112 protein-coding genes, 1 tRNA gene and 1 other RNA gene (2 of these 114 cut by a window edge) are annotated in these 115343 nt (G+C 46.1%); 17 read left to right on the top strand and 97 right to left on the bottom strand.

The window, feature by feature from the left end:
- Positions 1-730, top strand: partial view of a uroporphyrinogen decarboxylase family protein gene (locus GKG41_RS08365; RefSeq protein ID WP_154258065.1) — the 3' portion only. 506 nt of this gene lie to the left of the window's left edge; the window shows 730 of its 1236 coding nt (coding positions 507-1236); its start codon lies beyond the left edge, outside the window; its stop codon occupies positions 728-730.
- 45 nt (positions 731-775) lie between these two features.
- On the opposite strand, the gene xerD is transcribed toward GKG41_RS08365, so the two are convergent.
- The 5 genes from xerD to GKG41_RS08340 form a co-directional block, all read right to left on the bottom strand.
- Positions 776-1666, bottom strand: a complete 891-nt coding sequence (gene xerD / locus GKG41_RS08360) for a site-specific tyrosine recombinase XerD (RefSeq protein WP_154258064.1) — start codon at positions 1664-1666, stop codon at positions 776-778.
- A gap of 231 nt (positions 1667-1897) precedes the next feature.
- Positions 1898-2488: a stage II sporulation protein M gene (locus GKG41_RS08355; protein WP_154258063.1), complete on the bottom strand. Its 591-nt coding sequence runs from the start codon at positions 2486-2488 to the stop codon at positions 1898-1900.
- A 63-nt stretch (positions 2489-2551) separates the two neighbouring features.
- On the bottom strand, positions 2552-2779 hold the full coding sequence (locus tag GKG41_RS08350) for a DUF3006 domain-containing protein (RefSeq protein ID WP_154258062.1): 228 nt from the start codon (positions 2777-2779) through the stop codon (positions 2552-2554).
- A gap of 17 nt (positions 2780-2796) precedes the next feature.
- Positions 2797-3972: a ComEC/Rec2 family competence protein gene (locus GKG41_RS08345; RefSeq protein WP_243140988.1), complete on the bottom strand. Its 1176-nt coding sequence runs from the start codon at positions 3970-3972 to the stop codon at positions 2797-2799.
- Positions 3973-4069: 97 nt separating this feature from the next.
- Complete coding sequence (locus GKG41_RS08340) at positions 4070-4567, bottom strand: hypothetical protein (protein ID WP_154258061.1); 498 nt, start codon at positions 4565-4567, stop codon at positions 4070-4072.
- A gap of 239 nt (positions 4568-4806) precedes the next feature.
- On the opposite strand from GKG41_RS08340, the gene GKG41_RS08335 reads away from it, so the two are divergent.
- Positions 4807-5001 carry a hypothetical protein gene (locus GKG41_RS08335; RefSeq protein WP_154265056.1) on the top strand — a complete coding sequence of 65 codons (195 nt, stop codon included), beginning with the start codon at positions 4807-4809 and terminating at the stop codon, positions 4999-5001.
- Positions 5002-5055: 54 nt separating this feature from the next.
- Here the strand turns inward: GKG41_RS08335 and GKG41_RS08330 are convergent, their stop codons facing one another.
- The 47 genes from GKG41_RS08330 to GKG41_RS08100 all read right to left on the bottom strand — a co-directional run bounded on the left by GKG41_RS08330 (position 5056) and on the right by GKG41_RS08100 (position 51540).
- The gene (locus tag GKG41_RS08330; protein ID WP_154258059.1) at positions 5056-5271 is read right to left on the bottom strand and encodes a hypothetical protein; all 216 of its coding nucleotides are present in this window, start codon (positions 5269-5271) and stop codon (positions 5056-5058) included.
- Between the two features lie 197 nt (positions 5272-5468).
- The gene (gene rny / locus GKG41_RS08325) at positions 5469-7031 is read right to left on the bottom strand and encodes a ribonuclease Y (protein WP_084067701.1); all 1563 of its coding nucleotides are present in this window, start codon (positions 7029-7031) and stop codon (positions 5469-5471) included.
- A 149-nt stretch (positions 7032-7180) separates the two neighbouring features.
- Positions 7181-7780 (bottom strand): RecX family transcriptional regulator, encoded by a 600-nt coding sequence (locus tag GKG41_RS08320; protein WP_154258058.1) that lies wholly within the window; start codon positions 7778-7780, stop codon positions 7181-7183.
- On the bottom strand, positions 7777-8832 hold the full coding sequence (gene recA, locus GKG41_RS08315; protein WP_154258057.1) for a recombinase RecA: 1056 nt from the start codon (positions 8830-8832) through the stop codon (positions 7777-7779). The genes GKG41_RS08320 and recA overlap by 4 nt, the downstream gene beginning before the upstream one ends.
- 228 nt (positions 8833-9060) lie before the next feature.
- Positions 9061-10515, bottom strand: coding sequence for a hypothetical protein (locus GKG41_RS08310; RefSeq protein ID WP_154258056.1), 1455 nt, complete (start codon positions 10513-10515; stop codon positions 9061-9063).
- A gap of 12 nt (positions 10516-10527) precedes the next feature.
- Positions 10528-11706: a YcxB family protein gene (locus tag GKG41_RS08305; protein WP_173015534.1), complete on the bottom strand. Its 1179-nt coding sequence runs from the start codon at positions 11704-11706 to the stop codon at positions 10528-10530.
- Between the two features lie 141 nt (positions 11707-11847).
- The gene (locus GKG41_RS08300; RefSeq protein WP_154258054.1) at positions 11848-12486 is read right to left on the bottom strand and encodes a VTC domain-containing protein; all 639 of its coding nucleotides are present in this window, start codon (positions 12484-12486) and stop codon (positions 11848-11850) included.
- 264 nt (positions 12487-12750) lie between these two features.
- Positions 12751-13008, bottom strand: a complete 258-nt coding sequence (locus tag GKG41_RS08295; protein ID WP_154258053.1) for a spore coat protein — start codon at positions 13006-13008, stop codon at positions 12751-12753.
- Between the two features lie 11 nt (positions 13009-13019).
- On the bottom strand, positions 13020-13205 hold the full coding sequence (locus GKG41_RS08290; protein WP_072849973.1) for a hypothetical protein: 186 nt from the start codon (positions 13203-13205) through the stop codon (positions 13020-13022).
- An 80-nt stretch (positions 13206-13285) separates the two neighbouring features.
- Positions 13286-14731 carry a glycogen synthase GlgA gene (gene glgA / locus GKG41_RS08285; protein ID WP_154258052.1) on the bottom strand — a complete coding sequence of 482 codons (1446 nt, stop codon included), beginning with the start codon at positions 14729-14731 and terminating at the stop codon, positions 13286-13288.
- An 84-nt stretch (positions 14732-14815) separates the two neighbouring features.
- On the bottom strand, positions 14816-15613 hold the full coding sequence (gene spo0A / locus GKG41_RS08280) for a sporulation transcription factor Spo0A (RefSeq protein WP_072849977.1): 798 nt from the start codon (positions 15611-15613) through the stop codon (positions 14816-14818).
- A gap of 195 nt (positions 15614-15808) precedes the next feature.
- Positions 15809-17011: a SpoIVB peptidase gene (spoIVB, locus tag GKG41_RS08275; protein ID WP_243140989.1), complete on the bottom strand. Its 1203-nt coding sequence runs from the start codon at positions 17009-17011 to the stop codon at positions 15809-15811.
- Between the two features lie 70 nt (positions 17012-17081).
- A complete protein-coding gene (gene recN / locus GKG41_RS08270; protein ID WP_154258050.1) occupies positions 17082-18767 on the bottom strand; it encodes a DNA repair protein RecN in 1686 nt (561 codons plus the stop codon).
- 38 nt (positions 18768-18805) lie between these two features.
- Positions 18806-19258: an arginine repressor gene (gene argR, locus GKG41_RS08265; protein ID WP_072849983.1), complete on the bottom strand. Its 453-nt coding sequence runs from the start codon at positions 19256-19258 to the stop codon at positions 18806-18808.
- 34 nt (positions 19259-19292) lie between these two features.
- The gene (locus tag GKG41_RS08260) at positions 19293-20156 is read right to left on the bottom strand and encodes an NAD(+)/NADH kinase (RefSeq protein WP_154258049.1); all 864 of its coding nucleotides are present in this window, start codon (positions 20154-20156) and stop codon (positions 19293-19295) included.
- Positions 20157-20168: 12 nt separating this feature from the next.
- Entirely contained in the window at positions 20169-20978 is an 810-nt protein-coding gene (locus tag GKG41_RS08255) for a TlyA family RNA methyltransferase (RefSeq protein ID WP_154258048.1), read from the bottom strand.
- Positions 20975-22837, bottom strand: a complete 1863-nt coding sequence (gene dxs / locus GKG41_RS08250; RefSeq protein ID WP_154258047.1) for a 1-deoxy-D-xylulose-5-phosphate synthase — start codon at positions 22835-22837, stop codon at positions 20975-20977. The genes GKG41_RS08255 and dxs overlap by 4 nt, the downstream gene beginning before the upstream one ends.
- 14 nt (positions 22838-22851) lie before the next feature.
- Positions 22852-23742, bottom strand: a complete 891-nt coding sequence (locus GKG41_RS08245) for a polyprenyl synthetase family protein (RefSeq protein WP_347563279.1) — start codon at positions 23740-23742, stop codon at positions 22852-22854.
- Positions 23732-23947: an exodeoxyribonuclease VII small subunit gene (gene xseB / locus GKG41_RS08240; protein WP_154258045.1), complete on the bottom strand. Its 216-nt coding sequence runs from the start codon at positions 23945-23947 to the stop codon at positions 23732-23734. Before xseB ends, GKG41_RS08245 begins: the two co-directional genes overlap by 11 nt.
- Positions 23937-25163, bottom strand: coding sequence for an exodeoxyribonuclease VII large subunit (gene xseA / locus GKG41_RS08235; protein ID WP_154258044.1), 1227 nt, complete (start codon positions 25161-25163; stop codon positions 23937-23939). Before xseA ends, xseB begins: the two co-directional genes overlap by 11 nt.
- Positions 25160-25567, bottom strand: coding sequence for a transcription antitermination factor NusB (gene nusB, locus GKG41_RS08230; protein ID WP_154258043.1), 408 nt, complete (start codon positions 25565-25567; stop codon positions 25160-25162). Before nusB ends, xseA begins: the two co-directional genes overlap by 4 nt.
- 122 nt (positions 25568-25689) lie before the next feature.
- On the bottom strand, positions 25690-26070 hold the full coding sequence (locus GKG41_RS08225; RefSeq protein WP_072850000.1) for an Asp23/Gls24 family envelope stress response protein: 381 nt from the start codon (positions 26068-26070) through the stop codon (positions 25690-25692).
- Between the two features lie 149 nt (positions 26071-26219).
- The gene (locus GKG41_RS08220; RefSeq protein ID WP_154258042.1) at positions 26220-27032 is read right to left on the bottom strand and encodes a hypothetical protein; all 813 of its coding nucleotides are present in this window, start codon (positions 27030-27032) and stop codon (positions 26220-26222) included.
- Positions 27033-27311: 279 nt separating this feature from the next.
- Positions 27312-28904 carry a peptide chain release factor 3 gene (locus GKG41_RS08215; RefSeq protein WP_226903327.1) on the bottom strand — a complete coding sequence of 531 codons (1593 nt, stop codon included), beginning with the start codon at positions 28902-28904 and terminating at the stop codon, positions 27312-27314.
- A gap of 113 nt (positions 28905-29017) precedes the next feature.
- A complete protein-coding gene (locus GKG41_RS08210) occupies positions 29018-29731 on the bottom strand; it encodes a SpoIIIAH-like family protein (RefSeq protein ID WP_347563280.1) in 714 nt (237 codons plus the stop codon).
- Between the two features lie 12 nt (positions 29732-29743).
- On the bottom strand, positions 29744-30295 hold the full coding sequence (locus GKG41_RS08205) for a stage III sporulation protein AG (RefSeq protein WP_319018748.1): 552 nt from the start codon (positions 30293-30295) through the stop codon (positions 29744-29746).
- A complete protein-coding gene (locus tag GKG41_RS08200; RefSeq protein ID WP_154258041.1) occupies positions 30220-30531 on the bottom strand; it encodes a stage III sporulation protein AF in 312 nt (103 codons plus the stop codon). Before GKG41_RS08200 ends, GKG41_RS08205 begins: the two co-directional genes overlap by 76 nt.
- Positions 30532-30575: 44 nt before the next feature.
- Complete coding sequence (locus GKG41_RS08195; RefSeq protein WP_154258040.1) at positions 30576-31820, bottom strand: stage III sporulation protein AE; 1245 nt, start codon at positions 31818-31820, stop codon at positions 30576-30578.
- Entirely contained in the window at positions 31817-32203 is a 387-nt protein-coding gene (locus tag GKG41_RS08190) for a SpoIIIAC/SpoIIIAD family protein (RefSeq protein ID WP_154258039.1), read from the bottom strand. Before GKG41_RS08190 ends, GKG41_RS08195 begins: the two co-directional genes overlap by 4 nt.
- Before the next feature lie 24 nt (positions 32204-32227).
- The gene (spoIIIAC, locus tag GKG41_RS08185) at positions 32228-32422 is read right to left on the bottom strand and encodes a stage III sporulation protein AC (protein ID WP_072850013.1); all 195 of its coding nucleotides are present in this window, start codon (positions 32420-32422) and stop codon (positions 32228-32230) included.
- 24 nt (positions 32423-32446) lie between these two features.
- Positions 32447-32965, bottom strand: coding sequence for a stage III sporulation protein AB (locus GKG41_RS08180; protein ID WP_072850015.1), 519 nt, complete (start codon positions 32963-32965; stop codon positions 32447-32449).
- Positions 32962-33930, bottom strand: coding sequence for a stage III sporulation protein AA (gene spoIIIAA, locus GKG41_RS08175; protein WP_319018751.1), 969 nt, complete (start codon positions 33928-33930; stop codon positions 32962-32964). The genes GKG41_RS08180 and spoIIIAA overlap by 4 nt, the downstream gene beginning before the upstream one ends.
- A 33-nt stretch (positions 33931-33963) precedes the next feature.
- The gene (locus GKG41_RS08170; protein ID WP_154258038.1) at positions 33964-35799 is read right to left on the bottom strand and encodes an ATP-dependent helicase; all 1836 of its coding nucleotides are present in this window, start codon (positions 35797-35799) and stop codon (positions 33964-33966) included.
- Positions 35799-37250, bottom strand: coding sequence for a glutamate--tRNA ligase (gene gltX, locus GKG41_RS08165; RefSeq protein WP_154258037.1), 1452 nt, complete (start codon positions 37248-37250; stop codon positions 35799-35801). The genes GKG41_RS08170 and gltX overlap by 1 nt, the downstream gene beginning before the upstream one ends.
- Positions 37251-37275: 25 nt before the next feature.
- Positions 37276-38001, bottom strand: a complete 726-nt coding sequence (locus tag GKG41_RS08160; protein ID WP_154258036.1) for a Sir2 family NAD-dependent protein deacetylase — start codon at positions 37999-38001, stop codon at positions 37276-37278.
- A gap of 118 nt (positions 38002-38119) precedes the next feature.
- The gene (locus GKG41_RS08155; RefSeq protein ID WP_154258035.1) at positions 38120-39172 is read right to left on the bottom strand and encodes a nitronate monooxygenase family protein; all 1053 of its coding nucleotides are present in this window, start codon (positions 39170-39172) and stop codon (positions 38120-38122) included.
- A complete protein-coding gene (locus GKG41_RS08150; RefSeq protein WP_154258034.1) occupies positions 39173-40906 on the bottom strand; it encodes an acetyl-CoA carboxylase carboxyltransferase subunit alpha in 1734 nt (577 codons plus the stop codon).
- Between the two features lie 12 nt (positions 40907-40918).
- Entirely contained in the window at positions 40919-42259 is a 1341-nt protein-coding gene (locus GKG41_RS08145) for an acetyl-CoA carboxylase biotin carboxylase subunit (RefSeq protein ID WP_154258033.1), read from the bottom strand.
- 8 nt (positions 42260-42267) lie between these two features.
- Positions 42268-42696, bottom strand: coding sequence for a 3-hydroxyacyl-ACP dehydratase FabZ (gene fabZ, locus GKG41_RS08140; protein WP_154258032.1), 429 nt, complete (start codon positions 42694-42696; stop codon positions 42268-42270).
- 12 nt (positions 42697-42708) lie between these two features.
- Positions 42709-43158, bottom strand: a complete 450-nt coding sequence (gene accB / locus GKG41_RS08135) for an acetyl-CoA carboxylase biotin carboxyl carrier protein (RefSeq protein ID WP_154258031.1) — start codon at positions 43156-43158, stop codon at positions 42709-42711.
- A 12-nt stretch (positions 43159-43170) separates the two neighbouring features.
- Positions 43171-44406 carry a beta-ketoacyl-ACP synthase II gene (gene fabF / locus GKG41_RS08130; protein WP_154258030.1) on the bottom strand — a complete coding sequence of 412 codons (1236 nt, stop codon included), beginning with the start codon at positions 44404-44406 and terminating at the stop codon, positions 43171-43173.
- 10 nt (positions 44407-44416) lie between these two features.
- Positions 44417-45154 (bottom strand): 3-oxoacyl-[acyl-carrier-protein] reductase, encoded by a 738-nt coding sequence (gene fabG / locus GKG41_RS08125; RefSeq protein ID WP_154258029.1) that lies wholly within the window; start codon positions 45152-45154, stop codon positions 44417-44419.
- Between the two features lie 22 nt (positions 45155-45176).
- Positions 45177-46097 carry an ACP S-malonyltransferase gene (fabD, locus tag GKG41_RS08120; protein WP_154258028.1) on the bottom strand — a complete coding sequence of 307 codons (921 nt, stop codon included), beginning with the start codon at positions 46095-46097 and terminating at the stop codon, positions 45177-45179.
- 110 nt (positions 46098-46207) lie between these two features.
- On the bottom strand, positions 46208-46441 hold the full coding sequence (gene acpP, locus GKG41_RS08115; RefSeq protein WP_154258027.1) for an acyl carrier protein: 234 nt from the start codon (positions 46439-46441) through the stop codon (positions 46208-46210).
- A gap of 132 nt (positions 46442-46573) precedes the next feature.
- Positions 46574-47785 carry a putative peptidoglycan glycosyltransferase FtsW gene (locus tag GKG41_RS08110; protein ID WP_154258026.1) on the bottom strand — a complete coding sequence of 404 codons (1212 nt, stop codon included), beginning with the start codon at positions 47783-47785 and terminating at the stop codon, positions 46574-46576.
- Between the two features lie 38 nt (positions 47786-47823).
- Positions 47824-49644, bottom strand: a complete 1821-nt coding sequence (locus GKG41_RS08105) for a glycerophosphodiester phosphodiesterase (protein WP_154258025.1) — start codon at positions 49642-49644, stop codon at positions 47824-47826.
- Between the two features lie 33 nt (positions 49645-49677).
- The gene (locus tag GKG41_RS08100; protein WP_154258024.1) at positions 49678-51540 is read right to left on the bottom strand and encodes a diguanylate cyclase; all 1863 of its coding nucleotides are present in this window, start codon (positions 51538-51540) and stop codon (positions 49678-49680) included.
- A 265-nt stretch (positions 51541-51805) separates the two neighbouring features.
- Here GKG41_RS08100 and GKG41_RS23440 point away from each other — a divergent pair, with 265 nt between their 5' ends.
- Genes GKG41_RS23440 through GKG41_RS08085 form a run of 3 tightly spaced genes read left to right on the top strand, consistent with a single transcriptional unit; the run spans position 51806 to position 52983 of the window.
- Entirely contained in the window at positions 51806-52078 is a 273-nt protein-coding gene (locus GKG41_RS23440; RefSeq protein WP_226903343.1) for a spore coat associated protein CotJA, read from the top strand.
- Complete coding sequence (locus GKG41_RS08090; protein WP_154258022.1) at positions 52075-52356, top strand: spore coat protein CotJB; 282 nt, start codon at positions 52075-52077, stop codon at positions 52354-52356. Before GKG41_RS23440 ends, GKG41_RS08090 begins: the two co-directional genes overlap by 4 nt.
- A gap of 3 nt (positions 52357-52359) precedes the next feature.
- Positions 52360-52983 carry a manganese catalase family protein gene (locus tag GKG41_RS08085; protein ID WP_154258021.1) on the top strand — a complete coding sequence of 208 codons (624 nt, stop codon included), beginning with the start codon at positions 52360-52362 and terminating at the stop codon, positions 52981-52983.
- Between the two features lie 86 nt (positions 52984-53069).
- Here GKG41_RS08085 and GKG41_RS08080 read toward each other — a convergent pair whose 3' ends face one another.
- Genes GKG41_RS08080 through GKG41_RS08065 form a run of 4 tightly spaced genes read right to left on the bottom strand, consistent with a single transcriptional unit; the run spans position 53070 to position 57894 of the window.
- On the bottom strand, positions 53070-53855 hold the full coding sequence (locus GKG41_RS08080) for an SDR family oxidoreductase (RefSeq protein WP_154258020.1): 786 nt from the start codon (positions 53853-53855) through the stop codon (positions 53070-53072).
- A 27-nt stretch (positions 53856-53882) separates the two neighbouring features.
- The gene (locus GKG41_RS08075; protein WP_173015535.1) at positions 53883-55133 is read right to left on the bottom strand and encodes an MFS transporter; all 1251 of its coding nucleotides are present in this window, start codon (positions 55131-55133) and stop codon (positions 53883-53885) included.
- Positions 55134-55158: 25 nt separating this feature from the next.
- Positions 55159-57099 carry an NAD(P)/FAD-dependent oxidoreductase gene (locus GKG41_RS08070; RefSeq protein WP_154258018.1) on the bottom strand — a complete coding sequence of 647 codons (1941 nt, stop codon included), beginning with the start codon at positions 57097-57099 and terminating at the stop codon, positions 55159-55161.
- 39 nt (positions 57100-57138) lie between these two features.
- Positions 57139-57894 carry an SDR family oxidoreductase gene (locus GKG41_RS08065; RefSeq protein ID WP_154258017.1) on the bottom strand — a complete coding sequence of 252 codons (756 nt, stop codon included), beginning with the start codon at positions 57892-57894 and terminating at the stop codon, positions 57139-57141.
- 345 nt (positions 57895-58239) lie between these two features.
- On the opposite strand from GKG41_RS08065, the gene GKG41_RS08060 reads away from it, so the two are divergent.
- From GKG41_RS08060 to GKG41_RS08045, 4 genes are all read left to right on the top strand, one after another.
- Positions 58240-59475 carry a helix-turn-helix domain-containing protein gene (locus tag GKG41_RS08060; RefSeq protein WP_154258016.1) on the top strand — a complete coding sequence of 412 codons (1236 nt, stop codon included), beginning with the start codon at positions 58240-58242 and terminating at the stop codon, positions 59473-59475.
- Between the two features lie 82 nt (positions 59476-59557).
- Entirely contained in the window at positions 59558-60037 is a 480-nt protein-coding gene (locus tag GKG41_RS08055; RefSeq protein WP_154258015.1) for a DUF1648 domain-containing protein, read from the top strand.
- A gap of 291 nt (positions 60038-60328) precedes the next feature.
- Positions 60329-61855, top strand: a complete 1527-nt coding sequence (locus GKG41_RS08050; protein ID WP_243140990.1) for a DUF1538 domain-containing protein — start codon at positions 60329-60331, stop codon at positions 61853-61855.
- Between the two features lie 10 nt (positions 61856-61865).
- Positions 61866-62558, top strand: coding sequence for a hypothetical protein (locus GKG41_RS08045; protein WP_154258014.1), 693 nt, complete (start codon positions 61866-61868; stop codon positions 62556-62558).
- 3 nt (positions 62559-62561) lie between these two features.
- Here the strand turns inward: GKG41_RS08045 and GKG41_RS08040 are convergent, their stop codons facing one another.
- The 3 genes from GKG41_RS08040 to GKG41_RS08030 form a co-directional block, all read right to left on the bottom strand.
- Positions 62562-63920: an MATE family efflux transporter gene (locus GKG41_RS08040; RefSeq protein WP_154258013.1), complete on the bottom strand. Its 1359-nt coding sequence runs from the start codon at positions 63918-63920 to the stop codon at positions 62562-62564.
- Positions 63917-64366 carry a MarR family transcriptional regulator gene (locus GKG41_RS08035; protein ID WP_154258012.1) on the bottom strand — a complete coding sequence of 150 codons (450 nt, stop codon included), beginning with the start codon at positions 64364-64366 and terminating at the stop codon, positions 63917-63919. The genes GKG41_RS08040 and GKG41_RS08035 overlap by 4 nt, the downstream gene beginning before the upstream one ends.
- An 86-nt stretch (positions 64367-64452) precedes the next feature.
- Entirely contained in the window at positions 64453-65316 is an 864-nt protein-coding gene (locus GKG41_RS08030; RefSeq protein WP_154258011.1) for a YitT family protein, read from the bottom strand.
- A 320-nt stretch (positions 65317-65636) separates the two neighbouring features.
- Between GKG41_RS08030 and GKG41_RS23275 the strand changes: the two genes are divergently transcribed.
- The 3 genes from GKG41_RS23275 to GKG41_RS08015 are packed head-to-tail and all read left to right on the top strand — an operon-like array spanning position 65637 to position 70423.
- Complete coding sequence (locus GKG41_RS23275) at positions 65637-66101, top strand: hypothetical protein (protein WP_194167086.1); 465 nt, start codon at positions 65637-65639, stop codon at positions 66099-66101.
- The gene (locus GKG41_RS08020) at positions 66098-68257 is read left to right on the top strand and encodes a YhgE/Pip domain-containing protein (RefSeq protein ID WP_154258010.1); all 2160 of its coding nucleotides are present in this window, start codon (positions 66098-66100) and stop codon (positions 68255-68257) included. Before GKG41_RS23275 ends, GKG41_RS08020 begins: the two co-directional genes overlap by 4 nt.
- A gap of 24 nt (positions 68258-68281) precedes the next feature.
- Positions 68282-70423 (top strand): alpha-amylase family glycosyl hydrolase, encoded by a 2142-nt coding sequence (locus tag GKG41_RS08015; RefSeq protein ID WP_154258009.1) that lies wholly within the window; start codon positions 68282-68284, stop codon positions 70421-70423.
- Here the strand turns inward: GKG41_RS08015 and GKG41_RS08010 are convergent.
- The 4 genes from GKG41_RS08010 to GKG41_RS07995 form a co-directional block, all read right to left on the bottom strand.
- Entirely contained in the window at positions 70409-71371 is a 963-nt protein-coding gene (locus GKG41_RS08010) for a beta-ketoacyl-ACP synthase III (RefSeq protein ID WP_154258008.1), read from the bottom strand. The genes GKG41_RS08015 and GKG41_RS08010 overlap by 15 nt on opposite strands.
- 79 nt (positions 71372-71450) lie before the next feature.
- Positions 71451-72023: a DUF5662 family protein gene (locus GKG41_RS08005; protein WP_154258007.1), complete on the bottom strand. Its 573-nt coding sequence runs from the start codon at positions 72021-72023 to the stop codon at positions 71451-71453.
- A gap of 15 nt (positions 72024-72038) precedes the next feature.
- Positions 72039-73916, bottom strand: coding sequence for a hypothetical protein (locus tag GKG41_RS08000; protein WP_154258006.1), 1878 nt, complete (start codon positions 73914-73916; stop codon positions 72039-72041).
- Positions 73917-73942: 26 nt separating this feature from the next.
- A complete protein-coding gene (locus GKG41_RS07995) occupies positions 73943-75502 on the bottom strand; it encodes a ClC family H(+)/Cl(-) exchange transporter (protein WP_347563281.1) in 1560 nt (519 codons plus the stop codon).
- Between the two features lie 181 nt (positions 75503-75683).
- Between GKG41_RS07995 and GKG41_RS07990 the strand changes: the two genes are divergently transcribed.
- Positions 75684-76049: a DUF1292 domain-containing protein gene (locus GKG41_RS07990; protein ID WP_072850120.1), complete on the top strand. Its 366-nt coding sequence runs from the start codon at positions 75684-75686 to the stop codon at positions 76047-76049.
- Between the two features lie 61 nt (positions 76050-76110).
- Here GKG41_RS07990 and fabV read toward each other — a convergent pair whose 3' ends face one another.
- From fabV to GKG41_RS07880, 22 genes are all read right to left on the bottom strand, one after another.
- Entirely contained in the window at positions 76111-77292 is a 1182-nt protein-coding gene (fabV, locus tag GKG41_RS07985; RefSeq protein ID WP_154258005.1) for an enoyl-ACP reductase FabV, read from the bottom strand.
- A gap of 132 nt (positions 77293-77424) precedes the next feature.
- On the bottom strand, positions 77425-77940 hold the full coding sequence (locus GKG41_RS07980) for a deoxyuridine 5'-triphosphate nucleotidohydrolase (protein ID WP_154258004.1): 516 nt from the start codon (positions 77938-77940) through the stop codon (positions 77425-77427).
- Between the two features lie 76 nt (positions 77941-78016).
- Complete coding sequence (locus GKG41_RS07975; protein WP_154258003.1) at positions 78017-80113, bottom strand: polyribonucleotide nucleotidyltransferase; 2097 nt, start codon at positions 80111-80113, stop codon at positions 78017-78019.
- A 143-nt stretch (positions 80114-80256) separates the two neighbouring features.
- Positions 80257-80523: a 30S ribosomal protein S15 gene (rpsO, locus tag GKG41_RS07970; RefSeq protein ID WP_072850127.1), complete on the bottom strand. Its 267-nt coding sequence runs from the start codon at positions 80521-80523 to the stop codon at positions 80257-80259.
- A gap of 134 nt (positions 80524-80657) precedes the next feature.
- Complete coding sequence (locus tag GKG41_RS07965) at positions 80658-81659, bottom strand: SH3 domain-containing C40 family peptidase (protein WP_154258002.1); 1002 nt, start codon at positions 81657-81659, stop codon at positions 80658-80660.
- A gap of 163 nt (positions 81660-81822) precedes the next feature.
- Positions 81823-83481, bottom strand: coding sequence for a Na/Pi cotransporter family protein (locus GKG41_RS07960; protein ID WP_154258001.1), 1659 nt, complete (start codon positions 83479-83481; stop codon positions 81823-81825).
- Between the two features lie 137 nt (positions 83482-83618).
- Positions 83619-84566, bottom strand: coding sequence for a bifunctional riboflavin kinase/FAD synthetase (locus GKG41_RS07955; RefSeq protein WP_154258000.1), 948 nt, complete (start codon positions 84564-84566; stop codon positions 83619-83621).
- Positions 84563-85456, bottom strand: a complete 894-nt coding sequence (truB, locus tag GKG41_RS07950; protein WP_154257999.1) for a tRNA pseudouridine(55) synthase TruB — start codon at positions 85454-85456, stop codon at positions 84563-84565. Before truB ends, GKG41_RS07955 begins: the two co-directional genes overlap by 4 nt.
- Positions 85453-86421: a bifunctional oligoribonuclease/PAP phosphatase NrnA gene (locus GKG41_RS07945; RefSeq protein ID WP_154257998.1), complete on the bottom strand. Its 969-nt coding sequence runs from the start codon at positions 86419-86421 to the stop codon at positions 85453-85455. The genes truB and GKG41_RS07945 overlap by 4 nt, the downstream gene beginning before the upstream one ends.
- Entirely contained in the window at positions 86414-86800 is a 387-nt protein-coding gene (gene rbfA, locus GKG41_RS07940; protein WP_154257997.1) for a 30S ribosome-binding factor RbfA, read from the bottom strand. The genes GKG41_RS07945 and rbfA overlap by 8 nt, the downstream gene beginning before the upstream one ends.
- Before the next feature lie 54 nt (positions 86801-86854).
- Entirely contained in the window at positions 86855-89794 is a 2940-nt protein-coding gene (infB, locus tag GKG41_RS07935) for a translation initiation factor IF-2 (RefSeq protein WP_154257996.1), read from the bottom strand.
- Between the two features lie 20 nt (positions 89795-89814).
- Positions 89815-90126, bottom strand: a complete 312-nt coding sequence (locus GKG41_RS07930; protein ID WP_072850142.1) for a ribosomal L7Ae/L30e/S12e/Gadd45 family protein — start codon at positions 90124-90126, stop codon at positions 89815-89817.
- Entirely contained in the window at positions 90113-90391 is a 279-nt protein-coding gene (locus GKG41_RS07925; RefSeq protein ID WP_154257995.1) for a YlxR family protein, read from the bottom strand. The genes GKG41_RS07930 and GKG41_RS07925 overlap by 14 nt, the downstream gene beginning before the upstream one ends.
- A gap of 12 nt (positions 90392-90403) precedes the next feature.
- Positions 90404-91573, bottom strand: coding sequence for a transcription termination factor NusA (nusA, locus tag GKG41_RS07920; RefSeq protein ID WP_154257994.1), 1170 nt, complete (start codon positions 91571-91573; stop codon positions 90404-90406).
- A gap of 21 nt (positions 91574-91594) precedes the next feature.
- Positions 91595-92062: a ribosome maturation factor RimP gene (rimP, locus tag GKG41_RS07915; RefSeq protein ID WP_154257993.1), complete on the bottom strand. Its 468-nt coding sequence runs from the start codon at positions 92060-92062 to the stop codon at positions 91595-91597.
- Between the two features lie 166 nt (positions 92063-92228).
- On the bottom strand, positions 92229-94466 hold the full coding sequence (locus GKG41_RS07910) for a DNA topoisomerase (ATP-hydrolyzing) (protein WP_154257992.1): 2238 nt from the start codon (positions 94464-94466) through the stop codon (positions 92229-92231).
- 12 nt (positions 94467-94478) lie between these two features.
- The gene (locus GKG41_RS07905; protein WP_154257991.1) at positions 94479-96401 is read right to left on the bottom strand and encodes a DNA gyrase subunit B; all 1923 of its coding nucleotides are present in this window, start codon (positions 96399-96401) and stop codon (positions 94479-94481) included.
- Positions 96402-96418: 17 nt separating this feature from the next.
- A complete protein-coding gene (locus tag GKG41_RS07900; protein ID WP_154257990.1) occupies positions 96419-96868 on the bottom strand; it encodes a threonine/serine exporter family protein in 450 nt (149 codons plus the stop codon).
- 3 nt (positions 96869-96871) lie between these two features.
- Positions 96872-97624, bottom strand: coding sequence for a threonine/serine exporter family protein (locus GKG41_RS07895; RefSeq protein ID WP_154257989.1), 753 nt, complete (start codon positions 97622-97624; stop codon positions 96872-96874).
- A gap of 134 nt (positions 97625-97758) precedes the next feature.
- Positions 97759-98280, bottom strand: coding sequence for a phosphatase PAP2 family protein (locus GKG41_RS07890; protein WP_154257988.1), 522 nt, complete (start codon positions 98278-98280; stop codon positions 97759-97761).
- A 17-nt stretch (positions 98281-98297) separates the two neighbouring features.
- Positions 98298-98612: a DUF3784 domain-containing protein gene (locus GKG41_RS07885; protein ID WP_154257987.1), complete on the bottom strand. Its 315-nt coding sequence runs from the start codon at positions 98610-98612 to the stop codon at positions 98298-98300.
- Between the two features lie 67 nt (positions 98613-98679).
- Positions 98680-99525, bottom strand: coding sequence for a PHP domain-containing protein (locus tag GKG41_RS07880; protein WP_154257986.1), 846 nt, complete (start codon positions 99523-99525; stop codon positions 98680-98682).
- A gap of 96 nt (positions 99526-99621) precedes the next feature.
- On the opposite strand from GKG41_RS07880, the gene GKG41_RS07875 reads away from it, so the two are divergent.
- Positions 99622-99693, top strand: a tRNA-Glu gene (locus GKG41_RS07875).
- A 387-nt stretch (positions 99694-100080) separates the two neighbouring features.
- Here GKG41_RS07875 and GKG41_RS07870 read toward each other — a convergent pair.
- The 4 genes from GKG41_RS07870 to pheA form a co-directional block, all read right to left on the bottom strand.
- Entirely contained in the window at positions 100081-102216 is a 2136-nt protein-coding gene (locus GKG41_RS07870) for an RNA degradosome polyphosphate kinase (RefSeq protein ID WP_154257985.1), read from the bottom strand.
- Between the two features lie 10 nt (positions 102217-102226).
- On the bottom strand, positions 102227-103771 hold the full coding sequence (locus GKG41_RS07865; protein WP_154257984.1) for an exopolyphosphatase: 1545 nt from the start codon (positions 103769-103771) through the stop codon (positions 102227-102229).
- 149 nt (positions 103772-103920) lie between these two features.
- The gene (locus tag GKG41_RS07860) at positions 103921-105234 is read right to left on the bottom strand and encodes an ATP-binding protein (protein WP_154257983.1); all 1314 of its coding nucleotides are present in this window, start codon (positions 105232-105234) and stop codon (positions 103921-103923) included.
- Positions 105235-105244: 10 nt separating this feature from the next.
- Positions 105245-106375, bottom strand: coding sequence for a prephenate dehydratase (gene pheA / locus GKG41_RS07855; RefSeq protein WP_154257982.1), 1131 nt, complete (start codon positions 106373-106375; stop codon positions 105245-105247).
- A 182-nt stretch (positions 106376-106557) separates the two neighbouring features.
- Between pheA and GKG41_RS07850 the strand changes: the two genes are divergently transcribed.
- The 3 genes from GKG41_RS07850 to GKG41_RS07840 all read left to right on the top strand — a co-directional run bounded on the left by GKG41_RS07850 (position 106558) and on the right by GKG41_RS07840 (position 108387).
- Positions 106558-106938, top strand: a complete 381-nt coding sequence (locus GKG41_RS07850) for a hypothetical protein (RefSeq protein WP_154257981.1) — start codon at positions 106558-106560, stop codon at positions 106936-106938.
- 97 nt (positions 106939-107035) lie between these two features.
- The gene (pyrB, locus tag GKG41_RS07845; protein WP_154257980.1) at positions 107036-107956 is read left to right on the top strand and encodes an aspartate carbamoyltransferase; all 921 of its coding nucleotides are present in this window, start codon (positions 107036-107038) and stop codon (positions 107954-107956) included.
- Positions 107950-108387: an aspartate carbamoyltransferase regulatory subunit gene (locus GKG41_RS07840; protein WP_072854937.1), complete on the top strand. Its 438-nt coding sequence runs from the start codon at positions 107950-107952 to the stop codon at positions 108385-108387. The genes pyrB and GKG41_RS07840 overlap by 7 nt, the downstream gene beginning before the upstream one ends.
- 111 nt (positions 108388-108498) lie before the next feature.
- On the opposite strand, the gene rnpB is transcribed toward GKG41_RS07840, so the two are convergent.
- The 8 genes from rnpB to GKG41_RS07800 form a co-directional block, all read right to left on the bottom strand.
- Positions 108499-108845: RNase P RNA component class A (gene rnpB, locus GKG41_RS07835), an RNA gene on the bottom strand.
- Between the two features lie 35 nt (positions 108846-108880).
- Positions 108881-109498 (bottom strand): YdcF family protein, encoded by a 618-nt coding sequence (locus GKG41_RS07830; RefSeq protein WP_154257979.1) that lies wholly within the window; start codon positions 109496-109498, stop codon positions 108881-108883.
- The gene (locus GKG41_RS07825; protein ID WP_154257978.1) at positions 109485-110105 is read right to left on the bottom strand and encodes a hypothetical protein; all 621 of its coding nucleotides are present in this window, start codon (positions 110103-110105) and stop codon (positions 109485-109487) included. The genes GKG41_RS07830 and GKG41_RS07825 overlap by 14 nt, the downstream gene beginning before the upstream one ends.
- A gap of 46 nt (positions 110106-110151) precedes the next feature.
- Positions 110152-110823 (bottom strand): Crp/Fnr family transcriptional regulator, encoded by a 672-nt coding sequence (locus GKG41_RS07820; protein WP_154257977.1) that lies wholly within the window; start codon positions 110821-110823, stop codon positions 110152-110154.
- Between the two features lie 85 nt (positions 110824-110908).
- On the bottom strand, positions 110909-111211 hold the full coding sequence (gene trxA / locus GKG41_RS07815; protein WP_154257976.1) for a thioredoxin: 303 nt from the start codon (positions 111209-111211) through the stop codon (positions 110909-110911).
- Between the two features lie 136 nt (positions 111212-111347).
- The gene (locus GKG41_RS07810; RefSeq protein ID WP_154257975.1) at positions 111348-112244 is read right to left on the bottom strand and encodes a multidrug resistance efflux transporter family protein; all 897 of its coding nucleotides are present in this window, start codon (positions 112242-112244) and stop codon (positions 111348-111350) included.
- 359 nt (positions 112245-112603) lie between these two features.
- Positions 112604-113311: a DNA alkylation repair protein gene (locus tag GKG41_RS07805; protein WP_154257974.1), complete on the bottom strand. Its 708-nt coding sequence runs from the start codon at positions 113309-113311 to the stop codon at positions 112604-112606.
- A 4-nt stretch (positions 113312-113315) separates the two neighbouring features.
- A protein-coding gene (locus tag GKG41_RS07800) for a DEAD/DEAH box helicase (RefSeq protein ID WP_154257973.1) crosses the window boundary here: on the bottom strand, positions 113316-115343 show its 3' portion. 1266 nt of this gene lie beyond the right edge of the window; 2028 of the gene's 3294 nt are visible here — the last part of the coding sequence; its start codon lies off the right edge, out of view; it ends in the stop codon at positions 113316-113318.

The raw sequence follows: 115343 nt of genomic DNA, 5'->3' as shown, positions 1-115343 counted from the left end.
GGACGCTCTGCAGGCTCTCATGGCGGCCGGCAAAGCATCCCGGCAGAGGGCAGAACAGATGGCAAACGTGAGAAGCTGGATTGGGGAGGAAGGATTCTCTACCTACTGTCAGGGTACATTTTTTATTCCATTTGACGCATTTGCAGACAGCATACGCGGCATCATCCGCACCACTATGGATATCATAGAATTCCCTGACGAATTAGAGCGTGCGGTCAATAAGATAACCGAGATGAACGTGGAACGTCTGGTGAAAATCTACAAATCCAGAGGTGCCAAGAGAATCTTTATGCCGCTGCACTGCGGGGTAGATGAATTTATGAGTCTGGCAAATTATGAAAAATATTATTGGCCCTGTCTGAGAAAATGTATCATGACCGTTATCGAACATGGGATGACTCCTGTTTGCTTCTGTGAAGGGAATTACAATACTCGTCTGGATACACTGTGCGATGTGCCCAAAGGAAAAGTGGTTTACATGTTCGAGAAGGTTGATTTGAGGCGTGTAAAAGATACTGTTGGAAAGGTAGCATGTATCTGCGGTACACTTCCCAATGCCCTCCTGGCATTCGGAACCCCGGAGCAGGTCGTTGAAGAGACAAAAAGACAGCTGGATATTCTGGCTCCCCAGGGGGGATTTATTATGGACTGCTCTTTGATGCTTGACAATGCAAAGCACGAAAATATGCATGCCTGGAAAGAGGCAACCTTAAAATATGGACAATACTAAAACAGACAGATGCCCGGCTCACCCATAGCCGGGCATCTGTCTGTTTTATTTTCTCGGGTGGGCTTTGACATACACATCCCTCATCTTATTCATTCCCATATTCAGATATATCTGAGTTGTGGAAATATCCGCATGGCCCATCATCTCCTGGACACTCTTAATATCCGCTCCATTCTGCAGCAGATGGGCGGCGAAGGAATGGCGGAGCGTGTGAGGCGTAATATCCTGTTCAATCCCTGCTTTTACCGCATAACTCTTCAGCACTTTCCAAAACCCCTGACGGCTCATAGGTTTTCCGGAACAGTTGCAGAATAAAATATCACTTTCATTCCCATCCAGCAGAATATCCCGGTACTTTCCCACATAAGATGTCAGTGCTTTCCTGGCCATATTTCCAAAGGGGATGATTCTCTCTTTCTCTCCCTCTCCGGAGTTACAGATAATATACCCCAGATGCAGGTTGACATCCTTTACTTTCAGGTGAATCAGCTCGCTGACACGGATGCCTGTGGCATAGAGCAATTCCAGCATCGCCCGATCGCGAATCCCTTTGGGAGTCACCTTATCAGGCTGCTTCAAAAGTAAATCTACCTCTTCCACACTCAGAATCCCCGGCGTTTTCTTCTGAATCTTTGGTGCCTTCAGATGCTCTGCAGGATTCTCCGCCCTTATCCCCTCCAGATACAGATACTGAAAAAAGGCGCGTATAGATGCTACGCTCCTGGATATGGTAGAGGGGGCAAAATGTTCTTTTTCCAGATACATCATATAAGAATTCAGGTTTGTTGAAGACACCATACAGATATCATCTTCTCCCTGACATTCCAGATAGTGCACCATCTTTTTTAAATCCCGCTCGTATGAAACCTCCGTATTCCTTGATATGTTTTTGGTATTATGTAAATAAGCTAAAAAATTTTGAATTGCATCGTCCATATGGCGTCTGTCCTTGTCTTGCGTATTATAAAAGCAATTCACCCTTCAATGAATCATAAGAGTATTATAAGCAGAAATGCCCAGAAAATCAAACACAATTTTTACGGAAAAACCGCTTATTTTCAAGGTTTTTTGCGTATCCACAACATATCGGATCTGTCCTGGAATCTTTGCACCATATATAGTAAAATTTCTGTAAACTCTTTTTTGGAAATATTTTCCATGCAGAGTCTAAAGCAGTGTTTTCACATACACCAGTACTTTATAATTGACATAACTCTCCATAAAGATACCGCATAAATAAACAATTCCTATGGCCATCAAAAAGAAAATATAGCTTTGGTAACGCTTTCTTCCGATGCTCTGCCTTTTCCAGAATTTCTGCGACATCTGGTATACTATGAAAAAAAAGCTCAGCGTAGCGGGTATATAGAAGAAGCACTGAGGAACAAAACAGGCACTGCCCAACAGCAATCCTCTGATTCCATATTCCATCAGAAACATGGTCAAAAGACTGCCTGCCAAAAACCCCAGCCAGAGAAGCCCTCCCACTACCAGGGGCACTCCGAAAAAGGTAACCCCGCCCACTCCATAAAAAAGGAACCAGGCGCCTCTGTTCTCCAGAAGTCTGCAAAAATACTTTCCTGCGGAATAATCCGGATCCGCCTGACTCATAAAATACATCCCCAGCAGATTGGAAGGATACTGAAACTCCTTATGCAAAAGATTTGTACCTATAATTCCCAGTATGAATCCAACCATATATACACAGACAAACGCTGTAAAATGCTTTTTGATATCCTGGCTTAACATTATATTCATCGTCACTCACCCTCTTATCAATGTATGTGACGATCACTCCTTTTTATGTCTGGTATCCATGTATTATTTTTTAAGAAGTTTCGAAAATCTGTTCCGGATTTCTTCTTTTCTCTCTGATGTGGCTCTCTCGTCCCTGTACAGAATCCCTTCCTTCTCTTTGAGCACATCCCCCTCTTTCGGCTGAAAATCCAGCGTATCCAGGGGAATCTCCTCCATCTTTTTCTGCAAAGTTTCACATACTGCAAAAGCTCCTTCAATTCTGTCTACAATCCATTTTTTCTTTTCTCCCATCTTTCTTTTCCTCCCTGTTATGGATTACATTTGCTGCAGGGCGTCAGGCCTCTCGCCTCAGCCTCCCCTCTTGCAATTTCCTGCGAACTGTTTCTCAAATATTGGCACCCTGCTCTGTGGTATTTCTCTCCTGTCTCTGTTATATAGACAATATCTTCCTCTTCCCCCCGAACAGTATCCTGCGCTTCCTCTGTATCCTTTTCACGGTTATCCTGATTAACAGGCTCTGCATCCTCACTGTCTGTTTCTGTCTGCCGTACGCCCGCTTCCATGGAACGGGAAGGCTCCAGATTCCAGGTAATGGTGTTTCCGTCGCTGACCGCTGTAACGGTACCCTGCTCGTCTGTTCGAAACACAGATATCCCTCTGTCGCGGAATGCATCCAGAACAGACAGATCCGGATGTCCGTACTGATTGTCTTTCCCACAGGAAATTACAGCGTATTGAGGCTGTACAGCGTCCAGAAACCTGCTGCTGTTAGATGTTTCGCTTCCATGGTGTCCTGCCTTTAAAACGTCTGATTTAAGGGTCAGACCGGTACTTAGAATATCCGCTTCTGCTTCTTGCTCCCCATCTCCTGTCATAAGGAAACTATTGCCGCCGTTTACCAGCCGAATTCCAACCGACCAGTTATTCAGTGTATCTCCATAGTCCTTATTTGGGGATAGGACAGTAAAGCTTCCCCCGCCCAGTGTATAGGTATCGCCCGGCTGTGCCAGAGTAATCTCCAGGTTCTTCTCTTCAACTGCCCCAAGAACATCTTCAAAAGTCTGTGAGGTATGTATCTTATCCGGAAGAATTACAGTTCCTATATGAAAAGCCTGGATCACTTCATCCAATCCCCCGATATGGTCCTCATGAGGGTGGGTCCCGATTACATAATCCAGTCTGTCAACGCCCTTTTCACTAAGAAAAGATACTATGGCATCTCCATCCTCATTTTTGCCGGCATCTACCAACATATAATGTCCTTCTGACTGTATAAAAATGCAGTCCGCCTGCCCCACATCCAAAAATGTTACCTCCATGGAACTTTCTGCAGACGAGACTTCCCGTACAGCATCTTCCTGAACAGTCTCCTCCCCGGTATACGCACTCTCCTCAGCCTCATTCTGACACCCTGCCATAGTCAAAAGAATCCAGAAGATGGCTGCCAGCCATAGGGCTGTATGTTTTTTGATTTTTCCTTTCATTTTGTGTCCTCTCCTCCTGCACTGTCTATAAAAGCCGGAAACTGGTTTTTCCTGTTCCAGCTTCCGGCTTCCTGGTTTTCCGTCATGGACAGATGCCTCAGGCGATATAAGCGTCTAAGGCATCTGCCACATACGCAGGCAAGTCTGTTTTTTCTATGTAATGGCATCTCACTGGTTCCCAGTCAAATTCCTTAAGCTCTAAAAGATCTTTTCCGTCCAGAACCGCAATAAAAATCGTCTGTGGCTCATCGCCGCCTCCATTATAGACAAAAATCTTTTTTGTCTGTTCAGGCTTCTTGGATGCCAATTCTGCGATCAACAGTCCGTTCCTGGTTATTATCTTAAGCTTATCTGCTGCTCCCTCCTGGGGATACATAAGCTCTAATGCCCTCTCATAGGCATGGGACACTTCTGTATCCACGGTGAAGTCATAGGAATGCTTCTTAAAGATCTGTTCTGCCAGCCGGACTCCTTTGGCAAGCATATCGCTGTCCAGCTCCAACTGTGATTGCAGCTCCTCATTGCGTTCCGTCAGTATCCTCAGCAGCTGTGCGGCATCAATGAAGTCTCCTTCCGTGCCATAGATTGTATTCATTTCATAAATCTCCCTTCGCTCGTATATATGCTGTCACTATTATAGCACCATCAGGTTAGGAAAAAAAGATGAAGTTCCCTTCCCAAATGAATTAGGTGCTGCATCTGGAAAAATTCTGTCATTTGCTGTATACTTTAATATACAGCAACTGTCGTTTGCTTGTCAAAGGATGCATTAATATGAGCCTTGAAGATTTTGCATACAGCAGCTGCAATCCGATATGACACAAGGAGCCGATGATGGAAGAACATGTACACGATAAGGACAATGAATACACCCTGACATTTGACAGCAAATGTCCTGCAGACGCAAGTAAGGTAATACATACCGTAATCTACAAAAAGGCCACTTGTACCCGTGTGGATGATATTATCCTTCACTTTCACTGCAGCCGGGATTCGAAATGTGTAAAATGCCAGCATAATTATCTTTAAATCAAGGATTTCAAGAGAAAAGAGCCTGACAAGACAGGCTCTTTTCTCTTATATTTATTCTGCTGCAATTTTATGTAAAGCATCCTCAATTGACAGTCCCTGCTTCTGGATTTCCAGGTACAGGGCAGCCATCTCCTCTTCTTCTTTCTTCTTTTTAAGTTCCTTTAATTCGGCTTTTAAGTCTTTTAATTCAGCCTCTTTGTCCGCAATTTGCTGCTCTACAAACTCAATTCTCTGGAGAGTCGTCATATTTTTTGGTCTTCTTCCCATTGTGGTGTCCTCCTGTAATTTTATATTTCTATCATATAACTTACATCCCCCTATAGCAAGTCAAACTTTTCCACTTTATATGACAATAACTTCCTCTGAGAGCAACACACCAATCATGTACGCTAAAAAAGCCCTTAAACCGCTGCTTTTCAGCAATATCAACGGTTTAAGGGCTTTGCCACTACAAGTAAGTACCTTTATTTCGCGTAATCAATTACGCGGCTTTCACGAATTACATTTACTTTGATCTGTCCCGGATATTCCAGTTCAGCCTCTATCTGCTTGGAGATATCTCTGGCAAGCAATACCATATCTGCGTCGCTCACATGATCTGGCAATACCATCACTCGAATCTCTCTTCCTGCCTGAATAGCAAAAGATTTGTCCACTCCTTTGAAAGAGTTTGTAATGTCTTCTAATTGTTTCAATCTGTTTGTATATGTTTCTAAAGTCTCTCTTCTGGCTCCTGGTCTTGCAGCTGAAATTGTATCTGCTGCTTGTACAATACAGGCAATCAGGGATTCTGGTTCTTTGTCTCCATGATGGGATTCTACTGCATTGATAACCGTGGGAGATTCTTTATACTTTCTACATAAGTCAGCACCGATCTGAATGTGGGATCCTTCCACTTCATGATCGATGGATTTTCCAATGTCATGTAACAGGCCGGCACGTTTTGCCATACGGACATCTGTACCGATTTCTCCGGCTAACAGGCCGGATAGCTGAGCTACTTCAATGGAATGCTTTAATGCATTTTGTCCGTAGCTTGACCGGAATTTCATTCGTCCAAGTAAACGAACCAATTCAGGATGTATACCGTGAACGCCAACTTCCAGTGTCGCTGCTTCTCCTTCTTCGCGCATCATGGTTTCTACTTCCTTCTGCGCCTTTTCTACCATTTCCTCGATTCTAGCCGGATGAATACGTCCGTCTACAATCAATTTTTCCAATGCAATGCGTGCCACTTCACGCCTGATCGGATCAAAACCAGATAATACTACTGCTTCCGGAGTATCATCAATAATCAAATCAACGCCTGTCAGCGTCTCTAATGTACGGATGTTACGTCCCTCTCTACCAATGATTCTTCCCTTCATCTCATCGTTGGGAAGCTGTACTACTGAGATGGTAGATTCAGCTACGTGGTCTGCTGCACATTTTTGTATGGCAGTAACTACATAATCTTTCGCTTTCTTATCTGCTTCTTCTTTTGCTTTGCTTTCCAGTTCCTTATAAAGCTTAGCGGTGTCAATTTTTACTTCATCTTCTACAGATTTTAACAAATATTCTTTTGCTTGTTCGGAGGTTAGGCCTGAGATTCTTTCCAGCTCCTGTACTCCTTGATCATGTAATTCGTCAACTCTCTTTTCTTTCTTCTTTACATCTGCTTCTTTTGTTGCAATTTCAGACTCACGTCTCTCTAACGCATCTGCTTTTTTGTCAATCGCTTCCTCTTTAGACAAAACGCGCTTTTCATACTTCTGTACTTCCGCACGTCTCTCCTTTGTCTCTTTTTCTGCCTCATTCTTCAGCTTCAAGGATTCTTCTTTTGCCTCTAAGAGAGCTTCTCGTTTCTTAGTTTCAGCCGTTTTCAATGCTTCATCTATTATGTTCCTTGCTTTGACCTCTGCTGTCCCAATGGTTTCTGCATCCTTTTCGATCTTTTTCTTAACCGCTACATTTGCAGTAACCGGAATAGCTATAAGCAGCGCGACTAACACAGCAACAATTGCAATGATTACACTTGCACCTGTCACAGGAGCACCTCCTTATTAAGTTTTCATTGTACAAATACAACAGTTCAATTTTATACTGTTTTAACAATTATGTCAAGCTTTCATGCATACTTTTATACAATATAACAATGTTTATGAATGGTACAAACAGAAGGGCGGAAGTTTGTCTATTACTGCTCCTCCGATAAGACATCCCAGATATCTGAGCTGGAGAATCCCCGTCTTGCAAGGAATCCGTAAAGTCTCAGCTTTTCCTTTTCACTGAGACGTTCCTCCTTTTTCTTCTTTCGAACCAGCTCCCGGATCTGCTCTCTGGCTTCGGGCAGCGCCGCCTCTTCTGCTGCCTCAGCAATTAGTTCCCTGGAAATCCCTTTATGGGACAGTTCCATGGCAATCCTCCGAAATCCTTTTTTTTCTTTCTGGGATTCTATATACTTTCGGGCATACTGCCTGTCATCGATATATCCGTAAGATTTTACATATGCTACAGCTGCCTCAATCACGCACGCAGGATGACCGTCATTCTTCAGTTTTTCATACAATTCCTTTTCCGTTCGATCCATCTTTGTCAAAAGATGCATGGCTCTTAGCTTTGCTCTTTTTTCCAGTACCTCACTGAGGATCTGCCGGTACGTATCTTCTTCTATCTCTTCCTGTATCCGGATATGATAACGGGACAGCTCGCCCTTATATAACATAAAAGCAAGCTGTCCGTCAATCTCAACTTTATATTTTTTCTTGGTTACAGGTTCAATTCCTGTGACTATCATACATCGCTCCCTGTCTCTTCCCTGCTGTCAGGCCCCTGTCCTTCCTGCGTCGCTCCGGCTGTCAAACCGTAATGCTCCCTGACCTTCTGTTCCACTTCCTCCATAATCTGAGGGTTCTCTCTCAGGTACTGCTTGGCATTTTCTCTTCCCTGTCCAATCTTGCCGTCGTGGTAAGCATACCAGGCACCGCTCTTGTTAATGATTCCCACATTGGCTGCCAGATCCAATATATCTCCCTCTCTGGAGATCCCCTGTCCAAACATGATATCAAACTCCGCTTCCTTAAACGGAGGCGCAATCTTATTCTTAACCACTTTTATGCGGGTTCTGTTTCCCACAACCTCTCCCCCCTGCTTGAGGGCTTCAATTCTTCTCACATCCAATCGGATAGAGGAGTAAAACTTTAATGCCCGGCCGCCTGTAGTCGTCTCAGGATTGCCGAACATAATCCCTACTTTTTCTCTCAGCTGATTGATAAAGATAACAATACAGTTGGACTTGCTGATGACTCCTGTAAGTTTTCTCAGCGCCTGTGACATGAGCCTAGCCTGCAGTCCCACATGGCTGTCTCCCATATCACCGTCAATCTCGGCCTTAGGCACCAAAGCTGCCACAGAGTCCACAATTACAATATCCACTGCACCGGAACGCACCATGGTTTCCGTAATCTCCAGTGCCTGTTCTCCGTTATCCGGCTGAGATATGTATAAATTATCAATATCCACACCAATTCTCTTGGCGTAGGCAGGATCCAAAGCATGTTCTGCGTCAATAAATCCGGCGATTCCGCCCCTTTTCTGTACCTCTGCCACCATATGCAGGGCTACCGTGGTTTTACCGCTGGATTCGGGGCCGTATACTTCTACCACCCTTCCTCTGGGGACGCCTCCCAGGCCCAGGGCAATGTCAAGACTCAGTGAACCTGTGGGGATTGTCTCCACGTTCATATTCACCCCGGAGTCGCCCAGCTTCATAATAGAACCTTTTCCATACTGTTTCTCTATCTGTCCTATAGCGGCATCCAATGCCTTTAATTTATCCTCTTTAATCATTGTCCGTCTCCTTTTTGTTAACGAACTTATGTTCGTTTTTCAATACTATTATACTACACTTTTTTTTAATTCTTGTCAACCTGTTATTTTCTCAAATTCACTCTTATCAGGACATAGGCATCCCACCTTCTATCTGCTGTTATCTGCTGGAATAGTTTGGCTGATTCGCCGGAAAATTTAGAAATGTACGGTATTAAAGTAACATGAAAAAAGGGATAAGTCAAGGGGTTACTGACTTATCCCATATCCGTCAAAGGACCATGTTCTCCCCTGATCCAGGCTGATATAACGGCACATCATTCCGGAAAATGGAGCATATTCATCCTGCCCTACATACATCACCAGGTGTTCTCCCTCCTGCCACGGCGCCCATGCCATGGAAAAATTGGCAGAGTAATAAGGAACCGGAAGTTCCACTGACATCTGCGTCCAGGAGGCTCCTCCGTCCTCCGTGCGGTAAAAATCCGGGGTTTCATGGCTGGTTACTGTGATAAATCCCACCTCGTCGCTCACAAAATTCACATCCTGCGTGAGAAATGTCCCGTTTTCCGACGGGGAAGCACACAGCTCCCAGGTATCCCCTCCGTCCCTGCTGACCAATACCTCCTGGTATTCCGAGCCCATTGTCTTATCTCCTCCGGTAACTGCATAGATACTGTTTTCAGTGACCGACAGAAAGCTGCGCCTTACGGCAATCCGGTCTGATACCTTTTTTTCCTCCCAGCTTTTTCCCTGATCCCGGGAAAGAATCATTGTTACAGGCTTTCCCTCTTCTCCCCCATACAAAAATGCGGTGAATCCAGGAGTGATAACATAGCTGCCCTGGTCCAGAGCCGCCGGCACGCCTTGGCTTTCTATATCTGTATGCACAAAAAGAGCTTCCATAGTCACAGGAACTGCGGTCCAGCTTTTTCCCCTGTCATAAGAGACACTGAGCGTCTCCTCCTGAATCTGGTACGTTCCTTCTTTTTCTCTGGGAACAGCAGGCCGGACAAACGGCACCTGAGTGTCTGCGACGCTTCTGGCATCCTCTGTCTGCACAATCCCTTTCAGTTCATAGACATAATCAGATACCTGCTCTCCGCAGACAGTCAGAGCGCATCGAATGACATCCTCCTGCCAGGATACGCCATACTCTTTGTAAAGAGAGGTTTCTGCGTCCGGCACGTGCAGATTCACAACGGTTTCCGCCGCATATGCCCCCCGATCCCCTGCGATGAGACGGCAGTCCAGGACTTCTGCGTAATCTATCCTCTGTTCAGGTGTAAGCTCCTCATACGTCCCGTGTTGAGCAGTCAGGCCAGTAAAATAACGATTCAGCATTTCCCTGGCAGTATCCCAAAACATATCCGGATCTGCACAGGGAACCTGATACGGATCATCGGAGCGTTCAATTGTGGATTCCTCCACCCGTTCGTATTCATCCTTCACTTCTCTCACCAGACCTTCATTGACAGGGGACAAGGCGCCTATGGTCTCCAGTGTCTCCTGATCAAATGCAGGAGGAAGTGAGTATTTATCAAAATCCCATCCATATGCGGATGTCTGCCCTTCACTCTCCGTTTTTCCGAAAAGTTGATTCGTATCCTTCAGCAGAGCCTCAAAAAACATTGGCTTTTCACAGCCGCCGAGTATCAGGACAAAAACGGCTATCCCAGCCAGTGCCAGCTTCCTTCCATTCATACACCATTCCCCTTACTTTTTGTATACATATCTTACCGGAGTAATCTCCTCCTGCCTGCCCACACAGTAGACAGAAAGGCTCGGCCCCTTTATCTCCCATTCCTCCCGGGAGGGCAGCGAAACTGCCCCATCCTTATCAATAAACCGGATCCCTGTTGTATCGGATCCCCAGTTATAATTGCCTTTGTAGAGCAGTCCGTATTCCTTCTCCTTCCATTGAGACACGTCTTCCTCCAGAGGAATTTTCTCCATCATAGTTTCAAGGATGGCGAAATCGCTGTCCAGGTCATAGGCTGTCCCATCTTCCTCAATACCTTCCAGGTTTTGTACCCTGACATACAGACTTTTATCCTTTTCTCTGTCATACCATATAAGATAATTTCTGTGGGGTTTATAATTACCGTCAAATCCATATAAGAACATATCAATAGTATCAATGGTGCCGTCTGCCTGAAAATGTACAGAGTAATCTTTCACTGACAGGTGAGGGGATATTTCAATCCTTCTCCCAATACGTTCCATCATACCTTCCAGTCTAATCTCATAAATATTGTCACTGTCAAGGCTCACCTTGCGCACACTCTTCCACTGTTCTATCTTCCACGACAGCTTACCGTTATAGGAAACTGCCGACTTGCCCACGGCATACATTCCAAAGACTGTAATAAGGCCCCACAGCACAAGAACAGTCCAGCGAAGACCGACTTTCCGGATATGTTTTTTGCTCTCCAGCAGCTGTCTGAGTTCACCTCTCATGGATTCCTGAATGGCTGCTTTCTCTACAGGAATAAATCGCAGGTCTGTGAAATACAAAAATACCCACTTTTTATTCTCCCTCAGTCTTTTCAGCTCCTTCCAGGGAATACAATTTTTAACGTCTCCGTCTTTTTCCATAATAAACACTTCAATAGAAGTAAAATAAAGTAAGTCCCCGTAATTTGTCACTTTCCGGTGTATCCGTCTGTCTCCCCGGAACAAGAATTCCACCATAACTCCAATGAAAAACAGCAGAAGCAAAATAAAAAACGGCAGGTTTCTCTTAAGCATCCCATATTGCGCCAACAGAAACGTCACCTGCCAAAAGGCAAAATACGCTAACAGAATCAAGGGATTCCATACATGTTCAAAAAGCAGTTCCTTCCATATAAATCTCCGGTAGTCCTTGTCTGATACAGTATATTTTAAGTGCATAGGCATTCTCCCCCGACGCAGCCATTCAGCCGATTGTAATATAATCTCCTAATATTTGCTATTATAGCATATTTTGCCCGCAAAAAGAAGAAGATGCCAGGGGCTTCCTGCCGCTGACCTCTTCTTCTCTTTTATACACTGTTATGCAAATGCAAAATCTTCGGAAACCTGTTCCTGGTTCTGTACCATATTGGCAATCATCCGGGGAATTGTCTTATCTCTTCTGTAGCTGATATGTACCTGATGCCCGAAGAGGCAGTCCACCCGCATCCCCTCTTCTTCAAACAAGGTGACATGTTTTCCTATGATCCGCTGAATTCTTTCATCAAAAACAATTCTGCTGTCCTTTTTGGACTGATATACCTTTCTCTCGTACTCCTTGAGCCCCCCAAGCTCCAGGCCATTAATCGTCATCTGGCGGTAGAGATCCCGCACAAGAGGATGCTCATGTTCCTGCATCCATACAATATTACCGTCCATAACCGCCTGGCATTCTTCGCGGGTCAGGGTACAGCAATACTTATATACAACGCCGTTCTGGACATTTTTCTTTTCCAGATAGAGAAATTCTTCATGATTTTCTTTTGTCTTTCTGCACAGATAATAACGGGGAAGTTCTTCATCACGGGATATGTATCCTTCCACATTGACAAACTCCATTTTGCGAAGGAGCATCCTCTCAAACTTATCAGGTGCCTCTTCCTGTAATGTCTTTTCTATTCTCCGGTAATCGTTTTTTGTTATTCTGCCGTTTTCCTCGTAATAACTCATATACTTCATACCATAACCTCCATATACATTCCCCTGTTGCACCATATGATCCTGACAAAAGATTCATTCCATCAGACTTCTGTCAGGGCTGACGCCTGCCATAGTTATACTATACAAAATAATTGTGACAAAGGGATGACCAACTTCTGAAAATCCTATAAACTATATTTTATTTCCATAAAATGGAGGTTCAATATGAGTTTTCTACAGCCAATGAAAAAGAATCCGTTTATAGACCGGGTCTATAAACGGACTCCTTTTTAAACCAGTTTATTACTGCATCTGCGGCTGTTCAAATAAAGAACGAACATGGGCAACTTCTTCCGGAGTTGCCTTGGAAGCCGGAACGTAGTAAGCCTTCGCTCTTGCAATCTGGTAAATCTCTTCCTGAGACATTTCACACTGATTGCGGATCTGCTTTAATGTCTGTTTTAACTGTGGATTCTCTGACTGAGAAATCATCTCAGTGTAACGTACTAATTCGCCGTTAATGCCTGCTAAAGTATCGGATACCATTGTTTTTTCTGTCATTTTCTAACCTCCTACCGTAAGAACTGCATCAGCTGTTGCTTAGTTTCCATTGCGGACTGCGCAGATTTTTGAAAAAACTGCTTTACCTGAGGATCCTGAGCCTCATGGGCATAATCCTGCATCTTACAGTGAGTGGTTTCGTAGCCGCCGATTAAGTGGCGAAGATTCTGAACGTCTAATTCTGATAAATCTGTCATAACATAACCTCCTGATATTTTCTATACTATGGTAGTATGGCAGATTTATCAGGTTTTATACGGTTTTTTAGCTGTTCCAGTTAATAGCCAATCAGCCAATTATACATTTCCTCATACTGTTTCGCCGAACTGTTCCAGGAATAATCTCTTGCCATGGCACGATCCACCATTTTATTCCACTCTCTTTTCTTGTCGTAGTAGACTTTTTCCGCATAGCGGATGGTGGCGAGCATTTCATGGGCATTGAAATTTTTAAAGCTGAAGCCAGTGCCTGAGTTCTCGAATTCGTTGTAAGGCTCCACGGTGTCCTTTAAGCCCCCGGTTTCCCTGACTATCGGAAGAGTTCCGTAACGCAGACTCATAAGCTGGCTCAGGCCGCAGGGCTCGAACAGAGAAGGCATAAGAAATGCATCTGCGGACGCATAAATACGGTGAGACATTGCCTCGTCATAATAAATGTTGGCAGATACCTTTCCATTGTATTTCCAGGCAAAATGCCGGAACATGTTCTCATAATGTTCTTCCCCTGTTCCGAGAATAACAATCTGCACTTGGTCCTGACAAAGCTCATCCATAATATAGGAAACCAGGTCAAAGCCCTTTTGATCGGTGAGACGGGATACAACACCAATCATCATCTTTTTAGGATCTGTCTCAAGTCCCAGATCTCTCTGCAGTGCAGTTTTATTTTTTACCTTTTCCTTCCTGAACGTTTTGGCATCATAAGTTTTTGTTATATATGGATCCGTTGCCGGATTATATTCATCATAGTCGATTCCATTAACAATACCTCTGAGGCTGTTGGCACGGGCCCTCAGAAGGCCGTCCAGCTTTTCTCCATAAAACTCTGTCTTAATCTCTTCGGCATACGTATTGCTCACGGTCGTGATAGCATCGGCAAAGACAATCCCCCCCTTAAGATAATTGGCGTCTTTGTATGCTTCCAGCTTGTCTGGCGTAAAGAAGTAATCCGGCAACCCAGTGATTTCACGGACGGTCTTTACATCCCAAGTCCCCTGAAATCTCAGGTTATGTATCGTGATTACACTTTTAATTTCTCTGTAGAAGTCACCCAGCTGAAATTGGTCTTTCAGATAAACGGGAATCAGTCCTGTCTGCCAGTCATGGCAGTGAATAATATCCGGTTTGAAATCAATCACTGGAAGTATAGACAATGCTGCTTTTGAGAAAAATGCGAATTTCTCAAGGTCAAACCGAATGTCCCCGTACGGGCGATATCCTGAAAAATAATATTCATTATCTATGAAATAGAAGTGAATTCCTTCGTATTCCAGCTCCAGAATTCCTACATATTCATTTCTGTATCCTATATCCATATAAAAATGAGCTACATACTGTAACTGATTCTTAAATTCCTCTTTCATGCACTGATATTTGGGTATGATTACCCGAACATCAAAATATTCTTTATCGAAACATTTGGGCAGGGCACCTACAACGTCTGCCAACCCTCCGGTTTTAATAAAAGGTACCGCCTCAGATGCTACAAACATTATCTTTTTCATATGTTATCCTCCTTGAGTAAGAACATTGATTAATGATATTATAGCCTATTTTTAGGTAGATGAAAAGGCGGTTACAGGATCTTACTAATTATTTTTGTATTCTAAACGAATTTTATCTGCAATTAAGGCAATGAATTCCGAATTGGTTGGTTTGCCTTTTCCTGTACTTACTGTATATCCAAACAGTTCATCGATGGTATCCATTTTCCCTCTGCTCCACGCCACCTCTATGGCATGCCGGATGGCACGTTCTACTCTGCTTGGAGTTGTCTGATGTTTTTTTGCAATGGTCGGATATAATATTTTAGTAATTGAGTTAAGCATCTCCATGTCATTTACAGATAAAATGATGGCATCCCGCAGATACTGATATCCTTTAATATGTGCAGGTACGCCAATCTCATGAATAATATTTGTCACATCAGCTTCCAGATTTCTTTCGAAATAATCCCCCTTGTTTTCGTAAGCATTTACTTTTCTCAGCTCTTTTGTCTTTCCGCTCATGGTATTTTTTATATGTTTGATACGATTCAACAGCATATTATTGTCAAATGGCTTCAAAATATAATAATTTGCGCCCAGATTAAAAGCATCTTCCGTAATCTGTTCCTGTCCGACAGCAGATACAACAATAAATGCAGGATGTTTTTTGATTTCTACATCTCTTCCCACCCGTTCCATAACTGACAGTCCGTCTACCTTCGGCATAATAATATCAAGCAATACAACATCCGGCTCTTTTTCACGTATAATTTCGTAAATATCTTCCCCATTACTTGCGTGTCCTACCAGTTCCAGCTCTTTGTCTTCGTTTATGATATTTCCCAACAAATCCAGCATTTTTTCATTGTCATCTGCTATGGCAACATTCAATTTTTCCATTACTACTCCTCCATATTTCCTCATAGTTCTCGGTTGTCGTCAGAAATTTTTGGGCGCCCTCTCTTCTTCATTTCTGAGCGATAATTGTATTATAGTATTTATTCTTTGTATAATCAAGTTGAATCCGCTGACAATTCTGTGTGTTTTCCGTCACATTTCGACATTATAGACATTATTTCTCCTTCTGTTTTCAGCTTACCCCAGCATATTTTCAATGAAGATTCCGTATCCTTTTGTAGCATCCTGAACGAAAACATGAGTCACGGCACCTATGATTTTCCCGTTCTGAATCACCGGACTCCCGCTCATTCCCTGCACAATTCCGCCGGAATACTCCAAAAGTTCAGGGTCTGTCACCTGGATGGAAAATGCCTTATTTGTATCTGCCTGATCCCAGAAAATCTCTGTAATTTCTATGTCGAACTCTTTTGTTTCTCCTTTTACGGTGGTTAGAATTTTGGCACTTCCTGTTGTAACATCCTGTTTCAGCCCCACTTCCATAGGTACCAGATGCAGTGATTCCCTTGATTCTGCGGGAATTGTGCCGAATATTCCTTTTTCGCTGTTTATGTCGATTGACCCCAGCTGATTGCTCTTTTGATAATTGATCACACCGGAGAGCTCTCCCGGATTTCCCTTAGATCCTTTCATAACGGAGAGAATCTCCGCCTGGTATAACTCTCCTCTTTCCAGTTTGAGGAGTTCTCCTGTGTCTACATCGCTGATGCCGTGGCCCAGTGCTCCGTAGTTCCCATGGGCGTCCACATAGGTAAGAGTTCCGATGCCTTGTGTGTTATCTCTGACCCAAATTCCCAGCTTATAAGAATTATCTTCCCCTAAAAGTGGTGTAAGTGAAAGCGGAATCTCCTCTCCATTCCTGTCCACAAGTAACTCCATCGTCTCCCCGTTGCTGTCGTTAATCATGGAGATAAGCTGGTTTTTATTGGTGATGTCTGTTCCATTGGCCTTCAGAATGTAGTCGCCAGCCTGTACGATATGCTCAGCCGGCTGATAGGCAATACCGTCCGTCGATACTACATCTCCAGACCCAATGATCATTACTCCCTCTGTCTCCATATACAAACCGATGGGAGTACCTGATGCAGCTACCCAGGTATCCTCTACGATCTGCACCTTCACTTTTTTCAGAGGCATTACATGACAGAGACGGCACTCTATGGTGTAGGTCTTATTACCCGCGACAGAAAGGGAATCATCATATGTGATGAGAGGGTTCTGTTCCAGGATACTTGCCAGTCCGTCCTGTTCTTCTGCCCGGATTCGCACATCATCCGGAATTGAATCTCTGATAGAAATATAGCTGTAAACACCAATTCCTATTATATTCAATAATAATAATACGAGTAGAAACCGTCTATAATTACGCTTTCTATGCAAAATATCACATCCTTTCAAAAAAAGAAAAAGATACACCATCGTGTACCTTTTTTAGTATGTGATTATTTGCTTATTTCACTCTTGAATTTTTTTGTACCTGTGCCAAATCCTTCATCTCCCGTGCACTCTCTAAAACCGTACTGGTAATTTTTGCACCCCCGAGAATCCGGGCAATCTCCTCTATGGATGCCTCCTGACCGATACGTCGTATCCGGGTAGTGGTTTCCATATTTGTCACTTTTTTTTCAATAAGGTAGTGTGAATCTGCCATTGCAGCGATCTGGGGAAGGTGTGTAATGCACAGCACCTGGTGATTTCTCCCGATAACTGCCATTTTTTCTGATACCTTCTGGGCTGTCCTGCCGCTGATGCCGGTGTCTATCTCGTCAAAAATCAGTGTCTCCGTCTCGTCCTTGTCCGCCAGCAGAGTCTTGATGGCCAGCATAATACGGGAAAGCTCTCCTCCTGATACCACTTTCGCCAGAGGTTTTAACGCCTCTCCGGGATTGGTTGCAATGAGGTACTCCACAGAATCTGTTCCTTCTGCAGAAAAATGTTCCTTTTCAGAAAAGTTCACTTTAAATCTTACATCCGCAAAATTCAGGTCTCTTAAGCCCTCTGTAATATTTAATTCCAGCTTTAAGGCCTCCTCTTTTCTTTTTTCAGAAAGCTCCCGGCAGGCTTCGGACAGTTTTTTTTCTTCTATATTATATTCTGTCATTAATCTGGCTTTTTCAGTCTCAAAATCCAACAGACGAGCCAGCTGTTTTTCTTTTTCCTCAAGCTTAATAAGAATAAGCTCTATGCTCTGTCCATATTTCATTTTCAGATGATTGATCCAATCCAAGCGCTCTTCGATTTCATGAAACTCTTCTTCCGAATAGGAGAAGTTATCCAGGTATCCTGAGAGTTCTCTGTTGAAATCATTTAATAGGGCTTCTGCATCACTTAAAACACTGCAGAGAGGTGCAAGGGTATCGTCATATTCAGCCACCTGGGTCATCTGATACAGACTTCTTCCCAGTAGATCGCTGCACCCGTTGTCTGCTGCACACATCTGGTAAACCTGAGCAGCGTTCTCCAGAATTTTCTTTCCGTTGAGCAGCTTTCGATACCTCTGCTCCAGTTCCCCATCCTCACCATTCTTCAGGTCTGCGTCTGTGATCTCCTGAATCTCAAATTCCAAAAACGATATTTCACGCTTCCTCTGTTCTTCGTCCATTTGGTATTCCGCCAGTTCTTCCTGCAGTTTTTTGTATCTGCGGTAGGCCTCTTTGACCTTTTGGCTGCTGTCTGCCAGATTATCCTTCCCATATTCATCCAGTATCTCCAGCTGCTTTGCGGGATATAATAAAGACTGATGTTCGTGCTGGCCATGAATGTCCAACAATTTGCCCGCCGCTTCCCGTATCTGGGCAACTGTGCAGGCTTCTCCGTTTATCTTACTGATGCTTCTGTTTCCAGTAATCTTTCTGGTAATGATAATCTGCCCGTCTTCTGCAAAAATATCCTGTTTTTTCAATTCTTCCAGAATTTTAGGATTATTTACAGAAAACACCAATTCCACCAGCGCAAAGGGTGCATTTTCCCGGATCATATCCCGGGACATCTTACCTCCAAGGGCAAGACTAATAGAGCCTATGATTATAGACTTACCTGCTCCGGTTTCACCGGTTAGAATATTAAGACCTTCAGCAAAATCCACTTCAATTTCATCTATAAGTGCCAAATTTTTTACGTGTAAATTAACCAGCATATCTTTGCTCCTTTACACTCTCTTCTTTCGATGTTTCTTCAGTTTTCCAGGATCCGCCGGATCTTCTCCATGAGCAGCAGTGTTTCATCAACACTTTTTACCGCACACATGATGGTATTGTCCCCTGCAATACATCCGACAATCTCTTCCCAGTTTAGTTCATCCAGGGCTGCAGCGGCCGCCATGGCCATCCCGGACACTGTTTTGATTACCAGTATATTCTGAGCCATATCCATGGATAAGAATGCGTCTTTCAGCACTCTGGTGTATTTTTCACTCATATTCTGATTCTTGTTTTCGAGAACCGCATATCTGGAACGTCCGATTCCATCCGCAATTTTTGTAAGTTTAAGCTCCCGGATATCCCTGGAAATAGTGGCCTGGGTAACCTTATAGCCAGCCTCCTGAAGCTTGTCGGCAAGCTCTTCCTGTGTTTCTATATCATATTGATTGATTAGTTCAATGATTTTTGAATGTCTTGCTATCTTCATGTTTTGTACCCTCCCGAGATGTTATCCTCACACATTAGCTGGTACTCATTTTTTGCCGCAGTACCTCCAAAAAGCTCAGATTACTTATCTTTATAATCTGGGTATCTGGTTTGGCTCTGCGTATCACTATGCGATCTCCGGTTGTCATGGTGAGATCCGTATCCCCGTCAAAGCTTGCGATAGCCTTGGCATCTCCTTTTGATTTCCCCTGGGCGATCTCCACCGTAATCTCATCCTCGGAAGAAAATATAATGCTCCTTGTGTTCAGCGTATGAGGAGCTATGGGTGTCATCATAATCATAGAAGCGCCGGGGGATACAATGGGCCCGCCAACAGAAAGGCTGTATCCGGTGGATCCGGTAGGCGTTGAGATTATAATTCCGTCTGCAGTGTAGGTATTCAGGAATTCCCCGTTTACGTAATTTTTGAACCTGACCATCCTCATTGGGCCGTCCCTGACAATCACGATATCGTTCAGGGCAATATCTGAGGCTATAATCTCATTTCCCCGGTACATATCCCCCGTGAGCATCATTCTTCGCTCTATCTCGTACTCATCCCGTATCAGATGATCAATGGCAGGCCCTATGGAATCACGGTCTATCTCTGCCAGATACCCCAGTGTTCCCATATTGATACCCAGCAGAGGGATCTGACGGTCTATCACATCCCTGGCTGCCTGTAGCAGGGTTCCGTCCCCGCCCAGGACAATAACGCAGTCCGCATCTTCCGGAATCAGCTTAACATTCGTATAGTGATAGCCTGCATTTGGATCCCGGTCTCTTTCTGTCTGTATGGTACACTGGCATCCCTGTGCCTTCAGATAGCCCACGATCTCTTTTGTCACTGTCAATCCTTCATCTTTACTGCTGTTTGTAATTATGTAGAATTTTTTCATACCCCTCACCTGTCAGTCTAATGTACCGTGTGCCTTTTCTACAATTTCTTTTATTTCTGCTGTTACCTGCCTTTGTGTATCCTCTTCCCCGGGGAATTTAACCAAATGCAGCAAATATTCGATATTTCCCTCCGGTCCTTTGATGGGAGAAAATTCCAGATGCAGAACCCGAAAGGAGATACTTTGTGCGTAATCAATTACTTTTCGTATCACTTCCTCGTGAACTTTGGGATCCCTGACTACCCCCTTTTTGCCAACCTTTTCTCTTCCCGCCTCAAACTGAGGCTTGATCAGACAGACAATTTCCCCCGCCTCTGCCATAAGCTCCCGGACGGGCAGCAAAACTTTAGTGAGGGAGATAAAGGATACATCTATAGAAACAAACTGAGGCGGCTCCTGTATATGCTCCGGAAGCACATAGCGGATATTGGTTTTCTCCATACAGGTTACCCGTTCATCCTGACGCAGTTTCCAATCCAGCTGACCATGCCCCACATCCACTGCATATACTTTTACCGCTCCGTTCTGAAGCATACAGTCTGTAAATCCTCCGGTGGAGGAACCTACGTCCATGCATACTTTTCCGGAGAGCTCCAGACCAAAGTGTGTCATAGCTTTCTCCAGCTTCAGGCCCCCTCTGCTCACATATTTCAGGGGATTCCCTTTTACTGTGATCTCCACTGTGTCCGGAAACATGGTTCCGGCCTTGTCCTCCCTCTGTCCTTCTACAAATACATTCCCTGACATAATTACTGCCTTGGCTTTTTCTCTGGAAGCGGCAAGATTCCGGTTTACCAGTAAAACATCTAAGCGCTCTTTCATTTGGTTTTTTCCTCCAGTATGGATTGGCATACAGCCTCAGGATCCAGTCCCACCTCTTGGTGAAGCAGTCCTACGTTCCCCTGCTCTACAAACCGATCCGGCAGTGCGCGGATCATCACCTTAATCGGAAGCTTCCAGGTGCTCACACAGTCCAGCACATGCTCCCCAAACCCGCCGCTCTTCACATTTTCCTCCAGAGTGACAATAAGGCTGTGGTCCCTTGCGGCTTCACAGATAATTTCTGTATCAATAGGCTTTACAAATCTGGCATTCACCAGAGACACCCTGTGTCCCTTTTCTTTCAGCATCTCTCTGACCTTCACTGCTGTTTTCACCATACTCCCTGCTGCCAGCAGCAGGATCTCCGACTCTCTGTAAATCCATTCTCCTTTTCCATAGTGAATCTCTTCCCTGTACTCCTCAAGGCCGTCATAAGCCTCCCCTCTGGGGTACCTGATGGCAATCGGCCCGTCATAAGCCACTGCATATTTCAGCATATCCGACAGCTCCCACTTGTTTTTCGGAGCCATCACTGTCATGTTGGGAACTAAAGAGAGATATGACAAATCAAAGCACCCCTGATGGGTTTCCCCGTCGCTTCCCACCAATCCTGCCCTATCAATAGCAAAGACCACATGAAGGTTCTGCATGCAGACATCATGAATCACCTGGTCAAATGCTCTCTGTAAAAAAGAAGAGTAGATGGCAACTACCGGTGTCAGACCTCCCAGCGCCAGACCCGCGGCAAAGGTTACTGCATGCTGCTCTGCAATTCCCACATCAAAGAAGCGGTCTGGAAACATATTCCGGAATCGTTTCAGCCCCGTCCCGTCCGGCATGGCCGCAGTCACTGCCACCACATCCGGGTTCCTGTCGCCAAACTTTCTCATTACCGTGGAAAATATGTCCGTGTAGCTTGCTTTACTCCCGCTGCTTGTAGGTATCCCGTTGGTGATATCAAAGGGAGTGGTTCCGTGGAACCTGGCGGGATGGCGCATGGCCGGTTCATATCCCTTTCCTTTTTCCGTAAGAACATGGACAATGACTGCCCCCTCCACCTTTTTGGCTTCATTGAGCACACGCATGGTCTGGCGGATGTCGTGACCGTTCACAGGTCCCAGGTAGGTGATACCCATATCTTCAAAAAACATTCCCGGAATAAAAAGCTGTTTGATGCTGCTTTTTGTCTTGTGTATCTTTTTCACAATAGCGGGTCCCACACTGGGCATCTTATTGAGGCTTTTAGTCACACTCATTTTCAGTCCGGTATAGGCTTCGGCAGTGCGTATGTTCCCCAGGTACTGGGAAATACCTCCTACATTCTCAGAGATGGACATCTTATTGTCATTTAGCACTATAATAAAATTCGTTTTCAGCTCAGAGGCATTGTTCAGAGCTTCATAAGCCATTCCCCCGGTAAGGGCCCCGTCGCCGATCACAGACACCACACGATAATTTTCCCCTTTGAGATCCCGCCCTGCCACATATCCCAGGCCTGCAGAAATAGAGGTGGAGCTGTGTCCTGTGTCAAAAGAATCACACGAACTTTCACACCTTTTCGGAAAACCGCTCATCCCCTGATATTTTCTTAGATTCTCAAAACCATCCTTTCGTCCGGTAAGGATTTTGTGGGTATAAGACTGATGCCCTACATCCCAGATAATCTTATCTGTAGGAAGGTCCATGACATTGTGGAGTGCCATAGTAAGCTCTACCACACCCAGATTGGAGGCCAGATGCCCCCCTGTCTTACTCAGAGATTCGATCAGAAACTGACGGATCTCTGAAGCAAGCTGGGGAAATTCCTCCAGCGGTATTTTTTTTATATCGTTTGGCTGATTTATCTTATCTAAAATCATTGGTAGCTTCACCTCTACTTTTTTCTGCCGCTCAGGGAAGAGATCAGTGCTATAAGGAATTCACCTTCTCCTGTCAGTGACGTCAGTTCACATACTGCCGCCTGTGTCAGCTTCTCTGCCTCTTTTTGGGCATCTTCCAGTCCCTGCAGAGTTACCCAGGTTGTCTTGTGATTCTTCTCATCGCTGTGAACTGGTTTTCCCAGTTCCTTCTCATCCCCTGTGACATCCAGAATATCGTCCTGTATCTGAAACGCCAGTCCGATGTTCCTTCCAATTCGTTCCATGGCCTCAAGCTCACATTTCTCTGCACCTGCAAGCACTGCACCAGTCATAAGCGCGGCTTCGATCAAGGCCGATGTTTTATTTCTATAGATATAATGCAGCATCTCCCTGTTTATAGGTATGCCGTCGTTTTCCACATCCACACCCTGGCCTCCCAGCATTCCGTGGATACCAGTTTTACTACCCAGGATCCCCAGAGCCTGTCCGATCACAGCAGGGGCTGTATCACTCTGAAACGCCAGAAAAGCGGTTTCATAGGCATAATTCAGCAGTGCATCTCCGGCAAGGATAGCCGCAGCCTCTCCGAATACAACATGGGTAGTCTTTTTTCCCCTCCGATAATCGTCATTATCCAGAGCAGGAAGGTCATCGTGAATCAGCGAATGGGTATGAATCATCTCCAGAGCAGCCATGAAAGGTTCTATTGCCTTTCGGTCCCTTCCATGGAATAAGAGGTATGCCTCCTCCATCATTATGGGCCTGAGCCGCTTTCCCGGGGCTGTCATGCTGTAGTTTACCGCCTCCGCCATTCTCTTCGAAAATCCTTCCTCTACGGGAAGATATCTGCGGATGATATGCTCCGCAAGTTCTGTCTTCTTCTGTAATTCCTCTTTAAAATTCACTGAGTTCTCCATTTTCATCCATCTGAAGCATTTTCTTTTCAACTTTATCTATCTTACTGTTACAGTATTTTAATAGCTCCATTCCTTCCTGGTAGACCTTAAAAGAATCTTCCAGTGAAATTTCTCTGCTCTCCAGCTGCGTTACAATAGCATCCAGAGATTTCATTGCCTCTTCTATGGTTCTGGTTTCCTTTTTATCTGCCATTTATTCCAACTCCTCTGTCTGCAGTTTCCGTTTTTTCCACAGAGGTATGAATCATACCATCTGCAACCTGTATTGTCAGATGCTCCCCAGGTTCCACTTGAGTAACGCTTGTGACTGCATGATGATTATCATCTTCCACATAGGAAAATCCTTGATTCAGCTTATTCAGAGGGGACAATCCTTTCATACGCTCAATATAAATATTCAGTTCCTGGCGGGAATAAAGGATGCTGCGCTTCATGGCTTCCCTCATCTTATCCTCAAGATCAATCAGTCGCTGGCGCTTTTCCCGAATCTGGCTGGCAGGGCTTAAAAAGTTAAGCTTTGTCCTGTACTGTTCCAGCTGTCCTTTCTCTAAAAGCACCCGGTTCTCCATCCCTCTTGTCAGGCGTCTGGAATATTCATACAAAAGCTCCATAAGCCCGCGCATATCATCTACCGCTAATTCTGCCGCCGCAGATGGCGTAGGGGCCCTGAGATCCGCCACATAATCGGCTATGGTAGTGTCTGTCTCATGTCCCACTGCCGATATAATGGGTGTACTGCAGTTGAAAATAGCTCTGGCTACTTCCTCCTCATTAAAAGCCCAAAGATCTTCAATTGAGCCTCCGCCTCGCCCAACAATAATAGCATCCACGCCCAGAGCATCCAGCTTTTCAATTCCTTTTACAATGCTCTCTTTGGCACCGTCTCCCTGGACAAGAGCCGGGTAGAGAATAATCTGCAGAAACGGATTTCTTCTATATGATATATTGCGGATATCCTGTACAGCAGCCCCTGTGGGCGCAGTGACCACCCCCAGAGTTTTTATAAACCGGGGAATGGGCTGTTTATATTCCTGGGCAAACATTCCCATCTCTTCCAGTTCTTTTTTCAGCGCCAGATATCGTTCGTAGAGAAGTCCGGCGCCCTCCAGGGTAATCTCTTTGGCATAAAGCTGATACTTTCCGTCTCTCTCGTATACGTTGACACTTCCGCCTACTACAACCTTATCACCGTTTTTCATGGAAAACGCAAGTCCCTTACGGCTTCCGGCGAACATGACACAGGCGATCGTTCCGCTTTCATCCTTCAGTGAGAAATAAATGTGACCCGAGGTGTGGTATTTACAGTTGGATACTTCACCCTTTACGTATATCTTATTCAGAAAAAAATCCTGGGTGAACATGTTCTTAATATAAGTATTGACCTGGGTTACAGAATAAATACTGCTCATTCCTTCTCCTTAGCGATATTTCCCAAAATTCCGTTGATAAAGGCCGCGGATTCGTCCTGGCCAAATCGCTTTCCTATCTCAATGGCCTCATTAATGGCTACTTTCACCGGTACATCCGGGTCGTAATTCATCTCGTAGACAGCCAGACGCAGAATCGTGAGGTCAACCTTTCCCATACGGGAGGTTTTCCATCCTTTTGCCGCCTCATTGATCAGACTGTCTATCTCATCCAGTACATTGCGCACCTTATTATATTTCTCTTCCATATACATCTGATCCTTCTGGCTGAGTTCCCCCAGCTGTTCAAAATACAGACTGATCTGCTCCGGCATCTCTTCCGGTGTATTGAATTCACTTACAAAAAGCAGTTTAAATATATTTTCACGAAGTTCTCTTCTTCCCATTCCGTCCTCCACGTTTAATTTCACTTCTGCAAAGAGAAAAAGGTGCCTTTTTCAGAGACACCTTAATGATACCAGCCAGAACGATTCTTCTGTGAACCGGATGTTTCTCAATTGTAAAAGGTCTACTTATTATTTTCCATCTCCACACTTGCAATGCGGACATTTACGTCGGATACTGTCAGTCCGGTCATATTTTCAATGGCCGTCTTCACTCTCTCCTGAACCTTCTTGCTTGTTTCCAGAATGTTATAGCCATAATCTATATTCAGCGCCAGATCCACACATACCACATCTTCCAGGACATCTACCTTGACGCCTTTGGACAGATTCTTCATCCCCAGCTTTCCTACCAGTTCATTCGTGATATTCCCGGCCATGGAAGCAACTCCCTCTACTTCTGTAGCAGCCAGGCCTGCAATAATTGCAACCACCTCATCTGCTATCTGTACTTCTCCCAAATTGCCGTTATCATGTATTTTATAGGTATTTCTTTTTTCTGCCATAATCAAAAACCTCCTAAGGCTATTCTCTTGCTGGTTATTATAACAAATTTCACCTGAAAATAAAAGGAGTATGGAAAAATTTAATTTATTGCTGGCTGAGCCTCAAAAACTATGCAGCACACCGCCGCGTCACCAGCTGACTTTTTTTGTTATTGCAGCGTCCCTACAGAGGCAAAAAAAGCATCCTTTGTTGCCGTACTATCATCTGTGTAAACCAGAATCCAGGTGATAAGTTTGTTATCCTGTTTTCTGGTACAGTAATCCTGATGCATATTTACATCCATATAGGTAACACTGGTAGCCATCTGCTGATAGTCCTGGCCACCAATGGATACTGTAGCAATCTCATCGGAGAATGTGTATTCCATCTCATCTGTGGTAAAACTCTGCAGCTCCGACTTTACTGCCTGAAGATACTGGTTCGCAGTAATATTTGCCATGGGGCTATCCTCAGTTAAAAGTGTAGCAGTAAAATCCTGGGTTGCATTTCTGGCAATAAGCTCATATACAGAAGTATCCTCCATCTCAGCCACGGCTGCCTGTCCTTCCTCGTTCATGTTCTCCTCGCCAGTATCCGCCACTTCCTGTATTTCCTCTTCAGTGAGGAATAACAGATCTTCCGGCAGAGTAATCTTCATATTCAGCCAACTGCTTTCATAGACATTGTCTGTCACTGTTCCCTTCACATAGGCCACCGCCGGTTCTTCCGTCTTCTCCGCTGGTTTTTCTGTCTTTTCTGCCGGTTCTTCTGCTTTTTCCGCCGGTTCTTCTGCTTTTTCCGTCGGTTCTTCTGACTTTGTGTCCTCCCTGGCTGTCTCCTCTGCCCTGGATTCCTCCTTTTTCTCGTCTGCCGCCTCTGTGTCTGTACCGGCTGTTTTTTCTTGTTTGTCATTCCCCCCGCAGCCAGCTGCAAAAGTACACATGGCCAAGATTCCAATCCATAGCAGCACTTTCTTCTTCATATCTTAATTCCTCCATATTAAGTTTTCTATCTCTATGGTACTAAGAAAAGGGAAAGCTGTCAATGTGAAGCTCGTGGTGTATAGTAAGCGAACGGAGAGGTGCAGACGGAGGTGTCCCCGGAAACCAGCCCTTCCTCCCGCCCGAACCAGCCAGCCCGCTGCCCCGGGATTTCTCTCACCGTCTCCCTGCCATCTCACCTCCCGGCATGAATCCCCCAGAGCTAAAATAAGTTACAAAAAAGGCACTGCTCCACATACCGTGTTACAGTGCCTTCCCCTCTAATTCTTACCAAACTCTGTCAACCGCAGTCCATCGTTTCTGTCCAGAGTCATTCCAATGCTCCAGCTGTTCACAAACAGAAGCAGCGGATTTCCTTTTAAATCCATAACCTTCTTCATATCTGAAGTTCCGGTTATCTTCTTGACATCTATCTCATCTTTGTTCTCTATCCAGCGGATATGTTCATAGGGAAGATTTTCCAGACGGATGTCTACCTTATATTCATTTTCCAGACGGTATTTTAATACATCAAACTGCAGGACACCTACCACCCCCACAATGATCTCTTCCATTCCCGTGTTCAGCTCCTGGAAGATCTGAATGGCGCCTTCCTGGGCAATCTGGTTGATTCCTTTGATGAATTGTTTTCTTTTCATGGTATCTAACTGGCGTACTCTGGCAAAATGCTCCGGAGCAAAAGTGGGAATTCCCTCGTAGGCAAATTTCTTATTGGGCATACAGATGGTATCCCCGATAGAAAATATGCCGGGATCAAATACGCCGATGATGTCTCCCGCATATGCCTCGTCTACAATATGTCGATCCTGGGCCATCATCTGCTGGGGTTGAGACAGGCGCATCTTCTTTTCCCCCTGTACGTGGTATACCTCCATCCCCGCATCAAACTTGCCGGAACAGATACGCATAAACGCAATTCTGTCCCTGTGGGCTTTGTTCATATTGGCCTGAATCTTGAAAACAAAGGCTGAAAACTCTTCCTTCATCGGATCGATGATACCGGCATCCGCTTTTCTGGGAAGGGGAGATGAGGTCATCTGCAGAAAATGCTTTAAAAATGTCTCCACGCCAAAGTTTGTCAGCGCCGACCCGAAAAACACAGGGGAAAGTTCGCCTTTGCTCACCTTTTCCAGATCAAACTCCGCACTGGCGCCGTCCAGCAGTTCGATTTCTTCCATTAAAAGTTCCTTAGCCGCTTCCCCCACGGCCTCGTCGAACTTAGGATCCTCTATGGGGATTTCATTTTCAACTCCCTCTTTTGTACCTTTCATAGTATCGGAGAAGGTCAGCACGCTTTTGCTGTTTCTGTCATAGATACCCTTGAATTCCTTTCCGGAACCAATGGGCCAGTTGATGGGACAGGTAGCAATCCCCAGCTCTTTTTCGATTTCATCCAGCAAATCAAAGGTATCGTTGGCATCTCTGTCCATCTTGTTAATAAATGTAAAAATAGGGATATGTCTCATGACACAGACTTTAAAAAGCTTTCTGGTCTGAGCTTCAACGCCTTTGGAACCGTCAATAACCATGACTGCAGAATCTGCAGCCATTAAGGTTCGATATGTGTCCTCCGAGAAATCCTGATGTCCCGGGGTATCCAGTATGTTAATGCAATAACCGTCGTAGTTAAACTGCAGTACAGAAGACGTGACAGAGATACCTCTCTCTTTTTCAATCTCCATCCAGTCAGACACTGCATGGCGGGCAGTTGCTTTTCCTTTTACTGACCCTGCCAGATTGATCGCCCCTCCGTAGAGAAGGAACTTTTCCGTAAGGGTGGTTTTACCAGCATCCGGATGAGAAATGATTGCAAATGTACGTCTCTTTTTTATTTCATTTGTATAATCAGGCACGATAGCATCCTCCTGTGCGAACTGTAATTTTCTTATTTTTCCAAAGTTACCGTGATTTTACACGCTCTGAATATTTTAGTATACCCGGGAAACGGTGTCAAGGGATTTTGAAATTACTCTTCCCCCTCAGTTCCGTCATCTGATGACTGTGCCTGGCTCATGGGAGTAATTACGATATTTTCAGGAGCCACGCTGGTTTTTCTCTTAACAATATCCTCAATCTGAGCCCTCTTAGCATCATCCAGCTCAGAGTCCGGTACTATGACGTCCGCAGAATCACTGGTAAGATTCACTACCACATTTTCAAATCCCTTTGCTTCCAGCAGCAGCTCGGCCGCCTCTTCCTGCTCTGCCAAATCTGTCATCTGTACCATGGATGCCACTGCTTCCTGTTTCTGCTCGTCAGAAATATTGGCATTGTTGATAATTTCCAGAAGAGTTTCTTTGTTGGCGGAGCGAACCTGTTCCCTGCTGATCTTGGCTTGTGCCACAAAGGTGGAAGCACCTGTAAGTACTGCCTCGCCCGGGGTCTCTACGTTAGCATCTGTCGCACTGGCATCTTCTGTATCCTGACTGTTTTCTTCCAGCAGGGCTGTCTCATCGGTAAGATCTGTGTCCAGACTGTCAATATCCTGAAGTACACTGTCCATATCTGCCGTGGTTTTAGAATCCTCATCGGATGAATTTTTAACATCTTCGGAGCTTGCTTTCTTAAGCGATTTGCCCATCCCCAGATGACTGTCCGAATAATTGATGTATCCGGCCACTGCTATCATGATTGCCAGGGCAGTAATAATTACCTGATTTTTCTTAAAAATTTTCTTCACTTGGATTCTCCTCTATTTCATTTTCATTACTTTAATTTTATGGGCTTCCACCTGAAATAATGCCATAACTGCCTCCCGAATATTTTGATTTACCACTGCATTATCACCTCCCTGGGCAATCACCAGCACACCTTTGATTCGGGGCAGTATCTCTGTGGAAACATAGGGAGTTTGATTTCCCTTGGAATCTTTCGCATATACCGTGGCATCCGAATCTTTTTCCACCACTTTTTCTCCCGTATCTTCAAATGTAAGCACAACCTGTACCTTTCCGATCCCCTCCACATTGGAAAGAGCCTGTTCCAGCTCTGTCTCCATCTGCCTCCCAGTAAGTTCCCGGGTGTCTGATTTTTCTGTATCCGGAAGAGACGTTTCACTGGTGCTGTCCTTTTCCTTTTCTTTTGTGGGCAATGCAATGATCAGCAGCAGTATTCCCACCAGAAGCACTACTACCAGCTGTTCCTTTTTTAAATTCTTAGGCAGTCCGTTTATTGTGTCATCCCCTCCTCCTGATACATTTTTACATTGTATTTCTCTTCCAGTTCCTGGGCGTAATCCTCCCACTGCTGCAGCTGACGGGATTCCTCCTCCTGAAGATAGTCATAAAAAGAAGTCTCTATCCGTTCATTGATATTCAGGAATTGAAGAATAGGGGACAGTAATAACAGCATCAGCAAAATCCCCATAAAGTACTGTACATATTTCCGGTAGCTGTTATCCGGCATGAAGTTGAGCACCGCAGACAGAAAGATAAAAAAATACGCCAGATTTTCCATCCATTTGTAGATTTGCTGGGTCATTTCTTGTCCCTCCCCTGTTGGAAAATATGCGCCGTATTCCGTAATTATGTCTGAAAAAATGATGTGGCAAGTATAGCAATTGTGATCATGAACAACACCTCAACGGTAAGAAGTACTCTTAACAGCAGGGCGCACCCTTCCCCGATAGTACTCAGGCAGCCCACCATCCGCTTGTCCGATATGGGCTGGGTAAGAGCTGCCAGAAATTTATACAGAATCGTGGTAAAGCCCATTTTAACCAGAGGGGAGAGGCCCAGAATAACCAAAACTATAATTGCCACTACCCCAAGGCAATTGCGCACCAGCACGGAAGTGCCCAGTACTACCTCCGTCACCGCATCCACCGCATTCCCAATACCGGGAATGGCGCTGGCAGTCTTCCCCAAAAAGGTTCTCTTCAGGGAATCCAGTGCAGGGGTGACCATATTCTGTACCACCTGAAGCCCTACCACCACTGCCAGGCAGGTTCTCAGGGTCCACTCAATCAATGTCTTCATCAATTCTGCCATCTTCGAGAGAAAATCTTCACTGTGAAGATAATTTACAAGCTCAAGAAGTACGAACACATTGATGCCGGGGAGGATCACTGTGAGCAGCAGGACCTGCACCAGGTAGATTAGAATCAGCACCATTTCATAAAACATCATGGCTGTCCCTGCCCCGGTAGAAACTGTGATGGCCAGAAAATACGCTGGCGCCAGAGCCTTCATAAAAGTGGTAAGTCCAGTAAGCGTATCATGTACCTGGCTGCTTAGGGTGCCGAAGGAATGGATCAGCACTGCCAGAAGAAGCATATAAATCATGTAAAAGCTAATCTCCCCAATCTGGCCATTCTCAAAAACGTTGGAAAAATTAGTAAACAGCGCTGCAAGCAAAACCAGCAAAAGCACATGGACCATCGTCTCCTTCTCCACGGAGAAGGAGGTAAGCAGCACCTGCTGTATGACTTCCCTGAAATTCTCTTTGGTAAAGATCTGTTCTCCGTTCATCAGCCGTTCCATGGCCGTTCCCAGATCGAAGCTGTTCTCTCCAAGAAGTTCTGTGATAGCTTCCTGCACCTGATTCAGGTCCATATCCTCCATCATACTGTCTTCGATCTCTCTGCCCTTGTCCTCCATGGCTTCCTGCATCTGAAGCTCCTCCTGGGTCTTTTCTGACTCCGAAGGAGGTACTGCTTCGATGATTTCTTCCTCCTGTTCCGACGCGCAGACAGACTGGATATTTCCCAGAACCAATAGAAAAAGCACAGCGGCGGCCAGTCCGATGCGAAAGGGAGCATGGCCTATCATGACAGAAACCCATGTATGGTCTCCATAACAGCCAGAAGAACAGGCATACTGATGACCATAATGTATAATTTACTAAATACCTCTATCTGATTGCCGATAGAGCCATACCCGGCATCTTTGCAGATTCCGGAAGTAAACTGGCCGATATAAGTAATTCCTATCATTTTCAGCAGCGTAGTCAGATAGGACGTGCTGATCGGAAGGTATTCCTGAAGCTGGCTTACGGAATCAAAGAGATATTCCAGCTTCCCTATGGCATATGTAAAAATACACAGGCTGACTCCCAGGCTGATATAAATAGAATACTCCGGTTTTACCCCCTTCAGGAAAATGCCCAGAAGAATTCCAGCCATCCCGAGAATAGCTACTTTTATCATCTCCATGTGTTCCACCACCTCTTTTCCCGTTTACAGGGAGAATAAATCTTTTATGGTTTGAAATAAATCATAGATATAGGGAAGTACCCAGAATAAAACTAGGATTAATCCCGCAAGGCTGGTTAAGAATGCCTGTTCCTCTCTCTGGCTGTGCTTCAATACCATACATAATACGGATACCAGGATTCCCACTGCCGCTATTTTAAATAAGAGACTTACTTCCAACTTCCCCTCCCCCTTTGTACAGATTTATGCCAGTGCAATGGCCAGAAACAGTCCGCCCATCACGCCCAGGCTCTGATAGATTCTCTTTTTAGCCGGAATGGTAGCCTCGATTTCTTTCAATTCCAGTTCCAGCTCCTGCTGGTACAGTTCCAGCGTGCTTATCTGCATGGCAATATCCAGGTATCCCAGATACTGGCCAATCTGTTTTAGACTTTCTTTATCTTTTGGGGTAAGGCTGCTGGATGACAGATGTTCATCCACACCTTCTGCGAAAAGCTCCTGAAAGGTCCGGCCATCGTATTGGCAGGCCTTGCGGGCCACTTCTGTAAGAAATAAATGGAAAGGTTCCGGAAGCTTCTGACCGATCTGGTCCAGAGCCTCCGGCAATGTAGATTTGCCATAGGAGATTTCCCCCTTTAAAAAGAGAAGCAGTCTCCTGATAGTTTTCAGCTGCTGGTATCTCTTTGTCAGAGACAGGCTCATCAGATATCCGATGCCGGAAGATGCACCTATCACGAGACAGATTCCTATCACTTTGATCATGATGTACCACTCCCCTGATAGAGGCAGCTGCCTCTGGCATCATAGATTGCATGTACAGTTCCCGCCTGTTTTTCTTTTTTCAGAATCACATACCTGTCAAAGATACGTTCATTCATCAGACGTTGCATAAGAGGCTTTCTCTTAATATCCTCTATGGTGCTTCCGTGAACTGTGGCCAGCAGTCTGCAGCCGCAGTGGATTACGGATTCAATGGCGTGGATGTCCTCATAATCCCCCAGCTCGTCTACCGCCACTACTGAGGGTGACATGGAGCGGATCAGCATCATCATCCCCTCGGCTTTTGGACAGCAGTCCAGGATATCCGTCCGTATCCCCAGGTCATTCTGGGCAATGCCCAGATAGGATCCTCCGATCTCGGATCGCTCATCCACCACCCCCACAGTGATCCCGGGAAATTTATCCCAGCCGTCAGAGATCTGGCGGATAATATCCCGGAGCATAGTAGTCTTTCCACATCTGGGCGGAGATATAAGAAGTGTGTGATAAATGGTATCTTCCTGTATCAGATAGGGCATAATCGCTGTGGCGCAGCCTTTTATCTGATGGGACAGGCGTAGGTTTACATAAGAAATATATTTCACACTTTTCACCTTGTCCCCCTCCATGACAGCCTTTCCCGCGATTCCCACACGGTGGCCTCCCTGAATGGTGATAAATCCCTGGCGGACTTCATCCTCAAAGGCATACAGGGAATAACTGCTTACATACCCCATAGTCTCTTTCACTTCCTGGGCACTGACCAGATATGCGTTTTCTCTCCTATGTGTAAACTGCCCCTCCCGGGTCAGGAAATATTCTGTACCCTGGTAAACTACAATCAAAGGAGCATTGACCCGAAGACGTATTTCATAGACATTGTCCATATCCATCCGGGCTTTGGACAGAATCCCCCTGACTGACAGAGGAAATAATTGAATAATGGGTTCTTTCTTAATGTTCCTCACCTCTTTAAAACAATATATGAGGACAATCTGTTTTTAGAAGGAGAAATTCGTATTTCTGACTTTCATCTCTTTCAGGAAACGGGACATCTCCTGTTTTTCGTCGGAATAGCACAGGTGAAGCCTCTTTCTGGCTCTCGTCATACCCACATAAAAAAGCCGCCGCTCTTCTTCAATCTCCTCTTCCAGCACCGCTTTGTGATAAGGCATTACCCCTTCGTTTACATCCAGTATGTAAACCTCATCATACTCCAGCCCTTTGATGCTGTGCAGAGTGGAAATGGTAACTCCCTCTTTTTGTTCCGACTGGTGTTTTGCCTGCTCTTTCAGCTTTTCGGAGAATTCTTCCATGTGGGCAAACCATGCCTCAAAAGTTCGGTATCCCTTGGTACTGTCATGTATCTCTTTCAGGGTTTCCAGCAGGTCTTCCGCTTTTATCCTGCGGTACACTGCGTACTCTTTCAGGTAGGCTTCGTATCCTATCCCATTTCGGATATAGTTCACCGCTCCATAAGGAGTCATGCCTTTTATTATCCTGAGATCCTCCTCCAGCCGGTCAATCCTGTCGCACATCCATTCCTTATCCTCATAATACCAGCGCAGCCCTTCAAAAGAAAATTCACCGGAGTCCACCGAATCCCGTGACAGATAACGGTTGGGCCGGTTCATAATCTGATAAAAGTTTTTTCTGCTTCTGTCACCCAGAGCAATCTGGATATATACCAGCAGGTCCCTGGTAATCCAGTGCTCATAGAGATTGGGCAGCAGATCTCTCATATGAAAAGGAAGCTGGTATTCCATGAGCATTTCCACCAGATATCTTGCCCCCAGGTTGGTCCGAAACAAGACGGCTATTTCTTCCAGAGGCTTTTTAGCTTCTTTTGCCTTAAGTATCCGATCCCTCACCCAGCGGTTTTCCTGGATTTCTGTTTCGAATCCCCTGACTTCGATGGGGTCCCCCAGCTCATTTATGGTTTTTATCTCCTTGGGAAAACGCTCCTGATTGTGATGGATTACATTCTGGCTGGCTTCCAGTATTCTTTTGGTGGATCGGTAATTACAGCCCAAAGTTACGCTCTCTGCATCCGGATATTCTTGCGGAAACTGAAGCATAATCTGAGGCTTGGCTCCCCGGAAGCCATAGATGGACTGGTCATCATCCCCCACTATGAAGAGATGGTTTTGAGGCAGCGCCAGAATCTTTATTATCTCATACTGTAGTTTATTAATATCCTGAAATTCATCTACCAGGATATACTTGAACTTATTCTGCCAGGCTTTCCTTATGTCCTCCCGCTGCATGAGCAGTTCATAGCACCACACCAGCATATCGTCAAAATCCAGGAGTCTGGCACTCCTGCATTTTTTCTGGTAGCCCCTGTAGATATCCCGGAATGTCTCCTCGGGACAGGCCGCAGAATAGTAATGTTCCAGGGCAATCCTCCCTGTCTTTACTGTACTGATCTCCCCGATAATATCTGCAATAAGTTCTTTTTCATCCTCGATTTCCAGCCGGCTGCTGCGTATCAGTTCTCTTAAAATGCCGTATTTTTGTTCTTCCCCGATGATATTCCGGGCATTCAGCCCGTAGGCATGGCGGAGGATTCCATAGAACACACCGTGAAAGGTTCCAAAGGTGACCTGTGTGGAGGCAGTTTGAGATAAACGCAAAAAGCGCTCCTTCATCTCTCTGGCAGCGGCTTTTGTAAACGTCACTACCAGAATAGAGGAAGGAGACACCTGATATTCCCCAATCAACTGGTGAACCCGGCGGGTTAAGACAGTAGTCTTCCCGGAACCGGGTCCCGCCAGACACAGAAAGGGGCCCTTATAATGCATGATTGCAGTTTTTTGTGATTCGTTATATTCCATTAAGCACCTAATTTTACAATTGCAGCCTGAATCCTGCGGATAGATTCCTCTTTGCCCAGCAGTTCCAGAATCTCTGTCGCCCCGGCGGGTGTCATCTGTTTTCCGGAGAGGGCTGTGCGGACAGGCCACAGCACATAGCCATTTTTGTATCCTTTTTCCTTTGCAAATCCGCACAAAATCTCATAGAGTGCGTCATTGCTGTAATCATCTTGTGCCTCCAGCACAGGGAATACTTCTTGCAGCAGACTAAGGGAGGATTCTGGAGTTGTCTTCATTTTTTTATGGCGGTACATCTCTGTGTCATATTCCAGAACATCTTCCACAAAATCGATTAATTCCGGAATTTCCGGGAATACCTCTATCCTTGTTTTCACCATCTCAGCTACTTTTTTAAGATCTACCTTCCGGCTCAGAGTTTTCTGAATAAAAGGAAGTGCTCTCTCATAAAACTGGTCAAACTCCATGGCTTTAATGTATTCCCCGTTCATCCATTTCAATTTGACAATATCAAACACAGCCGGTGATTTGCTCATATGATGATAGTCAAAGACCTGCACCAGTTCCTCCAGGGAATAAATCTCCCGGTTCTCCTCCGGGCTCCATCCCAGAAGCGCAACGTAATTGACAATAGCCTCTGTCACAAACCCCTGATCGATGAGATCCTCATAGGATGAGTGTCCGGACCGCTTACTCAGCTTTTTATGTTCCTCGTTGGTAATCAAAGGGCAGTGCACATAGGTGGGGATCTCCCATCCGAAGGCTTCGTAGATTCTGTTGTATTTTGGGGCAGAGGAGAGATATTCATTGCCTCTAACCACATGAGTGATTCCCATCAGGTGATCATCCACTACATTTGCGAAATTATAGGTAGGGTATCCATCAGATTTCATCAGAATCAGATCGTCTAGTTCCTCATTGGGCACAGTGATTTCCCCGTAGATATCATCCCGGAAGGTTGTAGTGCCTTCGGAGGGCATATTGAAGCGGATGACGTAGGGAACTCCAGTCTTCAGCTTTTCTTCTATCTCCTCTTTCGTGAGAGAGAGACAGTGCTTGTCATACATGGCGATCTCTTTGCCTGCCACATTTGTCCGAAGGGATTCCAGGCGTTCTTTATCGCAGAAGCAGTAATAGGCATCCCCCTGCGCAATCAGCTGCTCTGCATATTTTTTATAAATCCCCAGAGCATTTCTCTCACTCTGGACATAAGGACCCACTCCCCCATCTTTATCCGGTCCTTCATCGTGGAGCAGGCCCGTCTCTTCCAGGGTGTGGTAGATTATCTCCAGAGCACCTTCCACAAAGCGTTCCTGATCCGTGTCTTCGATTCTCAGCATAAAGCTGCCGTTCTCGTGTTTTGCAATCAGATAGGCATATAAAGCCGTCCTTAAATTTCCTACGTGCATTCTCCCTGTAGGACTTGGGGCAAATCTTGTTTTTACTGTACTCATCGTGATTCTCCTGGTTCTTTTATATTTAATGATAGATCTTCGGCAGGATCTCGTCCGGACTGCCGTGATAAACGAAATCAGCATTGGCATCGCTGAAATGGGGTTCCCTGTTAATCAGAATCAGCTTTTCTCCCATAAAGTACTTCAAACAGGTCTGACACAGGTAGGAATGAAGGGTAGAACCGATAACCAGAAGGGTATCTGCCTTGCGGATCTCATCTGCCGCTCTGGAAATCAGATAATTATCTACCATCTCCCCCACCAGCCTTACTTGAGGTCTGACCGGTACATTACATTTATGGCACATGGGGATGTCTCTGCTTTTCAGCATATACTCAAAGGGAAAAACCTGACCGCAGTGGGGGCATTTATTGCTGTATATATTCCCGTGGAATTCGATGACATTTTTACATCCTGCCCTCTTTGCCAGAGAAAATATCTCTCTGGTAACAATTGCATTCAGTTTGCCGTCCTCTTCCATGCGGGCCAGCGTCTTAAGCCCCTCCCCCGGCGTTCCCGGGCTTGCCAGTATTTCGTTGCGATAGAAATCAAAAAACTGCTTGGTGCGGGTAGTATAAAACACAGAGCTGAACATTTCATCCGGGGAATAACCGTACTTTTCTTCGATTGCATAGGCACTGCTGTCGCTTCGGTAATTCATACAGCCGCAGTCCTCACATATTGTGATTCCCTCCAGACATACTACATTTCTACTTTCATCCAAAACATTCCGAATACTATCCAAATTCATTCTATCGCCCCTCTTTTTATTGCTGTTATCTTTTTCCTCAAAAAAGGGTACATGGTATGAACCAGTACCCCATTGCAGACATATTATACCCTAAGTGCTATTTTTTTTCAAGCATCAGTTAAGCCAGTTCCTGGAAAATATCCTTCACATGTTCCAGCCTTCTACAGCGGTAAGCATTGGCTCCGCAGAACAGCAATCCATTGTCCACATTCCCCTCTACCGCCTGAACCAGGGCGTCCGTGATGCAGTATGGAATTTCTTTTGGTCTGCAGGTAGTGATGCAGTGATAACAATATGGGATCGGCTGTCTTTCCGCCTGCACCCGTTCCATAAACGCATTTTTTATCGCTCTTCCCGGCATGCCCACAGGGCTCTGTACGATACAGATGTCTTCTTTTTCTGCCTCAAGATAAGCCTGCTTGTATGCGGGACTGGCATCGCACTCATAGGTGGTGACGAATCGGGTGCCCATCTGTACCCCGTCCGCACCGAGACTGAGCGCATGATCCATATCCTCTCGGTCAAAGATGCCTCCTGCTACCACTACGGGGATCTCTTTCCCAAACTTCTCTTCATATTCTTTGGTCTGACGGATAATGGATCGGATGACAGAATCATAGTCCAGTGCTTCCATATCCGAGAGCTCTTCCTTTGTGAATCCCAGATGTCCCCCTGCTTTCGGCCCCTCTATGACAACCAGGTCCGGGGCCCTGTGATATTTCCTGTCCCACATTTTGCAGATCACATGCAGTGATTTCAGGGATGATACAATAGGCGCTATCTTTGTCTTAGTATTCTCCACCATCCTTGGGAGATCAATGGGCAGGCCGGCCCCTGAGATAATCAAATCAATACCTGCAGACACCGCTGTTTTTACATAGTCCTGATAGTGCTGGGTGGCTACCATAATATTTACTCCGATAATCCCCCCCTGAGCCAATTCTCTTGCTTTTGCAATTTCCTTTTTTACAGCCCGGAAATTTGCATCCATAGGATTTTTCTTAAAATCTTCCTCTCTCCACCCAATCTGTGCTGTGGATATTACACCCACGCCGCCGGCTGCCGCTACGCTTCCTGCCAGGCCTCCCAGGCTGACACCGACGCCCATTCCTCCCTGAATCACTGGAATGCGGGCCGTAAGTTCTCCTATTTTTAAGGGTTTTCTGTCCATTTACATCCTCCTAAACCTTTCATAGCGCAGTGCGGCTATCTCCTCGGGATTCTTCTTATCCATCCGGCAAAGGAAGGATTTCATCTCTTTTTTCAGTTCCTCTGCGATCTCTCCCAGATTGTCAAGGCTGGCGGGGACTGGTTCCGTGATAATACGCTCAATGATCCGCAGATGGTAAAGGTCTGAGGCTGTTATCTTCATAACCTCTGAGGCCTCCGGCGCCATCTTGCTGTCTTTCCATAGGATAGAGGCAAACCCTTCCGGTGACAAAATGGAATACGTGGCATTTTCCATCATCCAGACTTCATTTGCCACAGCCAGGGCCAGCGCCCCTCCGCTTCCTCCCTCCCCGATCACAATACTCAGAACGGGAACCTTTAAATCAGACATCTCCATAAGATTTCTGGCTATCGCTTCCCCCTGTCCCCTTTCTTCTGCTTCGATTCCGCAGAACGCGCCCGGTGTATCTATAAAATTAATAACCGGACGGTTAAATTTCTCTGCCTGCTTCATCAGACGCAGCGCTTTCCGGTATCCCTCGGGGGAGGGCATACCGAAGTTGCAGCGGATATTATCCTTTGTTTTTTTTCCCTTCTGCACTCCAATGACAGTAACCGGCTGGCCGTCCAGAAGTCCCAGACCGCCTACAATGGCTCCGTCATCCCGAAATGCCCGGTCTCCGTGAAGCTCCAGGAATTCATCAAAGACTGCATGTATATAATCCAGACTGGAAGGCCGCCCGGCGTCTCTTGCAATCTGAACCCGCTCCCAGGCTCCAATCTCTTTTCCTCCGTCTCTGTGCTTTCCCTGCTTCTTTTCCGAACTTTTTTCCTGTATTTCGGAAAGAGGAGTCCGACTGAACTGTGTATAAGACCTGTTTCTCTTGTGCAGACGCACCAGCCCCAGAAGGGTACTTTTCTGTTTCTCTCTGGTCACTATACCGTCTATTATCCCATGCTCTACCAGAAATTCTGCCCTCTGAAATCCCTCCGGCAGTTTCTGTCCAATGGTCTGCTGTATCACTCTGGGACCGGCAAAGCCGATGAGCGCACCGGGTTCTGCCAGAATAATGTCTCCCAGCATAGCAAAGCTGGCGGTAACTCCCCCTGTGGTGGGATCTGTCAGTACAGGCAGGTAGAGCAGCCCTGCCAGGCTGTGTCGTTTGATTGCCGCTGATGTCTTCGCCATCTGCATAAGGGACACCATTCCCTCCTGCATTCTTGCACCTCCGGAGCAGCAGTAAAGAATTACGGGAAGCTTTTCCTCTGTTGCCCGCTCAATGGAACTGGTGATCTTTTCTCCTACCACATATCCCATGCTTCCCATTAAAAATCTTGCGTCACAGACACCGATCACCACAGATTCCCCTTCGATCTTGGCTTTCCCGATTCGTACCGCCTCGTCCAGATGTGTCTTTTCCTGCACCTGCGCAATCTTCTCCTCATAATCAGGATAATCGAGAGGATTCGACACTGGCATCCCGGCAAACCATTCCTCAAAAGTACCTTTATCCACAATCATCTTAATCCTGGTCTTTGCCTTCATGCGGAAATATCCCTGGCATTTTGGGCATACATAGTGATTCTTCACCACATCTTCCTTATATATTACCTCTTTGCATTTGGGACACTTCATCCAGAGTCCTTCCGGAACAGAGGGGGAAGAGGGTTCCTCCCTGGTTCCCGACAGTGTAATATAATTGCTTTTTTTGAATAATTCTTTTAAACGGGCCATTTTTTACACTCCTTACTCGTAATGCTCCTGGATAAAATGAGTCGTCACATTCCCTGTTATAAAGTCCTCCTGGTTCAGAATATCATACTGAAAATCCAGATTCGTGCTGAGTCCTTCTATGATAACCTCTCCCAGAGTACTGCGCATCTTGGCAATGGCGGACTCTCTGTCTTTGTCATATACAATCACTTTCATGATCATAGAGTCGTAATTCGGAGGAATGGCATACCCCGTATATACGGCAGTGTCAATTCGCACCCCGTTACCCCCGGGCACGTGAAGGTTTTCTATGGTACCCGGACAGGGCATAAAATTTCTGGTCGGATCTTCTGCATTGATTCTGCACTCTATAGCATGCCCCCGCAGAGAGATGTCCTCCTGCCTGACGCTTAAAGGCAGACCTGCAGCGATGGAAATCTGCTCTTTTATAAGATCAACCCCTGAGACAAATTCTGTCACCGGATGCTCTACCTGGATTCTCGTATTCATTTCCATAAAAAAGAATTCACCTGTTCTGTCCAAAAGGAATTCTATGGTACCTGCATTCTCATACCCGACTGCTCTGGCAGCCAGGACGGCGGTCCTGCCTATCTCTTCTCTCTGGCTGGGGGTTATTGCACAGGAGGGGGACTCCTCAATCAGCTTCTGATGCCGCCTCTGAACGGAACAGTCTCTTTCTCCAAGCTGCACCACATTTCCAAATTTGTCTGCGATAATCTGCACCTCTATATGTCTTGGCCTTCCCACATACCGCTCCAGATACATAGTATCGTCTCCAAAGGCATTGATAGATTCTCTCTGGGCCGTATTAAAATTATCCGGGAACTCTTCCTCTGATTCTGCAATACGCATTCCCTTGCCTCCTCCTCCGGAGGAGGCCTTGATCATAACAGGATAGCCAATCTGCCTTGCAGCTTCCAGGGCAGCTTCCAGGGTGTATACAGGCTCTCTGGTCCCCGGCACCACCGGCACACCGGCCTCCATCATAGTTCTCCTGGCCTCAGACTTATTGCCCATTTTATTAATCAGGGTTGCAGAGGGTCCGATAAATGCTACATTGCATTTTTCACACATTTCTACAAACTTACTGTTCTCCGATAAGAAGCCAAATCCCGGATGAATAGCTTCTGCCTTGGTAGCAATGGTAGCGCTCAGGATTCTTTCCATGTTCAGATAACTTTCTGAGGCCTGGGCCGGACCAATGCATACGGCCTCATCTGCAAGCTGTGTATGCAGGGCATCCCTGTCAGCCTCTGAATAGACCGCCACCGTTTGTATTCCCAATTCTCTGCAGGCTCTGATAATCCTTACGGCAATCTCTCCCCGGTTGGCAATTAATATTTTCTGAAACATACAAACTCCTAACTGATTGCAAAGGTAAGCTCTGCAACCGCTGTAATCTTCCCTTTTTGGTTGGTGGCCTTTGCAGCCCCTACGCCGATGGGACCTTTTTGCTTTATGATCTCAATCTCCAGGGTCAATACATCCCCCGGCAGCACTTTTTCTTTGAATTTTGCCGATTTAATAGAAGCAAAAAATGCAGTTTTGCCCTTGAACTCTGGCTTGCTTAAAATAGCCACCGCCCCAAGCTGGGCCAGCGCTTCAATCTCCAGGACACCGGGCATCACCGGCTGTCCCGGAAAATGTCCGGCAAAGTAAGGCTCATTAAAGCTGACACATTTTGTTCCTTTTGCCCTCACTCCAGGCTCCAGCTCCTGTACGGTGTCTATCAGTAAAAATGGCTGTCTGTGAGGTATAATCTCCATAATCTCCTTGGTCCCCAGTTCCATTGGCATCTCCCCCTATCTAATCACGAACAGCAGCTGTCCGTATTCTACTACCTGTTCATTTTCTGCTAAAACCTGCTCTACCACGCCGTCATATTCTGATTCAATTTCATTCATCAGCTTCATGGCTTCTACAATTCCAAGCACCTGTCCCTTTTTTACCGTATCTCCCACATGGACAAAAGGACCTGCATCCGGAGAAGCCGCGTTATAAAAGGTACCTACCAGAGGGGCTTTTACAACTTTGCCTGAAAGAATCTCCTGCCCCTCTTCCTCTATCTTTACAGAAACGTCAGACACATTCTGTGCCGCCGGCACAGTGTCCAGAACAGCCGGCACAGCAGCAAATTTCGGCTGCTTATTCGTTTTCATGGATATTTTCAAATCCTTATCTTCCATTTGAAACTGTGTCAGTGAGGAATCACTGACGGTACGGATTAATGTAATAATCTTATCAAATTCCATTCTCATACCCTCCTATTCTGTGTACTTTTTCACCAGCAGACTGGCGTTGTGTCCGCCAAATCCCAGGGAATTGGTAAGGGCATATGGCACATCCATCTCAATTCCATGCCCTGTCACATAATCAAGGTCACATTCTTCATCCGGTACCTGGTATCCCACGGTTTCATGGACATAGCTGTCCTGTATGGATTTTACACAGGTGATAAATTCCACTGCTCCGGCGGCCCCCAGCAGGTGTCCAATCATGGATTTGGTAGAATTCACCTTTAGATTTTTAGCGTGCTCCTGAAACAGTTTCTTAATTGCCCTTGTCTCAAACAAGTCATTGTGATGGGTGCTCGTGCCGTGGGCGTTAATATACGGCACATCCTCAGGAGCGATTCCTGCCTCCCGGATGGCATGTTCCATGGCTCTGGCCGCGCCTTCTCCGTCTTCTGCAGGAGATGTGATGTGGTAGGCGTCACTGGTAGTACCATATCCGGCCACTTCTGCCAGTATTCCAGCGCCTCTGGCCTTTGCATGCTCCAGTTCCTCCAGGACTACGACACCTGCCCCTTCCCCCATAACGAAACCATCTCTTTCTTTGTCAAAGGGGATAGAACAGCGTCCCGGATCTGTGGATGTGGACAGCGCCGTCAGCGCAGCGAATCCGCCGATACCGATGGGAGTCACCGATGCCTCTGTGCCTCCGGCTACCATAATATCAGCCTCTCCCAGCTGGATCGTCCGGTATGCTTCTCCGATGCTGTTGGTTCCTGTTGCACAGGCGGTTACCACATTGATGCTTTTCCCCTTCAGCCCAAACTGAATGGAGACATTTCCTGCTGCCATATTGGAGATCATCAGGGGAACCAGAAGTGGATTCACACGGTTCGGTCCTTTTTCCAGGAGCTTTGTGTGTTCCCGTTCCATAGCCTGGAGACTTCCAATCCCCGATCCCACAGCACAGCCAACCCGGTAGGGATCTTCCTCCTCAAGACAATAGCCTGACTGTTCAATGGCTTCCTTTGCCGCCGCCACCGCATACTGGCAGAACAGTTCCATTCTCTTTGCAGCCTTAAAATCCATGTATTCCTTACCCACAAAGCCTTTCACTTCTGCTGCCAGATGGGCTTTGTATTCAGATGCGTCAAACTTTGTTATCTCTCCAAATCCAGTCTTCCCGGCCTTCACTCCTGTCCAAAACTCTTCTACATTCAGCCCCAGAGGGGTAATGGCTCCCATTCCTGTCACTACTACTCTCTTCATTTTGTCCCTCCTACATGCTCATGCCGCCATCAACACTGATGACCTGGCCGGTAATATAATCTGCATTCTCAGAAGCCAGAAACGCCACCATCCGAGCAACATCCTCAGGACTCCCAAAGCGCCCCAGAGGAATCTGGCTTTCCGCGTATTTCTTCACTTCCTCACTTAAGACTTCTGTCATCTCTGTGGCAATAAAGCCGGGAGCTACCGCGTTCACTGTAATACCTCTGCTTGCCAGTTCTCTGGCCATGGATTTTGTGAGTCCGATCACCCCAGCCTTAGATGCGGAATAATTGGCCTGACCCGCATTGCCCATAACTCCCGAGACTGAAGAAATATTGATAATTTTTCCCCCGCGCTGCTTCAGCATCTGGCGCGACGTATGTCGTATGGTATTAAAAGTTCCTTTCAGATTCGTTGCGATGACCTCGTCAAATTCTTCTTCTTTCATCTTCATTGCCAGATTGTCTCTGGTGATTCCTGCATTGTTCACCAATATATCCAGGGAACCATAAGCTTTTACGATCCCTGTGATCATCTCCTGGCAGGCTGCATAGTCAGCTACGCTGCACTGCCATACAGCCCCGTCCCCTCCTGCTTCCTTTATTTCTCTGACTACCTCTTCTGCCCGTTCCCGGGATCCGTTATAATTTACTACCACAAATATGCCTTCTTTTGCAAGCGTGAGGGCTATGGCTCTTCCGATGCCCCTGGACGCTCCTGTCACTAAAGCTATGTTTCCTTTCATATCCAATTCCTTTCTCACAGGCCTAAGCCAGGTGTTCCATTACCTTCTGAAAATCTTCTGTATTCTGTATATTCATTACTGTCACATCCCCGCTGATTTTTCTGATAAACCCGCTGAGAGTTTTTCCGGGCCCGATCTCCACAAAGGTATCCACACCCCCGGCTATCATCTTCTCTACGCTTTGCTGCCACCTTACAGAGGAGGAAACCTGCCGGACAAGCAGATCCTTTACACAGCCGCTGTCCTCTACGTATTCTGCTGTAACATTCGTTACATAGGGAGTTTCTATGGGATATATCTCTGCCTTTTTTAATTCCTCCCGGAGTCTTTCGCCTGCACCGGCCAGCAGCTTGGAATGGAAGGGGCCGGATACCTTGAGAGGGACAATCCTTCTGGCGCCCGCCTCTTTTAGTTTTACTCCCGCAGTCTCCACAGCTGCCGCCTCTCCAGTTATTACAATCTGTCCCGGGCAATTATAATTAGCTACAGAAACCGTACCCGTAACAGCATCACAGATCTTGGCAATCGCATCTCCGTCCAGCCCCATGACAGCTGCCATGGCCCCTCCAAAAGGAACTGCCTCCTGCATAAAGATTCCCCTCTTTCTCACAAGGGCGAATGCATCCTCTAACGTCAGGGCTTTGGATGCCACCAGGGCTCCGTACTCTCCCAGACTCAGCCCGGCGTTCACACAAGAGGAGAGTCCGGTTTCCTCCACTGCTTTTAGAATGGCTGCGGATACCGTCAGCATAGCAATCTGCGTGTATTCCGTAATATTCAAACGGCTATTTTCCGTAAAACAAAGTTCCGGAAGATCTAGTCCCGTTACCTGTGCGGAGCAGTCGAACACCGCCTTACAGACGGGCATCTTTTCATAGAAATCCTGACCCATCCCTGCATACTGGGCTCCCTGTCCCGGAAAAACAAATGCAATTTTATTCATCTCTGAGAACTCCTTTGTGCGTAAAATATTTTGTATATCAAACTATATGTTTATAAAAAAATCCGGCTTGCCGGATTCACATGTATTCCTTATAGAGAAAGGTGTGGGCTTTATGCCTCCACACCTTTATTTTTCAGATACTCCATAACAGCGCCCACAGTTGTCAGCTCCTGCAGCTCCTCAGCAGGAATCTCTACGGAGTATTCATCTTCAAGAGCCATCACTAATTCAAATAAATCCAAAGAATCTGCTCCAAGATCATCCTTGAAGGATGTCTCCGGAGTAATGGTACCTTCTTCGCAATTTAACTGTTCAGCAATGATTTCTCTCATTTTTTCTAACATATTCATAATCTCCTTTAATTAAACTTTAACATACAGGGATAACCGTATGCCACCTCGAGGAATCTTCCTCCAACCGAATACTTTGACATTCAAAGTATATCTGCTATTGCCCTTTTTGTCAACTATAATTTTCTATTCTTCCTGTTTCTGAAACTTTATCTGCCTGGATACACTGAGGGCAATTCCGATCTCCGTCATCAGGAATATAATGGATGTTCCCCCGTAACTGATAAAGGGCAGGGTAATTCCCGTGGTAGGTATCAGATTAATTACTACGCAGATGTTCAGGATAACCTGGAGGGAGATATGGCCGAAGATACCGCATACAAGCAAAGAGCCGTACAAATCCGGTGCATTCTGAGCGATAAACATCAGCCGGTACAGCAGATATGCAAACAGGATCAGAACTACAGCGCCTCCAAATACCCCAAGCTCCTCACAGATAATGGAAAATATCATATCATTCTGGGCTTCCGGCACAGCTCCCAGTTTCTGCGCGCTGTTTCCCAGGCCTTTTCCAAAAAAGCCGCCGGATCCTATAGCATAAAGCGCCTGCATGATCTGATATCCTCCGTCGCTGATATACTTTTCCGGCTCCAGCCATACAAGTACTCTTCGGATACGAAAGCTCTCACTGGTCTCCAGAGTCTTGGCAAGGATTGCCACTCCCCCTGCTATCAGAGCCGCTCCGCCAGCACCTGCTATAATAAAGGGTTTTGTTCTGGGATGGGCAATAAATATCATAATGACCGTGATTCCCACAATGATGATACCTGTACTCAGGTTATCTGTGAAAATGTAAGCAAGCGCTCCCAAAAAACCGCCCGCACACAGCAGCATCACGCATGCCTGCCATGTTTTAATCTGCTTCCCCATCTTGATAATCAAAAGGGGGATGAACGTAATCACCGCAATCTTTGCCACCTCCGAAGGCTGAAACTGAATGGGTCCAATCTTCAGCCATCTTCTGGCCCCATTCAGAACAATACCGAGAGGGGATTTTACCAGGACCATAAGCACAACTGCGGCCAGATAAATATAGGAGGCCAGCGGCATCAAAAGGTGGTAATCCAGCCGGGATATCACCAGCGCAAACAGGATACTGACCACACTGATCAGTGCCTGCTTGCCAAAATAAGCCATGTCATCTCCGAATTTCAGTTCCGCCACATAGGCGCTGGTGCTGTATAATATCACAAGGCCAAAGCAGGTAAGCAGGAGCACCACAGCCACCAGATTAAAATCATAATAGTCAATCTGCGCTCTTAACCGCTCTTTCGCCCTCTGCCTGGCTCTCGCACGTTTTTCTCTGCTTTTTACTATTGCCTTCACTTGTGCAAACATGAAGTTCCTCCGTTATTATTTTTCCGTTGTCTCAAGCTCTATATGCGAAGAGCATATTTCATCAGTTCCCAAAATCCTGTTCTTGTGTCACTCTCCTGGTCCAGTACTTTCCGCACCAGAACCGGGTTATCGGTAATAATATTATCTACCCCGCAGTTTATCATTCTCTTGACATCTCCCCTGTAGTTCACTGTCCAGGCGTGTACTTCCTTACCGCAGGCATGAGCCTCTGCAACAAAGTCCTCATCCACATAGGTGTGTTTCACACTAAAAAAATCAGCGTATTTAACATTGGCAATACTGCCGTAAGTCATGGTCATAATATAACCGGTTCTAATATCAGGGTTCGCCTTTTTGACCTGTTTCAGAAAATCATAGTTCATGGAAGTAATCACACAGTGGTCGGCAAAATCGTTCTTCTCTATCTCCCTGACTACCCGCTTTGCGATTCCTTTATTCTCACCATTATACTTAATCTCAATATTTAAGTCCAGCTTTCCTTTGGAAAAATTTATAGCGTCCTCCAGTGTGGGGATTTTTTCCCCTCTGAATTTTTTATGAAAACTGATTCCTGCATCCAGTTTATTCACCTGGGCATAGGTTACGTTCCATATATTTTCCTTCAGGCCAGCCGTTCGTTTCAGAGAATTGTCGTGGAGAAGTACAAGCACACGGTCCTTTGTCTCCTGCACATCAATCTCAGCATAATCACAGAGGGTATCGTTCGCATAGGCCAGAGCGCTGACCGTATTCTCAGGAGCCATCAATGCCCCTCCACGGTGGGCTGTAATCCCCACAGAATTCCATATATTCTCCGCAGCCTGGCGGCTCTGTATCATTACATAAACACCGTAAAAGCCCTCTGATACCAGCAGAATGGCAGTCAATACCCCGGCAATTTTTCTTCTCAGCCTCAGTCCCTTTGCTGTATGCCTCGGAAACAAAATCCGCTTCTTCCAGTTACTGACTGAATCGGGATAGGCTTTCTCATAAATCACAAAGACAAACGCTAGGGTGAGAACCAGTTCTACCGCACCTGCTGCCAGTCCCAGACCGATATCCAGCCACCTGCTGTAGGTCAGGACAGCACCTGCCGCCATAGCTGTAGATTTGGTCAGCATAGAATACAGGACCACAAATATAACTGCGATGAGATATACCGTCCCAACAATCAGAGCCACAAGTACATTAATCACCGCAATCCCAACAACCGTCTTTCCGGTATTCTTCCGAAATATTTTCAGGGCTTCGGGCACTCGTTTTCCTATTTTCCCCCCAGTCATAAAGCAGCTGGGAAGAATATAGATGAAAAGCAGGGAGAAAGCAAGCAGTAATCCGCATATGGCAAACAGCACCCAGTGCCATGGCACAGCCTTATAGAGCTGCTGCGCCGAAAACTGCAGTAATTTAATATAAGAGACCTCTCTCACAATGAGATGCAGCTCCATAATCGGAGCCGGCAGTGCTGCTGCAAGAATCCATGCCGTCTTATTTTTCCGGATCATGATAAAGGTCCTGTAGAGCCCTCCGAATAAAAGATCCCCCGGAGTCACCTTCTGCCTGTTGGCCGAGGCTTCAAAACAAGTGATCAGTGCCCCTGCTTCTATCAGAAGAAAAAACAGGATTTGGAGAAACACGGCCAGCACCAAAGCCACGGAAAGCGGATGGAGAATAAAGCTTGTATAATTCTCAGCCGTGAGATAGCTGAACCCCTGCTTTTTCAGAGAAAAGTCTATGGCTGTCTGCACGCAGTAACCACTGAGAAGAAATGTTGCAGTCCGGTACATAATCTCAAATACCAAAAGGCTTCCCATATTCTTCTTTACAATGTAATACAGACGGCCAAATAATTTTCTCATATACCCTTATACTTCTGCCTTTCTATTCTGAATTCAGCTCAAATCTCTGCAAGACATAAGAAACACCTCTTTTTGATCCAGCCAGGGAATAGCGGCCGCTGTTGCCATAACTTTCTTCCCCAGCACTTCGCTGTATAAAACCGCACTGACCTTTTTGCCTCCCTTCTTCAGCCGGAGGCTTGGACAATACTCACAGGGTGTGTCTCTGTGATAGAAGGCTTTATAGCATATGCTGCCCTCCGCAGCCTCACTCACAGCTTCCCTGGTAGCCAGATTCGCATATTGAATCTTATAGGTATTGCGTTCCACAGCATATATCCATTCTTCCTGATTGTCTAAGATCATATGCAGGCTGTCCAGCAGCTGCTCTTTCCTATCCTGGGCTCTTTTCTTCAAAAGAAAAGTCCCTACCATTTCCGCAATCAAAGAGAGGGTTCTAATCTGGGTTTGGGGCCAGAACCGATTTTCCCGGCACTCATCAAACCCTACATATCCTCTGTTTTTTCCTCCGTCCCGAATCAGACAGTGAAGCATAGATTTAATTCCCTGTGCATCCAGGATGTCAAACTGTTCTTTTGTCATCTCCCGAATGTTCCTGCAGTAATATATGCCATACTCATCAAAATTGTCATAGTAATCTCCCAGCACTGCGTATGGCACCCTCTGCAGAAACTCTTTCTGCGGTGCAATTCCTTCTGAGCACCATTCAAAGGTATTGGTACAATATGTACCGTCTTCTGAATCCTCAAATATATAAACTCTGCTTACATCCATCTGTCTGCCCACAATTTCAAGAATCAGCGGAATAGATTCTTCAAGATTGTCACCATTATAAAGGATGTGAAACACATATTCTGCCAACTGGTAGGGCAGCACACCCAGATTTTTGTCGGATTCTATCTCCTTTTCCCCAGAGGGTGCAAACGACTTCACCTCTGCTGCAGTCAGCGACTGAGGAAGCATACCCTTTTCATATACAGCATATCTATTCTTCCCCTTTTTCTTAGCATAATACAGTGCCACATCTGCATTTTTGAAGATTTCCTGAAAGGTTCTGCCATCTTTGGGTATCCTGGCAATGCCGATGCTGCAGGAGATCTGCTGCTTATCCATCTCCTTATTCATCAGTTTCCCAAAGGCATCCAGTATAGCTTTGGCCTTCTTTTCTGCATCCTCTGTCTTTTCTATCCCCCACAGGAGTACTGCGAATTCATCGCCTCCCACTCTTCCCACAATATCGTTGCTCCGCACCAGATTTTTCAGGCTTCTGCCGGCCTCTGCCAGCATTACATCCCCGTTCAGGTGTCCGAATACATCGTTGATCTGCTTGAAATTATCTATATCAATGATAAAGAATGCACCCTGCTCTCCTTCCTGCATATGCAAAAGCTTTTCTTCTGTCAGATTCTGCACCGTTATCTTATTGTACAGACCTGTAAGAGCATCCCTCTGCGCCTGTTCTCTAAGCTTCAGGGACTCCTTTTTCATATGATCGATATCCGTCAGTATGCAGTAGAAGACCTGGCTGCCGTCTTCTCTGTTTACTATCTGCCCTTTATCGTGAATATAAAGAAGCTTTCCGTCTCTGCAGATTATCCTGTACTCAATCTCTTTTTGATCACTATATGCCAGCTGCTTTTCCACCTTTTCCCAGGTTTTTTCCAGATCCCCGGGATATATCATACGGGAGAATTCATTTTGAAACCGTTCGGCAATCTCCTTTCTTGTATATCCCGTCATCTTCAGAAAACCGTCACTGATAAAAAGCAACTTTAATTCCCTGGTATATTCACAGCACATAACTCCCCCAGGAATATTCTGAATCAGCGCATTCATGTCCTTTGTCTTTTCTTTTAATTCCAAAGACTTCTGTTCTACCAACTCGTGCAGATTCATGAGTTTTTCCCCTTTCCAAATACCAGTAAGGCAACCTGAGGAACAGACAGCGGTTTATATAATACAACCGCTGCACTATTTCATACCATACCCCGGCAAAAAGCTCTGCCTGTAACCGGGTCCCACCTACTGCTATTGTACTCATATGTAATTTACACTCATTCTACCCTTTTCAGCCGGAAAAGGCAATCGTTCCGCGGAACATTTTCCATGAAAAGACATAGGATAGTACTGTAATAACTTAAATTTTGTAAAGGATATGCTTATGGACAAATGCAGAATGAATAATTATCCAGGGTACCGTCCCTATTATCCCCCTCCATGCCCGTCCAGGACTCCGGAACCGCGTACCGCATCCCCCTGTAAACCGGCTATGGACTGTGATTACTCTGTTGTCAACTCTCTCCCCCTGGCTATGGGATATGTACCCTGTCAGAAGTTCCGCTCTACCTTTGAGCTCTGCAAAGCTCTCCAGGTAGGAACCATTTTCCCGGAACTTTGCAAGCCATTTACAGGAAAGCAGGTGATGCATCGATGAATGGAAATAACAAACCATGTAAAGAACAATTACTTCAGCTGATTAACGAAGTCAGCTTTGCTGTAGACGATATTCTCCTATATCTGGATACCCATCCGGATGATGAGAAAGCCCTTGCCTTCTATCAGGAAAAAGTTGCAATCCGCAAGGAAGCCCTGAAGGAATACGCTGCCTATTACGGACCTCTGACCATCGATACTGCAGATGACGCCTGCAGTACCTCCTGGGAATGGGTTATGCAGCCCTGGCCCTGGGAAGTGAAAGGAGGTTGTAAATAATTTATGTGGAATTATGAAAAAAGATTACAGTATCCGATCAATATCACAAAAACAAACGCTAAAATAGCACAGGTTATCTTAAGCCAGTACGGCGGCCCTGACGGCGAGATGGGCGCCTCCATGCGCTATCTTTCACAGCGGTTTACCATGCCGAACAGAAAGGCTATGGGTGTACTGAACGATATAGGTACAGAAGAACTGGCACACCTGGAGATGGTATCCACCATCGTTCATCAGCTCACCAAAGACCTGACTCCGGAAGAAATTATGCAGCAGGGCTTCCAGAACTACTACGTAGACCATACCGTAGGCATCTGGCCTCAGGCTGCAGGAGGGATACCTTTCAACGCATGCGAATTCCAATCAAAGGGGGATCCCATCACAGACTTATTCGAAGACATGGCAGCAGAACAGAAAGCCAGAACTACCTATGACAATATTCTGCGTCTGGTTAAGGATCCTGAGGTTGCAGATCCTATCCGTTTCCTGAGAGCCAGAGAAGTGGTTCACTTCCAGCGATTCGGGGAGGCTCTGAGGACTATTCAGGAAGAACTGGACTGCAAAAACTTCTACGCCTTTAATCCCAGCTTTGATTTTCCAAAAAAATCTGGCTGTGACTGCAAATAAGCAGAATGCGGCCCTCCGGGCGCAAAAAGCCACCGGGATTATTTTCTTCCCGGTGGCTTTTAGATCATTTCCTTATGTTTACATACTTAGCAGAGAGCATCCATGCCTCCGTCCAGACGGATTCCTGATCCCATAATATGGGAGGATAAATCAGAGGCAAGATAGAGCGCCAGATTTGCCACTTCCTCCGGCCTGCAGTACCTTTTATCCAGATAATCCTTTCCGAATATTTCTTCACATTCTTTATGTGTCTTTGTATCTCCGAAGGTGTTTTTTTCAATCCTGTTAATCATAGGTGTATCAACTCCTCCAGGGCAGATATAATTACAGTGCACTCCGTGAGGACCCAGTTCCAGAGCAACTGACTTTGTCAGCCCGGCAACCGCATGCTTGGATGAGCAATAGGCGCTCATTCCGGCAGCTGTGGTATAACTTCCATTAGACGCAATGGTAACAATTGCCCCGCTTCCCTGTTTTACAAGATAGGGAGCTGCGAATTTCATGGCATACATAACACCGAATACATTGACATTGTAGACTGCCATATAGGACTCAAAGGTGCAGTCCGCGATCTCCTCGTATTTCCCCTCATATCCGGAGTTGGGCACGAGGACATCTATCCTCCCAAACTGCTGATAAGCCCCGTCGATCCAAGCCTTCACCTCTTCTGGTTTCGTGACGTCAGCCACAAATGTTTTTAGATTTTCCGGAGCAATGTCCAGATTCTTGACAAATGCATCCAATTTTGCCTGACTTGTAGATGAGACTGCCAGTCTGCAGCCCTCTCCCGCAAACGCTCTGCAGAGCGCCTGCCCTATCCCGCCGGTACAGCCATTGATGGCAACGACTTTATTTTGCAGTTTTAAATCCATAAATACCTCCTCTTTCTATTCAAAAAGCTATTTTTTTAAGGGTGACAATTTTAATGCGGCCAGCAGCAGTATCATTCCAATGCCGGTTGTCACGGCAAATACAATCCATGCAAGGCTCATACCTCCCTTGGAAGCCAAAAGCACTGCCATTACCGGTGACGCCAGAGCCTGGCCAATATATACGGCGACCATCAAGGTTGCGGAGATCTGCGCAAATTCTTTTGCCCCGAATGCTGCAGTTCCCACAAAAGAAGGAATGCTTGCACATACAGGATAAGCGGCGGCAGCAAAGATAACCGTCAGTACCATCAGATACGTGGCACCGCTTACGGGCCATAATATCATACAGATAAAGGTAAGTATAAATGCAGCGCACACATAAATGATGAAGCCACTAGTCCCAAGCTTATTGGAAATTGTTCCGGCAGCCATCAAAAGTAGTCCCGCCAGAAGCAGATAGATGGCATTCCAGTTTGCGGCCCCGGTAGCTGTCATTCCGTTCATCTGCCACCAGGTTGGAGCATAGGACAGGTATGCTGTTCCCCCTATTGTTGAGAAAAGCAGGGCCGCCACAAGTACTTTAAAAGAAGTGGATGATATGGCCTCTTTATAGGATACCCCAGGAAGTTTTGCCGCTTCTGTCTGTGCAAAGGCACTGTCCCAGCCCAAAGGCTTTTGTCCCTTCTCATCTGTTGTCTTAATCAGAAACAGAACTGCAAACAAACCGATGATCAGTACAAGAACAGAGAGTACGCGATAGCAGTTTTTATAATCTGTAACTTTAAATAGCTGTCCTGCCAGAAAAACCCACACTGCAGCACCGATACCTGCTCCTGAAAGTACCATGCCGGTAATCTGAGCCCGTTTTTCTACAAACCACTCTGCAATCACCGATGAGCAGACCGCATGCGTGCCGAATGTTATGGAGAAAGAAGCCAGTGCACCGGCTAAATACATGAGAATCAGGCTTTGTACATTTGCACCCGGTGTAACAAAGGTATACAGCTGCATATGTGCCGCACACGCCAGTATGGAGATAAACATAGTTTTCCGTGCACCCAGTTTTCCGAGGGCTTTAATAGCTGCAAGACTCAGCACTACATTGCATATAGTATTAACTGTACCGATCTGGCCTACAGCACCGATGGAGTGTTCACTGTAAGCTGACAGAGATGCCAGGAAAGTCCCCAGGGTGGTACAAGCCCCCAGATTAACAAAAATCACAAGAAATGCCCCTACTGCGGCTTTATAACCAAAAAATCCTTTTTCTGTCTTCACTTTGTCCTCCTTGTGTTTTCCTTCCTTATTGGAGCGCCATCGCAGCGTAGAAGCCTTCACGGATTGCTTTGCCCGCTTTGCCCGCCTTCAGACAGTCTCCGATTAAGGTTGTCTTCAGAGGGTATTTTTCTGCAATTGCCTCAGCCACAGAACTGTTGGGTTTTTGTCCAAAAGCAGTAATTACTCTGTCCGCCGCAATCACCTTTTTCTCCCCCACTGCGGTCTCAACAGATACTCCTTCCTCTGTGACTCCCGACACTTTTGTATTTGTCAGAATTGTTACTTTATATTCGGCCAGAAGCCTGTCCAGACTCAACTTGTTGATCATCATTACATCCCGGGCACAGGCATCCATCATTTCTACTATAGTAACCTTCTTCCCTTCCATTGCCAGCTCAAGGGCCGTATCACAGCCTGAAAGCCCTCCCCCGCAGACCACAACATGTTCCTCCTCAATCCCCCGGATGTGCGCCTGGGTCACATCTATTACTTTTTTGTCATCCATCCCGGATATACAGGGCACAAACGGAACGGAGCCGGTAGCTGCAAAAATCTCATCCGCCACCGCAAGACACGGATCCTGAGGAGAGACCTTTGTATTAAACTGGATCTTAACTCCCAATTTTTCCAGCTGAATTCCGTACCATTCCATGAGATCACGGATACGCTTTTTAAAGGGTGCGCTGGCAATAGCTCTGAAGGTTCCTCCTATTCTGTCGGATGCCTCGTAAATTGTCACATCGCATCCCCGCAGGGCAGCAACTCTGGCAGCCTCCAGCCCCCCCGGTCCTGCTCCGATAACAGCAACCTTCTTTGGAGTAGGGAGCGGTGTAATCTCTAAGGCGCCTTCCATGCAAGCCTGTATGTTAACCGTGCAGGAAAGCTGTGTCAGCCTTCCGAAAATACGTCCGATGCACTCTTCATTACAAATCAGACAGGGACGGATGTCTTCCCTGTGCCCTGCTTTCAGCTTATTTGGAAAATGAGGATCTGCAATAAGCTGACGTCCGAAGCTGATAATGTCTGCGTTTCCGGATTCCAGCAGTTTCACTGCGGTCTCCATAGAATGGTTGCCTGCATTAATGATTGGGATACTTACATGCCTTCTGGCCTCCTCACAGACATATGCCATACAGGCCTCACCGGTATAACAAGTGGGAAAAATATAATCCATTGTCTCATAGCAGCCGGAATCGATATCAATAGCATCTACCCCGGCTTGCTCCAACAGCCGGATGATAGGCATAGAATCCTCCAGGGTACGTCCTCCCTTATACATATGGTCCAGGGAGATACGAAACAGGATGGGGAAGTAAGGTCCTACCACTTTTCGGATTGAATCCACAATTTCCGTGGCAAATCTCACCCGGTTCTCCCAGGATCCCCCATACTCGTCTGTACGTTCATTCCATTGGGGAGAGATAAATTGATCTACCAGATATCCGGCATGACCATGTACTTCCACTGCATCAAAGCCCGCATTTAGAGCAAACTGAGCAGCAACGGAAAAATCTTTCATTATGTCTTTAATTTCTTCTGTCTCAAGAGGGCGGCAAATCATATCCGGATTGTAAAAAGAGGGGTTTGGGGATGCTGAAATAGGAACTCTCTCTCCAATATCCGGCATACCATTTCTTCCTGTCCCACAGCTGAGCTGAAGACAAATCCTGCCTCCCCATCTGTGTATACGCTCGGTAAGCACCGTAGCTTTCGGGATTGCCCTGGTACTGTGAAGTGCCAGAGTAGGGCCTCCCTGTGCAGTTTTTTCGTTGAGGAACATGGCTCCTGTCATAATGAGTCCTGCTCCTCCCTTCGCCCTCTCCTCATAGTATCGGATGCCTTCCTCACTATCTGTGCCGTCTACCATGGGAGTAAAAGTTCCCATTCCAGACATCATGATTCTGTTTCTCAGACGCATTCCATTGATTTTAATTGGCTGTAATAATTTATTGTAATTGTAATTCATCTCACACTCTCCTTATCTGCCTGTTATCCTTCTGTCTGTTTATATGGCAGTCCATCCGCCGTCGCAGGTTAAAATAGCACCTGTTACATATGTAGATTCCTTTGCCGCCAGAAATACAACGGAAGAATCCAGTTCCCCATCCCTGCCGGGACGGCTCATAGCAGTTCTTGTAACGATAAATTCATTCATAGACTGCATAGCCTCAGGACCATTAGCCTCTGATGCAAAAAATCCGGGACAGAGGGCATTTACCGTTACTCCCTTTTCTGCCCATTCAGTGGCCGCCTGGCGGGTCATATTAATGATACCTCCTTTGGCTGAAGCATACGCAATAACGGGAAGCTCTTTCAGACCGCCTTTTCCCAGAATGGAGGCAATGTTTATAACACGGCCGTACCCTTTCTCCAGCATTACCCTGCCAAAATATTTCATGCAGTAAAATGCCCCGTCAAGATCCAGGGAAAGTACCTTTCTCCACTCCTCGTCCGGAAGCTCTTCCAAAGGAATACAGCTTCCTCCCCCGGCATTATTCACAAGGATATCTATCGTTCCCAGTCCAGACACTACCTTTTCCACAGCTCCTTTGATCTGTTCTGTATCAGTCACATCGCAGGCAACCGGGAGGCAGGATACCCCAAGTGCCTCAATCTCCTTCGCCACTGCTTCCAGCTTATCCTTTCTCCTGGCTAAAATTGCCACATCAGCTCCCTGACGTGCCAATGCCAGCGCAAACTGACGTCCCAAACCTGCCGATGCCCCTGTCACAACTGCAACATTACCCGTTAAATCGAACATAATTGTTCCTCCTTTTACATTGACTCTTTTTATTGTTTCCGCTGGTACCAACAACGTTTTGTTAATTATATGTCAATCCCTTGGCTTCGTCATCAGTAATACTAGAAAAATGCATCTGCTATTTTTGTGCATCTGCACAACGGCACAGCACTGTCTTCTATTGTGCTATCTGTATACTTTTACTCCTGTATATCTGGTAAACCCACCATTTTTATATAAAGTATTTGTGATCTGCTTAACAATCTATATCATTTTCAATAATTTGGACTGGCATTTACGGTTTTCTATGGATATAATAAAAGATATAAATTATTGTTATATGTATTTTTGTACAAGGAGGCATGTATGGCAGATTCCATTGATTTTTTAGAGCTATATGAAAAAATATTTAGAGTACTCCCACGCAATAATATCCAGAGGCTTATGGAAGTCTGTTATGAAGTCATGGGTGTCCCGATACTGACCGTAGATGTCATGTATAACCTTTTGGGCATTGCCCCTAATGTAAAAACCGGAGATTATCAGTGGGATTACCTTCTGGAAAATAAAGGCTATGAAACAGATATGATTGTACGCCTGTATGAGGATGGAATTATGCAGTCCGTCAATAACCGGAGTGCGCCTTATGTGGTTGACTGGGGTTCCTGCAGGGATAATCCCAAGATTCAGGGCATCGTCAAAGTAAATGATATCTTGGAAGGATACGTCACTATGCAGTGCACATACGATCAGATCACCTCCGACCGTCTGAAAGCCATGGATATTATCATGAATGTCTGTGCTCTTTTTTTCCGTGAGAGCGATTCTGAAAGCAGTATGCCCTACACATATCAGAAAGTATTTGCAGGAGAATTATTTAATCACCGTATTAAAACTCCCAGACAGCTTACCATGTGGCAGAAGGATATGAACTGCGACTTAAATCCTCCCTATCAGATCTTTGCTGTCAGTACCTATGATAAAAGTGAGAAAAATGTATTGTCCTACATTCGGAAACTGAGTCAGCAGTTTTCTCCTTACCAGTTCGCACTGATTCAGGAAAATATTCTCTATGTGCTTCACTATAATATGAAGAAACGACCGAGAGGAAATTCTGAGGAAACTTTATTTGTTAAAACGCTGCGCAGGTTTAACGGCTGCTGCGGAGCCAGCAGGTACTTTGACGATCTTCTCTGCGCTTCAGACTATATTAAACAGGCTGAAGACGCTATGACACTGGGGCAGTCCATGGGCAGACCCAATGGTGTCCACTATTATGAAAACCTCTATCTGCCGGCAATACTGGCTCCACGGCTGTCTCAGATGCCACGGACCAATTATATCTCCCCTGCCATCCCACTTTTGGAAACTTATGACAGTGAAAACTCCACGGAATTTTTAAAGACCCTGGAAGCCTATACCAAAAACCTGTTCCGAACCTCTGAAACAGCCGCACAGCTTCACATTCACAGAAACACCCTGCTTTACAGGGTACAGAAAATAGAGGAGATTGGAGATTTTTCCCTGAAAGATTACAGCACGGTTTTACACCTTATGATTAGCTTTTATATGCTGGATCTGGAAAATAATTATAATACATAGATGATTTCATGATATAATGAGCGTTAGCGAGGAAAACTTGCCCCCACGTTTGACGAACGGGGGAATTGGAAGGAGCTGAAACATGAAAGAAATCATCACTCTACCGGACACCAGGTTCCACAAAGCGATTCGTCTTGTCAGCCTTCTGCTTATCATTGGAATGTTCCTGAATATTATTCTTTTCTGGCGCACGATTCCCAATCAAATCCCCGGGCACTATAACAGTGCAGGAGAAGTAGACAGGTGGGGCAGCAAAGGGGAGCTTTTTCTCATTCCCATCCTGACTTTTTTTATGTTTGTGGGTATCTCTGTGCTGGAAAAGCATCCGTCTGTGTGGAATACTGGTGTTGCCATCACCAGCAGGAACAAAGACAGCGTATACCGGTATATAAAAAACATGATTGCTGTACTGAAGCTTATAATGACTGCTGTTTTCGCCTACTTATCCTTCTGTACCGTACACCTACTGCCGCTTTACAGGCATTTTACAGCACTGAGTCTGATTGCCGTATTCGGCAGTATGGCATACTATCTCATACGAATTCTAAGGGTGCCCAGGTAAATGCCGTGCATGGCAGCAAGAAAGAGGACGCTTCTGCCGGAGCTTTGACCGTCTTGAGCTCCCGCATAGATCAATCTTAACAAAATCTGCACAGAACTTCTGCATAGAATCATGTATACTATAAAGCAGGAGTGTAATCTCCCGCTTATCCCGGCAGTTTCTAAACACATACAAGGTTATACCAATCTTTTTCTGTTTTAATCATCCGGGCTTCCTGATCCGGTATGCCGGAATAAGTGGGTCTTACACTGGCTGCTGTTCATCCTGTCACCAGAAAGGAGGAGTCTCTATTTGAGATTGCACCATCGACTGAAAGAAAAAGTCCTTGAGTCTGTCTCCTCTGTCCTTCCTATTACTGTAATCGTCTTGATTCTAAGTATCACTATCGCACCCTTAACCCCGGGAGCTCTTATCTTATTTATCTTCGGCGCTGTGCTGCTGATTCTGGGTATGGGTTTCTTTACCTTAGGGGTAGATATGTCTATGATTCCTATGGGCGAAGGCATAGGAGTTCAGATGAGCAAGTCCAAAACCATTCTTATTTCTCTGGCCGTCTGCCTTATTCTCGGTATCTTGATTACCGTGGCAGAGCCGGATCTTCAGGTACTGGCCAACCAAGTACCCGCCGTTCCTAATCCAGTATTAATTTTTACCGTAGCTGCCGGAGTCGGAATCTTTCTCCTCCTGGCGGAAGTCAGAATGTTATTCCAGATCCCATTATCCTACACTCTGGTATTTTTCTATGCCATTGTCTTTCTTATGGCTTTCTGTACTCCGGATTCGTTTGTCCCTGTATCATTTGATTCGGGAGGCGTGACCACCGGCCCAGTCACCGTTCCCTTCATCATGGCTTTGGGAATTGGTATGGCGTCTGTCCGCAGCGATAAGAATTCTAACAGCGACAGCTTCGGCCTAATCGCGCTGTGCAGCATCGGACCTGTTATGGCAGTTCTACTGCTGGGGATCTTTTATCACCCCTCGGAGGCAGTGTACGCCCCTTCAGAGATTGCTGTAATTGCCACCACAAAGGATGCCGCCCATGAATTTATCACAGGAATTCCCCATTATGCAGGGGAAGTAACAACAGCACTGCTTCCGATTATTTTATTATTCCTTGTTTTTCAGCTGCTGTTTCGCCGCTTTCACAGACACCAGCTGCTGAAGATTGTGTCTGGTCTGGTTTATACCTATATAGGTCTGATCCTTTTTCTTACCGGCGTCAATGTGGGATTCATGCCCGCCGGACAGCATATCGGCGCTGCCATTGCGCAAAGTCAGTATAAGGTATTGCTGATTCCCATCGGTATGCTCATCGGTTATTTCATCGTAAAAGCCGAACCTGCCGTTCTCGTCCTCACAAAGCAGGTTGAGGAGATATCAAACGGCTCCATCTCCCAAAAATCAATTGAGCACAGTCTTTCTATCGGCATCGCCCTTTCTGTGGGAATTGCCATGCTAAGGATCCTAACCGGAATATCTATCATGTGGTTTTTAATCCCGGGATACCTGATTTCTCTGATAATGACCTTTTTTGTTCCTCAGATTTTTACAGGTATTGCCTTTGACTCCGGAGGTGTGGCCAGCGGGCCAATGACGGCAACCTTTCTTCTCCCCCTGGCAATGGGGGCCTGCGAGGCTGTGGGGGGCAATATTCTCACAGATGCTTTTGGAATTGTGGCCATGGTGGCCATGACCCCTCTTTGCACGATACAGCTTCTGGGACTCACCAGCCGTTTAAAAGATCATCTTCCCCCACGGCAGCCCCGGGCAAAAGAGGAGATGGAGGATTGTATTCTGTATTTTGACACCGAAGATTAGGAGGTAAGAGATGACTGCAAAACAAGAACCGCTGAAACTAATGGTAACCATTGCCGAACGCCACCAGGGAGCCGTGCTGGCCGACTTTTATACAAATCAGGGAGTCTTCTGGCATTATCAGTGCTGTGGTTTCGGTACCGCATCCTCTGATCTGCTGGATGTATTGGGCTTTGGCAGCCCGGAAAGAGACATTTTGCTAAGCCTTGGAACCGCTTCCTGCATTACCAGGCTTTTATATGACCTGAACACGGAGCTCAGAGCCCAGGTTGAGGCCAAAGGCATTGTTTTTGACATTTTGCTCACAGGAATTAACCAGCTGGTTGCTTCCGTTTTCTACGAAAATAAGGGGGAAATCCCTGAGGATACTGCGAAAGGAGAGATTACTATGACTGCTTATGGAGGGTCACACAGCCTGATTCTGGTTGCTGTCAACCAGGGACATACCGATGATGTCATGGATACTGCGAAAAAGGCCGGTGCAAGAGGCGGAACTATCCTCAAAGCACGCTGGCTGGGTACGGAAGAGAGCAAGCACTTTTTCGGCTTTACTCTGCAGAATGAAAAAGAGGTGGTGATTATTGTAGTTCCTGCCCAGAACCGGAATCTTATTATGGAGGAAATCAATAAGGCCCACGGTATCAGCTCCGAAGCACAGGGCATGATCTGTTCCGTGGGCGTAGATCAGGTAGTAAGGCTGACGTAACGGTCAGCCCAGCTTATGATATTCTCTGTAAAACAGAATTGAGGTAACAGATACCGCAAGAAAGTCCGCGATTGGTTCCGCAAGAAATACGCCCAGTACCTGATTTGGTATCAGATGGGGCAGTATAAATATCAGTGGAATCAGTAAAATAACTTTTCTGAGCAGCGCAAGAAAAACAGAGGTTTTGAAATTCCCCAGGGCGATAAACGTCTGCTGGCACGCAATCTGTATTCCAAAAAGAAGGGATACTGCCATGTAGATGCGGATCGCCCATTTTGTATATGCCGCAAGCTCTGCATTGCCGGTAAATATAGCGATAAACACCTGGGGAACAAAGATACTGATGGCCCACAACAGAGACGAATAAATCATAGAGCTTTTCAGCAGCAGATGAAACGCTTCCTTTACCCTCTGAATATTCTCCGCTCCGTAATTAAAGCTGATGATAGGCTGTGCCCCCTGCGTCAGCCCCTGGAGAGGAAGCATAGAAAACTGCATCACACTGGTAAGGATTGTCATGGCTCCTACAGCAATGTCACCCCCGTATCTCAGCAGGGAAGTATTAAAGCATACGGACAGTATACTCTCTGTAAACTGCATGATAAAAGGGGCCGCCCCCAGTGCCAGACTGGGAAAAATATATTTTCCTTTGGGACGCATATTCTTAAGACGGATTCTAAGGGTGCTCTTTGCTCCTGTAAGGAACTTTACAACCCAGACAGAGGATACCGCCTGGGATATAATCGTGGCAAGAGCCGCCCCCCTCACTCCCATATCGAGCCCAAAAATAAAGATGGGATCCAGGATAATGTTGCAGACAGCTCCGATTGCTACAGTCAGCATCCCTGTCTTGGCGTATCCCTGGGCATTAATAAAAGCATTCAGTCCCAGTGACAGCTGAACAAATATAGTGCCGATGGAATAGATCTGCATATAGGCCCAGGCATAGCTGATGGTATTGCCGCTGGCTCCGAACATCAGGAGAATGGGTTTTCCGAAGGCCAGAAATATGACTGTGAGAAGTATGGCCAGCACCGCCAGCATGGTGGTACAGTTTCCCATGATCTTCTCGGCCTCTTCGTTCTTCCCTTTTCCCATCATAATGGACGCCCTTGGGGCACCTCCCATGCTCACAAGGGCTGCAAATGCAGAGATGGCCATTATCACAGGCATAGTGACCCCCACTCCGGTAAGCGCATTGGGGCCTATATCCGGAATATGACCTATGTACATCCTGTCCACCATATTATACAAAACATTAATGATCTGGGCTAAGATAGCCGGCAGCGCCAGCTTAAAAAGAAGGCTGCCTATCTGATCCGTTCCCAGACTGGCTTCCTTCTGTGTCTTATCATGACTCATGACAATTGCTCTCCTTTCAGCATTCTCTCAACATTCTCAATCATCAGCCTTAAGGTATCATTGGTTACTTTCTTATATTCTTCCGGGATTCCTTCCTCCAGCCTGGCTGCCAGCTGCTCCTGCGTCTTCTGCAGGTCACCTACGATCTCAGGATCGCTCAGCTTCAGGTGGATAACCCTGTGATCCCTCTCATCTCTTCGGGTAGTCAGATACCCTCTGGCTGTAAGAGATTCCACGGATCTGGCCACCAGCCCTTTGGATATTCCCTTACACCTGACAATATCCCGGGAAGTGTCCAAGGCCGGAGCATTGTTGTATAAAAACAAAAGTACAATCATCTCATTGGGCGTGAATCCGTAGGAAGCCAAGGCCTCCTGAAAATATTTTCGGTAAAGTTTTTCTAACTTTATGAATTTGTCGAAATAACCCCTTCCTAATTCCAGCATTCTCTCTTCCCTTCCAATAGTTTTTCAGTAAACAGTTTACCCGTAAACCATTCTATGCCTTTCCCCTGTTTTTGTCAATTCCTATTCTATAAATATTCTTTTTTGCTGGTGAATCCCTTCCCCTTTACTTCTTTTACCGGGCTTACAATCATAAATGCTTCTTCGTCAATCTTTTGTACCTCCTTGTTCAGCCTCTGAAGCTCACGTCCGGAGATTACGGTAAGGATCACAGGAAGGCTGCTGCGAAGATATCCGGTTTCCCCGTGCAGCAGGGTGGAGCTGCGATCCAGTTTTCCAAGGATCATCTCATTGATCTCCTCATATTTTTCACTGATAATTTTTACCTGGGTTTTGCTCTGGCCCATAAGAAGGACTTTGTCCAGAACCATGGTGTAAAGGAATACCAGAAGCAGTCCGTACAAAACCTGCTCCTGAACGGAAAAAAGGATCTGCAGCAGCAGAATCCCGCAGTCACACACATACATTACAGCTGAGATGGGAAGCCCCCAGATCTTGTTGCATACCAGAGGAGGAATGTCCATCCCACCGGTGGAAGCTCCCGCACGAATCACAATCCCTATGGCTGTTCCAATCATGACACCTGCGTACAGAGCCGACAGCATGTGATCCGAAGTCACGTTTGCCAGAGCCGGCACAGATTGAAATATCCCAAGTACGACGGGATAATAAAAGGTACTGATGATCGTTGTCATTGCGAATTTCTTTCCCAGAATAAAAGCCCCTACAAGAAACATCAAAACGTTAAACACGCTCACAAAGCCTGTGACCGGAATCTGAAAATAGTGGTTGGCCACGATTGCAAGACCTGTGGTACCTCCTGTAATTAATCCATTTGGGAGGATAAACATGGTAACTGCAAGCGCATAGATGGTATTGCCCAGAATCACCATCCCTACATCCTTTCCTGTTCTAATAACCTGTTCCTTCATTATTTTCCTCCTTTTTACTGTGCTGATAAATTAGTACTCTATTCTGATAAATCAGAAAAGAAAAAAGCCATGCCGGGTATTGGCATGACCGTTCTTATCCTTCTATCTATCTGATTGCTGTTACATTTGATTCTATCTCTGTTCATATGTAATTTACTCCTGCAGTAAAAATCATAGCACAGCCCTCTCTATCTTTCAAGTATCTATTTCCGAAAATGACAATACCTTTCCTACAAATGACGATTGGTCATTTTCTGGTTGTAAACTACAATTACCCATGCTAAAATAACAATATATTTTCAGAAAGGTGCATAATAATTATGGATGAAATAACCCGATTCCTGGAAGAGTTCTATGCCTCCCTGCCCCCTCAAAAGGCCGACGCCGCTGTCAGACAAAGGCTTCTTAACCGGTTGGAAGCAGAATATATGTCCTACCTTTCCCAGGGCAGACCAAAGAAAGATGCTGTTTCTCTCACCCTGATGCATTTCGGATTCCAGGATGCTTTGGACACAGAGCTGCGAAAGGAAAAGCTTCTTGACACTTATAAACGTTTCCGCATAAAATATCCCCTTTTTATCCGGGGAGGGTTTCTGGGTATTCTGATTATCCCGGCTGTGTTTCTAATCCTTATGTTCAGCCTGGAATCAAAGCTCATCTTCCTTACGGCATGGATTGTGTCCATCATCCTTCTGGCCGTTTATCTGATCTGTGTGGAATACATTGACTATCGCTATAAAAAATTGCTGGAGGCAGAAAAATTATTAGAGGGAGAGCAGAAATGAAAAATATATGCAGAATCTACCGGCGAGACGTACAACGCCTCACTAAAAATGTTATGGCACTTGTTGTAGCCATCGGCATAAGCATCATACCCGCACTGTATGCCTGGTTTAATATTGCGGCAAACTGGGACCCATACGGCAATACCGCAGGTATTAAGGTAGCCGTATCCAACGAAGACGAGGGCTGCCGCCTGGAAGCACTCTCTCTGAACATCGGAGATCAGATTATATCCAATCTGAAGGCCAATGACCAGATCGGATGGCAGTTTACAGATACAAAAACTGCTCTCTCAGGGGTGAAATCCGGCAAATACTATGCTGCTGTGGTCATACCCTCTGATTTCAGCCAAAAAATGTCCAGTATACTTTCTACTGATATTGAACGTCCTCAGATACAATACTACATAAATGAAAAGAAAAATGCCATTGCTCCCAAGATTACAGATAAGGGCGTTGGTGTAATCCAGCAGCAGGTAAACGCTACCTTCATCAGCGAGGCCACAGAGGCAATTGCAGGGGTATTGAACATGACCACAACAGATCTGGAAGATAAGCAAGTCACGATTCTTGACCGCTTTATCTCCTCTCTCAATACTATTGATGGGGATCTCGAACAGTACGAAGAGACCATAGACGCCTTTATCTCTGCCGTAGATGAGGTCAATGGGCTCGTGGAGACCACCAGACTGACTTTGCCGGATGTAGCTACTGCCCTGGACAACGGCAATACAGCACTGGCCGATGCCCAGTCTATTATGGATGCCTCCCAGACCTCTCTAAGCGACATCACCCAGGGAATTGGGAATATCCTGGATTCCAGCCAGGGACTCTATGACTCTGTGTCCTCAACTGCCACAGATGCTTTCTCAGGAATAAAGAACAGTGTGGATGACGCCGCAGGGAAGCTGGAGCAGACCACTTCCCTCTCCCAGTCTATTATTGATATGAACAATAAGAACATTGCACTGCTGGAAAAATTAAATACCACCCTGGGATTATCTTCCATTGAGGATTTGATCCTTCAGCTGCAGCAGTCCAGCGAGCATCAGCAGGGGATCATTGACAGGATTACCGATACCTCAGAATCCATCTTGTCTGCCTCCAATCAGGCCGCCGAAACCAGAGAGGATATCCAGGCTCTGATTAAAAGCAGTACGGAAGATCTGGCCTCTATCCGCACTTCCTACCGCACTGCCGTACAGCCCTCCCTGGACAGTCTTCTGGATAAGATCTCCAGGGCCTCTTCGGATCTCTCAGGTATGCTGAAAAGCGCGGACGGCTGTCTCTCCAATATGGATGGGATCCTGAACGGTGTTGGAAACTCTCTCACCTCTGGAAAGGAGTCTCTTGCAAGTACGAAAGAAATCATCGAAACAACGAGAGGTAAGATTCGCAAGCTGGTTGACGGTGTAAATTCTGTAGGGCAGGATGAACGGATCTCCAAACTTCTGGAGATTATACGCAACGATCCCGCAATTATGGGTGACTTTATGTCATCCCCGGTACAGCTGGACACTAATTCCCTCTATTCCATAGAAAACTACGGTTCTGCCATGGCGCCCTTCTATTCCACTCTTGCTATCTGGGTGGGGGGCATTGTCCTGGTAGCTATTATGAAAGTAAGGGTGGATGAAGACGAAAAGCTAAGGGATTTAAAGCCCTCTCAGTGTTATCTGGGACGCTATCTGCTGTTTCTCACCTTCGGTCTGATACAGTCTTCCATCATCTGCCTTGGGGATTTGTTTTTCCTGGAGATACAGTGTAAGAATCCGGTGCTTTTTGTTCTTGCCGGAATGATCTGCAGCCTGGTATTTACCAATATTATCTATACATTGACGGTCTCTTTTGGGGATATCGGCAAGGCGCTCTGCGTCATTCTTCTGGTGATCCAGATAGCCGGGGCCGGAGGCACCTTCCCTATTGAAGTTACCCCTCAGTTTTTTCAGAAAGTATATCCCTTTCTGCCGTTTACCTACGGAATAAATGCAATGCGGGAGACGGTAGCGGGCATCTACCATATGAGCTACTGGGCGGATATTCTCCATCTGCTGCTCTTTATCCCCTTTGCCCTGCTCTTAGGTCTTGTGCTGAGAAAACCGCTCATCCGGCTGAATGAATTCTTTGAAAAACGGCTGGAGGATACCCATTTAATGTAGCACCTTATAGAAAGGAGCACCCTTATGAAAAATATCCCTTTACTGCTGCCGCTGATCCCCGACGATCCTCTGATGCCCCTGGACACTGTCCAGGGATTTCGGGTTCGTCCCGGATTTTTTGAGATTAACGGAGCCACCTCTCTGCCGGGAGCTGTGAACTTTACGGTCCATTCCCACTCAGCGGTTTCCTGTGAACTTCTGCTTTACAAACGGGAAGCCTCAGAGCCCTACGCCGTACTCAAATTTCCGGACAATTATAAAATAGGCAATGTTTATTCTATGCTGGTCTTCGGCCTGGATATCGGAGAATTCGAATACGCCTACCGGCTGGATGGTCCCCGGGACCCTAAAAAAGGGTTATTGTTTGACAAAACAAAACCCCTTCTGGATCCCTATGCGAAAGCAGTAACCGGGCAGAGCGTTTGGGGCAGCAAGCCTATCCCCGGTTCTGCCTACCATGCAAGAGTCGTCAAAAATAACTTTGACTGGGGAAACGCCCGCCAGCCCCTTCTTCCCATGCAGGATCTGGTAATTTACGAGCTCCATGTCAGAGGCTTTACCAAAGATTCCAGCTCTCAGGTCCGTCACCCCGGAACTTTTGCCGGACTCATGGAAAAAATCCCTTATCTGAAGCAGCTGGGCATTACTGCGGTGGAACTGATGCCCATATTTGAATTTGACGAGACTATGGGAAAAAGAGAGGTGAAAGGGAACACTCTCCTGGATTACTGGGGATACAATTCGGTGAGCTTCTTCGCCCCCAACACCAGCTATTCCTCCCAGAAGGAATATAATTATGAAGGACATGAGCTGAAATCTCTGATAAAAGCCCTCCACAAAAACGGCATCGAGGTAATCCTGGATGTGGTATTCAACCACACAGCGGAGGGGAATGAGGATGGTCCTTTCTTCTCCTTTAAGGGCTTCGACAATAATATTTATTATATGCTTACCCCTGACGGACACTATTACAACTTCAGCGGCTGCGGCAATACCTTAAACTGCAATCATCCCATAGTCCAGCAGATGATTCTGGAATGCCTCCGCTATTGGGTGACAGTCTATAGGGTGGATGGCTTCCGCTTCGATCTGGCAAGCATTTTGGGGCGTAATGAAGACGGAAGCCCTATGAATAAGCCTCCCCTTCTCCAGACACTGGCCTTTGACCCCATTCTCGGCAATGTAAAACTTATCGCAGAGGCATGGGACGCCGGAGGGCTCTATCAGGTAGGCAACTTTCCCTCCTGGAAGCGGTGGGCTGAATGGAACGGCAAGTACCGGGACGATCTCCGCAGCTTTTTAAAAGGAGACTACTGGATGGCCCCAGAGGCAGCTAAGAGAATCACAGGCTCCCCGGACTTATATAACGGACAGTACCGGGGATATAACTCCTCCATAAATTTTATCACCTGTCATGACGGCTTTACCCTGCACGACCTCTATTCCTATAATCAAAAGCATAACGAGGCAAACGGGTGGGATAATACAGACGGTACAGATGACAACCGCAGCTGGAACTGCGGATGTGAAGGTCCGACTTCAGATCCCGCCGTCTGTACCCTCCGAAAGCGGCTCATCAAAAACGCCTGTGCCGTCTTAATGTGCAGCCGGGGAACGCCTATGTTTCTTGCCGGTGACGAGTTCGGCAATTCCTCCATGGGCAACAACAACCCCTATTGTCAGGACAATGAGATTTCCTGGATCAATTGGAGGGATCTGGATGCCAACAGGGAGCTTTTTAACTTTTTCCGGTTTATGATCCGCTTTCGAAAAAAGCACGTTTCCATCCGCGGAGGAAAAGGACCCTGTTCATTTGGTTTCCCCTTTATCAGCCTGCACACAGCAGTGCCCTTTGATTCAGGAATTACTCCTGACACAAAAGCAATGGGCGTTATGTATGCCAGCCAGGGCGAGCGTCCGGATACCGATGATATTGTCTACCTGGGAATTAATGTGTATTGGGAGGATATTACGATTCAGCTGCCGAAGCTGCCCCCTCCCTACGGATGGTATCTGGCGGCAAATACGGCAGCTGATACAGAAGATTCCTGTGTGGCCTGGAATCCGAAAGATATGGTTTATATAGAGAATACGTTTGTTCTGGGCTGCCGTTCGGTTGCGGTGTTTACAGCCTGCAAAGGACAGGAACTCTTACCAGACCAGTAAATCGGCTCCCCAGGTGAGTCCGGCTCCGAAGCCGGAGAGTATGATCTTATCACCCCGCTTCAGCATTCCCCTCTGATTCATTTCATCCAGAAGGAGGGGGATGCTGGCCGCTGAAGTATTGCCGGTGGACTGCAGGTTCATGGGGAACTTGTCTTCCCCTGCCCCGAGACGTTTTGCCACGGATTGAATGATCCGGCTGTTTGCCTGATGAAGCACAAAATATTTTACCTCATCTATTCCGGTACCTGACTGCTCCAGAACCTGGCGGATGCACTCAGGTACTTTTTTTACTGCAAACTTGAATACCTCCTGGCCTTCCATAGTAATATATTCCCGGGGCAGTTCCTCCGGCACCAGCAGATTGCGGACTGTGCGGTTCCGGCAGGTGAGAACCTGGGATTTCCCCCCGTCTGCATGCTGGACTACAGACAGAAGACCTGTGCTGTCCTTTTCCACTACAGCAGCGCCGGCTCCGTCTCCAAAAAGCACACAAGTGCCTCTGTCTTCCCAGTCAATCAGCTTGGAGATTGTCTCTGTACCGATGACAAGGGCATTTTGGTACATCCCGCTCTCCAGATACGCATGTGCCGTATTCAGTGCAAAAAGGAAGCCGGAGCAGGCAGCACTGAGATCGAAGGCAGCCGCTTCCGGAATTCCCAGCTCTCTCATGACACAACAGGCTGTGCTGGGGAAAAAATAGTCTGGAGAACAGGTTGCGGCAATTACAAGCTGTATCTCCTCCGGATGTTTGTGACTGTTTTTCAGCGCATTCAGAGCTGCCTCGGCCGCCAGACTGACAGTCGTTTCGTCTTTGGCGATCCTTCTGGCGCGAATGCCGGTGCGGGAAGAGATCCACTCATCACTTGTCTCCACTACTTTAGAAAGATCATCATTTGTCACTATTGTCTTCGGAAGCGCACTTCCGGTTCCTATTATCCTCGTAGCCATTCTATTATCCACCTATACTTTTATATTATCTCGCTCATTTATTTTGACTATCAAAGTATATGATGATTTCTGGCATTTGTCAATATGTCTCTGTTTTAAAAGCTTTCTGGGGATGTTTTTCCTCTTTCAGATATACATGCTTAATATAACGAAGGGTTTTCACTTCTCCCTCTCTGGCCAGCATGCGCAGAAGTCTCTCCAGATCCTGGTTGGTTTTCTCGTGGACAAACCACAATTTTTCTTTCCCGGCCATAAAATACTTCAGCGGCGCCTGATCGGTGTAGGTTTCCGGAGAATAGGTTCTGGATGCGCTGATCCGGTCCATAACCATCTCAGCAATATATTTTCTGGGCATGGGCACCCCTGCAATCACGGTCTTGCAGTTTACTCCATAATCCACCCAGTGCTCAAAGTGATGCTTATTTCTCCCATAGTGGTGCATCCAGGAGGTTGACATTCCGGTAGCCTCCCGCTCCGCATTATTAGGACTGCGGTCTCCCTGGTAATACCTGCATCCCACCCTGAACTCCGTCCATGAATATTTAGACAAATCGTGCAGCAGCCCTTGTTTATAGAGGCCAATGCGGAAGCAGTACCTCATTACCATCAATTTATGTTTTGTAATTGTCTTAAAATGTGCCCATGCATGCATACGCTCTTACATCTCCTACTTTCCCACCAGTACAATAATTGTTCTCGGGGATACTTTAATCCCTTTTTGGTCTTTCACCGGAGGTTCTTCCATTTCCTCATAGAAGCCGGCATTTTCATTTTTCCCTGTATCTATAGCAACCCGCCATTTTCCATTTCCCGGAAGATGCGGCAGGGCAAACTCATGCTCCAGCCAATGCATATTATATGCAATATAGATCCATGTGTCAGAAACCCCCGCAGAATCCTCGGCATATTTTCCGTTGTACATCACTCCCACATGGCGGAAATTATTATCCAGTTCTGCAAACCAGGCCTTCTGGCTGTGATAGGAAACATCCGGGCTCCCATACGATTTGTAATCCATGCACCGAAGTTCTCCTGGCATATGCAGCACAGGATGGGATACCCGGAACGCAATACTTTTTTTCACAAATTCCAGCAGTTCCCCATTCCGGCGCAGACCGCTCCAGTCTACCCATCCCACTTCGTTGTCCTGACAATAGGCATTGTTGTTTCCATTCTGGGAATTGCCGATTTCATCTCCCTGGTAAATCAGAGGAATGCCCTGGCTCAGAAGCAGAAACAGAAAACTGTTTTTGATCTGCTGTTTTCTGAGAGTTTTGATGCTCTGCCTTCTGGTGGGGCCTTCGATGCCGCAGTTCCAGCTGTAATTATAATTCATGCCGTCCCTGTTTTTCTCACCGTTCTCCTCGTTGTGTTTTATATCATATGCTACTGCATCTGCCATAGTAAACCCGTCCTGAATACTCATGTAATTCACAACTCCATGGGTATCCGGGTTTCTTCTGGTACAGTAGGTAAAAGCCCCCAGCATATCCTCGTCCCCTTTCAGAAAACGTCTAAACACCTGACGGCTCCACTCATTATATTCCGCCAGACGACGGAAATGAGGAGTTTTGTTTTTATATAATTTCTGGGCATCCACCCCAGCAAAAAAGAGTTTGGTATCTGCCAGCAGCGGATCTTCTGTAATATAATCCTGCGCCCTGGTGTCCCCCACCAGATGGAATCCGTCAATATGATATACCGTTTTCCAGTACCTCAGAATATCCAGCACCTCAAGGGAAGAGATCTCTCCAGTAAAATAAAATTCCATAATGCACTCAATACCCGCCTGGTGAAAGGCTCTTACCATCTCCATAAATTCTCTGGCCGGCCTTCCGGTTGCACAGTAAGACGCCTTGGGTGCAAAGTAAAATGCCTTATCCGTATATCCCCAGCAGTTCACCTTTGCAGCATCCTTATGTTCATAAGCATATGCGGCAGGAATCCCGTCCTTCACCATTATTTCATCAAACTCATAGCATGGCATGAGTTCCACAGAGGTAATCCCCAGTTCCTTCAGGTACGGTATCTTTTTCTCCACCCCCTGAAAGGTCCCTTTTTGTCTTACCTTTGAATTTTTATGGCTGGTATATCCCCTCACATGTAATTTATACAAAATCATTTCTGACAAAGATATTGCGGGCCGTTCTTCCTTTTCCCACAAGAATTTCCCCTCCAGCACACCGCACCGAAGGCTGTGTGGATTCTTGTGATCCACAGCAGCGCCGAAAACTTCTCTGCCTGTGAGCAGTGCAGCCCTGGGGTCCTGACGGATCTCACCGTCTATTTTATAATTGTACTCCATCTCTCTGGGACGGAATTGCTCTATAAAGACAGCCGCCACCTCCCCAGTCCTTTCTTTGGGGGGCAGGGGAATCTCTTGTATAAGCCTTCCGCTGTTCTTCTCATACAGCAAAAGACTTGCCTCCTTTTCATCCGGGATGACACTTGCAAAATTATAGCCGTTTTTTGCTCTGTACACGCCTAATATTCTGGGATTGCCTGGTAATACTCTGATTTCAGCCTCGTTTTCTCTTCTCTTCAAGCCTTTTCCCTCTTTCCCTCTATACTTTATTCTTCAGAACACAGCTTCTCCATCTTGTCGTGGACTGTTCCGGCATCTCTCTCATCTGTCATGGTAATAAGTGTATCACTTGCAAATACTCTGGTCTTGCCCTTGGGAATGATTTCCTTCCCTCCCCTTTGAATTGCGACCAGAAGACAATTCTCAGGCAGCGGAATCTCTCTCACCAGCTGTCCGTTGATCTCTGAACCGTGCATCACTACATATTCTGATAAAACCTTCTGCCCCATGGTTTTTGGGGTCTGAATTCCCCTCTTCTCTAAAAGGCGCTCCAAAAGACTCTCATATATTGGGGTGGAGCGCAGTAAGGTTGCCACGATATAGGCCACAATAGAAACCAAAGAAAGGGACAGCATCTGATCTACAGTCCCTGTCATTTCAAATATAAGAATAATTCCTGTCAGAGGTGCTCTGACAATTGCTGTAAAATACCCCGCCATAGCCAAAAGGATAAAATTATTAATGTATTCCGCCTCCAGGCCAAAAAACTCTGCCCCGGCAATCCCAAAGGCACCGCCTATAAAAGCCCCTAAAACCAGAAGCGGAAAAAAGATTCCTCCAGGCGCTCCGGAGCCAAAACTTATGGCAGAAAATAAAAACTTCATCCCTAAAAGCACAAGCACAGTGTCCAGCACCATGTTCTCATGAGTAATCATTTCCACAAGCTCATGACCGCTTCCCAGCACCTCAGGCATAGTGAATCCTAAAACACCTGCCATCAGAAACGGAATCAGCAGTCTGGCAGACTCATTCAGACACTTTGGCCTCTGATATAGCTCCTGAACCTTCAGTGTCACATAATTATAAAAGGCGCCCAGCACCCCTAAAAGTATTCCCAGTAATATAATCACCCAGTAATATTTCAGCGGAAGCTCCCGCCCAATATCAAACTGAAACACAGGGTCAAGTCCCAGAACGTGGGATGCCATAAAATCCGCCGTCAGAGAAGCCGTCATAACAGATACCAATACAGACACGGAAAAGTTTTTATGGACCTCCTCCAGGGAGAACATTACCCCTGCCAGCGGAGCATGAAAGGCTGCGGAAAGCCCTGCACTTGCTCCGCAGGTCAGAAGAAACTTTTCCTCTGTCTTTCCCCGGTCTAACAGCCTGGAGATTCCTTTTCCAGCCATAGCTCCCAGCTGAATAGAAGGGCCTTCCCGCCCAAGAGACAGCCCGCCCAGAAGAGCCAAACATCCACCGGCCAGCTTCGCAATCATCACCCGCCACCAGGTCTGCTCCAGCTTTCCTGTCATCTCTCCCTCTAACTGAGGAATCCCGCTCCCAGATATCAAAGGCTCCCACTTCACCAGCCGTCCCACAATGTAAGCCAGCGCAGCAAGAACCACCAACCACAAAATCATCCTCAAGGGCACACCCCTGGCAAAATCCAGCACCCAGTTCAAAGCTTTTCCGGCATAGCTGAGCATAATGCGGTATAACAAAGCGATCCCTCCCCCTGTAATACCTACCAGAAGCCCTTCTCCGATTAAAATAACGTTTAACTTGTCCGCACGTTTTAAAGTGTGCGCAACATCCTTCTTCACGTATGATTCCTCCCATCTCCTCTTCTGTTATTATAGAGGGGGGAGAAAAAAAAAGCAATTAGTTTTGTGTATGTAAAGTCCTGTATATTAAGCTGGAAGTATTGCAATCCCCTCCTTAATCTGTTAGAGTATCTATTGTAGCACCTTACTGCTACAATAATTTCTAAAGAGAGGTATCATCATGAGCGACGAAAAATTTATGGGCGGCTGTGATCCCAGTGACTGCGCTTCCTGCGGAGGCGGCTGCGGCTCTGTTCCCAGAGTGCCCAACCCTACCATAAAGCTGACACTGGAGGACGATACGGAGCTGGAATGTGCAGTACTTACCACATTCGACGTCAACGACCAGGAATACATTGCCCTTCTTCCCCTGGATGAAAACGGCAAGAATACCAACGGCGATGTATATCTTTTCCGCTTCTCAGAAGATGGGGATCAGCCTGTAATTGAAAATATCGAGAGAAATGATGAATACATGGCTGCTGCAGAGGCATTTGATGAGTTTATGTCTAATCTGAAAGAGGATGCAGGCAGTACAGAATCATAGGCATAAAAATAGAAAGCTGTCAGATAAGCAGCTTTCTATTTTTATGCCTATGATAAAGGTCTTATGCTTCCAGACTTGGGATAGGAACTTCTATCTCAACATCCTGACTATAGTCAATGTTATCAAAATGGAACCCGAACATATGGTAGAAGTCCTCCCAATATCCTTTTATATCTGACAGCTCCTCCACATTCTCTGTGGTAATATTCTCCCAGCATTTCATAACCTCTTCCTGGATCTCTGCCTTCAGTTCCCAGTCATCCATACGGATCTTGTACTCCTCATCCATATTTACGGGATCTGAGAGCAGCTTATCATGAAAAAGACGGCTAATCTGCTGAATACAATCTTCGTGGATCCCCTGTTCTTTCATTACCTTATAGAGAATAGCAAAATACAGAGGCACAATGGGAATGGCAGAGCTTGCCTGGGTAACCAGAGCCTTATTGACTGATATATATGCGTTCACCCCAGGATACTCCCGGTTTATTTCTACCGCAGTGTGCATCAGATGCTTCTTGGCCTGTCCGATGGTACCGTCAGAATACATGGGATAGGTAAGCGCAGGCCCTATATAGGAATAAGCAACCGTAATCGCTCCTTTTTCCAATACATCAGCTCCGGTCAGCGCTTCTATCCAGTCTTTCCAGTCCTCCCCTCCCATAACCTTTATAGTTCCTTCCATCTCTTCCGGGGTCGCAGGTTCTACCGTCTTTTCCCCGATGGTGTTATTTCGCAGATCCAGGCTTTTATTTGTAAACGGGCGGCCGGTAGTCCTTAACACGGAAGAATAGACCGTACCGTCCAAAGTGGTCCTGCGGGGTGCCGCAAGACTGTAGATCACCATATCTACTTTTCCCAGGTCTTTTCTGATTATGTCAATTGCCTTTTCTTTTATCTCCTGTGAAAACGCGTCACCGTTGACAGACCTGGCATACAGACCTTCCTTTCGGGCGTTTTTCTCAAAAGCTGCTGTATTATACCAGCCGGGGGTTGCTGTACGCTTTCCGTTAGACGGTTTTTCAAACATGATCCCCAAAGTAGACGCTCCGCACCCGAATGCCGCTGTAATTCTGGAAGCAAGGCCGTATCCTGTAGAAGCTCCGATGACCAATACCTTTTTGGGACCATCCATCCTGCCCTTCTCCTTAACGTACCGAATCTGCCGCTTTACATTTTCCCCGCATCCCGCCGGGTGGGCGGTAGTGCAAATATACTCTCTCACCTTTGGTTCTACTATCATAAATAAATCCTCCTAGTTCATCCACACTGTAAGTATCTGGTTTTAAAAACTAGATACTTTGGCTATCAAACTATTCTACCACATTTTTCATAGAATGCAAAGAGGATTTTTTATCAGTCTGCGGTTTCTTTCTTACCTGTCGGTGCTGCCAAAGCCGCCGTTTCGTACCTCACAGGCATCATCATCAACGGTAATTCCGTATTCTACAAAGATCCCCTGCATAAATCCGCTTCCTGCGTTCAGCTCTATGGTCTTTCCTTCTCTGGAATCATTAGTAATCTTAGAAAAAATATGCCCTTCATTTTCTGAGTAAAAGTAATCGCTGTCAATAATCCCAACGGTATTATTCAGCTGCATGCGGAACTTAAAACCCAGACCGCTTCTGGGGTAACATTTCAGAACCCATTCCGGCTCCATTTCCGCACGGATACCTGTGGGTATTTTTACGGTTTCCCCTGGCTTTACAGTTACACTCACCGGCGTATAGAAATCATAGCCCGCAGATCCCCTGGTAGCTCTTTTGGGAAGGGATATGCTGCTGTAGATCTCTCTTATCTCTTCTTCGTTATACTTTTCCCCAAAGGTATCTTTCCAGTCCTTCAGAAATTGTTCCCAGCTTACTTTGTGGAATTTTGCAATTTTCTTCATGTGTATTCTCCTTTTCTCTGCCGCTGTCTAAAAAGGACGGAGAAAATACGCTTTCCCCCGTCCTGATCTGCAACCTTTACTTTTCTTCTTCCGGAACATCCTTCATACTGAAGCTGATTCTTCCCATCTTATCTTTCCCAAGGCAGATAACTTTTACCATATCTCCCAGGGTCAGCTCATCTTCCACCCGGTTGATGCGTTGTTTGGATATCTTGGAAATATGAACCATACCTTCTTTTCCCGGAGCAAATTCCAGGAATGCACCAAATTCCTTAATACTGACTACCTTGCCTACAAAAATCTGTCCGGCCTCAAAGTCTGTAGTGATGATTTTGATCATGTCCATGGCTTTTTCCATGCTCTCCTGATCTACGCCGCATACAGATACGGATCCATCATCATCAATATCAATTTTAACGCCTGTCTCCTCGATAATGGTATTGATTGTCTTACCCCTCTGGCCTACCACATCGCCAATCTTGGAGGGATCGATCTGAATCTGCATGATCTTAGGAGCATAAGGCCCTACGCTCTCTCTGGGCTTGCTGATGCACGGCTCCATAACTTCTGTGAGAATATATTCTCTGGCTGCCTTCGTCTTCGCGATAGCTTCCTCTATAATCGGTCTTGTGAGTCCATGAATCTTAATATCCATCTGAATCGCAGTGATACCGTCATGGGTACCTGCCACCTTGAAGTCCATATCACCAAAAAAGTCTTCCAGACCCTGGATATCCGTCAGCACCAGATAATCATCATCTGAATCCCCGGTTACCAGACCGGTGGAGATACCGGCTACCGGCTTTTTGATGGGGACACCTGCCGCCATCAGGGACATGGTAGATGCACAGATACTTGCCTGTGAGGTGGAACCGTTGGATTCAAAAGTTTCGGAAACCGTACGGATCGCATACGGAAACTCGTCTACAGGAGGCAGTACCGGAATCAGAGCTCTCTCTGCAAGCGCTCCATGGCCGATTTCCCGGCGTCCCGGTCCTCTGGACGGTTTCGTCTCCCCTACTGAGTATGACGGGAAATTGTAGTGGTGCATATATCTTTTTGAGGTCTCGTCCACGTCCAGCCCGTCGATTCTCTGGGCTTCAGCCAAAGGCGCCAGTGTGGTAATGGTGCAGATTTGTGTCTGTCCCCGGGTAAACATAGCGGAACCGTGAACTCTTGGAATCAGGTCTACTTCCGCTGCCAGAGGACGTATTTCCGTAATCCCTCTGCCGTCCGGACGCTTTTGATCCTTCAAAATCATCTTGCGGACTGTCTTTTTCTGATACTGATACACAGCATCATCCAAAAGATTGAGCCACTCCTCATTCTCAGCAAAGGCCTCCGCCAGCTTATCCTTAATCACACTGATGTTGCCTTCCCTTGTCTGCTTGTCATCTGTAAATACTGCTTCCTCCATCTCTTCAGGAGTCACCCGTTCCCTGATTGCAGCAAACAGTTCTTCAGGAACTGCACAGCTCTCATATGTGTGCTTTTCTTTTCCGCATTCCGCCACAATGGTATCAATAAACTTGATAACTTCCTGATTCACCTCATGGCATTTAAAAATAGCCTCGATCATCTTATCTTCCGGAACTTCATTGGCTCCGGCCTCTATCATGATGACTTTTTCCCTGGTTGACGCCACAGTAAGCGCCAGATCGGATACAGCTCTCTGGGCGTTGTTTGGATTCACCACAAACTCTCCGTCTACCAGCCCCAGCTGTGTCATAGCACAGGGACCGTCGAAAGGAATATCGGAGATACAGGTGGCAATTGCAGATCCAAGCATTGCCGGAAGCTCCGGATTACAGTCAGGGTCTACCGAAAGCACCAGGTTATTCAAAGTTACATCGTTGCGGTAATCCTTTGGAAATAAAGGACGCATGGGACGGTCAATTACACGTGAGGTAAGAATTGCATGCTCACTGGCCTTCCCTTCTCTTTTATTAAATCCGCCCGGAATCTTGCCCACGGCATATAACTTTTCTTCATATTCTACACTTAACGGGAAGAAATCAATCCCGTCCCTGGGCTTTTCTGAGGCAGTTGCGGTAGAAAGCACGGTGGTGTCTCCATAATGCATCATCACTGCTCCGTTTGCCTGTTTTGCCACACGGTTCACATCAACTGTCAGGGTTCTTCCAGCCAGTTCCATTGAAAAACTCTTATACATAAATATATTCTCCTTTTCTTGTGCTGGTAGAAGACTCCGAAACAACTGAAAAATACATTTCGTAAAATGTCCTTTTCAGTGGTCTCGGCAAAGTTCTTACTACCGCAAAACAGGGCGGATAACTCCGCCCCTTAAATGCCTGATTATTTTCTGATTCCTAATTTTTCAATTAAAGCACGGTATCTTTCAATATCAGTCTTCTTTAAATAAGCAAGTAATCCACGTCTCTGACCTACCATTTTCAGAAGTCCTCTTCTGGAGTGATGGTCTTTATGGTGCTCTTTTAAATGCTCTGTAAGCTCCTGGATTCTTGCAGTTAAAACTGCGATCTGAACCTCTGGTGAACCTGTGTCACCCGGTGTTCTTGCATACTCTGCCATAATTGCCTGTTTCTTTTCTTTTGAAATCATGTTGTGCTTCCTCCTTAATCATTATAATCGCCTCAGATTAAGAAACGGTCGGAGTGTCCAATTTCTGAATCAGGGCTATTTTCACACCTTCATAGTATAACACAAGGCATTTCCATTGTAAACTGTTTTTCTCTCTATTCATCCAGAATTCTTACCGCCCAGACAGCATTGTCATAGTATATATTCGAGATTTTAATTCCGGTTTCCCTGCTGCTTGCATGGATCACCTGGCCATCTCCAATATACATAACCACATGATAAATTTCACCGTCCCTGGCATAAAAAATAAGGTCTCCGGGCTGGGCCTCCTCAATGGAGATTCTGGTTCCGGTCTGTGCCTGATCCCTGGATACACGGGGCAGTGAATATCCAAAATTGGCATAAATACTCTGTACAAAACCGGAACAGTCCGCACCGTCAGTAAGGCTTGTCCCGCCCCACACATAGGGATTGCCCAAAAATTGTTCAGCGAACTCCACCATCTGGGATCGGATACTCTCAGAGGCTTCAGCCACACCTGCAGTTTCCGCCGCAGGCTCTTCCTCAGCCGGATCTGTTATCTCCTCTTGGGAAATACTTGTTTCTTCTTCCGGAATACTTACTTCCTCTTCCAATTGGGAGGAAGTCTCTTCCGGAACACCAGCTTCTTCTTCGGGATCGGGTGTTTCTTTGGCCGGTTCTGTAGTCTCAGAGTCAGTGTGATCCCTCCCGGCACCGGCCGTTTCAGCCCCGCTGCCAATCCAGTGGGCATAGGTCAAATTCTCTTCCTGCCCCTCTTCCGCATACTCTCTGGCTGTCTCTCCGGTGAGGAGATATCTGCTTGACACGTATCCCCGTACATCTCCCGAGACGATACAAGCCCACCCATTCTCCTCTCCTTCTATGATACAAACGGCATCCCTTGGGAGCTTTCCAATAACAGAATACTCCATCCCTCCGCCGCTTCTTATATTCAGATTTGTATTTACATCAGCAATTCCATACTCTTTATCCTTTGTATCAGACACAGTCTCACTCGTTTCGCCCTGAGATTCCTGGTACCCTGCGGGAGGATCTGCCCAGATGCTTTCAGAGGAAACGCCCAGAAGCACCAGTACAGACATGGCTCCCAGTAAATTACGTCCTTTTCTGTGCATAATACTTTTTATAAAGCCTCCTTTGTTACGTTTGTTTTAAAATTGTTACATTTATGTTACGTACTCATTGTACCATGCAAGTACAGAATGTCAACAACATTCCGTCGGGACAAAACGACAAAAAATCCCGGCATATGGTAAGTATATGCCGGGTTTTCAATATTTATGCCTGAACAGCACCTTTCATGTCTTCCTCCGGATCCTCCTCCAGGATAGAAAAGGCAATATTGGTAGCGTGATCTGCCACCCTTTCCAGGCCGGATACAATATCTGAGTAGAGCATTCCCGCGTTGGGTGTACATTCCCCTCTGGTGAGACGCTGTACATGATTCTGCTGAAGCTCCCGCTCCATTTTGTCAATGTTATCTTCCAGCTCCAGGATCTCCTGCATATGGATCCGGTTGTTGTTGGAAAACATATCCAGGGAATACGTTGTGATTTTTATCACGGCATCCAGCATACCGGACAGCTCTGCCTGCGCTTCTTTACTGAAACTGACTTTCTCTTCCATCCTTGTCCTGCAGGCATCTGCCACGTTCTCGGCGTGATCCCCGATACGCTCAATATCATTGACTACGTGAAATAATCCTCCGATACTTTTTGCATCGTCAATCGGAAGTGTGGTCTGGTTAATTTTCACGAGATAATCCGTGATTGCATGGTTTAAAAAGTCTATATTCTTTTCCATAGAATATACCTTTTTCAGCTCCTCCTCATCCAGAGTGACCAGACAGTTCATTGCCCTGGTAAGATTCGTAATTGCCATATTTCCCATACGTTCCAGTTCTCTGGTTGCTTCAACCACCGCTGTTGTGGGAGAAAACACTGCTTTGTCCCCAATATAAACCAATTCGAACTCTTCTTCCCCTTTTTTCTTGTCGTCCCCGGGAACGATCAGGTACGTAAGCTTTACAATCCACTGGATAAACGGGAACAGTATGATAACTTCACAGACTTTAATTAACGTATGGGCATTCGCCACCTGCCGGGCCACGCTGTCGCCGGAAAGCCTCTGAATAATTCCGGTAATCGGCTCCAGTGCAACTGTCAGGAACACCAGGATAATGGCGGAACCTACAATATTAAACAAAAAGTGAATCCATGCTGCCCGTTTGGCATCTTTCTTGCCGCCCAGGCTGGCAAGCAGTGCAGATACACAGGACCCCATATTGCATCCAAGGATGATGAAAAAGCAAATAGGAAGCTTCAAAAGCCCCTGGGTGGCCAGAAGAAGAACAATACCTACCGTAGCGGAAGAGCTCTGGAGAATTGCGGTAATTACAAATCCTACCAGGATCGCCACATAGTGGTTCTTCAAAGAGGCAAGCATGTCCACAATCTGCGGGGATTCTTTTAATGTAGACATAGCTCCGGACATGGTTGACAGACCCACAAAAAGAATACCAAATCCAAGGACAACCTCCCCTGCCTTTTTCACAGAGTTTTTTTCGCAGAACATCACCATAATAACACCTGCCATAACAAAAAGCGGCGCTATTTCAGAGAGATTAAACGCAATTAACTGTGAGGTAACTGTAGTACCGATATTGGCACCCATGATAACTCCCGCTGCCTGCAGCAGTGACATAAGTCCGGAGTTTACAAAGCTTACCACCATTACTGTGGTAGCGCTGGAGGACTGGACGATGGCCGTAAACAGAATACCTACCATCATGCCGATAAATCGATTCTTAGTAAAGAATTCCAGGATACTCCTCATCTTGGCACCGGCTGCTTTTTCCAGACCGTCGCTCATAAGCTTCATGCCGTACAAAAACAAACCTAGACCGCCAACTAACGTCATAATAATTCCTAAATTCATAGTATCTCCTTAGTAAAAAATATGTCTGGATTGATTCAGGAACGCCTTAGCGTACCCCTGCGTAACATGCGCCATACCAGGCACAAACGCCTGCTTTCAAGATGAAAATTTAACATCTTTTTAACGCAGCACTTCTACTATAAGATAAAATTTTTAATTTGTCCATATCCCAAACGAAAATATTCCCTGCCCTTTTCATTATCCTGCAGGAGCTGCTCCTTCAGAAGTTCCATAGACCCGAATTTTTTTTCATGCCGAAGAAAATGAAAAAATAAGACCTCAGACTCTTTTCCGTATAAATCCTCGTCGCAGTCAAAGAGATACGTTTCCACTCCCAGAAAATTTTCTTTTACCGTGGGTTTGTATCCCACATTAGTAATCCCCTGATAAACGTTCCCGTCTATGATGGATTTTGTCACATAGACGCCGTTGGGCGGAAATTTTTTCTTCGTGGAAGGGATGATATTGGTAGTGGGAATCCCGATGGTTCTTCCCAGCTGTCTTCCCCGGACGATCTCTCCTTTGGTAAAAAACGTATATCCAAGAAGCTGAGATACCGTCTCCATATTCCCTTTTTCCAGTTCCTCTCTGATGTATGTACTGCTGATCTCTCTGTCTTCGTATCTTTCCTTTTCGATTATCTCCACGGTATAGCCATACTTACCGGCCATGTCCTCCAGCATACGCACATCCCCCCGCCGTTCATGTCCAAAGCGGAAATCTGTCCCCACGACTATGCAGGCGGCATGCAGACGGTTCACAAGAAATTCCTTTATAAAGTTTTCAGCCTCCATGTGTATGACTTCATCGGTGAAGGGGCACTCCACAAGATAGTCCACCCCCAGCTCCTCTATCATTTCCGCCCGCTCCTCATTGGTCAGAAGAGATTTCAGATTGGATTTTCCCAGTTTTACAAGAGGAGAGACATCAAAAGTAAAGATGACTGTCTGATAGCCATCTTTTCCAATCTCAAGCACCCTGTGAATCAGCTTCTGATGACCTCTGTGCAGACCATCGAACTTTCCCAGTGTAATCACACTCTTCTGTCCTTCCTCGAACTGGGGCACAACTGTTGTACTGATCATGTCTCCTCCTTAAACATCTTAACCAGCATATACCGCCGGCGTTCCTCCTGATACTGGTATATGCCAATAAACATACCCTGGCTGTCATATACCCGGACCCATGAATCCTTTATAGGTATCATTTGGCCCGGACAGGAAAAAGAATTTCCATTGTGCAGCGCCTTATCCATGCTGGGACTTCCACAGATCCGGGGATATTCAGAAAACATTTCCTCTATAGGCAGAACATCCTGTTCCAGAATGCCGTTTTCCTTCCGCTGCCGAATCTCGTCCAAAGTAAGGCTTTCCTGTATCCTGAAACGTTCCACACGGGTGCGTGTCAGCTGTTCCATACAGCCACCGCATCCTAATTTCTGTCCGATATCGTGGCAGAGTGTCCGTATGTAAGTTCCCTTGGAACATGTAACTGACAGCTTTACCCTGGGAAGGCACAGCTCCGTCACATCAATACTGTAAAAAGAGACCTTCCTCGCCCTTCGCTCCACTTCTATGCCCTCCCGAGCCAGCTCGTACAGTTTCTTTCCATTTACCTTCAGGGCAGAATACATGGGAGGGATCTGCATCTGCTCTCCCACAAATCCGCGGATACAGTCTCTTACCTCCTCTTCCGTAACAGTAACCGGGGATTCTTCCAGAATCCTGCCGGAAGTATCCTGGGTATCTGTGACCGTGCCGAGCAGCAGCACCGTCTCATAAGATTTATCTTTCTCTGTAAGCATGTCGCAGAGCTTTGTAGCTTTTCCGAGACATACCGGCAGGACACCTACGGCATCCGGATCCAGTGTCCCTGTATGGCCTATTTTTTTCTGTTTCAGAATTCCTCTCAGTTTTGCCACCACATCGTGGGAGGTATAGCCCTTTTCTTTATAAACGTTAAGTACTCCGTTCATGAAAGTATTTCCTTCTCTCTCAGCTGTTTTTCTATGTGGAGCGTAAGATTATTGATCACATCATAGGAGCTTCCCTGCAGGGTGCATCCTGCTGCTTTTACATGGCCTCCTCCCCCAAAGTACGAGGCAATTGCACTAACATCCACCGCCCCGTTGGAACGCAGGCTTACTTTATACTCCTGGGCCGAAGTCTGGTACATAAAAACCGCCGCCTCAACGCCCCGGGTTACACGCAGCTGGCTCACAATGCCGTCCAGCTCTTTTGCCTGGATACCGTAGAATTCCATGTCCTTTTCATTGACAACACCCACAATGCATTTGCCGTCCAGCACAAGAATGCTCTCCATGAGACACCGGCCCAGTACCTGATTCTGCACATAACTCTTTGTGTAAAAAGACTCATCTACAATATGGCTGAAGTCTATCCCTTTATCCATGAGAATCCCTGCTATGGTCATGGTTCTGGAGGAGGTGCAGGAATACTGGAAAACGCCTGTATCATGGACAATCCCCGTATAAAGAGCCGCTGCACAGTCGGTTGAAATTTTTTCTTCCTCCAGCATTTCAAACAGCACCTCGCAGGAGGAGCTGCTGTCGGGGACAATTACGTTTATGTCGCCAAACCCCGGATTGCTGATGTGGTGATCGATGCAAAGACGTTTTTCTGCATGTTCAAAACAGGAAAACGCAACGCCAATGCGGTCTGGGGCGCTGGCGTCCAGAGTGATAAACAGATCATACGTTTGTTCCTCCCGGCAGATGGTCTGTATCTGGTCCAAATCCCGGATATAGGAAAACCCTTCTTTAGGCTCTTCCAGATATACGTCCGTCTCAAGGGAAGGATAATTCTCTTTCAGGTACAGGTAAAGCCCCATGCAGGAGCCCACGCAGTCTCCGTCCGGACGTACATGGCCTGCTATGGCCACCGTCCGGATACCTTCCAGCTGCGAAGCCAGTTTAATCATTCTTATCATCTTCCTTCTGTTCGAAATCCTGATTGTTTACTTCCTGAATCAATTTTGACATATTAACACCGTATTCAATGGAGGTGTCCAGCACAAATCGGATTTGGGGGGTATTGCGCAGATTAATATTTTTGGCCAGCTGATTTTTCAGAAAGCCTTCTGCACTCTTTAAACCTGCCAGAGTATCTTCCTTTGCCTTGTCATCCCCCATAACACTGATGTAGGCCTTACAGGTTTTCAGATCCGGCGCCACCTCAACAGCGGTTACTGATGTCAGCGGATGAATACGGGGATCTTTCAGATCCCCCCGGATTAGATTGGCCAGTTCTCTTTGAACTTCCCCATTAATCCTTGTATTCTTTATACTGTTTTTTCTCATATCTATTCTCACTTTCTGTCTTTTCAGGTACAGCCGCAGGCAGCCCCCTGGATTCTAGCGAGGAACTTCTACCATAATATAGGCTTCTACCTTATCTTCTTCTTTTACGTCATTGAAGTCCTGGAATACCAAGCCGCACTCGTACCCGGCTTTTACTTCCTTCACATCGTCCTTGAAACGCTTCAGAGATGCCAGCGGTCCCTCGAAGATCTGCTCATCTTCACGGGTAATACGCACTTTGCAGCCTCTCTGGAAGATACCGTCCAGGACATAGGATCCTGCAATAGTACCGATGCCGGAAGCCTTGAAGGTCTGGCGGACTTCGCCGTGGCCGATGACTTTCTCCTCATATACCGGATCCAGCATGCCGTTCATAGCTGCTTCCACATCCTCAATGGCCTGATAAATGACGCGGTACAGGCGCAGATCCACCCCTTCCTGTTCTGCAATCGCTTTTGCAGTAGCATCAGGACGGACATTAAATCCGATAATAATCGCATTAGAGGCAGAGGCCAGGGTAACGTCTGATTCATTGATAGCGCCTACGCCCCCATGGATCACCTTGACAATTACTTCTTCATTAGACAGCTTTACAAGACTCTGTTTTACTGCCTCCACAGAACCCTGTACGTCTGCTTTTACAACAATCGGAAGCTCCTTTAAATTACCTGCTTTAATCTGTGTAAATAAATCGTCCAGAGACATTTTTGCTTTGGTATCCTCCAGAAGTTTATTCTTACCTTCTGACACAAAGGTCTCAGCAAATTGTTTTGCCTCTTTGTCGTTGTCAAGAGCGACGAGAATCTCTCCTGCATTGGGCACATCGGAAAGTCCCAGAATCTCTACGGGTGTGGAAGGACCTGCTTCTTTTACCCGTCTTCCCTTGTCATCCATCATGGCGCGCACTTTACCGGAGCAGGAACCTGCGGCGATAAAATCTCCCACCTGCAGAGTGCCTTTCTGGACCAGAATCGTTGCCACAGGGCCCTTACCTTTATCCAGCTCTGCCTCAATAACAAGGCCTCTGGCTTTTCTCTTTGGATTGGCTTTCAGTTCTCCCACCTCTGCAGTGAGAAGAATCATTTCCAGAAGTTCATCAATTCCGTCTCCGGAATGGGCGGATACAGGCACAAAGATCGTGCTGCCGCCCCAATCCTCGGGAATCAGCTCATATTCAGATAATTCCTGTTTTACCTTTTCTACATTGGCACTTGGCTTATCAATCTTATTGACAGCTACAATTATCTCTGTGCCGGCAGCCTTTGCATGATTAATGGCCTCCACCGTCTGGGGCATAACACCGTCATCTGCGGCGACTACCAGAATTGCAATATCAGTAGCGTTGGCACCGCGCATTCTCATGGCAGTAAATGCCTCATGTCCCGGAGTATCCAGGAAGGTAATCTTCTGTCCGTTGATACTTACTACATAGGCGCCGATATGCTGGGTGATTCCTCCGGCTTCTTTGTCTGTTACATGTGTATTACGAATAGCGTCCAGAAGAGAGGTCTTGCCGTGGTCTACATGCCCCATAACACAGACAACAGGCGGTCTGGATACAAGCAGGCTGTTATCCTCCTCTTCCTCTCTGAGCAGTTCCTCGATGACATCGATTTTCTCTTCCGGTTCTGCTATAATATCATAGCTTAATGCGATCTCCTGTGCCTTCTCAAAGTCAATCTCATGATTAACCGTAACCAGGATTCCTTCCAGGAATAACTTCTTAACGATTACAGACGGCTGCATCTTCATCTTTTCAGCCAGCTCCCGGATTGTCATCTTTTCCGGAAGGGTAATCTCCTTGATTTCTTCCTTCTTTTCTTCCTGTTTCGGCTGAGGATTCGGTCTCTGAAGAGCTTTCGGAAGCCTCTGATTCGGTCTTCTTCCCCCCTGGTTCGGCCGCTTTCCGCCACTGCCCTGGTTTTTGTACTCTTCTCTCTTGACATCCTTTTTCTTATTATCTCTGTTCAGCTTACGGCTGTCTTTGTCAACGATCTCAATTTTTGAATCTGTTGGTTTGTTTCTTGTATCCGGACCATTTTTCCGGAAATCATTGGTTCTCCCCGCGGGTCTCTGACCGTCATTGCTTCTGTAACCTCCGCCCGGTCTCTGGCCGTCATTGCTTCTGTAGCCTCCACCTTGTCTCTGGCCGTCATTGCTTCTTTGATAGCCTCCGGCTGGTCTCTGGCCGTCATTGCTTCTCTGGTAGCCCCCGCCTTGTCTCTGGCCGTCATTGCTTCTCTGATAGCCTCCCGCTGGTCTCTGGCCGTCATTATTTCTCTGATAGCCTCCCGCTGGTCTCTGGCCGTCATTATTTCTCTGGTAGCTTCCCGCTGGTCTCTGGCCGTCATTATTTCTCTGATAGCCTCCTGTCGGTCTCTGGCCCCCCTGAGGTCTCTGATAATTTCCGGTCCCCCTCTGGCCGTCACCGTTTCTCTGGCCGTCATTATTTCTCTGGTATCCTCCCGCCGGCCTCTGGCCTCCCTGGGTTCTCTGATAACCTCCGCCGCTTCTCTGACTGCTTCCGGTTCTCTGATTGCCGCCGGTGCTTCTCTGACTATTATTAGCCGGCCGCTGATTGTTATTCACTGGTCTTGAACTATTTTCACTCATAGCTTTTACATTACTCTCTGTTGGCCTGGGAGTGCTGTCCCCCTGGCTTGCTGGTGTATTTTGAACAGGTTTCTCAGTGTCACTGTGTACCGGGTGTTCTGTCTGAGGACGGCCCTGGTACGGGCGGCTCTGACTGGAACGCTGAGGGCCTTTGCCTCGTCTGTCCCCTCCATTGCTGGCGTTCTGAGGACGGAACACCTGAATAATATTGGATTTCTTTTTGGGCTTTTCAAAATGCTCTTTCACTGCCTTCACATGATCGTCTTCCAGACTGCTCATATGGCTTTTGACTTCTATATTTTTCTCTTTCAGAAAATCTAATACCTCCTTGTTTGTTTTATCTAGTTCTTTAGCAAGTTCATGTACTCTAATTTTTGACATACTTACTACCTCCTTTTCTATTACGAATTCATTTCCAGTTGCTTTTCGATTGCCTTAGCAAAATTTTCATCGGTTACTGCCAGGGAAGCCCGGAATTCTTTTCCAATCGCCCTGCCCAGTTCTTCCTTTTCTCCCAGGAAATACAGTGGAACCTGGTAGTAAGAGCAGGAATTTCCGAATTTCTTTTTGGTATTCCCGGAGGCTGACTCCGCGACCACAACCAAAAAAGCAGTTCCTGTTTTCACAGCTTTTTCCGTAGAAAATTCTCCGCTCACAACTTTGCCGGCTTTCATTGCCAATCCTATCAGAGATAGTACTTTATGATTTATCAATAACTTCTAACTCCTTTTTCAAGCTTTCATACACATCTTTTGGAATTCCCATCTTTAATGAGCGTTCCAGCCCTTTATTTTTTTGGGCTTTCTCCAGACAGTCTCTGGAAAAACAAAGGTATGCACCTCTTCCGTTTTTCTTGCCAGTCGTGTCCAGCACAATCTCATCCTCTGTTGTCTTTAAGATGCGCAGCATTTCTTTCTTACTTTTCATCTCACCACACCCAATGCACTTGCGCATAGGTACTTTTCGAACGGTGCCCATAACTCTCACTTCCTACTCTTCAACGTCTTCCGGCTCATTATAGTAAGGCTCAGCTTCTTCCGTATATTCATTCTCATCCGGATAATATTCTTCGCCGTCCCCGTAGTCCTCTTCATACTCTTCTTCATAGTAATCAAAGTCACCGGCCTCTCTGGCCTGGGTCTCACTCTTTATATCAATTTTAAAGCCTGTCAGTCTTGCCGCAAGCCTTGCATTCTGTCCCTCTTTTCCGATTGCAAGAGAAAGCTGATAATCAGGCACTACAACCTGTGCCGTTTTCTCATCAGGATCCGCCATTACTGAAATCACCTTTGCGGGACTGAGGGCATTTTCAATCAATATCGCGGGATTGTCACTCCAGTTAATAATATCAATCTTCTCTCCTCTGAGTTCCTCTACGATGGCATTCACTCTCGCTCCGTTCATACCAACACAGGCGCCCACCGGGTCAACGTCCGGGTCGTTGGACCATACCGCGATTTTGGTTCTGGATCCTGCCTCCCTGGCGATGCTTTTTATCTCCACTGTTCCGTCTTTTACCTCGGTCACTTCTGATTCAAACAAACGCTTAACCAATTCTGGATGTGTCCGGGAAACTAAGATCTTAGGCCCCTTCGGGGTATCCTTTACCTCCAGAATATACAGCTTAATACGCTCTGTAGGACGAAAAACCTCACCCTTTACCTGCTCATTTTCCGTAAGGATAGCATCTGCTTTGCCAAGATTAATACTATAATTTTTGCCAAGATTTCTCTGAACAATACCCGTTACCACATCCTTTTCCTTGCCATAGTACTGGTTATAAATTACTTTGCGCTCTTCTTCACGGATCTTCTGAAGAATGACGTTTTTGGCATTCTGAGTGGCGATTCTTCCAAACTCCTTCGATTTAATCTCTATATTAACGATATCTCCGACTTCATATTTGGAATCAATCATCTTGGCATTGGCCAGACTGATCTCCACGATGGGATCCTCGACCTCTTCCACCACGGTCTTTTCTGCATATACCCCAAAGTCGCAGGTCTCCGGATTAATGTTTACTTTTACATTATCTGCTTTGCCGAAATGATTCTTACATGCCTGAATCAAAGACTGCTCAATTGCTTCCAAAAGAGTATCCTTACTGATTGATTTCTCTTTTTCCAGAATCTCCAGTGCCTCTAATAATTCTGTATTCATGTTACTTCTTCCTCCTAAATATTAAAAATCGAATGCCAATCGTATCAAAGCGATATCAGCCTTCTGAAACACCATCTCCGTTCCGTCTTCTCTGGAAATAGTTACACTATTGTCATCGTATGCTTTCAGAACTCCATAGAATTCTTTCTCCTTTTGAATCGCACGGTAGGTGCGTATTTCCAGCTCTTTTCCCATACTTCTGGCGTAGTCTTTTTCTTTCTTCAGCGGTCTCCCAAGCCCCGGAGAGCTGACTTCCATAATATATGCTTCCTCAATAAAGTCTTCTTCATCCAATTTATCGCTGAACGCACGGCTTACCACCTCACAGTCATCTACCGTTATGCCCCCTTCTTTGTCTATATAAGCCCTCAGATACCAGTTGCTTCCTTCTTTGACATACTCTACATCCACCAGTTCAAATCCATGGGACGCAACAATTGGGAGAAGAATGCTCTCTGCTTTTTGTTCATACACTTCTTTTTTACTCATGTTCTCACCACGCTTTCCGGATATTCCCTTACACGCGATAAGAGTGGACTCGCAAGCCCACTCTTATACTGTAGTATTATTTATATCTTATTAATATTAGCACTAATTCCCAGAAAAATCAAGCATCTTAGAAAATTTGGTAAGATTCCAATGGATACACGGTCGGCTAGACTCTTATCTTTGTGCCTTTTGTATCTCTTTTCGCCAGCTTCAGTTTATTAAGCGTTACCTCTTTATCCTTATATACTATCGTATACTCGCTCCGATTTTCCAGAAGATATGCCTCTTCCAGCGCGTCCTTTTCTCCCAGACGTATTCCCCGTACTCCAATGGCTGTTTTCTTCTTATAAGGAACTTCCTCCTTGAGAAATTTCAGAAAATATCCGTTCACAGACTGGAGCACCACATATTCCATGGGATCTGACACACCCACAAACAGAAGTTCATCCTCCCCGGAGAGCTTTGTAGCTGCAATGGTACGCTTAGATACATCAAATTCCTCCCCGGCCACCTGCTTAAGCATACCGGTCTTTGTTACAAACAGAAGGCTGGAAGCTTTTACAGACTCCAGGCTTCCCGCATAGAGAATCCGCTCCTGGGTGCTGTCATAATTGCTCAGATTATCAATAGGAGTCCCCTTATCCCGGAATCTCCCGTAGGGAACCTCCTGTACCTTAACTGTGTGCATCCTTCCTTTGTCTGTAAAAATACACACTTTATCCGTATTCATACAAGTAAACAGATATTTACTCTCACCGTCAGCGGTTTCCTTATTTCTCTCATAAGTTGCCTTGTCTATGGTCTTTGTATATCCGAAACGGTCCATCAGAAAGACTACTTCTGTCTCCTCAATCTTCTTTTCCTCATAAACTGCCTCTGCGGCATTTTCGACAGCGGTTCTTCTGGGTCTGCCGTACTCTTTTTTCACGGCAGTCAGTTCCTTTATTATCACATTGGCCATTGAATCATAGTTATTTAAGATATCCTCATATTTCGCTATATTGGCAAGTGTGATCTCATGCTCTTTCAGGAGAGCCTCTATCTCCAGGCCGATTAACTTATACAGGCGCATCTCCAGAATAGCCGTGGCCTGGCGCTCTGTGAATGCCAGCTTTTTAGCTGCCCGCTCGCTGGTTTTGCTCTTAAAGCGGATCCCCTCTGTTATTCCCTGAATCAGACAGTCTTTTACCTGCTTCTGATTTTTGCTGCCCCTCAATATCTCAATAATCAGGTCAATGACGTCGCATGCCTTCATCAGGCCTTCCTGAACTTCTTTTTTCTCCTGTTCCTTTGCCAGCAGTGTCTGATACTTTCTGGTGGCCACCTCAAACTGAAAATCCACATGGTATTCTATGATCTGCCTGAGGCTTAAAATCTCCGGCCGGCCATCGGCCACTGCCAGCATATTTGCTCCAAAGGTATCTTCCAGCCGTGTCTTTTTATAGAGCATATTCATAAGGTTTTCCGCATCTGCGCCTTTTCTCAGCTCAATGACGATACGGATGCCTTCCTTTGATGACTGGTTGGAGATGTCTACTATATCCGTAGTTTTCTTTGTCTCTACCAAAGACGCCACATCGTTTAAAAATTTACCGATATTGGCGCCAATCATGGTATAAGGAATCTCAGAGATCACAAGGAGTATCTTTCCGGCTTTACCCTTTTCAATCTCCACTTTGCCTCGGATACGGATCTTGCCGCTTCCTGTCTCATAGATTTGGAGAAGCTCATCCTTATTTACTACAATTCCGCCTGTGGGGAAATCTGGTCCCTTGATATATTTCATGAGACCTTCCGTGGTGATTCTGTTGTCCTTCATGTAGGCAATCACACCGTCAAGCACCTCCCCCAGATTGTGGGGAGGGATACTGGTAGCCATGCCCACGGCAATCCCGTCCGCTCCGTTCACCAGAAGATTGGGGATCCGCACGGGAAGCACGGCAGGTTCTTTCTCAGTCTCATCAAAGTTGGGTACAAAATCCACCACATCTTTGTCCATATCCTGAAGGTATACTTCCTGTGTAATCTTTTCCAGCCTGGCCTCTGTATAACGCATGGCTGCGGCGCCATCCCCCTCAATAGATCCAAAATTGCCATGGCCGTCTACCAGGGGCAGCCCCTTTTTGAATTCCTGAGCCATCACCACCAAAGCCTCGTAGATAGAGCTGTCACCGTGGGGATGGTATTTACCCATGGTGTCTCCCACAATACGGGCGCATTTCCGGTAGGGGCGATCGTAACGAATCCCAAGTTCGTACATGTCGTAGAGAGTACGCCTCTGCACCGGTTTCAGCCCGTCCCTGACATCGGGGAGTGCACGGGCTATAATAACACTCATGGCATAATCGATATATGATTTCTGCATAATCTCAGAATATTCGGTTCTAATGATATTATCCTGCATTTTCTACTCCTCCTATATATCCAGCTGTGCATCACGGGCGTGCTCATAGATAAATGCTTTTCTGGGCGGTACGTCTGTGCCCATGAGTACCTCAGTTACCTGGGAGGCCATACGGGCATCCTCAATTTCCACCCTCCGGAGCATCCTGGTCTCAGGATTCAGGGTTGTCTCCCAGAGCTGCTGGGCATCCATCTCTCCCAGTCCCTTGTATCTCTGTAGGTGGAAGGAACCTTTGTGCTTCTTCCGATACCGCTCCAGGGCCTTGTCGTCATACAGGTATTCTTCTTTTCCCCTGGCAGGCATGGCCTTATAGAGAGGAGGCATAGCAATATACACGTGCCCTTCATAGATGAGCTCCGGCATAAACCGATAGAACAAGGTGAGCAGCAGCGTGGAAATATGGGCACCATCCACATCCGCATCCGCCATAATAATTATCTTGTCATAGCGGAGCTTTGTAATATCGAAATCATTGCCGTAACCCTCTGAGAATCCGCAGCCAAAGGCATTGATCATGGTTTTGATCTCCGCGTTGGCCAGGACCTTATCAATGGTAGCCTTTTCTACATTCAGGATCTTTCCCCGAATGGGCAGAATCGCCTGAAAACTTCTGTCCCTGGCTGTCTTTGCGGACCCTCCCGCTGAGTCTCCCTCCACTATGAAGATCTCACAGATACCGGGATCTTTTTTCTCACAGTTTGCCAGCTTGCCGTTGGAGTCAAAGGAATATTTTTGTCTTGTCAGAAGATTTGTTTTTGCCCTCTCTTCTGTTTTTCGGATTTTGGCTGACTTCTCCGCACAGGCCAGAACATTTTTCAGGGTTTCCAGGTTCCGGTCAAAGTAATGTACGATCTCTTCGCCAGTCACCTTTCCGGCGGCTTTTGCAGCATCCTGGTTGTCTAGTTTGGTCTTTGTCTGTCCCTCAAATCTGGGCGACGGATGTTTGATGGAGACAACAGCGGTCATCCCATTTCTGATATCTGCCCCTGTAAAGTTCGGATCTTTTTCTTTCAGAATCCCCAGCTCACGGGCGTACGTATTCATCACTGTGGTAAAGGTAGTCTTAAAACCGGTAAGATGGGTCCCCCCTTCCGCATTGTAAATATTGTTGCAGAAGCCCAGAACATTTTCATGAAATCCATTGACGAACTGAAAGGCCACCTCCACAGTAATCCCCTCAGACTCCCCGGTAAAGTAGACGGGCTCATGGATAACCTCTTCCTTTTGATTTAAATCCTTGATAAAGCCTACAATGCCATCCGGTTCATGGTAAGTTACTGTCTCCGTTTCCTCTCTGCGCTTATCCTCAAATACTATAGTCAGTTTGGGATTGAGATAGGCAGTTTCGTGAAGGCGGCTTTTTACCTCAGTAGAAGAAAAGTTCGTTTTTTCAAATATCTCCGGGTCCGGAAGAAAATTCACACAGGTCCCTGTTGCCTTTGTCCTTCCCAGCTTGGGCAGCAGGCCGTCTTCCAGCTCTATCGTAGGAATGCCTCTCTCATAATGGTCATGGTGGATGTATCCCTCTCTGCTGATTTTTATATCCAGATACGTAGACAGGGCGTTAACCACCGATGAGCCCACACCGTGGAGTCCGCCGCTGGTTTTGTAGACAGAATCGTCGAATTTTCCTCCCGCATGAAGTGTTGTAAATACCAGACGCTCAGCCGACATCCCTTTGGCATGCATTCCCACAGGAATTCCTCTTCCGTTGTCCTCCACGGTTGCGGATCCGTCCGCCTCCAGGGTCACCCGAATATGATCGCAGAAGCCTGCCAGGTGCTCGTCCACTGCATTGTCCACGATCTCATAAATGAGGTGATTCAAACCTTTCCTGGAAACACTTCCTATATACATTCCCGGTCTTTTTCGGACCGCTTCCAGTCCCTCCAAAACGGAAATACTGTCCGCATCATAAGTATTTTTCTTAGCCATACTAACAATCCTTTCCCTTATTTATTTTCAAGCTTCCTCTGAATTTTTCCGATTATCTGCATCACTGAGGTTATCAGAATAATCCCAATGGCAATGGATCCGGCTTCCTGCAGCACCCATCTGGCATAGCGCCCGAACTCATCAGCCTGTCCTCTGACAAAAAAGTTCATCGTGTAGTAGAGATTTCCTCCCGGGATCAGAGGGATCAAAAAGGGAACCAGCAGTGTAATTACAGGGGTTTTCAAAACCCTTGCAAATATCTCTGCCATCACTGAAGCAAAGGCGGAGGCAGCAAGAAGTCCCACCACTTCGCTCTGAGAGAAATGCTGGGCGGCCAGAAAGACTGCCCAGGTGGCGCCCCCTCCTATGGTAACCAGAATGAGCTTCGAACGTTTTATATTAAAAAAGATGGAAAACCCCATGGACCCAAATGCGGCCATAATAATCTGTATGATATATTTGCTCATAATTTATGCTCCTAATGGAATTAATACAATTGCAAAGCCGACTGCCAGGGCAACGGAAATCAGCACAGCCTCCAGCAGGCGAAGTCCTCCTGAGATAATATCTCCGTGTATCATATCCCTGACCCCATTGGTGAGGGCCACTCCCGGCACAAGCAGCATAATATTGCCGATAATAATCTTATCAATAGAATGCCCCAGCCCCATACGGGTCAGAATCCAGGCACACAGCCCCCCTGCTGCCGAACAGATAATATTTTTAATGATTCGGTTCATTCCCACCCGTTCATTCAGCTTTACCATACAGCGGATGACAAGTCCGGTAACTGCAGCAGCGACTGCATCCATACAGTCGCCTCCAAAAAACACAGAAAAACATGCGGATATCATTACATAGGCCAGGCACATAATAAATTCGGGATATGTTTTGCTGTTGCGGATCCGCTCCAGACGTTCATCGATCGCCTCAATGCTCAAATGATATTCGCAGATATCCCTGGATAGGCGGTTGCACCGCTCCAGTCTCTCCAGGTCTGTATCATAAGCCAGAATCCGCCTGACCTGCGTCAGGATCCGTCCCTCTTTGGTATGAATGGTGACGATCAAACAGGAGGTTATGGAAAACACATCTGACTTCTCCATCTCATAAGCGCTGCAGATTCTGGTCACAGAATCCTCTACCCGGCTGATCTCTGCGCCGGCCATAAGCATCTGCGCCCCCAGTTCCAGAATACGATCCAGCAGTTTTTCATAATCCATAGTTCTTTCTCTTCTTCCTGATAATTTTCAAACATTTCTATTTTGCCATAAAAGGCAGGAAAATACCAGACCCGGATTCGTAAAATTTTTAACAAAAATGCGGCATAACATAAAATGTTACACCGCAGAACGAATCATTTCGTGTTTTGTTTTATTTTTTTCATACCCAGAAGTCCTTTTGCCGCTATTCCTACCAAAATCCCCAGAACAGCGCCTGCCAGCACATCTGTGGGAAAATGCACATACAGGTATAAGCGCGAGAACCCAATCAGGGCGGCCAGAAGAAAGGCAGCTATTCCCAGTCGTTTCTCCGTAAACCAGATTGCGGTTGCCGCAGCAAACCCCGACATGGTGTGCCCGGAGGGAAAGGAATAATCCCTGGGAACTGCTATGAGAAGCTCAATTCCGTCCTTAATCCAACAGGGCCGTTCCCTGGCAATCAGATTTTTAAGAATCAGGTTCCCCAGGATCAGATTCAGAATCAGCGCCAGCATAACAAGTACCCCGCCTTTTCTGTATTTTGGAATACACAAGAGTACAATTCCTGTTAGAATCCATATGATTCCTGAATTACCCAGCTTTGTTACAGATGTCATAATAGTATCCAGCATGGGAGTATGTATCTTTTGTAGGCTGTCCAGGATTGCGAATTCCATTGAAATCCTCCTATAATTTATTTTTTTATTTTACATTTAGTCGTCATGACCACAAGGCAGACAATTGCAACAACAATAATGGCCGGACCGTAGATCATGCGAATCACGGTAAACTTGTCAGACAGAAATACAAACGCAGCCTGAACAATGGTGATTAGTACCACCATTACGGTCATTAACCGGGTTGCTTTTTTCTCATCATAGATCTTCATGGCTTCTTTGCCCGATTTCCCCATACTTAAAAGCCAGCTTCCCTTTCCTGCCAGCATAATAAGGGTCAGGATTACAAGGATAGCCAGGATAAAATAGTCAAAAGACTGTACGTGTCCCATGGAAAACCTCCTTCCTCTATCTTTATCACTATATCTTAGATTAGAGAATAAATCAATTTACTTTCCATTATAATTTAATATTTAGCATATTTTCTAAAAGCTCAAGGGGAATTTTTAGGTTTCCCTTACCTGTCCCCAGGTCAATATCCGGCTTATTGCTCCCATGGAAGTCTGAACCCCCTGAGATTTTCAGACAATGACGTTTTGCCAGATGTGTCATATTCGTCTCGTCTACCCATCTATTTGTAGAATAAATAGCTTCCAGGGCATCCAGGCCTGCATGTTTCAGCTCTGTGACCAATTTTTCCAGATTGGCATCCGATAGATGATAAAGGAGAGGGTGGGCTAGAACAGCCGCTCCTTTTCCCTGGTGGATCAGGTGTATAGCCTGAAAAGGGGTTACCTTCTCTCTGGGAACAAAGCAAGGGGCATAGTCACCCAGATAGCGATCAAATGCCTCAGGCATGGAACGAACGTATTTGTGATCCAGCAGATAACGTGCAAAGTGTGCCCTGGTCCAAACAGCATCTGAGAAAGCAGCCTTCATAGAATCGTATGAAATTCCAATGCCTGCCTCTTGCAGTTTGGTAATCATTTTTAGATTACGAATATCTCTGGAGTTCTGAAACCGTTTCAGCTCGTTTTGAAAATGATAGTCTCCAATATCAATCCCAAGCCCTACGATATGAATATCTTTTCCCCAATAATTTGTAGATAGTTCTATCCCCGGAATAACTCTTACACCCAGGTGTCTGCCTTCTTCAACGGCTTCGGGAATGCCGTCGGTGGTATCATGATCTGTAAGGGCAAAGGCTTTCAGCCCTTTCTGAGCTGCATATTGTACCAACTCTGAAGGCGAATAGGTGCCGTCTGAGCAGGTGGAATGAACGTGTAAATCAACAAATTCTGGCATGAAATTACTCCTTAAAATTTTTTTTAAAATAATTATACAAAAAAGCTTGCATTTTTTCAAGAAATGTTATATTATATACAAGCACGGTTGAGATATGGTTCGTTGGTCAAGCGGTTAAGACGCCGCCCTCTCACGGCGGAAACAGGGGTTCGATTCCCCTACGAACTGTTTAAATAAGCCATAAAAAGGATTCCTGGAATTGAAAGGAATCCTTTTTATTTTTCATAACTATAATATAGAAATCTAGATTATCCTTGAAACGCCAGGTGTATCGCCATTAACTTGAATCTTCAGTGTTGAATTACTAATAATTTGCTACTTTCTGAAGATATTTGATATGACGGTATACTTAATACATATATAAAGAATACACAAAAATGTAGATAACATGTAATACTATAATTAGTGCTACATAACCTACGGTTTTGTAGTGAAAAACTATAAAGGTTGCCCTTTATAAAATGTAAGAAGGCTTTTCGTCTCAGCTTAAAAGGGACAGGCCACTCTTAATTGGGGACGTGTTCTTTCTAGAAAGAACACGTCCCCAATTAAGTTTTAAACTTCAGGTGCCTCTGCCGGAATGAAGATATGATCATGCCCTATCTCTTCCGTTCTTTTTGACTTTTCTTCTGCTTCTCTGCAGAAATAATCCTGAGAATTTACCAATACTTTTCCCCTTTTATCTATTTTTTCATAAGTACCGTCAGGCTGAAGGATATGAGCTTTCACATTGTCATCCAGCTGAATCTGCAGGATATGTTTTATTTCTTCTTTAATTTTCTCGTCCTCTACAGGAAAGATAATCTCCACTCGTTTATCCAGATTTCTCGGCATCCAGTCTGCGCTTCCCATAAAAATTTCTTCCTGGCCGTTGCTGAAGAAGTAAAAGATTCTGCTGTGTTCCAGAAAGGTTCCTATAATGGAACGGACGGTGATATTCTCGCTGACCCCCGGGATTCCTGTCTTCAGACAGCAAATGCCCCGGATAATCAAATCAATTTTTACGCCGGCAGCAGATGCTTCGTACAGGGCAGCTATAATATCCCTGTCACACAGGGAGTTCATCTTCGCTATGATATGCGCCGGGCGCCCATTTGCAGCGTTTTCCCGCTCCATTTCTATCTGGTGGAGGAAACGGTCCCTCATCCAGATAGGAGCAACCACCAATTTGTTCCAAGTCTTTGGTTCAGAGTAGCCTGACAGCATGTTAAATACTGCGGTGGCATCCTCTCCGATTCTGGCAGAACAGGTTAGAATTCCACAGTCTGTATACAGCTTAGCTGTGGTATCGTTGTAATTTCCGGTTCCCAAATGGACATATCTGCGGATCCCTGCCTCTTCCCTGCGCACTACCAGGGTTATCTTGCTGTGAGTTTTCAGCCCCAACAGTCCATAGATTACATGGCAGCCGGATTTCTCCAGCATTTTTGCCCACTCGATATTATTTTCCTCGTCAAATCTGGCCTTTAATTCTACCAGAACTGTGACCTGCTTCCCATTTTCAGCCGCAAGAGCCAGGGCAGCAATGATAGGGGAATTGCCGCTGACTCTGTATAATGTCTGTTTAATTGCCAGTACATCGGGATCCTTAGCAGCCTGTCTCACAAAATCCACCACAGGATTGAACGTCATATATGGATGATGGAGAAAGATATCCTTCCTTCGTATTTGTGTGAAAATATCTTCATCTGTCTGCATATCAGGTACCGGGCAAGGTTTGTAGCCTGGCGCCTTGTATTCATCAAATCCATCCATTCCGTAAAGTTTCATAAGAAATGTTAGGTCCAGAGGCCCATTGATGGCAAAAATATCCTCATCTTTGATAGCAAACTCTGCCTTTAGGATCTTCAGAAGGCGTTCGTCCATCTTGTCTTCTACTTCCAGGCGGATCACCTCACCCCACTGGCGTTTTTTCAGCTGCTTTTGAATTTCTTTCAAAAGATCCGCCGCCTCATCTTCGTCGATGGTCAAATCTGCATTTCTCATAATCCGGTAAGGATAAGCGCAGACAACATCAAAATTCAAAAAGAGTTTGCCGATATTCCGCTCAATAATTTCCTCCAGGAGTATTACTGCCTGATTCCCCTTTTCATCTTCCGGCAGCCGGATGATTCTGGGAAGTACTGAAGGTACCTGCACAGTTGCAAATTCCAGCTCGTCTTTCCCCTTCTTATCCTTTTTAGAGATCAGTGCTCCGATATTCAGTGTCTTGTTTCTGATAAGTGGAAATGGCCGGGCAGAGTCCATGGCCATGGGGGTCAGTACCGGATAAACATTATCTTCAAAATATTGATCCGCAAAAGCACACTGACGCTTTGTCAGATCTTCATGCTCCCGAATGAGAGACAGGCCGCATTTTTTCAGAGCCGGAAGCAGGGAACGGTTGTAAGTATTGTACTGGGCAGCAACCAGTTCCTGGGTGCTTTTGCTGATCTCCTTTAACTGCTCTTTTGGAGGCATACCTGCAATATCCGGCTTCGTATATTTGGCATGTACCATATCCTTTAAGGATGCCACCCGTATCATAAAAAACTCATCCAGATTTGACGCTGTTATACTTAGAAATTTCAGTCTTTCAAACAGAGGCAGGGATTTATCTTTTGCTTCGCTTAATACCCTCTCGTTAAATCCAATCCAGCTCAGCTCCCGGTTCCAGAAATATTCAGGGTTTGTATAATTTACTATTTCCATCTTATGCCTCCTATTTTCTCCTTTTTCTTCTCAATTCCGGCCTGATAAAATAAATCTCCTCAAAAAAGTTTATCTTGTCTGCCAGCAGACCTTCTTCCAGGGTAAAATCCGCCTGACTCTCAATGGACAGGATCAGCCGGTTCTCTTTTACAGAAGCATGAAGCGTTTCTATCTTCTGAAGATGGCTTCTGTCCAGAGCATTCGCCATTCTGAGGATAGCTGTCAGTTTTCCCACCAGGATATAGTTTTCCTGTTTCATTTCCTGGTAAATGCCATCCTCCCCGTAATACACATAGGGAACTGTATTAAAACGGACCACATTGGCAATCACTTCCCGCTCTGCATGAGACAGACCGATAATCTCCGTTGACATAATAATATTGTAAGAGCATTCCCCTACATTGCTCAGACTGATATATTTGCCGCAGTCATGTAGAATAATAGCAATCTGCAGCAGGAGGCGCTCTCTTTTCCCCATGCCATGATATTTTTTCATACTGTCGAATATGACAAGTCCGATCCTGGTCATAACCTGGACGTGGCCTTTGCTGCTTACATACCGCTTTGCAATATTTCTGGCCGCTTCAATAATATCATTTTCAAAATTATGATTGGTTCTTATGATTTTATGGCTTTCACCATACTCATAAGCCATACCGTCTGTAAGCTGTGTTCCGGGGATCCACATGGTTTCTGCACCAAACTGCTCAATAAAAGTTTTAAAAATAATAATCGAGGGGATGAGAAGTGACGCATACTCAAGGGGCAGGGAGAATTCCACAGCCACCTGCTCGGGTGAATAGGGAACCACGCGATCATAGACATTCATAAACGTTGCCTTGTCAATCGTGGAGCATAGGTTGCCATTTTCCCCCTTACGGAAAAGCACCTCCGTAAAATTATCACCTACCAGAATAACATTTTTAATTTCCCGTTCTTTCAGATGAAGCTTTTTAAAGCTGAGAATCTCATTGTTAATCAATTCCTCTACCAGCTGCTCGTAATATATGGTTTCCTTTTCCACAGGAAGCAGCTTCTCACGAATTCTCAGATTCCCCAGTTTAAAATTCTGGGTGGTCACCAGCGCGTCTTTGTCAAAAAGAGAAACCTGTACGCTTCCTCCTCCCACCTCTATAATAGCGGTTCCCTTCTGAATAATCTCAGTAAAATCCTTCTCCTTTGAGGCTATGGACTTGTAGCCCAGAAACCGCTGCTCAGAATTGCTTAATACTTCCACATGCATCCCGGTTCTTCTGTAAATCTGTTCCAGAATCACCCACATATTCTCCGCTTCCCGCAGAGAGCTGGTGGCACAAACCTTATAATCCTCAACTCTGTACCCCTCCATAATATGTCTGTAGTCATTCAGGACAGTGCAGAGAGAATCCAGAGACTCCAAACTAAGCATTCCAGTCACATACGTATCTTTCCCCAGCTCAAGCGGACTGCGGATTTCATCTATTTCATGCATTCCGTATTTTTTGGACAGCTCATAGATCTTCATGCTGATATCATAAGAGCCTATATCCACGGCTGCAAATGTTGTAATAGCCATACTCTCATCCCCCTTGTAATATTTCGTGTATTTTTAATTATTTTACTATTAATCGTCTGAAAATGCCAGGGATTTTACCTATATTTTACATTTTATCTCCGTATCTACTAATAAGGGACACCCCTGATCGAATTTGGGACGTGTTCCTTTTAAAAAGAACACGTCCCCTTTTGGCCCAATAAGTAATCAATAAACTGCTGTGCTGTCCTCCCTGACAGTCCTCCGTGCTGCAGTTCCCAGGCGTTGGCTTTCTGCAGTAGTTCTTCTTCCGGCATCTCCACTTTGTACCGCTCTGCCAATGTTCTGACAATATTCTGGAATTCTTTTTTGTCCGGTGCGCAGAAGAAGATGGATACTCCGAATCGGGAAACCAGAGAGAGTTTTTCCTGTACGGTATCTGAAGCGTGAAGATCGTCTCTGCGTTCTTCTTTGTCGCTGAATTTTTCTCTCACCAGGTGGCGGCGGTTTGAGGTTGCGTAGATTAGGATATTTTCTGGTTTTTTCTCTAATCCGCCTTCAATCACTGCTTTCAGGTATTTGTATTCTATCTCGAATTCTTCAAAGGATAAGTCGTCCATATATATGATAAAACGATAGTTTCTGTTTTTAATCTGAGCAATCACATCATTTAGATCCTGAAACTGATGCTTATAAACCTCTATGATACGCAGCCCCCGGTCATAATATTGGTTTAGTATAGCCTTGACGCTGGAAGATTTTCCGGTGCCCGCATCTCCAAAAAGCAGGCAGTTATTGGCTTTTCTTCCTGAAACAAATGCTTCTGTATTATCAATGAGTTTCTTCTTGGCGATCTCATATCCCACCAGATCATCCAGATGCACATGGGCAATGTTGGTAATAGGCACTATATCCACCTTTTCCCGCACAGGTGAATGTTCCAGCCGGAAAGCCTTGTGGAGCCCCAGCTTGCCTACTCCAAAGTCTTTGTAGAAGGATACCATATCCTCCATAAATTCTTCTGTGGTTGCCGCCCGGCTCAGTTTTTCGCTGAGATTGCAGATGCGGTCCCTGATTCGTTTGTTAAACATTTTACTGTTTTCATTGACATTTACATAATTACAGATGCTCCCACAGCAGCAGGAACCAAATGCCTCATCCAGTTTTCCCAAATCAAAATCATAGAGCTTCTTAAATACAGCAAAGTCCTGCAGTACCAATTCGTTGATACTCCCTTGGACTGGCCCAACGATTTCTGATGCCATACTAAATGCATTCTCATGGTTTACCAGCAGAAATGTGAGGTAATTGTGCCAGAGATTCCCAGCAAATCCATAAGCCCCGGACATTTCCACCAGCTGATTCATGCAGTCGTAGAATACTCCACGCCGCTCCTCCAGCGCTTCCCTTTCTTCTATATAAGTGTTGATCAGATCTGTCATCTTATGCAGTACGTCTTGCTCTCTAAAATTTCTATATACAATACATTCTTCCAACTGAATCATCTTTATCCTCCTAGTAATTCCCCAGTACCCGCAGCTGACTGGCTTCCGCAGAGAGACCACGAATGGCATTTTTCACCGCACTGTCCCCCAGATTGCCCTCAAAGTCCACAAAAAACCGGTATTCCCAGTTTCTTCCCGGTATTGGACGTGACTCAATCTTTGTCATATTGAGACCATTGTAAATGAAATGAGACAAGCTGTTATACAGACTTCCGCTCTCATGGGGCAGCTCGTAGCTCACGCTGATTTTCCGGGCGTCCTTCCGGTATTTCTTTTCCTTTGATACGATAATAAATCTGGTAGAATTATTCTGATTGCTGAAGATATTCCTTTTTAAGACAGACAGCCCATAGAATTCCCCTGCCGACTCACTGGCAATGGCTGCCTGGGTCTTATCCTGGTCCTCTGAAACTTTTTTAGCTGAGACAGCCGTGTTGTCCAGTGTTACCTGCTTCCACTCTTTATGTTCATTTAAAAACTCTCTGCACTGCATCAATCCCTGGGGATGAGAATAAACCGTCTCAATATCCTCCAGTCCGGCACCCGGCACACCCAGAAGGACATGCTGGCAAGGTATAATCTGCTCTCCCACAATAAAGTGGTCATATACCGTGAGCAAATCATAGATATCCTGCACAATCCCTGCGGTAGAATTCTCAATAGGGAGAACGGCATACTCCGCATTTCCCTTCTTAATCTCTTCCATCGCATCCCTGAATTTTGCCACATGATAATTCTTCACAGAACTGCCGAAGAATGTATTCATAGCCGCAAAGCTGTAGGCTCCCTCCACTCCCTGAAATACTACGGTAACATCCTCGGTATCCAGAGCTTTCACAGGGATGTAGGGTGTGTCTTCCTCCACCGCGTTCTTTTCCAGCAGCTGATACTGAAGCTTTCTGCTCATAGCCATTATCTGCTGAAACAGCTCCCGGATTCCATGGCTGGTAAAATCGCTGCCTGCCTTCTCCCCGAGAGCCTTCAATTTTTCCAGTTCCCTGTCCTTATCAAAAACAGCCTTGCCTGTCTGTATTTTAAACTCTGCCACATCACTGCACAGCTGCATCCGCTCTTCAAACAGCCTCAGAATCTCATCATCTATTCCATCAATCTGCCCTCTTATCTTCAGCAAATCCAACATCTTTTATTCTCTCCTTTATCCGTGTTTCCTGCAAATAAATTTGCGTATTATTTCTAATCATACACCGCTCCTTCCTATTTCGCAAGTTTCTGTATCAATTCCTGCAAAAAAAAGCAGAAAATCAGACGGCGTATGAGAACCCTTCCTAAAGGTTATACTACTTACAAAAAAGGAATGTGGCTATGAAACATAAATTCTTACTATGCGGTGCTGCCGGCTGGTGCATGGAAATTCTCTGGACAGGTATTCACTCTCTGGAACGCGGAGAGCGCAAGCTGCTTGGCCAGTCCTCCATCTGGATGTTTCCCATTTACGGGATGGCTGCGGTAATCTCCCCCATTTCCCGCCTGATGAAGAATGTCTCCCCGCTCATCCGGGGAAGCATCTATACCGTAGGAATCTTCTTTACGGAATATACCACAGGCAGCATACTGAAAAAATATCAGATGTGTCCCTGGGATTACAGCAAGTGCAAGCTGAATTACAAAGGTCTGATCCGCCTGGATTATGCCCCGGTATGGTTTTTTACAGGGCTTATTTTTGAAAAAATACTTTCCGATTAATGTTGAAATTACCGGTAAACTATTATATGATGGTAGATGATAAATTACCCGTAAGATCTTGGTAAAATTTTACCGGTAAGCACATAGGAGGTAACCCATGAGACACTTAATGAGCCCACTGGATTTTTCCGTGGAAGAATTAGACAAACTCCTGGATCTGGCCAACGATATTGAGCACAATCCAGAAAAATATGCCCATGTCTGCGAAGGAAAAAGAATCGCAACTCTATTCTATGAGCCAAGCACCAGAACCCGTTTAAGTTTTGAGGCTGCCATGATGAACTTGGGAGGAAAGGTTCTTGGATTCTCCAACGCAGGCTCCAGTTCCGCCGCAAAAGGCGAAAGTGTAGCGGATACCATCCGCATGGCATCCTGCTATGCAGATATCTGCGCTATGCGCCATCCAAAGGAAGGTGCACCTCTGGTTGCATCTATGGCTTCTTCTATTCCTGTAATTAACGCAGGGGACGGGGGCCATCAGCATCCGACACAAACCCTTACCGATCTGCTCACCATCCGATCTCTGAAAGGGCGTCTGGACAATCTAACCATCGGCCTCTGCGGAGATCTGAAGTTCGGCCGAACGGTTCATTCTCTTATAGAAGCTTTGGTGCGCTATCACGGCGTACGGTTCGTTTTAATTTCCCCTGAAGAGTTAAGGGTTCCTGATTATATCCGGGAGGATGTCCTCAGAGCCAACGGCAATGAATTCAAAGAAGTAGTACGCCTGGAAGATGCCCTTCCGGAGCTGGATCTGCTCTACATGACAAGAGTGCAGAAAGAACGTTTCTTTAACGAAGAAGATTATGTCCGCATGAAAGATTTTTATATTCTGGACAAGGCAAAGATGGAGCTGGCCGGCCCCGATATGCTGGTTCTCCACCCACTCCCGAGAGTAAATGAAATCTCCGTAGAAGTGGACAGCGATCCCCGTGCTGTTTACTTCAAACAGGTTCAATACGGCGTCTATGTACGTATGGCACTGATTCTCACATTATTGGAGGTGGATGTATGTTAAATGTTGGCCAGTTAAATGAAGGGTTTGTACTCGATCACATCAAAGCAGGAAACAGCATGACTATTTATCACGATCTGCGATTGGATAAGCTGGATTGCTGCGTTGCTATTATCAAGAATGCCAAAAGCAACAAAATGGGGAGAAAAGATATCATCAAAGTTGAGTGTCCCATTGATGAATTGGATTTGGATATTCTTGGGTTTATTGACCACAACATTACAGTAAACATTATAAAAGACGCTAAAATCGTTGCGAAGAAAGAGCTGACGCTCCCGGAAAAAATCGTCAATGTAATTAAGTGTAAGAACCCGAGGTGTATTACCTCCATTGAGCAGGGCCTGGATCACGTATTTGTACTCACAGACCCTAAAAAGGAAATTTACCGCTGCAAATACTGCGAAGAAAAATATTCCGGAAACCGGATTCGCTAAGCACCGGATTCCCAAGACAGAAGAAAACCAGGCAAAGCACATGCCTGGTTTTCTTCTGTCTTCAAATACATACATACCCAACGGGCGTATACGGCCTTCGCCGTACTGTAGCGCATAAGCAAAACGATAAGCCGGGTTATGTCGTGAATAATCATCTATCTAGACCTGCTGTTGCCAGCAGGTTCCAGCGACCCACCTAAAAGCGTGACGGGCAGCCACATTGCTTTTTGTTCGGTCTTGCTTCGGATGGGGTTTACATATGCCCCTCCTGTTACCAGGAAGGCGGTAGTCTCTTACACTGCCCTTCCACCCTTACCAGTTTCCTGGCGGTACATTTCTGTTGCACTATCCTTAGAGTTGCCTCCACCGGACGTTATCCGGCATCCTGCCCTGCGAAGCCCGGACTTTCCTCATCTGACGCCTTTCGGCCTGCCAGCTGCGATTATTTGTTCTACTTATGCCTGAGATATCATAGCACATAAATTCTTATAATTCAAGGTCCGGTTATATATTTGCCGGTAAGAAGGATCTCACGGAACTGGCCGGCACACCTCCCGGCCTCTCCCAGGACAGTCTCAATTCCCTCTCTGCTCTGGTACCAGGTATCTCTGGAAATCCCCTGTACCTCCACGGGGCACAGATAAAATTCTGCCTCCGGATAAAGGAGCTGGTAATACATTCTGCACCTCCTGGCATGAAAAGACTTGCAGCAGATAATCCCCTTCTGGATGGTTAACCCCGCATGGTCTGTCACCTGCCTGGAATATATGGCATTTTCGTAGGTATAAGTGGCTGCTTCCTCCCTCAAAATGATCTCCCGGGGCACTCCATGAGAGGTGAGTACATGGCAGAGGAATTCCCATTCGGTTTTATAATTATCCCGGTAAACATTCTCTTTGTCTTTTACGCCTGCAAAGCTTCCCTGAAGAATGCTGTGCCTTCCCGAGGGCAGTATCCACGGGGCATACCCCTGCTTCCAAAGCCCGGCTGCCCGCTCCGCCATCTGGGGGTAGCCGTCCCCGGGGATAAAGATGATATCGGCACTGGATGGTGTATCCTCAGCAAAAATAAAATCCGTAATGTTATCCAGAAATTTTTTATTTATCTCCATACATAAACCTCTCCAGCAGCCTTTCACTGTCTTCATAATAGGCTTTGAGATCTTTCTCTTTGCTCCACAGGGATTCGTCTATATTCCTAAGGGATATGTTCAGATTTCTCAGGGAATCCCCATCCTTCATCTCTGTGAAGGCGGAACACTCCCCCATTTTAACCGGTGTGCCGTCTTCCACGGCAAACAAGCCCTGCTTCTTATACATCTCATAGACCTCATCAGTATAAATCAGGAGCATACTGGTTCCTGTCTGGGCATCCACGATAAATTTCTGCTGGTTTGCCATGGTGATCTGCGGGTTGCTGCTCTCCCCGTTCTTATTCCCAATGGCATAGTTCTGAATCAGTACATGTACCTTTTTGTCATTGTTTCTGTCAGAAGCAATGTTTTCAAGGACTGATTGCAGTTCATCTAAAGCTTCCTGAGGTATTCCCTCCGCAGTGACAACTGCAACAGTATAGTCATAATCTATCTGTTTCAGCTTATCTCTCACGAATACGGCAATCACTGCGATTACAAAAACACCGATGATTACATGAAACTTATGGTAATACCAGAAGTTCTCCCAATTTTTCCTGCATACTTCTTTTTTTTTGTCTTCCATCTTCTCTGTCATCTCTCCTGTATATTTTGCAGCACCCGGTCTGCCCTCAGATTTCCTCCAGTCCCTCTTTGTCCAGAAGACGGATACTTCCTCTTTCTGCTTTCACATACCCTTCATTTGCAAAATACCGAAGCATTCTGGAGACTACTTCTCTGGCGCTTCCCAGATGGTTTGCAATCTGTTCATGGGTGATGGTTAAAACATCGGATTCTTCCAGCTCTCCCTCCTCTAGGAGAAAATGAGCCAGCCTTTTATCAAAGCTGGTAAATACTATTTCTTCCAGCACCCACATCACATCGGACATTCTGGAGGACAGCAGTTCATTGGTATACCTTGCAACTGCCAATTCACTGTTCGTAATTTCATTATAACACTGGGCCGGTATCCTTATCGCCCTTACCTCTGTCTCCGCGGAGACAAAGACATCAAAACTAATATTTTTCATAATACAGGAGGCCGAAAAAATACAGATGTCCCGGCTCAGAAGGCGAAACAGTGTGACCTCCTTTCCCTGCTCCGTCACAATGTAAGCCCGGACTCTCCCCTCAAGGACCAGAAACAGCCCGGAACACTCCTCCCCCCCTGCATGCATTGCAGTTCCTGGGGGAAAAGTGACGGGCTCTGAATTATTTATTAAGGTTTCCTGTGAATGACTGCTGATGGATTTCCAGAAAGGCAGCAGCTCCTGAAAATCCTTTTGTAATTCTTTTTGCTTCATGACATTAACCTCCCAGGGACCGAGGATATACCGATCACCTCACTCTTGTATCCTCCATCATATCAACCTGAGCAATTCTTGTCAATTATCTGCCCACCATTCGGCGAATATCATTCTCTGAGCGGGCGCCTACACTTCTTGTGATTTCTTTGCCGTTTTCCATTACCACCAGAGTGGGAATACTCATAACTCCAAACTGGGAAGCCAGAGCACCCTCTTCGTCTACATTGATCTTACCGATTTTTACATCCTGCAGCTCTCCCTCCAGATTCTGAAGCACCGGAGCCAGCATCTTGCAGGGGCCACACCAGTCAGCATAGAAATCCAGCAATACCTTCCTGTCACTGTGCATTACTTCTGTATCAAAATTATTGGTTGTTATCTTCATAATGATTACCTCCTTGTTTATCTTATGGCTGTATTCTATCATTCTTTTTTCCCTTTTTCTGTGAGTAAGTCACATTCCGGAATTCCGCCATTTCTCTAGACACAGAGGCTCGTAATCACCCGGTCTGCAAAGCAATTTACCGGGTTATGAGGCTGTTCGCAATCATTCCTGCCAGTATCAGAAAGATTCCCCCAAATCCCATTCCTGAGGGAAGAGAGTCTCCCAGCAGCAAGATCCCCCCCAGAAGTGTAAAGATTACCTCTGCGGACTGGGTCGCCTCCACCAGTGCCAGCCGTCGTGGATTCTGCTTCACCATATCTGTAGCCTTAAAAAACAGGTAGGTTGCCGTCACCCCGGAAAAAAGCGCTACCAGAAAAGACTGGGCATGCTGTCCCATATCCGGCAGTCCCGCCCGGCTCCAGGCAAATACAGAACCTGCCAGCCAAAAGGGCATACTGCACAGAGTCATGCCGAACACTCTCTGCATTGCCGTAATTTCCGGGGGACAGTGAGACATCATCTTACGGTTCCCCAGAGGATACGCAAACGCCGCCACCAGAATCGGCAGAACCGTCATCCGTACATCACTCACAGCCGCTTCTCTCAGGTGGGAGCCCTGCATGAGGAATATCCCTGCCAAAATCAACAGGGAGAAGGCCAGATTCTTTACCGGAATCTTATGGCCGAACAAAGGGGTGAGAAGCACCCCCGCCACTATGGTAATCTGCCAGGTAGAAGCAATCAGCCAGGACTCCCCGTAGGCCGATGCCAGAGACAGGGGTGCATAAAAGAGTCCGAACCCCACGGTGCTCCACAGAATCCAGACCCAGGGCTGCTTTTTAATCTCCTCCCAGATTCCATTCAGCTGACGGTTCCTCCACAAAATCACCAGCAGTATAGGCATTGTATAAAAGTAGCGAAGACTCGCGCTCCACATCCAGTATCCACCGCCCAGATTCATACTTCGGTTAAGTATAAAAGTAAACGCAAAAAAGAAAGAACCAGCGATTCCATAAATCAGCGATTTTTTCATTTCTCTATCCCCCCTCTATAATAAAACAGGAGAAAAGACCTGTCCGTTCCGGTCCTCTCTCCATTCTGTCTGACTATTATCTTTATCTTATTTCTGCATTCCTTTTTTTACAATAGGATATAACTCCACAGCAAGCAAAGCAAATACTGCAATGTAAACGACTGTAAACATCTTGTAACACCTCTTTTTCTCTGAACTATATTTATTATATCCTTTATGCCTGCAGAAATCCATTCGGATAATCACTAAACTTCTCCGGTAAAAGCATCTGATTTCCGCTATTATATACAAAAATATTTAGGTAATGCAAAATTATTTTTATTTTTACTTCAAATCAGAAATATCGCCTCAATTTCCTATCAGGTCACTCTCTTCAGCTCTCGTACCTTATGTTTCGTCTCAGGGTCTACCTGGAGGGATTCTGTTATCTTCTGCAGTGCCCTGCGGTAGGTAAAGTCGTCCAGCCGGCAGCGCTTCAGGTATTCCATAGTCTGTGCGGGATACGCCGCAAAGTACATGGATACGGCCCAGGCCACCGCCATTTTTACATAATAATCTTCGTGCCGGATGTCATCAAATGCCGTGAATGCAGCATCCATATACGACTCCTCCCTATAATACATAAGCAGCATGACCACAGCAAACCGGATCTCATAAGTTCCATTTCCATAAAGGTATGGCTGGAGGAAGTCCCACATCTTTTCCGGCTCTTCTCTTGCCGCCTTCAGCCCTGCACAGAAGCTGTCGCACACGGACCAGTTATCTATCTTGGGAACAAATCTTTGAATTTGCCAGCTTCGCTGTTCAAACCCGGTTTTACAGCATCCAATTACCATTCCCTGAAGCATAATCTCCTCATAGGATTCGTCTGAGGCATTGGAGAGATAGCTCTCCCAGTCCCCCTTTGCAATTCTCTTGGCAATCTTTCTCAATTTGGGCAGGCGGACACCCAGAACGTTATCTACCCCCGGCATGAGTCTGCTGGTAAAGTCCCGGAAACCCGGTTCCGCCAGTTCCTCCAGCTCTCTACGCAGTGAATCGTGAAACTCCCTGTTCTCTTTTTCCATAGTCCTACGTCTCCTCTTTCAGCAGACCGGCAATCTCTTCCGAAGACATGGCCGCAACTGAGACACCGTGCTCTGATATGATCTGATCTGACAGCAGTTTCTTATCCTCCTGCAATTTTAATATTTTCTCCTCCACCGTATCTTTTGCAATCAGTTTAAACACCGTCACTGTCTCCTCCTGTCCGATCCTGTGTGTCCGGTCTGTGGCCTGATTCTGTGCGGCAATATTCCACCAGGGGTCAAAGTGAATCACAATGCTGGCCGCTGTCAGATTCAGTCCCGTTCCCCCTGCCTTCAGAGAGATTAAAAATACCGGAACCGCATCCTTATTAAATGCCTTTACCAGCTCTGCCCTGTCCTCCTTTTTCGTGGAACCCGTCAGGATATGATACGATATCCTTTTCTTTTTCAGACGCTTTTTCAGAATATCCAGCATCGTGGTAAACTGAGAGAATATCAGTACCTTATGTCCCCCCTCTATGGCATTGTCCACAAGTTCCATGCAGGTATCCACCTTCGCAGACTCCCCTTTATAGTCCTCGTATACCAGGCCGGGATCACAGCAAATCTGGCGCAGCCTGGTGAGTTGGGCAAGCACCTGAAACTTTTCTCCCTGGCTCCCGGTCCCAGACGGCTGTTCCAGCTGTGACAGCAGCTTCTGTACATTTGCCGCGTAGACTCTTTCCTGCTCTCCCTGAAGACGGGAGTAGACCACATTTTCAATCTTATCCGGAAGCTCCTTCAGAACATCCTTCTTCAGGCGCCGCATCACAAAGGGTTTTATCATTTTCTGCAGGCGGCGGGCCGCAATTTTGTCACTGTGCTGTACAATGGGTATCTCATATTCCTTCTGGAACCCGGAATATTTTCCCAAAATTCCCGGCATCAGATAGTCAAAAATACTCCAAAGCTCACTGAGGCGGTTCTCTATGGGGGTCCCTGTAAGTGCAAATTTTACTCCGGCTCTCACACTTTTTGCCGCCCTTGCCGCCTGGGTCATATGATTTTTAATATACTGTGCCTCATCCAGCACTTCACAGTAAAATTCCAGGCCGCGGTAATCCTCCACATCCCTTTTTAAAATGTCATAGGAGGTAATCAAAATCTGGAATTCGCTGTAATGATCATAAATCTCTTTTCTCTCTTCCCGGTTACCCACCAGCACCTTTTTTCTAAGCTGAGGGGCAAAGCGGTCCAGCTCTCCTTCCCAGTTGTACACCAATGAGGCCGGGCATACAATAAGGGACGGCGCCCCCGCCGCATCCCCTTCTTTTTCGTACCTGGCACAGAGAAATGCAATCATCTGTATGGTTTTGCCGAGCCCCATATCATCTGCCAGGATCCCTCCGAATCCCATAGCCTCCAGGGTACAGAGCCAGCGGTATCCCGCCTTCTGGTAATTCCGGAGCGTCCCTTTCAGGTGGTCCGGTACCTCAAAGTCACTGTCATCCGCGGACTTCATATTTCGGATCATGGATTTAAAGGACTGGCTTCTCTGAATCTCAATGCCTTCCTTCGCCTCCCTGAACACCTGGTCCAGATAAAATGCCCGGTATCTGGGTATCCTGCAGCTTCCTGCTTCCAGATCCCTGCCGTCAAGGGAAAGCCCCTCCATAATCTCAGCCAGAGCGCTCACAGAGTTATCCTCCAGGCGCAGAAAGTCTCCGTCCTTCAGCCTGTAATACTTCTTCCTCTGGCGGTAGCTCTGAAGCAGCCCCTCCAATTCCCCAAACGGAAGCTTTTCGGAGGAGAGGGTAAGATCTAAAAGATCTCCGCTCAGAGTAATGCCTACCGTAACCCTGGGAGCTCTGCGGACAGACAGCTTTTTCAGATTTTCAGATACAAATACTTCTCCCGTCTGCCGCAGCTGATCCATCCCTGTGGCAAGAAGCTGGTAGACTCTGTCGTCCTGGTTTACCGGGAGGGTAAGAACCTTCTTGTCCCCGGTATTATCAAAATATGCCCTTGCGGTATAGACGGCCCGGCTCTCTCTGGCAATGTCCCTGTACATGTCTTCCACAGAAAAAGCCCC

The sequence above is a fragment of the Lactonifactor sp. BIOML-A5 genome (assembly GCF_009677585.1).
Lineage (GTDB): Bacteria > Bacillota > Clostridia > Lachnospirales > Lachnospiraceae > Lactonifactor.
The sequence above is the reverse complement of the archived record's forward strand: the minus strand, read 5'-3'. Positions and strand labels throughout refer to the sequence as shown.

What these genes read in the sequence shown, in the direction of transcription:
- xerD (WP_154258064.1), bottom strand. Translation starts at nt 1,666, where the DNA reads ATGGACGATGCAATTCAAAATTTTTTAGCTTATTTACATAATACCAAA.
- GKG41_RS08355 (WP_154258063.1), bottom strand. Translation starts at nt 2,488, where the DNA reads ATGAATATAATGTTAAGCCAGGATATCAAAAAGCATTTTACAGCGTTT.
- GKG41_RS08350 (WP_154258062.1), bottom strand. Translation starts at nt 2,779, where the DNA reads ATGGGAGAAAAGAAAAAATGGATTGTAGACAGAATTGAAGGAGCTTTT.
- GKG41_RS08345 (WP_243140988.1), bottom strand. Translation starts at nt 3,972, where the DNA reads ATGAAAGGAAAAATCAAAAAACATACAGCCCTATGGCTGGCAGCCATC.
- GKG41_RS08340 (WP_154258061.1), bottom strand. Translation starts at nt 4,567, where the DNA reads ATGAATACAATCTATGGCACGGAAGGAGACTTCATTGATGCCGCACAG.
- GKG41_RS08335 (WP_154265056.1), top strand. Translation starts at nt 4,807, where the DNA reads ATGGAAGAACATGTACACGATAAGGACAATGAATACACCCTGACATTT.
- GKG41_RS08330 (WP_154258059.1), bottom strand. Translation starts at nt 5,271, where the DNA reads ATGGGAAGAAGACCAAAAAATATGACGACTCTCCAGAGAATTGAGTTT.
- GKG41_RS08320 (WP_154258058.1), bottom strand. Translation starts at nt 7,780, where the DNA reads ATGATAGTCACAGGAATTGAACCTGTAACCAAGAAAAAATATAAAGTT.
- recA (WP_154258057.1), bottom strand. Translation starts at nt 8,832, where the DNA reads ATGATTAAAGAGGATAAATTAAAGGCATTGGATGCCGCTATAGGACAG.
- GKG41_RS08310 (WP_154258056.1), bottom strand. Translation starts at nt 10,515, where the DNA reads ATGAATGGAAGGAAGCTGGCACTGGCTGGGATAGCCGTTTTTGTCCTG.
- GKG41_RS08305 (WP_173015534.1), bottom strand. Translation starts at nt 11,706, where the DNA reads ATGCACTTAAAATATACTGTATCAGACAAGGACTACCGGAGATTTATA.
- GKG41_RS08300 (WP_154258054.1), bottom strand. Translation starts at nt 12,486, where the DNA reads ATGAAGTATATGAGTTATTACGAGGAAAACGGCAGAATAACAAAAAAC.
- GKG41_RS08295 (WP_154258053.1), bottom strand. Translation starts at nt 13,008, where the DNA reads ATGACAGAAAAAACAATGGTATCCGATACTTTAGCAGGCATTAACGGC.
- GKG41_RS08290 (WP_072849973.1), bottom strand. Translation starts at nt 13,205, where the DNA reads ATGACAGATTTATCAGAATTAGACGTTCAGAATCTTCGCCACTTAATC.
- glgA (WP_154258052.1), bottom strand. Translation starts at nt 14,731, where the DNA reads ATGAAAAAGATAATGTTTGTAGCATCTGAGGCGGTACCTTTTATTAAA.
- spo0A (WP_072849977.1), bottom strand. Translation starts at nt 15,613, where the DNA reads ATGGAAAAATTGAATGTTGCCATAGCAGATGACAATGAAAAAATGCTG.
- recN (WP_154258050.1), bottom strand. Translation starts at nt 18,767, where the DNA reads ATGCTGGTTAATTTACACGTAAAAAATTTGGCACTTATAGATGAAATT.
- argR (WP_072849983.1), bottom strand. Translation starts at nt 19,258, where the DNA reads ATGAAGATAGCAAGACATTCAAAAATCATTGAACTAATCAATCAATAT.
- GKG41_RS08260 (WP_154258049.1), bottom strand. Translation starts at nt 20,156, where the DNA reads ATGAAAAAATTCTACATAATTACAAACAGCAGTAAAGATGAAGGATTG.
- GKG41_RS08255 (WP_154258048.1), bottom strand. Translation starts at nt 20,978, where the DNA reads ATGAAAGAGCGCTTAGATGTTTTACTGGTAAACCGGAATCTTGCCGCT.
- dxs (WP_154258047.1), bottom strand. Translation starts at nt 22,837, where the DNA reads ATGATTTTAGATAAGATAAATCAGCCAAACGATATAAAAAAAATACCG.
- xseB (WP_154258045.1), bottom strand. Translation starts at nt 23,947, where the DNA reads ATGGCAGATAAAAAGGAAACCAGAACCATAGAAGAGGCAATGAAATCT.
- xseA (WP_154258044.1), bottom strand. Translation starts at nt 25,163, where the DNA reads ATGAGCAGTATTTATTCTGTAACCCAGGTCAATACTTATATTAAGAAC.
- nusB (WP_154258043.1), bottom strand. Translation starts at nt 25,567, where the DNA reads ATGGGAAGAAGAGAACTTCGTGAAAATATATTTAAACTGCTTTTTGTA.
- GKG41_RS08225 (WP_072850000.1), bottom strand. Translation starts at nt 26,070, where the DNA reads ATGGCAGAAAAAAGAAATACCTATAAAATACATGATAACGGCAATTTG.
- GKG41_RS08220 (WP_154258042.1), bottom strand. Translation starts at nt 27,032, where the DNA reads ATGAAGAAGAAAGTGCTGCTATGGATTGGAATCTTGGCCATGTGTACT.
- GKG41_RS08200 (WP_154258041.1), bottom strand. Translation starts at nt 30,531, where the DNA reads ATGACCCAGCAAATCTACAAATGGATGGAAAATCTGGCGTATTTTTTT.
- GKG41_RS08195 (WP_154258040.1), bottom strand. Translation starts at nt 31,820, where the DNA reads ATGATAGGCCATGCTCCCTTTCGCATCGGACTGGCCGCCGCTGTGCTT.
- GKG41_RS08190 (WP_154258039.1), bottom strand. Translation starts at nt 32,203, where the DNA reads ATGGAGATGATAAAAGTAGCTATTCTCGGGATGGCTGGAATTCTTCTG.
- GKG41_RS08180 (WP_072850015.1), bottom strand. Translation starts at nt 32,965, where the DNA reads ATGATCAAAGTGATAGGAATCTGTCTCGTGATAGGTGCATCTTCCGGC.
- GKG41_RS08170 (WP_154258038.1), bottom strand. Translation starts at nt 35,799, where the DNA reads ATGGAATATAACGAATCACAAAAAACTGCAATCATGCATTATAAGGGC.
- gltX (WP_154258037.1), bottom strand. Translation starts at nt 37,250, where the DNA reads ATGAGTACAGTAAAAACAAGATTTGCCCCAAGTCCTACAGGGAGAATG.
- GKG41_RS08160 (WP_154258036.1), bottom strand. Translation starts at nt 38,001, where the DNA reads ATGAATTTGGATAGTATTCGGAATGTTTTGGATGAAAGTAGAAATGTA.
- GKG41_RS08155 (WP_154258035.1), bottom strand. Translation starts at nt 39,172, where the DNA reads ATGGACAGAAAACCCTTAAAAATAGGAGAACTTACGGCCCGCATTCCA.
- GKG41_RS08150 (WP_154258034.1), bottom strand. Translation starts at nt 40,906, where the DNA reads ATGGCCCGTTTAAAAGAATTATTCAAAAAAAGCAATTATATTACACTG.
- GKG41_RS08145 (WP_154258033.1), bottom strand. Translation starts at nt 42,259, where the DNA reads ATGTTTCAGAAAATATTAATTGCCAACCGGGGAGAGATTGCCGTAAGG.
- fabZ (WP_154258032.1), bottom strand. Translation starts at nt 42,696, where the DNA reads ATGGAACTGGGGACCAAGGAGATTATGGAGATTATACCTCACAGACAG.
- accB (WP_154258031.1), bottom strand. Translation starts at nt 43,158, where the DNA reads ATGGAATTTGATAAGATTATTACATTAATCCGTACCGTCAGTGATTCC.
- fabF (WP_154258030.1), bottom strand. Translation starts at nt 44,406, where the DNA reads ATGAAGAGAGTAGTAGTGACAGGAATGGGAGCCATTACCCCTCTGGGG.
- fabG (WP_154258029.1), bottom strand. Translation starts at nt 45,154, where the DNA reads ATGAAAGGAAACATAGCTTTAGTGACAGGAGCGTCCAGGGGCATCGGA.
- fabD (WP_154258028.1), bottom strand. Translation starts at nt 46,097, where the DNA reads ATGAATAAAATTGCATTTGTTTTTCCGGGACAGGGAGCCCAGTATGCA.
- acpP (WP_154258027.1), bottom strand. Translation starts at nt 46,441, where the DNA reads ATGTTAGAAAAAATGAGAGAAATCATTGCTGAACAGTTAAATTGCGAA.
- GKG41_RS08110 (WP_154258026.1), bottom strand. Translation starts at nt 47,785, where the DNA reads ATGTTTGCACAAGTGAAGGCAATAGTAAAAAGCAGAGAAAAACGTGCG.
- GKG41_RS08105 (WP_154258025.1), bottom strand. Translation starts at nt 49,644, where the DNA reads ATGAGAAAATTATTTGGCCGTCTGTATTACATTGTAAAGAAGAATATG.
- GKG41_RS08100 (WP_154258024.1), bottom strand. Translation starts at nt 51,540, where the DNA reads ATGAATCTGCACGAGTTGGTAGAACAGAAGTCTTTGGAATTAAAAGAA.
- GKG41_RS23440 (WP_226903343.1), top strand. Translation starts at nt 51,806, where the DNA reads ATGGACAAATGCAGAATGAATAATTATCCAGGGTACCGTCCCTATTAT.
- GKG41_RS08090 (WP_154258022.1), top strand. Translation starts at nt 52,075, where the DNA reads ATGAATGGAAATAACAAACCATGTAAAGAACAATTACTTCAGCTGATT.
- GKG41_RS08085 (WP_154258021.1), top strand. Translation starts at nt 52,360, where the DNA reads ATGTGGAATTATGAAAAAAGATTACAGTATCCGATCAATATCACAAAA.
- GKG41_RS08080 (WP_154258020.1), bottom strand. Translation starts at nt 53,855, where the DNA reads ATGGATTTAAAACTGCAAAATAAAGTCGTTGCCATCAATGGCTGTACC.
- GKG41_RS08070 (WP_154258018.1), bottom strand. Translation starts at nt 57,099, where the DNA reads ATGAATTACAATTACAATAAATTATTACAGCCAATTAAAATCAATGGA.
- GKG41_RS08065 (WP_154258017.1), bottom strand. Translation starts at nt 57,894, where the DNA reads ATGTTCGATTTAACGGGTAATGTTGCAGTTGTGACAGGGGCATCGGCA.
- GKG41_RS08060 (WP_154258016.1), top strand. Translation starts at nt 58,240, where the DNA reads ATGGCAGATTCCATTGATTTTTTAGAGCTATATGAAAAAATATTTAGA.
- GKG41_RS08055 (WP_154258015.1), top strand. Translation starts at nt 59,558, where the DNA reads ATGAAAGAAATCATCACTCTACCGGACACCAGGTTCCACAAAGCGATT.
- GKG41_RS08045 (WP_154258014.1), top strand. Translation starts at nt 61,866, where the DNA reads ATGACTGCAAAACAAGAACCGCTGAAACTAATGGTAACCATTGCCGAA.
- GKG41_RS08040 (WP_154258013.1), bottom strand. Translation starts at nt 63,920, where the DNA reads ATGAGTCATGATAAGACACAGAAGGAAGCCAGTCTGGGAACGGATCAG.
- GKG41_RS08035 (WP_154258012.1), bottom strand. Translation starts at nt 64,366, where the DNA reads ATGCTGGAATTAGGAAGGGGTTATTTCGACAAATTCATAAAGTTAGAA.
- GKG41_RS08030 (WP_154258011.1), bottom strand. Translation starts at nt 65,316, where the DNA reads ATGAAGGAACAGGTTATTAGAACAGGAAAGGATGTAGGGATGGTGATT.
- GKG41_RS23275 (WP_194167086.1), top strand. Translation starts at nt 65,637, where the DNA reads ATGGATGAAATAACCCGATTCCTGGAAGAGTTCTATGCCTCCCTGCCC.
- GKG41_RS08020 (WP_154258010.1), top strand. Translation starts at nt 66,098, where the DNA reads ATGAAAAATATATGCAGAATCTACCGGCGAGACGTACAACGCCTCACT.
- GKG41_RS08015 (WP_154258009.1), top strand. Translation starts at nt 68,282, where the DNA reads ATGAAAAATATCCCTTTACTGCTGCCGCTGATCCCCGACGATCCTCTG.
- GKG41_RS08010 (WP_154258008.1), bottom strand. Translation starts at nt 71,371, where the DNA reads ATGGCTACGAGGATAATAGGAACCGGAAGTGCGCTTCCGAAGACAATA.
- GKG41_RS08005 (WP_154258007.1), bottom strand. Translation starts at nt 72,023, where the DNA reads ATGCATGCATGGGCACATTTTAAGACAATTACAAAACATAAATTGATG.
- GKG41_RS07990 (WP_072850120.1), top strand. Translation starts at nt 75,684, where the DNA reads ATGAGCGACGAAAAATTTATGGGCGGCTGTGATCCCAGTGACTGCGCT.
- fabV (WP_154258005.1), bottom strand. Translation starts at nt 77,292, where the DNA reads ATGATAGTAGAACCAAAGGTGAGAGAGTATATTTGCACTACCGCCCAC.
- GKG41_RS07980 (WP_154258004.1), bottom strand. Translation starts at nt 77,940, where the DNA reads ATGAAGAAAATTGCAAAATTCCACAAAGTAAGCTGGGAACAATTTCTG.
- GKG41_RS07975 (WP_154258003.1), bottom strand. Translation starts at nt 80,113, where the DNA reads ATGTATAAGAGTTTTTCAATGGAACTGGCTGGAAGAACCCTGACAGTT.
- rpsO (WP_072850127.1), bottom strand. Translation starts at nt 80,523, where the DNA reads ATGATTTCAAAAGAAAAGAAACAGGCAATTATGGCAGAGTATGCAAGA.
- GKG41_RS07965 (WP_154258002.1), bottom strand. Translation starts at nt 81,659, where the DNA reads ATGCACAGAAAAGGACGTAATTTACTGGGAGCCATGTCTGTACTGGTG.
- GKG41_RS07960 (WP_154258001.1), bottom strand. Translation starts at nt 83,481, where the DNA reads ATGAATTTAGGAATTATTATGACGTTAGTTGGCGGTCTAGGTTTGTTT.
- GKG41_RS07955 (WP_154258000.1), bottom strand. Translation starts at nt 84,566, where the DNA reads ATGATCAGTACAACAGTTGTGCCCCAGTTCGAGGAAGGACAGAAGAGT.
- truB (WP_154257999.1), bottom strand. Translation starts at nt 85,456, where the DNA reads ATGAACGGAGTACTTAACGTTTATAAAGAAAAGGGCTATACCTCCCAC.
- GKG41_RS07945 (WP_154257998.1), bottom strand. Translation starts at nt 86,421, where the DNA reads ATGATTAAACTGGCTTCGCAGCTGGAAGGTATCCGGACGGTGGCCATA.
- rbfA (WP_154257997.1), bottom strand. Translation starts at nt 86,800, where the DNA reads ATGAGAAAAAACAGTATAAAGAATACAAGGATTAATGGGGAAGTTCAA.
- infB (WP_154257996.1), bottom strand. Translation starts at nt 89,794, where the DNA reads ATGTCAAAAATTAGAGTACATGAACTTGCTAAAGAACTAGATAAAACA.
- GKG41_RS07925 (WP_154257995.1), bottom strand. Translation starts at nt 90,391, where the DNA reads ATGGGCACCGTTCGAAAAGTACCTATGCGCAAGTGCATTGGGTGTGGT.
- nusA (WP_154257994.1), bottom strand. Translation starts at nt 91,573, where the DNA reads ATGAATACAGAATTATTAGAGGCACTGGAGATTCTGGAAAAAGAGAAA.
- rimP (WP_154257993.1), bottom strand. Translation starts at nt 92,062, where the DNA reads ATGAGTAAAAAAGAAGTGTATGAACAAAAAGCAGAGAGCATTCTTCTC.
- GKG41_RS07910 (WP_154257992.1), bottom strand. Translation starts at nt 94,466, where the DNA reads ATGCAGGATAATATCATTAGAACCGAATATTCTGAGATTATGCAGAAA.
- GKG41_RS07905 (WP_154257991.1), bottom strand. Translation starts at nt 96,401, where the DNA reads ATGGCTAAGAAAAATACTTATGATGCGGACAGTATTTCCGTTTTGGAG.
- GKG41_RS07900 (WP_154257990.1), bottom strand. Translation starts at nt 96,868, where the DNA reads ATGAGCAAATATATCATACAGATTATTATGGCCGCATTTGGGTCCATG.
- GKG41_RS07895 (WP_154257989.1), bottom strand. Translation starts at nt 97,624, where the DNA reads ATGGATTATGAAAAACTGCTGGATCGTATTCTGGAACTGGGGGCGCAG.
- GKG41_RS07890 (WP_154257988.1), bottom strand. Translation starts at nt 98,280, where the DNA reads ATGGAATTCGCAATCCTGGACAGCCTACAAAAGATACATACTCCCATG.
- GKG41_RS07885 (WP_154257987.1), bottom strand. Translation starts at nt 98,612, where the DNA reads ATGGGACACGTACAGTCTTTTGACTATTTTATCCTGGCTATCCTTGTA.
- GKG41_RS07880 (WP_154257986.1), bottom strand. Translation starts at nt 99,525, where the DNA reads ATGCCAGAATTTGTTGATTTACACGTTCATTCCACCTGCTCAGACGGC.
- GKG41_RS07870 (WP_154257985.1), bottom strand. Translation starts at nt 102,216, where the DNA reads ATGGAAATAGTAAATTATACAAACCCTGAATATTTCTGGAACCGGGAG.
- GKG41_RS07865 (WP_154257984.1), bottom strand. Translation starts at nt 103,771, where the DNA reads ATGGCTATTACAACATTTGCAGCCGTGGATATAGGCTCTTATGATATC.
- GKG41_RS07860 (WP_154257983.1), bottom strand. Translation starts at nt 105,234, where the DNA reads ATGATTCAGTTGGAAGAATGTATTGTATATAGAAATTTTAGAGAGCAA.
- pheA (WP_154257982.1), bottom strand. Translation starts at nt 106,375, where the DNA reads ATGTTGGATTTGCTGAAGATAAGAGGGCAGATTGATGGAATAGATGAT.
- GKG41_RS07850 (WP_154257981.1), top strand. Translation starts at nt 106,558, where the DNA reads ATGAAACATAAATTCTTACTATGCGGTGCTGCCGGCTGGTGCATGGAA.
- pyrB (WP_154257980.1), top strand. Translation starts at nt 107,036, where the DNA reads ATGAGACACTTAATGAGCCCACTGGATTTTTCCGTGGAAGAATTAGAC.
- GKG41_RS07840 (WP_072854937.1), top strand. Translation starts at nt 107,950, where the DNA reads ATGTTAAATGTTGGCCAGTTAAATGAAGGGTTTGTACTCGATCACATC.
- GKG41_RS07830 (WP_154257979.1), bottom strand. Translation starts at nt 109,498, where the DNA reads ATGGAGATAAATAAAAAATTTCTGGATAACATTACGGATTTTATTTTT.
- GKG41_RS07825 (WP_154257978.1), bottom strand. Translation starts at nt 110,105, where the DNA reads ATGGAAGACAAAAAAAAAGAAGTATGCAGGAAAAATTGGGAGAACTTC.
- GKG41_RS07820 (WP_154257977.1), bottom strand. Translation starts at nt 110,823, where the DNA reads ATGAAGCAAAAAGAATTACAAAAGGATTTTCAGGAGCTGCTGCCTTTC.
- trxA (WP_154257976.1), bottom strand. Translation starts at nt 111,211, where the DNA reads ATGAAGATAACAACCAATAATTTTGATACAGAAGTAATGCACAGTGAC.
- GKG41_RS07810 (WP_154257975.1), bottom strand. Translation starts at nt 112,244, where the DNA reads ATGAAAAAATCGCTGATTTATGGAATCGCTGGTTCTTTCTTTTTTGCG.
- GKG41_RS07805 (WP_154257974.1), bottom strand. Translation starts at nt 113,311, where the DNA reads ATGGAAAAAGAGAACAGGGAGTTTCACGATTCACTGCGTAGAGAGCTG.